107 protein-coding genes, 2 tRNA genes, 3 pseudogenes and 2 riboswitches (2 of these 114 only partly in view) are annotated in these 114,676 nt (G+C 67.5%); of the genes and pseudogenes, 57 read left to right on the top strand and 55 right to left on the bottom strand.

Annotated features, from left to right (window positions below; genetic code table 11):
• Positions 1-704 carry the 3' portion of an acetyl-CoA C-acetyltransferase gene (locus BN3906_RS02190; RefSeq protein ID WP_066583543.1) on the top strand. It extends 514 nt beyond the left edge of the window, so only the last 704 of its 1,218 coding nucleotides appear in the window; its start codon lies beyond the left edge, outside the window; it ends in the stop codon at positions 702-704.
• 24 nt (positions 705-728) lie between these two features.
• Here the strand turns inward: BN3906_RS02190 and BN3906_RS13960 are convergent, their stop codons facing one another.
• The 9 genes and pseudogenes from BN3906_RS13960 to rpmB form a co-directional block, all read right to left on the bottom strand.
• Complete coding sequence (locus BN3906_RS13960; protein ID WP_261796806.1) at positions 729-1,082, bottom strand: AEC family transporter; 354 nt, start codon at positions 1,080-1,082, stop codon at positions 729-731.
• Positions 1,082-1,225: pseudogene (rpsR, locus tag BN3906_RS13955) on the bottom strand (30S ribosomal protein S18); the annotation flags it as partial. The gene BN3906_RS13960 and the pseudogene rpsR (BN3906_RS13955), both read right to left, overlap by 1 nt.
• A complete protein-coding gene (locus BN3906_RS13950) occupies positions 1,159-1,689 on the bottom strand; it encodes an AEC family transporter (RefSeq protein ID WP_261796805.1) in 531 nt (176 codons plus the stop codon). The pseudogene rpsR (BN3906_RS13955) and the gene BN3906_RS13950, both read right to left, overlap by 67 nt.
• A gap of 87 nt (positions 1,690-1,776) precedes the next feature.
• Positions 1,777-2,325, bottom strand: coding sequence for an RDD family protein (locus tag BN3906_RS02180; protein WP_066583539.1), 549 nt, complete (start codon positions 2,323-2,325; stop codon positions 1,777-1,779).
• Positions 2,326-2,370: 45 nt separating this feature from the next.
• Complete coding sequence (locus BN3906_RS02175) at positions 2,371-3,057, bottom strand: RDD family protein (RefSeq protein ID WP_066585856.1); 687 nt, start codon at positions 3,055-3,057, stop codon at positions 2,371-2,373.
• Between the two features lie 343 nt (positions 3,058-3,400).
• The gene (gene rpsR / locus BN3906_RS02170) at positions 3,401-3,649 is read right to left on the bottom strand and encodes a 30S ribosomal protein S18 (RefSeq protein ID WP_010119548.1); all 249 of its coding nucleotides are present in this window, start codon (positions 3,647-3,649) and stop codon (positions 3,401-3,403) included.
• Positions 3,650-3,664: 15 nt separating this feature from the next.
• Complete coding sequence (gene rpsN / locus BN3906_RS02165; protein WP_066583537.1) at positions 3,665-3,970, bottom strand: 30S ribosomal protein S14; 306 nt, start codon at positions 3,968-3,970, stop codon at positions 3,665-3,667.
• Between the two features lie 3 nt (positions 3,971-3,973).
• Positions 3,974-4,138 carry a 50S ribosomal protein L33 gene (gene rpmG / locus BN3906_RS02160; protein ID WP_005279910.1) on the bottom strand — a complete coding sequence of 55 codons (165 nt, stop codon included), beginning with the start codon at positions 4,136-4,138 and terminating at the stop codon, positions 3,974-3,976.
• Entirely contained in the window at positions 4,138-4,374 is a 237-nt protein-coding gene (gene rpmB / locus BN3906_RS02155) for a 50S ribosomal protein L28 (RefSeq protein ID WP_066583535.1), read from the bottom strand. The genes rpmG and rpmB overlap by 1 nt, the downstream gene beginning before the upstream one ends.
• Before the next feature lie 394 nt (positions 4,375-4,768).
• Between rpmB and BN3906_RS02150 the strand changes: the two genes are divergently transcribed.
• The 5 genes from BN3906_RS02150 to BN3906_RS02130 all read left to right on the top strand — a co-directional run bounded on the left by BN3906_RS02150 (position 4,769) and on the right by BN3906_RS02130 (position 8,613).
• On the top strand, positions 4,769-5,038 hold the full coding sequence (locus BN3906_RS02150; protein ID WP_066583534.1) for a type B 50S ribosomal protein L31: 270 nt from the start codon (positions 4,769-4,771) through the stop codon (positions 5,036-5,038).
• A 15-nt stretch (positions 5,039-5,053) separates the two neighbouring features.
• Complete coding sequence (gene rpmF / locus BN3906_RS02145) at positions 5,054-5,221, top strand: 50S ribosomal protein L32 (protein ID WP_066583532.1); 168 nt, start codon at positions 5,054-5,056, stop codon at positions 5,219-5,221.
• 227 nt (positions 5,222-5,448) lie between these two features.
• Positions 5,449-6,144: a response regulator transcription factor gene (locus tag BN3906_RS02140; protein WP_066583530.1), complete on the top strand. Its 696-nt coding sequence runs from the start codon at positions 5,449-5,451 to the stop codon at positions 6,142-6,144.
• Positions 6,145-6,522: 378 nt separating this feature from the next.
• Positions 6,523-7,836: a S1C family serine protease gene (locus BN3906_RS02135; RefSeq protein WP_066583528.1), complete on the top strand. Its 1,314-nt coding sequence runs from the start codon at positions 6,523-6,525 to the stop codon at positions 7,834-7,836.
• Positions 7,837-7,926: 90 nt separating this feature from the next.
• A complete protein-coding gene (locus tag BN3906_RS02130) occupies positions 7,927-8,613 on the top strand; it encodes a MogA/MoaB family molybdenum cofactor biosynthesis protein (RefSeq protein ID WP_147592694.1) in 687 nt (228 codons plus the stop codon).
• A gap of 293 nt (positions 8,614-8,906) precedes the next feature.
• Here the strand turns inward: BN3906_RS02130 and mscL are convergent, their stop codons facing one another.
• Positions 8,907-9,395, bottom strand: coding sequence for a large-conductance mechanosensitive channel protein MscL (gene mscL / locus BN3906_RS02125; protein WP_066583523.1), 489 nt, complete (start codon positions 9,393-9,395; stop codon positions 8,907-8,909).
• Positions 9,396-9,420: 25 nt separating this feature from the next.
• The gene (locus tag BN3906_RS02120) at positions 9,421-10,143 is read right to left on the bottom strand and encodes a 5-formyltetrahydrofolate cyclo-ligase (protein WP_066585842.1); all 723 of its coding nucleotides are present in this window, start codon (positions 10,141-10,143) and stop codon (positions 9,421-9,423) included.
• A gap of 224 nt (positions 10,144-10,367) precedes the next feature.
• Between BN3906_RS02120 and BN3906_RS02115 the strand changes: the two genes are divergently transcribed.
• The 6 genes from BN3906_RS02115 to BN3906_RS02090 all read left to right on the top strand — a co-directional run bounded on the left by BN3906_RS02115 (position 10,368) and on the right by BN3906_RS02090 (position 16,387).
• Positions 10,368-11,342, top strand: coding sequence for a UTP--glucose-1-phosphate uridylyltransferase (locus tag BN3906_RS02115; RefSeq protein ID WP_066583521.1), 975 nt, complete (start codon positions 10,368-10,370; stop codon positions 11,340-11,342).
• 134 nt (positions 11,343-11,476) lie between these two features.
• On the top strand, positions 11,477-12,784 hold the full coding sequence (glp, locus tag BN3906_RS02110; RefSeq protein ID WP_066583519.1) for a molybdotransferase-like divisome protein Glp: 1,308 nt from the start codon (positions 11,477-11,479) through the stop codon (positions 12,782-12,784).
• A 6-nt stretch (positions 12,785-12,790) separates the two neighbouring features.
• On the top strand, positions 12,791-13,429 hold the full coding sequence (locus BN3906_RS02105; protein ID WP_066583517.1) for a GNAT family N-acetyltransferase: 639 nt from the start codon (positions 12,791-12,793) through the stop codon (positions 13,427-13,429).
• A gap of 233 nt (positions 13,430-13,662) precedes the next feature.
• A complete protein-coding gene (sepX, locus tag BN3906_RS02100) occupies positions 13,663-15,048 on the top strand; it encodes a divisome protein SepX/GlpR (RefSeq protein ID WP_066583514.1) in 1,386 nt (461 codons plus the stop codon).
• Between the two features lie 105 nt (positions 15,049-15,153).
• Positions 15,154-15,564: a DoxX family protein gene (locus BN3906_RS02095; protein ID WP_066583511.1), complete on the top strand. Its 411-nt coding sequence runs from the start codon at positions 15,154-15,156 to the stop codon at positions 15,562-15,564.
• Positions 15,565-15,574: 10 nt separating this feature from the next.
• On the top strand, positions 15,575-16,387 hold the full coding sequence (locus BN3906_RS02090; protein WP_066583508.1) for a zf-HC2 domain-containing protein: 813 nt from the start codon (positions 15,575-15,577) through the stop codon (positions 16,385-16,387).
• Between the two features lie 79 nt (positions 16,388-16,466).
• Here the strand turns inward: BN3906_RS02090 and BN3906_RS02085 are convergent, their stop codons facing one another.
• Positions 16,467-18,074 (bottom strand): dolichyl-phosphate-mannose--protein mannosyltransferase, encoded by a 1,608-nt coding sequence (locus BN3906_RS02085; protein ID WP_078057042.1) that lies wholly within the window; start codon positions 18,072-18,074, stop codon positions 16,467-16,469.
• Positions 18,075-18,231: 157 nt separating this feature from the next.
• On the opposite strand from BN3906_RS02085, the gene rsmI reads away from it, so the two are divergent.
• The 9 genes from rsmI to BN3906_RS02040 all read left to right on the top strand — a co-directional run bounded on the left by rsmI (position 18,232) and on the right by BN3906_RS02040 (position 30,334).
• Positions 18,232-19,245, top strand: coding sequence for a 16S rRNA (cytidine(1402)-2'-O)-methyltransferase (rsmI, locus tag BN3906_RS02080; protein WP_078057041.1), 1,014 nt, complete (start codon positions 18,232-18,234; stop codon positions 19,243-19,245).
• An 18-nt stretch (positions 19,246-19,263) separates the two neighbouring features.
• Complete coding sequence (gene metG / locus BN3906_RS02075; RefSeq protein WP_066585831.1) at positions 19,264-21,150, top strand: methionine--tRNA ligase; 1,887 nt, start codon at positions 19,264-19,266, stop codon at positions 21,148-21,150.
• 108 nt (positions 21,151-21,258) lie between these two features.
• A riboswitch (TPP riboswitch) is annotated at positions 21,259-21,358 on the top strand.
• A complete protein-coding gene (locus BN3906_RS02070) occupies positions 21,346-22,218 on the top strand; it encodes a TenA family protein (protein ID WP_078057040.1) in 873 nt (290 codons plus the stop codon). Its footprint overlaps the riboswitch before it by 13 nt.
• Positions 22,219-22,228: 10 nt before the next feature.
• The gene (locus tag BN3906_RS02065; RefSeq protein ID WP_066585825.1) at positions 22,229-23,065 is read left to right on the top strand and encodes a TatD family hydrolase; all 837 of its coding nucleotides are present in this window, start codon (positions 22,229-22,231) and stop codon (positions 23,063-23,065) included.
• A gap of 106 nt (positions 23,066-23,171) precedes the next feature.
• Positions 23,172-24,335: a resuscitation-promoting factor gene (locus BN3906_RS02060; protein ID WP_066583504.1), complete on the top strand. Its 1,164-nt coding sequence runs from the start codon at positions 23,172-23,174 to the stop codon at positions 24,333-24,335.
• 122 nt (positions 24,336-24,457) lie between these two features.
• On the top strand, positions 24,458-25,450 hold the full coding sequence (rsmA, locus tag BN3906_RS02055) for a 16S rRNA (adenine(1518)-N(6)/adenine(1519)-N(6))-dimethyltransferase RsmA (RefSeq protein ID WP_066583499.1): 993 nt from the start codon (positions 24,458-24,460) through the stop codon (positions 25,448-25,450).
• On the top strand, positions 25,447-26,523 hold the full coding sequence (locus BN3906_RS02050; RefSeq protein ID WP_066583497.1) for a hypothetical protein: 1,077 nt from the start codon (positions 25,447-25,449) through the stop codon (positions 26,521-26,523). Before rsmA ends, BN3906_RS02050 begins: the two co-directional genes overlap by 4 nt.
• A 69-nt stretch (positions 26,524-26,592) precedes the next feature.
• The gene (locus BN3906_RS02045) at positions 26,593-28,518 is read left to right on the top strand and encodes an ABC-F family ATP-binding cassette domain-containing protein (protein ID WP_066583489.1); all 1,926 of its coding nucleotides are present in this window, start codon (positions 26,593-26,595) and stop codon (positions 28,516-28,518) included.
• Positions 28,511-30,334, top strand: a complete 1,824-nt coding sequence (locus BN3906_RS02040; RefSeq protein WP_078057038.1) for an alpha/beta hydrolase — start codon at positions 28,511-28,513, stop codon at positions 30,332-30,334. Before BN3906_RS02045 ends, BN3906_RS02040 begins: the two co-directional genes overlap by 8 nt.
• 47 nt (positions 30,335-30,381) lie before the next feature.
• Here BN3906_RS02040 and BN3906_RS02035 read toward each other — a convergent pair whose 3' ends face one another.
• Genes BN3906_RS02035 through BN3906_RS02020 form a run of 4 tightly spaced genes read right to left on the bottom strand, consistent with a single transcriptional unit; the run spans position 30,382 to position 35,011 of the window.
• On the bottom strand, positions 30,382-31,923 hold the full coding sequence (locus tag BN3906_RS02035; protein WP_066583483.1) for an L-serine ammonia-lyase: 1,542 nt from the start codon (positions 31,921-31,923) through the stop codon (positions 30,382-30,384).
• A gap of 27 nt (positions 31,924-31,950) precedes the next feature.
• On the bottom strand, positions 31,951-32,283 hold the full coding sequence (locus BN3906_RS02030; RefSeq protein WP_066583480.1) for a putative quinol monooxygenase: 333 nt from the start codon (positions 32,281-32,283) through the stop codon (positions 31,951-31,953).
• Between the two features lie 32 nt (positions 32,284-32,315).
• Positions 32,316-33,674, bottom strand: a complete 1,359-nt coding sequence (locus tag BN3906_RS02025) for a flavin reductase family protein (protein ID WP_066583477.1) — start codon at positions 33,672-33,674, stop codon at positions 32,316-32,318.
• A complete protein-coding gene (locus BN3906_RS02020; protein WP_066583474.1) occupies positions 33,671-35,011 on the bottom strand; it encodes an aromatic ring-hydroxylating oxygenase subunit alpha in 1,341 nt (446 codons plus the stop codon). The genes BN3906_RS02025 and BN3906_RS02020 overlap by 4 nt, the downstream gene beginning before the upstream one ends.
• A 72-nt stretch (positions 35,012-35,083) precedes the next feature.
• On the opposite strand from BN3906_RS02020, the gene BN3906_RS02015 reads away from it, so the two are divergent.
• Positions 35,084-35,998 (top strand): LysR family transcriptional regulator, encoded by a 915-nt coding sequence (locus tag BN3906_RS02015; RefSeq protein WP_066585820.1) that lies wholly within the window; start codon positions 35,084-35,086, stop codon positions 35,996-35,998.
• Positions 35,999-36,092: 94 nt separating this feature from the next.
• Here BN3906_RS02015 and BN3906_RS02010 read toward each other — a convergent pair whose 3' ends face one another.
• Entirely contained in the window at positions 36,093-38,744 is a 2,652-nt protein-coding gene (locus tag BN3906_RS02010; RefSeq protein ID WP_066583471.1) for a GcvT family protein, read from the bottom strand.
• A 158-nt stretch (positions 38,745-38,902) separates the two neighbouring features.
• Between BN3906_RS02010 and BN3906_RS02005 the strand changes: the two genes are divergently transcribed.
• A complete protein-coding gene (locus BN3906_RS02005; RefSeq protein ID WP_066583469.1) occupies positions 38,903-39,646 on the top strand; it encodes an IclR family transcriptional regulator in 744 nt (247 codons plus the stop codon).
• An 8-nt stretch (positions 39,647-39,654) separates the two neighbouring features.
• Here the strand turns inward: BN3906_RS02005 and solA are convergent, their stop codons facing one another.
• Positions 39,655-40,809, bottom strand: a complete 1,155-nt coding sequence (gene solA / locus BN3906_RS02000; protein WP_078057037.1) for an N-methyl-L-tryptophan oxidase — start codon at positions 40,807-40,809, stop codon at positions 39,655-39,657.
• A 262-nt stretch (positions 40,810-41,071) separates the two neighbouring features.
• On the opposite strand from solA, the gene ppk2 reads away from it, so the two are divergent.
• A complete protein-coding gene (ppk2, locus tag BN3906_RS01995) occupies positions 41,072-41,974 on the top strand; it encodes a polyphosphate kinase 2 (protein WP_066583466.1) in 903 nt (300 codons plus the stop codon).
• A gap of 75 nt (positions 41,975-42,049) precedes the next feature.
• Here ppk2 and BN3906_RS01990 read toward each other — a convergent pair whose 3' ends face one another.
• Positions 42,050-44,089 carry an AMP-dependent synthetase/ligase gene (locus BN3906_RS01990; RefSeq protein WP_261796804.1) on the bottom strand — a complete coding sequence of 680 codons (2,040 nt, stop codon included), beginning with the start codon at positions 44,087-44,089 and terminating at the stop codon, positions 42,050-42,052.
• A 286-nt stretch (positions 44,090-44,375) separates the two neighbouring features.
• On the opposite strand from BN3906_RS01990, the gene BN3906_RS01985 reads away from it, so the two are divergent.
• A complete protein-coding gene (locus BN3906_RS01985; RefSeq protein WP_066585816.1) occupies positions 44,376-45,455 on the top strand; it encodes a 3-hydroxyisobutyryl-CoA hydrolase in 1,080 nt (359 codons plus the stop codon).
• Positions 45,456-45,540: 85 nt separating this feature from the next.
• Here the strand turns inward: BN3906_RS01985 and BN3906_RS01980 are convergent, their stop codons facing one another.
• On the bottom strand, positions 45,541-46,467 hold the full coding sequence (locus BN3906_RS01980; protein ID WP_078057199.1) for a phosphatase PAP2 family protein: 927 nt from the start codon (positions 46,465-46,467) through the stop codon (positions 45,541-45,543).
• Positions 46,468-46,720: 253 nt separating this feature from the next.
• Positions 46,721-47,479: a nicotinamide mononucleotide transporter family protein gene (locus BN3906_RS01975; RefSeq protein ID WP_066583463.1), complete on the bottom strand. Its 759-nt coding sequence runs from the start codon at positions 47,477-47,479 to the stop codon at positions 46,721-46,723.
• 9 nt (positions 47,480-47,488) lie between these two features.
• Positions 47,489-47,621: riboswitch (FMN riboswitch) on the bottom strand.
• Positions 47,622-47,704: 83 nt separating this feature from the next.
• Between BN3906_RS01975 and BN3906_RS01970 the strand changes: the two genes are divergently transcribed.
• Complete coding sequence (locus BN3906_RS01970; protein ID WP_066583461.1) at positions 47,705-48,487, top strand: DUF1648 domain-containing protein; 783 nt, start codon at positions 47,705-47,707, stop codon at positions 48,485-48,487.
• Between the two features lie 57 nt (positions 48,488-48,544).
• Here BN3906_RS01970 and BN3906_RS01965 read toward each other — a convergent pair whose 3' ends face one another.
• The gene (locus tag BN3906_RS01965) at positions 48,545-49,270 is read right to left on the bottom strand and encodes a TetR/AcrR family transcriptional regulator (protein ID WP_110481171.1); all 726 of its coding nucleotides are present in this window, start codon (positions 49,268-49,270) and stop codon (positions 48,545-48,547) included.
• A complete protein-coding gene (locus tag BN3906_RS01960) occupies positions 49,263-51,668 on the bottom strand; it encodes an MMPL family transporter (RefSeq protein ID WP_066583458.1) in 2,406 nt (801 codons plus the stop codon). Before BN3906_RS01960 ends, BN3906_RS01965 begins: the two co-directional genes overlap by 8 nt.
• A gap of 119 nt (positions 51,669-51,787) precedes the next feature.
• On the opposite strand from BN3906_RS01960, the gene BN3906_RS01955 reads away from it, so the two are divergent.
• Genes BN3906_RS01955 through BN3906_RS01940 form a run of 4 tightly spaced genes read left to right on the top strand, consistent with a single transcriptional unit; the run spans position 51,788 to position 55,361 of the window.
• Positions 51,788-52,480: a hypothetical protein gene (locus tag BN3906_RS01955; protein ID WP_066583454.1), complete on the top strand. Its 693-nt coding sequence runs from the start codon at positions 51,788-51,790 to the stop codon at positions 52,478-52,480.
• Positions 52,481-52,533: 53 nt separating this feature from the next.
• Positions 52,534-53,415 (top strand): SDR family oxidoreductase, encoded by an 882-nt coding sequence (locus BN3906_RS01950; protein ID WP_078057035.1) that lies wholly within the window; start codon positions 52,534-52,536, stop codon positions 53,413-53,415.
• A complete protein-coding gene (locus tag BN3906_RS01945) occupies positions 53,408-54,688 on the top strand; it encodes an isochorismate synthase (protein WP_066583451.1) in 1,281 nt (426 codons plus the stop codon). The genes BN3906_RS01950 and BN3906_RS01945 overlap by 8 nt, the downstream gene beginning before the upstream one ends.
• On the top strand, positions 54,678-55,361 hold the full coding sequence (locus BN3906_RS01940) for an isochorismatase family protein (protein WP_066583449.1): 684 nt from the start codon (positions 54,678-54,680) through the stop codon (positions 55,359-55,361). The genes BN3906_RS01945 and BN3906_RS01940 overlap by 11 nt, the downstream gene beginning before the upstream one ends.
• On the opposite strand, the gene BN3906_RS01935 is transcribed toward BN3906_RS01940, so the two are convergent.
• On the bottom strand, positions 55,333-57,006 hold the full coding sequence (locus tag BN3906_RS01935; RefSeq protein WP_066583447.1) for a peptide chain release factor 3: 1,674 nt from the start codon (positions 57,004-57,006) through the stop codon (positions 55,333-55,335). The genes BN3906_RS01940 and BN3906_RS01935 overlap by 29 nt on opposite strands.
• Before the next feature lie 72 nt (positions 57,007-57,078).
• On the opposite strand from BN3906_RS01935, the gene BN3906_RS01930 reads away from it, so the two are divergent.
• Complete coding sequence (locus tag BN3906_RS01930; RefSeq protein ID WP_066583445.1) at positions 57,079-57,591, top strand: ClbS/DfsB family four-helix bundle protein; 513 nt, start codon at positions 57,079-57,081, stop codon at positions 57,589-57,591.
• 52 nt (positions 57,592-57,643) lie between these two features.
• On the opposite strand, the gene BN3906_RS01925 is transcribed toward BN3906_RS01930, so the two are convergent.
• The 8 genes and pseudogenes from BN3906_RS01925 to BN3906_RS01890 form a co-directional block, all read right to left on the bottom strand.
• A complete protein-coding gene (locus BN3906_RS01925; RefSeq protein WP_066583443.1) occupies positions 57,644-58,468 on the bottom strand; it encodes a spermidine synthase in 825 nt (274 codons plus the stop codon).
• Between the two features lie 3 nt (positions 58,469-58,471).
• A complete protein-coding gene (locus BN3906_RS01920) occupies positions 58,472-60,190 on the bottom strand; it encodes a dihydroxyacetone kinase family protein (protein WP_066583440.1) in 1,719 nt (572 codons plus the stop codon).
• A 10-nt stretch (positions 60,191-60,200) separates the two neighbouring features.
• Positions 60,201-60,866 carry an aminoacyl-tRNA hydrolase gene (pth, locus tag BN3906_RS01915; protein ID WP_078057034.1) on the bottom strand — a complete coding sequence of 222 codons (666 nt, stop codon included), beginning with the start codon at positions 60,864-60,866 and terminating at the stop codon, positions 60,201-60,203.
• Positions 60,863-61,423, bottom strand: coding sequence for an aminoacyl-tRNA hydrolase (gene pth, locus BN3906_RS01910; protein ID WP_110482453.1), 561 nt, complete (start codon positions 61,421-61,423; stop codon positions 60,863-60,865). The genes pth (BN3906_RS01915) and pth (BN3906_RS01910) overlap by 4 nt, the downstream gene beginning before the upstream one ends.
• A gap of 116 nt (positions 61,424-61,539) precedes the next feature.
• Positions 61,540-62,175 carry a 50S ribosomal protein L25/general stress protein Ctc gene (locus BN3906_RS01905; protein ID WP_066583434.1) on the bottom strand — a complete coding sequence of 212 codons (636 nt, stop codon included), beginning with the start codon at positions 62,173-62,175 and terminating at the stop codon, positions 61,540-61,542.
• A 249-nt stretch (positions 62,176-62,424) separates the two neighbouring features.
• Positions 62,425-63,390 (bottom strand): ribose-phosphate diphosphokinase, encoded by a 966-nt coding sequence (locus BN3906_RS01900; RefSeq protein ID WP_078057033.1) that lies wholly within the window; start codon positions 63,388-63,390, stop codon positions 62,425-62,427.
• Positions 63,391-63,697: 307 nt separating this feature from the next.
• A pseudogene (gene glmU / locus BN3906_RS01895) lies at positions 63,698-65,155 on the bottom strand (bifunctional UDP-N-acetylglucosamine diphosphorylase/glucosamine-1-phosphate N-acetyltransferase GlmU); the annotation flags it as partial.
• Between the two features lie 67 nt (positions 65,156-65,222).
• A tRNA-Gln gene (locus BN3906_RS01890) sits at positions 65,223-65,293 on the bottom strand.
• Between the two features lie 92 nt (positions 65,294-65,385).
• Here BN3906_RS01890 and mfd point away from each other — a divergent pair.
• Positions 65,386-69,134: pseudogene (gene mfd / locus BN3906_RS01885) on the top strand (transcription-repair coupling factor).
• Between the two features lie 22 nt (positions 69,135-69,156).
• On the top strand, positions 69,157-70,533 hold the full coding sequence (locus BN3906_RS01880) for a MazG nucleotide pyrophosphohydrolase domain-containing protein (RefSeq protein ID WP_066583429.1): 1,377 nt from the start codon (positions 69,157-69,159) through the stop codon (positions 70,531-70,533).
• Here the strand turns inward: BN3906_RS01880 and BN3906_RS01875 are convergent.
• From BN3906_RS01875 to BN3906_RS01860, 4 genes are all read right to left on the bottom strand, one after another.
• The gene (locus BN3906_RS01875) at positions 70,454-71,326 is read right to left on the bottom strand and encodes a metal ABC transporter permease (protein WP_066583426.1); all 873 of its coding nucleotides are present in this window, start codon (positions 71,324-71,326) and stop codon (positions 70,454-70,456) included. The two genes, BN3906_RS01880 and BN3906_RS01875, sit on opposite strands and share 80 nt — an antisense overlap.
• A 1-nt stretch (position 71,327) precedes the next feature.
• Positions 71,328-72,041 (bottom strand): metal ABC transporter ATP-binding protein, encoded by a 714-nt coding sequence (locus BN3906_RS01870; RefSeq protein WP_066583423.1) that lies wholly within the window; start codon positions 72,039-72,041, stop codon positions 71,328-71,330.
• Positions 72,038-72,946, bottom strand: a complete 909-nt coding sequence (locus tag BN3906_RS01865) for a metal ABC transporter substrate-binding protein (protein ID WP_066583421.1) — start codon at positions 72,944-72,946, stop codon at positions 72,038-72,040. Before BN3906_RS01865 ends, BN3906_RS01870 begins: the two co-directional genes overlap by 4 nt.
• Positions 72,947-73,075: 129 nt before the next feature.
• Positions 73,076-74,389 carry an ISL3 family transposase gene (locus BN3906_RS01860; RefSeq protein ID WP_066583418.1) on the bottom strand — a complete coding sequence of 438 codons (1,314 nt, stop codon included), beginning with the start codon at positions 74,387-74,389 and terminating at the stop codon, positions 73,076-73,078.
• A gap of 143 nt (positions 74,390-74,532) precedes the next feature.
• On the opposite strand from BN3906_RS01860, the gene BN3906_RS01855 reads away from it, so the two are divergent.
• The 9 genes from BN3906_RS01855 (at position 74,533) to BN3906_RS01815 (ending at position 81,781) form a co-directional block, all read left to right on the top strand.
• Entirely contained in the window at positions 74,533-75,231 is a 699-nt protein-coding gene (locus BN3906_RS01855; RefSeq protein WP_066583413.1) for a metal-dependent transcriptional regulator, read from the top strand.
• Positions 75,228-75,896: a lysozyme family protein gene (locus BN3906_RS01850; RefSeq protein ID WP_066583410.1), complete on the top strand. Its 669-nt coding sequence runs from the start codon at positions 75,228-75,230 to the stop codon at positions 75,894-75,896. The genes BN3906_RS01855 and BN3906_RS01850 overlap by 4 nt, the downstream gene beginning before the upstream one ends.
• 98 nt (positions 75,897-75,994) lie before the next feature.
• A complete protein-coding gene (eno, locus tag BN3906_RS01845; RefSeq protein ID WP_066583407.1) occupies positions 75,995-77,278 on the top strand; it encodes a phosphopyruvate hydratase in 1,284 nt (427 codons plus the stop codon).
• Positions 77,279-77,305: 27 nt separating this feature from the next.
• Positions 77,306-77,899 carry a septum formation initiator family protein gene (locus BN3906_RS01840; RefSeq protein WP_066583405.1) on the top strand — a complete coding sequence of 198 codons (594 nt, stop codon included), beginning with the start codon at positions 77,306-77,308 and terminating at the stop codon, positions 77,897-77,899.
• Between the two features lie 47 nt (positions 77,900-77,946).
• Positions 77,947-78,504, top strand: coding sequence for a DUF501 domain-containing protein (locus tag BN3906_RS01835; RefSeq protein WP_066583403.1), 558 nt, complete (start codon positions 77,947-77,949; stop codon positions 78,502-78,504).
• Positions 78,501-79,463, top strand: coding sequence for a Ppx/GppA phosphatase family protein (locus BN3906_RS01830; RefSeq protein ID WP_066583396.1), 963 nt, complete (start codon positions 78,501-78,503; stop codon positions 79,461-79,463). The genes BN3906_RS01835 and BN3906_RS01830 overlap by 4 nt, the downstream gene beginning before the upstream one ends.
• 30 nt (positions 79,464-79,493) lie before the next feature.
• A tRNA-Leu gene (locus BN3906_RS01825) sits at positions 79,494-79,567 on the top strand.
• Positions 79,568-79,607: 40 nt separating this feature from the next.
• Positions 79,608-80,975, top strand: a complete 1,368-nt coding sequence (locus BN3906_RS01820) for an MFS transporter (protein WP_066583394.1) — start codon at positions 79,608-79,610, stop codon at positions 80,973-80,975.
• Positions 80,976-81,028: 53 nt separating this feature from the next.
• Positions 81,029-81,781, top strand: a complete 753-nt coding sequence (locus BN3906_RS01815) for a sulfite exporter TauE/SafE family protein (protein ID WP_390620326.1) — start codon at positions 81,029-81,031, stop codon at positions 81,779-81,781.
• A 14-nt stretch (positions 81,782-81,795) separates the two neighbouring features.
• Here the strand turns inward: BN3906_RS01815 and BN3906_RS01810 are convergent, their stop codons facing one another.
• The 4 genes from BN3906_RS01810 to BN3906_RS01795 form a co-directional block, all read right to left on the bottom strand.
• A complete protein-coding gene (locus tag BN3906_RS01810) occupies positions 81,796-82,641 on the bottom strand; it encodes an SCO1664 family protein (protein ID WP_261796803.1) in 846 nt (281 codons plus the stop codon).
• Positions 82,622-83,191, bottom strand: coding sequence for a DUF3090 domain-containing protein (locus tag BN3906_RS01805; protein WP_066583386.1), 570 nt, complete (start codon positions 83,189-83,191; stop codon positions 82,622-82,624). The genes BN3906_RS01810 and BN3906_RS01805 overlap by 20 nt, the downstream gene beginning before the upstream one ends.
• Positions 83,192-83,201: 10 nt before the next feature.
• On the bottom strand, positions 83,202-83,876 hold the full coding sequence (locus tag BN3906_RS01800; protein WP_066583384.1) for an MSMEG_4193 family putative phosphomutase: 675 nt from the start codon (positions 83,874-83,876) through the stop codon (positions 83,202-83,204).
• A 97-nt stretch (positions 83,877-83,973) separates the two neighbouring features.
• Positions 83,974-85,302 (bottom strand): MFS transporter, encoded by a 1,329-nt coding sequence (locus tag BN3906_RS01795; protein WP_261796802.1) that lies wholly within the window; start codon positions 85,300-85,302, stop codon positions 83,974-83,976.
• Positions 85,303-85,496: 194 nt separating this feature from the next.
• On the opposite strand from BN3906_RS01795, the gene BN3906_RS01790 reads away from it, so the two are divergent.
• Positions 85,497-86,006, top strand: coding sequence for a DUF4442 domain-containing protein (locus BN3906_RS01790; RefSeq protein WP_066583377.1), 510 nt, complete (start codon positions 85,497-85,499; stop codon positions 86,004-86,006).
• Positions 86,007-86,011: 5 nt separating this feature from the next.
• Here BN3906_RS01790 and BN3906_RS01785 read toward each other — a convergent pair whose 3' ends face one another.
• From BN3906_RS01785 to BN3906_RS01765, 5 genes are all read right to left on the bottom strand, one after another.
• Entirely contained in the window at positions 86,012-87,199 is a 1,188-nt protein-coding gene (locus BN3906_RS01785) for a hydroxymethylglutaryl-CoA synthase (protein WP_066583375.1), read from the bottom strand.
• A 106-nt stretch (positions 87,200-87,305) separates the two neighbouring features.
• Positions 87,306-88,358, bottom strand: a complete 1,053-nt coding sequence (locus BN3906_RS01780; RefSeq protein WP_066583373.1) for a hydroxymethylglutaryl-coenzyme A reductase family protein — start codon at positions 88,356-88,358, stop codon at positions 87,306-87,308.
• A 43-nt stretch (positions 88,359-88,401) separates the two neighbouring features.
• Positions 88,402-89,010, bottom strand: a complete 609-nt coding sequence (locus tag BN3906_RS01775; protein ID WP_078057197.1) for a methylated-DNA--[protein]-cysteine S-methyltransferase — start codon at positions 89,008-89,010, stop codon at positions 88,402-88,404.
• 281 nt (positions 89,011-89,291) lie between these two features.
• Entirely contained in the window at positions 89,292-89,861 is a 570-nt protein-coding gene (locus BN3906_RS01770) for an NADPH-dependent FMN reductase (RefSeq protein ID WP_066583369.1), read from the bottom strand.
• Between the two features lie 210 nt (positions 89,862-90,071).
• Positions 90,072-90,752 (bottom strand): metal-dependent transcriptional regulator, encoded by a 681-nt coding sequence (locus tag BN3906_RS01765; RefSeq protein ID WP_066583363.1) that lies wholly within the window; start codon positions 90,750-90,752, stop codon positions 90,072-90,074.
• Between the two features lie 167 nt (positions 90,753-90,919).
• Between BN3906_RS01765 and BN3906_RS01760 the strand changes: the two genes are divergently transcribed.
• The 5 genes from BN3906_RS01760 (at position 90,920) to BN3906_RS01740 (ending at position 98,477) form a co-directional block, all read left to right on the top strand.
• Complete coding sequence (locus BN3906_RS01760; RefSeq protein WP_066583358.1) at positions 90,920-92,617, top strand: DUF3375 domain-containing protein; 1,698 nt, start codon at positions 90,920-90,922, stop codon at positions 92,615-92,617.
• Positions 92,614-93,261 carry a DUF4194 domain-containing protein gene (locus tag BN3906_RS01755; RefSeq protein WP_066583355.1) on the top strand — a complete coding sequence of 216 codons (648 nt, stop codon included), beginning with the start codon at positions 92,614-92,616 and terminating at the stop codon, positions 93,259-93,261. Before BN3906_RS01760 ends, BN3906_RS01755 begins: the two co-directional genes overlap by 4 nt.
• A complete protein-coding gene (locus tag BN3906_RS01750) occupies positions 93,258-96,728 on the top strand; it encodes an ATP-binding protein (RefSeq protein WP_066583352.1) in 3,471 nt (1,156 codons plus the stop codon). The genes BN3906_RS01755 and BN3906_RS01750 overlap by 4 nt, the downstream gene beginning before the upstream one ends.
• Before the next feature lie 171 nt (positions 96,729-96,899).
• Positions 96,900-98,096 (top strand): MFS transporter, encoded by a 1,197-nt coding sequence (locus BN3906_RS01745; RefSeq protein ID WP_066583349.1) that lies wholly within the window; start codon positions 96,900-96,902, stop codon positions 98,094-98,096.
• A gap of 51 nt (positions 98,097-98,147) precedes the next feature.
• Positions 98,148-98,477 carry an ArsR/SmtB family transcription factor gene (locus BN3906_RS01740; RefSeq protein WP_066585793.1) on the top strand — a complete coding sequence of 110 codons (330 nt, stop codon included), beginning with the start codon at positions 98,148-98,150 and terminating at the stop codon, positions 98,475-98,477.
• A 173-nt stretch (positions 98,478-98,650) separates the two neighbouring features.
• On the opposite strand, the gene BN3906_RS01735 is transcribed toward BN3906_RS01740, so the two are convergent.
• Positions 98,651-99,760, bottom strand: a complete 1,110-nt coding sequence (locus BN3906_RS01735) for a zinc-binding alcohol dehydrogenase family protein (protein ID WP_066583347.1) — start codon at positions 99,758-99,760, stop codon at positions 98,651-98,653.
• A gap of 62 nt (positions 99,761-99,822) precedes the next feature.
• Here BN3906_RS01735 and BN3906_RS01730 point away from each other — a divergent pair, with 62 nt between their 5' ends.
• A complete protein-coding gene (locus BN3906_RS01730; RefSeq protein ID WP_066583345.1) occupies positions 99,823-100,167 on the top strand; it encodes a winged helix-turn-helix transcriptional regulator in 345 nt (114 codons plus the stop codon).
• 144 nt (positions 100,168-100,311) lie between these two features.
• Here the strand turns inward: BN3906_RS01730 and BN3906_RS01725 are convergent, their stop codons facing one another.
• The 3 genes from BN3906_RS01725 to BN3906_RS01715 form a co-directional block, all read right to left on the bottom strand.
• Entirely contained in the window at positions 100,312-101,049 is a 738-nt protein-coding gene (locus BN3906_RS01725) for a VOC family protein (RefSeq protein WP_066583343.1), read from the bottom strand.
• A gap of 289 nt (positions 101,050-101,338) precedes the next feature.
• Complete coding sequence (locus tag BN3906_RS01720) at positions 101,339-101,740, bottom strand: helix-turn-helix domain-containing protein (RefSeq protein WP_066583336.1); 402 nt, start codon at positions 101,738-101,740, stop codon at positions 101,339-101,341.
• A 168-nt stretch (positions 101,741-101,908) separates the two neighbouring features.
• A complete protein-coding gene (locus tag BN3906_RS01715; RefSeq protein WP_066583334.1) occupies positions 101,909-102,151 on the bottom strand; it encodes a hypothetical protein in 243 nt (80 codons plus the stop codon).
• A 71-nt stretch (positions 102,152-102,222) separates the two neighbouring features.
• On the opposite strand from BN3906_RS01715, the gene BN3906_RS01710 reads away from it, so the two are divergent.
• On the top strand, positions 102,223-102,930 hold the full coding sequence (locus BN3906_RS01710) for an SDR family oxidoreductase (protein ID WP_066583331.1): 708 nt from the start codon (positions 102,223-102,225) through the stop codon (positions 102,928-102,930).
• Between the two features lie 5 nt (positions 102,931-102,935).
• Here BN3906_RS01710 and BN3906_RS01705 read toward each other — a convergent pair whose 3' ends face one another.
• Both BN3906_RS01705 and BN3906_RS01700 read right to left on the bottom strand, forming a co-directional pair.
• On the bottom strand, positions 102,936-103,715 hold the full coding sequence (locus BN3906_RS01705; RefSeq protein WP_066585790.1) for a class I SAM-dependent methyltransferase: 780 nt from the start codon (positions 103,713-103,715) through the stop codon (positions 102,936-102,938).
• 67 nt (positions 103,716-103,782) lie between these two features.
• Positions 103,783-105,366, bottom strand: coding sequence for a succinic semialdehyde dehydrogenase (locus tag BN3906_RS01700; RefSeq protein WP_066583328.1), 1,584 nt, complete (start codon positions 105,364-105,366; stop codon positions 103,783-103,785).
• Positions 105,367-105,529: 163 nt separating this feature from the next.
• Between BN3906_RS01700 and BN3906_RS01695 the strand changes: the two genes are divergently transcribed.
• Positions 105,530-106,420, top strand: a complete 891-nt coding sequence (locus tag BN3906_RS01695) for a Bax inhibitor-1/YccA family protein (RefSeq protein WP_066583327.1) — start codon at positions 105,530-105,532, stop codon at positions 106,418-106,420.
• 156 nt (positions 106,421-106,576) lie between these two features.
• Here BN3906_RS01695 and greA read toward each other — a convergent pair whose 3' ends face one another.
• The gene (greA, locus tag BN3906_RS01690) at positions 106,577-107,098 is read right to left on the bottom strand and encodes a transcription elongation factor GreA (RefSeq protein WP_066583326.1); all 522 of its coding nucleotides are present in this window, start codon (positions 107,096-107,098) and stop codon (positions 106,577-106,579) included.
• A gap of 95 nt (positions 107,099-107,193) precedes the next feature.
• Positions 107,194-107,637: a DUF4307 domain-containing protein gene (locus tag BN3906_RS01685; RefSeq protein WP_066585789.1), complete on the bottom strand. Its 444-nt coding sequence runs from the start codon at positions 107,635-107,637 to the stop codon at positions 107,194-107,196.
• Positions 107,638-107,788: 151 nt separating this feature from the next.
• Here BN3906_RS01685 and mca point away from each other — a divergent pair, with 151 nt between their 5' ends.
• Genes mca through BN3906_RS01670 form a run of 3 tightly spaced genes read left to right on the top strand, consistent with a single transcriptional unit; the run spans position 107,789 to position 109,932 of the window.
• Positions 107,789-108,691 carry a mycothiol conjugate amidase Mca gene (gene mca, locus BN3906_RS01680; RefSeq protein WP_066583325.1) on the top strand — a complete coding sequence of 301 codons (903 nt, stop codon included), beginning with the start codon at positions 107,789-107,791 and terminating at the stop codon, positions 108,689-108,691.
• A gap of 33 nt (positions 108,692-108,724) precedes the next feature.
• A complete protein-coding gene (locus tag BN3906_RS14935) occupies positions 108,725-109,180 on the top strand; it encodes a hypothetical protein (RefSeq protein WP_066583323.1) in 456 nt (151 codons plus the stop codon).
• Entirely contained in the window at positions 109,177-109,932 is a 756-nt protein-coding gene (locus BN3906_RS01670) for an isoprenyl transferase (protein ID WP_066583320.1), read from the top strand. Before BN3906_RS14935 ends, BN3906_RS01670 begins: the two co-directional genes overlap by 4 nt.
• Positions 109,933-109,995: 63 nt before the next feature.
• Here BN3906_RS01670 and coaA read toward each other — a convergent pair whose 3' ends face one another.
• Positions 109,996-110,946 (bottom strand): type I pantothenate kinase, encoded by a 951-nt coding sequence (gene coaA / locus BN3906_RS01665; protein WP_066585788.1) that lies wholly within the window; start codon positions 110,944-110,946, stop codon positions 109,996-109,998.
• 164 nt (positions 110,947-111,110) lie between these two features.
• Between coaA and glyA the strand changes: the two genes are divergently transcribed.
• The 3 genes from glyA to BN3906_RS01650 are packed head-to-tail and all read left to right on the top strand — an operon-like array spanning position 111,111 to position 113,866.
• Positions 111,111-112,403: a serine hydroxymethyltransferase gene (glyA, locus tag BN3906_RS01660; RefSeq protein ID WP_066583317.1), complete on the top strand. Its 1,293-nt coding sequence runs from the start codon at positions 111,111-111,113 to the stop codon at positions 112,401-112,403.
• A 6-nt stretch (positions 112,404-112,409) separates the two neighbouring features.
• On the top strand, positions 112,410-113,012 hold the full coding sequence (locus tag BN3906_RS01655; RefSeq protein WP_066583315.1) for an isochorismatase family protein: 603 nt from the start codon (positions 112,410-112,412) through the stop codon (positions 113,010-113,012).
• A gap of 32 nt (positions 113,013-113,044) precedes the next feature.
• Positions 113,045-113,866, top strand: coding sequence for an enoyl-CoA hydratase/isomerase family protein (locus tag BN3906_RS01650; protein ID WP_227871207.1), 822 nt, complete (start codon positions 113,045-113,047; stop codon positions 113,864-113,866).
• A gap of 51 nt (positions 113,867-113,917) precedes the next feature.
• Here the strand turns inward: BN3906_RS01650 and BN3906_RS01645 are convergent, their stop codons facing one another.
• Positions 113,918-114,676 carry the 3' portion of an acyl-CoA dehydrogenase family protein gene (locus tag BN3906_RS01645; RefSeq protein WP_066583311.1) on the bottom strand. It continues 417 nt past the right edge of the window, so 759 of the gene's 1,176 nt are visible here — the last part of the coding sequence; its start codon lies beyond the right edge, outside the window; the stop codon is at positions 113,918-113,920.

The raw sequence follows: 114,676 nt of genomic DNA, 5'->3' as shown, positions 1-114,676 counted from the left end.
GTCTGGAGACGGAGGAGGGCAATGCGACCCGGGGAATCACCCGGGAGGAGCAGGACCACGTCGCCGCGCTGTCACATCAGCGGGCGGAGGCTGCGCGGGCTGACGGAATCTTCGCCGACGAGATCGTCCCCGTGGAGGTCACCTCCCGGCGGACGACAGTCAGCGTCGACACCGACGAGGGGATAAGACCCGGAACCACGGAGGAAGGACTCGCCGGACTGCGCCCTGCGTTCCGTGCCGACGGCACGGTCACTGCGGCGTCCTCCTCGCAGATCTCCGACGGAGCCGCCGCACTCGTGCTGACCACCCGCGCGCACGCGGAAGAGCTCGGACTGCCGGTTCTGGCGGCACTGGGTGCCTACGGGGAGACAGCAGGGCCGGACACGTTCCTGCACTCCCAGCCCTCACAGGCGGTCACGTCAGCTTTGACCAGGGCAGGATGGACAGTCGACGACCTCGACTTCCTGGAGATCAACGAGGCCTTCGCCGCCGTGGTGGTCCAGTCCCTCAGGGACCTGGACTACCCCCTGGACAGTACCAACATCCACGGTGGAGGGCTCTCTCTGGGCCACCCGATCGGGGCGTCCGGGGCACGGCTGGTCGTCACTGCAGCGCATGAACTTCTGCGCCGCGGAACGGGGAGGGCGGCAGTGTCTCTGTGCGGCGGCGGAGGACAGGGTGACGCCCTGCTGCTCTGGCGCTGACCTGCCGCCGGAGGCCGTCCCCAATTACCCCAGCAGCAGGGCGATGACCGTGACCGAAGGCACGGAGAGCAGGGTACTGACCACTCCGGCGTCCCTGGCCAAGACGGTGTTCGTCCCGAACCGTTGGGCGTAGGTGAACACATTCTGTGCGGTGGGCAGGGCCGCCACCACCACGAAAGCGAGCAGGGCAGGGCCGTCGGCGTCGAAGAGCACCCGGGCCAGTACCCAGGCGAGGGCAGGGTGGACGACCGTCTTCACCACCGCGGCGGCCCATACACTTCGGCCGGGACTGGACGGTCCGAGCACCCTGACCTGGGCCATGGACATTCCGAAGGCGACGAGAGCCACAGGGACGGCAGCGCCGGCCAGGGTCGCCACCGGCTCGGCGACCGGAGAAGAGCCATCTCCCGTGCGTTCTTGATCGCTGTGGCGACCTGACGCTGCTGCTGGGGGGTCAGACCGGTGACGCGACGGCCACGGATCTTCCCACGGTCGGAAATGAACTTCCGCAGCAGGGCCCGTCTTCTCGGCGCCGTCTTCTCCGGGTGGAGACGTCGAGCATGAGGACAACCGCCGGACCGTAGACAGCCGTCTGGAAGATGATCACCGGAAGTGACGCGGTGGGATCCCCCAGAACGTGGGTGACCAGGGGGACGCCGAGATTGGAACCGTTGCAGTACGAGCAGGCGAGCAGTGTGACGAGACTGTCGGGGACATCACGTCGTGCCAGAAAGTGCGCGCCGAAGAATCCCACTGCACCGGCGAGAACCGAGCTGAGGACCACGACGGCGAGGTTCTCCCCGAAAACGTCGGCGAGATCGGCGGTGGCGAGGAAGTTGACCAGCAGTGCCGGGGTGGCCAGCCAGAAGACGAACATGTTGAGCGCGTAGACGGCGTTCGGGCCGAGAAGCTGCTGACGTCCGACAACGAAACCGACGGCGATGACGGTGATGACGACCAGGAATCCGCTGAGAACGTCAAGCATGCGCCCGGTGAGAATCCTGCCGGGAATCCGCCCCCGCGACCTCTGTCGCCGTCCGGCCCACCGCCAGAGCTGACTGCACAGTGACTGTCATCGTGTGCTGACCACGTAAGTCTTACCCCACCTGTCAGCGAAGGACTGGTTGTACGGGCTGCGTGAGATGGTGGTCCCCAGGGCGATGTAGATGCCGAAGCTGACCAGGGTACCGAGCAGAGGAACGGTTCCCGCGAGAAAGTTGACGAGATACCAGCTGTTCCTCAGGAAGGAAGCCCCGAAGTCCGGAGTCCTGCCGTCAAAGTCGACGACCTTCATCTTCAGGGCCATTTTGCCGAGCGTCTGCCCCCGGGAAGTCTCCATGATGATCCGGTAGGCGAACCAGATCAGCAGTGTGACGGCGCTGAGAATGTACAGGTCGGACATGTCCGGCTCCGGTGCAGGAGAAGTCTCGGGGTTCCACGCCTCAATTTCGTCGAACCAACGGACGACGTCGTCACGGACGAGGAAGAAACCGACCACCGCACCCAGGAAGCCGACGACGAGTGAGTCGATCACGTACGCGGCAAGCCGCGCGCCCGGTCCGGGGTACGGGGATACGACGGGGTAACCTGCCGGCGGCATCGGGGGGTACGGGTAGGACACGGTGACTCCTGACTGAGTGGTGGGGTGCGGTCTACCGGAGAACGGTCAGTGCACGTTGACGACGTAGGTCCTGGCCCACTGGTCGAAGGTGTGCTGCCCCTGCGAGCTGCGGGCGATGGTGAAACCGAGGATGGCCATCAGGATCAGGGACACGATCTGACCGATGAGACCGACGAAGGTGACCAGCAGAAAGACAACGATGTACCAGGAATTCCTCAGGAAGGACGCCTTGGCCCGGACCAGCTGCCCGTCGGCGTCAACCACCCGGATTCCCAGCAGCTTCTTGCCCAGTGTCTGACCCCAGCGGACCTCCGAGACCACACGGTAGATGTACCAGAGCACCAGTGTGATCAGGGAGGCGGTGAGCACTCCGGCCAGCTTCATGGTGGGGGTGTCACCTTCGGGGCTGCCGGCGTCCGCCCATGCCGTGAGCTGGTCGGAGTACTCCGAAATATCCTGGGAGGCGAAGATGTACAGCAGGATCACCCCCACCACTCCCAGCAGCACACTGTCGATGAGGTAGGCGCCCAGCCGCTTGCCGGCGCCGGCGTACATTCCTCCGGCGAGTACCGCTCCGCCACCGGCCGGCGCGAAACCGTCACCGGGCCCCGCGGCCGGCCCTCCGCCGGCGTAGTCGCCGTAGGAAGGCAGTTGGGATCCTGTGTTGTCGCGGCCGGCGGTGCGGTCCTCACCGTCGAACGGGTTGTCGGGAGGACCGTATGGGTTGGACATGAGGACGTGAGGCCTTTCGTCGATTATCTCGGAGGGTGTTTCTGTTCCCCAACGGTACCTGAGGGGGTGGTGGGGAGGGGAGGCGAGGGGACAGCCGGGGACGGGCAGGAACCGGCTGGTCCGGCAGCTGTCGGCCGAGACGTCACCGTGGGCGACGGGGATCGCAGGTGACGCCGGGAAATGACTGAACCCCGCTCCGGGGACGGCCGGGGCGGGGTTCAGGTGTCTGTGTAAACGCTCTGTCAGAGGAGAGCTGTGGTCCGGGTCTGTACGGACCACGGTGCTGCTGAAGTCACCGTGACGGTGCGCTCCCGACGCGGAGCCGGGGGTGCACTGCGGCGGATCAGCGGCTGTGGAACGGGAGAAGAGCCATCTCCCGTGCGTTCTTGATCGCTGTGGCGACCTGACGCTGCTGCTGGGGGGTCAGACCGGTGACGCGACGGCCACGGATCTTCCCACGGTCGGAAATGAACTTCCGCAGCAGGGCGTAATCCTTGTAGTCGACGGTCTCGATGCCCTCGGCCTTGAGCGGATTCTTCTTCGGGCGGCGGGACTGCTCGATCCGCGCCTTCTTGTGATTGGTGCGCTTCATGATGTGGGCTCCCCTTTACCAGCTGGACTTACGGACGCCCGGGAGCTCACCGCGGTGAGCCATTTCGCGGACGCGGACGCGGGACAGGCCGAACTTGCGGAGGTATCCGCGGGGGCGACCGTCGGCGGCGTCACGGTTACGGACGCGGACCGGGGAAGCGTCGCGCGGCTGACGGTTCAGTTCGAACTGTGCGTCCGTGCGCTCCTGGTCGGAGGAGTTCGGGTTCTTGATGATGGCCTTGAGCTCGTTGCGACGCTCTGCGTAGCGCGCGACGATCTCCTTGCGCTGCTCGTTCTTCGCGATCTTTGACTTTTTCGCCATGGATTAACGCTCCTCGCGGAACTCGACGTGCTTGCGAGCGATCGGATCGAACTTCTTCAGGGTGATCCGGTCGGGGTTGTTCCGCTTGTTCTTGCGGGTCACATAGGTGTAACCGGTGCCCGCGGTGGACTTCAGCTTGATGATGGGGCGGATGTCGTTACGTGCCATTAGATCTTCTCCCCACGAGCGCGGATCTTGGCGACGACAGACTCGATGCCGTCCCGGTCGATGGTCTTGAGGCCCTTGGTGGAGACGTTCAGGGTGACGGTCCGTCCCTCAGAGGGCAGGTAGAACGAGCGACGCTGGATGTTCGGGTTCCAGCGACGGTTCGTGCGGCGGTGCGAGTGCGAGACGGACTTGCCGAACCCCGGCTTCCGACCCGTGACCTGGCAATATGCCGACATGGGTATTTTCTCCTTCCGCCCGCTCCTCAGATCCGTGCGTCACACCGGCGGGAAAGATGCCCGCGACTAGACAGGAAGCGGGACGGCCGGGACGCTGTGCGGACATGGCGGTTCGGGCGATGACGTTTACTTAGACAACAGCGGTGCGGTACTTTACCCCACGCCGGCGTACGTACATAATCGCAGGTGGTCACGTCATGCGGTGACAGGCGATTTCCCTGGGCGGGGGGACTCGGGTTAGGGTGGTTGTCCGTGCTGCCTCCACGCGTAGTGGAGGGCCCACACTCCAAACCCGACCCAGGCACGACCTACGGCCCTCCGGACCACAGTTCCCAGCGTACTGTGCCGGCCGGCCCGCGGGACCGACCTGGTGCCCGACCCTGAGGGATTGAGAATGAAGAGCGATATCCACCCTGACTACCATCCGGTGGTCTTCAAGGACGCGAGTACGGGACATCAGTTCCTGACGCGTTCGACCGTCACATCCGACCGTAAGGTCGAATGGGAGGACGGAAACGAGTACCCGCTGATCGTCGTCGACGTCACCAGCGAGTCGCACCCGTTCTGGACCGGTGCCCAGCGTGTCATGGACACCGCCGGCCGGGTCGAGAAGTTCCAGCGCCGTTTCGGCACCCGTGTCCGTCCGTCCAAGAAGAACGCGTAGGGGAGGTAGAGAACAATGGCAGTTCCGAAGCGTCGCATGTCCCGTGCGAACACCCACGCGCGTCGTTCGCAGTGGAAGGCGGACAACACCGCTCTGCAGAGCGTGAGGATTCAGGGTCGCGAGGTCCAGATTCCGCGTCGGCTCGTCAAGGCCGCACAGCTCGGACTCGTCGACCTCGACTAGTCTGCTGCTTCCGGCGAAATCAGCCGGAAGTGCCCGGACATCACCGTCGGAACCCCGTTTAGCGGGTTCCGGCGGTGATGTCTTTTTACCGCCAGATAATTTACGTTGCGGAAATTCTCCTAATTACCAGCGATGACGGTGCGATAGCGCACGACAATCCTGTCGATTCCCTGAAAATAAGTCACCGGGGGAGGAGCTTCGGACGGTAGTGGTGCACAATGGGCATTATGAAAATACTTGTTGTCGACGAGGACCGTACCGTGCGGGACACACTCCGGCAGTCGCTCACCTTCAACGGCTATGACGTGGTCCAGGCTGCTGACGGGGAAGAGGCACTGACCGCGATCCGCAAGGAGAACCCTGACCTGGTGATCATGGACGGCGTACTGCCGGGGGTGGACGGACTGGAGATCTGCCGTAACCTCCGCGGCAGCGGCAGCGATGTGCTCATTCTCCTGCTCTCACGGAAGGCGGAGGTCGCCGACCGGGTGGCGGGTCTCGATGCGGGTGCCGACGACTACCTCGCCAAGCCTTTTGCACTGGAAGAGCTTCTGGCCAGGGTGAGGTCGCTGTACCGTCGTTCACGGCGTACCGCTGCCGCCGCGGCGAAAGAATCGAAGCCGCTGAGTTTCCAGGATCTGACGTTGAATCCGGAGACGCGGGAAGTGACCCGGGGTGACCGGCGGATCAGTCTGACGCGAACTGAGTTCGCACTTCTCGAGCTGCTGCTGAGGAACGCCCGTAAAGTACTTTCCCGTAACACAATTCTCGAAGAGGTCTGGGGCTACGATTTCCCTACTTCGGGGAATGCGCTTGAGGTGTACATCGGCTACCTCCGTCGCAAGACCGAAGCCGACGGAGAGGACCGTCTTATCCACACCGTCCGCGGGGTCGGATACGCCCTGCGTGAGAACACTCCCTGACAGGTTTCCGGGTGCACCCACGCTCGGCATGTCGTGCGACACCGCGACCTGTTCTGCTGTGCCGGCCTGTGCCGGCCTGTGCCGGCCACGTCCGGTCGGGGGGACCGTGGAACCGCAGAATCTGCTCTGCAGGACCCGCATCGGGGGCGGGGTCACCGCAGGAGACACAGACAGTCCCCGGAGGTTCCTCCTGTCGACTTCTCCGTGGTTTCACCGGGTTCTTGAAGCTTCGGTGCAGACAGGGCACAGTTCAAGGGGTGAGTATTGGTCCTGTACGGCGGTAAGGGCATCCCCACCGGGGCGGCGGTCCTTGTACAGGACAGGCCGGAAGTGCCCTACGGTCCGGCCCTGACATGACAACGATGAACGGAGGCCCTGATGACGGGCAGCAGTGGTGACGACAACCGGAACAATGACGGGTGGGGTCAGCGTCCTCTCCCCGGACAGTCTCCCTATCCGGCTCAGCAGGGGTATCCGGGTCTTCCCGGGTATCCGTCAGGTCCCGAGGGGCAGGCCGCAGGGCCCGGTCACCCCGGGCAGCCGGACCAGAAGGGCCAACCCGGGTCCGCGGACCCTCAGACGACAGCTTCCACCCGTGGACCTCGGCGGTTCTCCACCGCATCGGTGGTCGGCATGGTCGTGGCGGTCGGACTCGTGTCCGGTCTGACGACCGGACTGGTTGTCCGGGGAACAGATTCAGGCAGCTCCGCCTCCCCGGCTTTCAGCACCACGGTCATCGGAGACCGGCAGCAGGCGTCCGCTGCCCCGGCGGAGGGCACGGTCGAGGCTGTCGCGCAGAAGGTCCTGCCCAGTGTGGTGTCGATCCAGGTACTCAGCGGTCAGAGCGGCGCGGAGGGGTCCGGGTCGGTGATCAGCTCGGACGGTCTCATTCTCACGAACAACCATGTGGTTTCCGGATCGGACTCCGGGCGTTCCCAGATCACCGTGGCCACGAACGACGGCAAGCAGTTCCCGGCGACCGTGGTGGCCACTGATCCGCAGACCGACATCGCCGTGATCAAGGCTGAGGGAGCTTCGGACCTCACCCCGATCACGGTCGGTGACCCGGATTCGCTCCAGGTCGGACAGTCGGTCGTGGCGGTCGGCTCGCCGCTGGGCCTGTCGTCGACTGTCACCTCCGGCATCGTCTCCGCCAAAGACCGTCCGGTCCAGGCCGGTGGAGAGTCCGGGGGTGAGGCCTCCCTCATCGACGCCATCCAGACGGACGCCGCGATCAACCCGGGCAACTCCGGTGGTGCCCTCGTCAACCTCGACGGCCAACTGGTGGGTATTCCCTCGGTCATCGCGACTCTGGGAGGTTCCCAGGGAGAGTCTGGCTCCATCGGCCTCGGCTTCGCCATTCCCGCTGATCAGGCGATGGACACCGCACAGCAGCTCATCGACAACGGCAAGGCCACCCACCCGATGATCGGCGCGCAGGTCGACACCAGGGAGACGACCGGCACCGGTGCCTCCATCGCCGACGTCACTCCCGGCGGACCTGCGGAGAAGGCGGGTCTGAAGTCCGGCGACGTGGTCACCCGTGTGGACGACAGGGTGGTCGACAGCGGAGTGAGTCTCATCGCCGCGATCCGGTCCCACAAGGTCGGGGACGAGGTGACTCTCACGGTCACGGATTCACAGGGACAAGGCAGTCACGAGATCAAGGTCACTCTTTCCGCCTCTGAATAGTATGGTCAGATATATTAAGTTCCATGAAAGGTCGCACGGTCGGTCGTTGGGCCGTTCCGGCGGCACCGGACATCGGCGAGGAAGGTCGAGATGACAGAGGGATTCCTGGGTACCTCAGCCCGGGCAGAGCACACCGACGAATCCGGGAAGCGGGTGGACGACATCCTGCGGGTCCGGGGGATCGAGGACCTGGCGCCTGACGAGCAGGCGTCCTACGACAGGTTGGACGCCGAGGTCACCGAACCCGGGGACGAAGTCTTCCTCAGCCTGGACGAGCAGGAGGACCGGCGGGACGCCAGAGCAACCCGGCATTCCCTGCTGCATGCGTTGGTCGTCCTGGTCAGCGACCAGATCGCCCCGGGCGACCAGTCCGGTGAGCTGGTGGCGGAACTCCTCGCCGAAGAAGATTTCATGGTGGACGCGGTCCTGACTGTCGAGTCCTCGCAGGCCAGTGTGCGTCAGGCACTGGAGACCGCGGTCGTGGGGGGAGCAGACCTGGTGATCACGGTAGGGGGTACAGGTGCGGGTCCCCGGGACATGACGCCGGAGGCGACGAAGAAGGTCCTCGACAAGAGGATTCCGGGTCTTTCTCAGGCGCTGCGGGCCTCGGCCCTGGCATGTAACGCCATCGACGGTGGACTGTCCCGGGGGGTCGCGGGAGTGTCCGGGTCAACTGTGGTGGTGAACCTGGCCTCTTCCCGGTCTGCCATCCGTGACGGCATGGCCACTCTCTGTCCTCTCGCCCGGTACGTCATCGGCGAGCTGAACCAGGCGTGACCGGGGAGCGCGGGACAGGGTCCCCGACGGATTCCGGGAGGCAGTTGTCCGTGGACAGTCCACGTGGCCGGCGTCGCAGGCGTGGAACCGGCGTCCTCGGGAAAGCCCATCACGACACACAGAACCCCCGGGCCTCCCTGAGGAGGGGTGCCGGGGGTGGCGTCGAGGACGGGCATTTCACTGACAGGTTCTGGCAGGAGCAGCGCCCGCCCCACTGGTGAAAGGAGCTTGCCGTGGGTGCGGGAGCTCGGGGCGGGGAGTCAGTGACCTGGGCGTCGCTCCCGTGGTACCGCCTACTGCGCTGAGTGGCGTCCTGTCTCGGCGGTGCCGGTGGTGCCGGATTCGCCGGTGCCGTCGACATCGTTGGAGCGGGTGGGAATGCCGTTCTGGGCGGCCAGAAGGTCGCGGATCTCGATGAGCAGATCGGCTTCGGAGAGGGTGGTGGCCTCCTCAGTGTCCTGGCCCTTACGCTTCGCCGAGAGCTCGGCCATGCGGTTGATCGGCATGACGATGATGAAGTACACGACGGCGGCGATGATGAGGAAGTTGATCACCGCGGTGATGATCGCGCCGAGATCGATCGTCGTCGAGGCGTCGCCGGCCTTCAGCCTCCAGGCGAGTCCCTCGACGTCTCCGCCACCGCCGAAGACGTTGATGATCGGCTGGATCAGGTTGTTCGTCAGCGCCGTGACGATCGCGGTGAACGCGGAACCGATGATGACACCGGTGGCAAGTTCGATGACGTTGCCACGCATGATGAAGTCTTTGAAACCTTTGAGCATGGGATCCTCCTCGGATCGGTGGAAATCAGGGGTGCCGGTGGTCGGCCGGTCGACCGGTGGGGAACACGCCCGTGTCGGTGACCACCGCGGGGACTGTGACGTCGAGGTCCGTCCCTGGGACGGGGATCCCGAACTCCTCATGGTCCACGCAGGCCAACAGTTTGCCATGTTCTGAGCCGTCCGGTGGGATTGAAACAAGAGAACGGTCATAGAATCCTCCACCCTGACCAAGGCGGACCCCGTCCGGTCCGACCGCAAGACAGGGAATGAGTAGGCATACCAGTCCGGGGAGCAGTGACCGGGCAGTGACATCGGCAGCTGCGGAGATGTCAGCTGCCCAGCCTCCTGCGGGGCCGGCGGCGTCGTCGTTGCCCGGGGCAGGCTCCCGGATACCGTACGCGCCGGTACGGCTGGCGGCGTCCCCCCGCCAGCGGGCCCACCTCAGCTCTTCTCCGGGTGCGTCGACGACAGGAAGCCACACTTCCCGCCCGGTACGGGCCAGCTGTTCCGGAAGGTCTGATCCCCCGGGCTCGCCGGGGAGGGGGGAGTACGCGCCCACGGCGCCGGTACGCGCCGGATCCCGACGGTCAAGCTCTTCAATGAGGTGCGAGACGATGGCGTCATCGCGGACCCTTCGAGGGACCGGCTCCCCCGGGTGCCCCCCGGAACGGACGCGGAGGTTCCGGAGCCGGCGTACACGGGTCCGCAGGGCCGACTTGGCTGCGGCGACCTCGGCGGTGTTCTCCATGTCTCCGACCATAGACGGTCAGGGATCGTCGGTGGCCTCTGCCGGCCTGTCCCCGGCGAATGCGGACGTCGCCCCCACCGGTGGGGGCGACGCGCGGATGAACCCCGGACGGGGGTGTCCCACCTGTTGAAAACGAAGCATGACGGTGGGAGAAACCTGGAAACAGGGGGTTCAGACAGTATCGGTCACACCCGTGATCGTCCGGACCGGTACTCTTCAGACACATGACTGCTGATGAAACTCTCCAAGCTCCGACGGCGTCCGCTCCGGTCGGGGAAGCCCCGGCCGTGGCCCTGAGGACCGTCGTCGTTCCGGCGGCCGGCCTGGGTACCAGGTTCCTCCCCGCGACCAAGACCGTCCCCAAGGAGCTGCTCCCGGTGGTCGACACCCCCGGGATCGAACTGATCGCCCGTGAAGCCGCGCAGGCCGGAGCCACCCGTCTGGCGGTGGTCACCGCCCCCCGCAAACAGGGTGTGATGGCGTTCTTCGACAGGGACGAGCTCCTCGAGGAGACGCTGGAGGCCAGGGGGAAGACCGACCAGCTGGAGAAGGTCAGGGCGGTCAACGGGATGATCAACGCGGTGTCGGTGAACCAGGAACGTCCTCTGGGCCTGGGCCACGCCATCGCATGTGCCGAGAGCACCCTCGACGATGACGAGGACTGCTTCGCCGTGATGCTGCCCGACGACCTTGTCCTCCCGTTCGGTGTGATGAACGAGATGGCCCGGATCAGGCGACGTTACGGGGGCACGGTCCTGTGCGGGTTCGAGGTGCCTGAGGAGGACGTCTCCAACTACGGCGTGTTCGAGATCGCGGACGCCGGGGACGGGGACCCCACTGTCCGCAGGGTCACCGGAATGGTCGAGAAGCCGGACGTTGCCGACGCACCGTCGAACATTGTCGCCACCGGCCGTTACCTGCTGGACCGCTCGATCTTCGACGCCCTGAGGCGCACCGAGCCCGGTAAGGGCGGAGAGATCCAGATCACTGACGCCATCGCCCTGCTCATCGGGGAGGGGCATCCGGTGCACGTCTACATCCACCGGGGCGGCCGCCACGACCTCGGCAACCCGGGTGGGTTCATCAGGGCGTGTGTGGACTTCGCACTCAACGACCCGGCGTACGGACCGTCCCTGCAGGAGTGGCTGACCTCGCGACTGTCGGAGGACGCCGTGTCCTATGCCGGCGTCACGGACTGACGGGGCTTCTCTCTAGGATGGGTTCACAGGCGGACCCCGACGTCCGCTGACAGTCGGTGACGGCCGCGGATGACCCGGCCGGAGGCTTCCCCAGGGAGTTTCCGTCGGTGGCTCCCGGAGAAAGTTTGAGGACAGTGAAGACCGTTGAGGAGCAGTTGGCTGCGGTGACAGCCGCCGCGGTGACCCCGGAACCGGTTCGTACGGCGGTGTCCGAGGCTCTGGGTCTCCGTTGTGCCGAACGCGTCGAGTCGGAGACGAGTCTGCCCGGTTTCAACCAGGCGGCCGTCGACGGTTACGCGGTGCGCGCGGTTGACGTCCGTCACTCCCGTGCCGGTGGCGACTCAGTTCCCGGTGCAGGAGGTTCGGCCGCCGGGGAAGCGGAGGGCGGGGACGCCGGGCAGCCCGTGCCGGTGGCCCTGCCTGTCGTCGGTGAGGTGACCGCAGGGTCCCACCGTCCGGTGAGGCTGCAGCCGAGGCAGGCGGTACGGGTGCAGACGGGTGCCCCGCTGCCGACACTTGCGGATGCTGTGCTTCCCCTGGACTGGGCGGAGACCGTGGGGCGCAGGATCAGCCCTCTCGAGCCTCTGAGGCCCGGCCAGTTCGTCCACCGGGCAGGGTCCGATGTCCAGCCCGGTGACGTTGTCGTGGAGGAGGGGGCGGTGATCGGTGCCGCCCAGGTGGGACTGCTCGCCGGGATCGGTCGTGCGAAGGTGCTGGTGTACCCCCGCCCCCGGGTTTCCGTCCTGTCCTTCGGTCCTGAACTTGTTGACATCGACCGTGATCCGGGTCTCGGCCAGATCTATGACGTGAACTCCTATGCCCTGGCGGCCGCCGGCCGTGAGGCGGGGGCTGACGTCAACCGGGTCGGGATTCTCAGCGGTGAACCGCGGAGGTTGCGGGACACTGTCGAGGGCCAGCTCATCCGGTCTGAGATCGTGGTCATCGCCGGTGGTGTGGGGGGAGCCGCCAGCGACCGGCTGCGGGATGTCCTCGGCGAGCTGGGGGACCTGGAGATCTCCCGGGTCGCGATGCACCCCGGTTCGGTGCAGGGCTTCGGGACCCTGGGTGCGGACCGTATACCGACTTTCCTGTTGCCGGGGAACCCCAGTGCTGCTCTGGTCTCCTTCGAGGTTCTGGTCCGGCCTCTGATCCAGATTCTCCGCGGTCGTCGGGAGGTCTTCCGGCGCAAGGTGACCGCCAGAACAGTGGCTGCGATCGAGTCGGCGCCGGGACGCACCGGTTACCTGCGGGGACAGCTGATGCGGGACCGGGGGACACGGGAGTTCCTCGTCGATCCGCTCGGTGCCGGGGGCGGTGGAGAGCCGACACATCTGCTGGGCAGTCACGGGCAGGCGAACTGTCTGGTTGTTCTTCCGGGTGACCGAAGCTACGTTGAACCCGGTGAAGTGGTTGACGTCATGTTTCTTTCCAACCGTGCGTGACCGGCGATGATTGACCGTCATCCCGGTTGGCCGGCCCGCACTCCCCGGGCGGCGACGGCTGCGGGGGCTGTTCAGCTGCGCCCTCTGCACCGCAGGGACGGGGAACTCTGGTCACGGTACCGGGTCGCAGACGAGAGGCTGCTGCGTCCGGTGGAACCGACGGTGCCCGGCCAGTGGCGGGACTCCCACACGGACCAGGCCTGGCGGGCCACCGTACGGGGGCTGCTGAAGATGGCCCGCCAGGGCACGGTCCTGCCGTTCGCTGTCGACGTCGACGGGGAGTTCGCCGGACAGTTGACCCTCGGTAACGTCCAGCACGGTGTGGTGTGCAGCTGCTGGATCGGGTACTGGGTCTATTCGGGCTACTCCGGCAGGGGTGTGGCGACAGCGGCCGTGGCACTGGGCACCGACCACGCCATGAGGCATGTCGGTATGCACCGGGTGGAGGCCACGGTCATGGAGGACAACGCTGCCTCGCGTGCCGTCCTCGCGCGCACCGGCTACCGGGAGGAGGGGCGTCTCCGGCGCAACCTTCACATCAACGGGCAGTGGCGTGACCACATCCTCGTCGCGCAGACGGTCGAGGAGACTGCCGGGGGCGTTCTGGCGGGACTCCAGAGAGCCGGAGTCCTGCCTGCACCGTGACAGTGTCCGGTGGTGCGGGCCCGGTGGTGCGCGCCCGGTGGTGGCAGCCTGCCCGCCGCCTTCCCCGGCCGCCTCTCCGGCACCGTCAGTCACACTGATCGGCAGATCTTCCGGCGCGCCTGACACGGTGCGTCGAAGATGCACGTACGCTCAGTGGCACCGCGTTGCCGCGCCGGGTCAGATCCGGTGCAGCATGCTGTCCCAGTGCCCCCGGTGAGAGGAATACGTCCCCCGTGTCCAGCTCCCTCAGTTCCGTGATCCTGATCGGCGTGGTGTGGCTCCTCATCGTCACCACGCTGTTCGTCCGTCGTCAGACCCCTGTGCGGCGAACTTCGAAGGCGTTGTCAGAGACGAGGGTGGTGCACGAGGGGGGCACGGGGATCACCCGTCCACGGCGACGGCCGTTGCCGGCGGAGAGCCTGTACCACTCCGACCAGGATGCCACGGTGGAGCTGGTCGAGGCTGAACCTGAGCAGGTCGTCATCGACGACACCCGCGATGAGGCGGTACCCGCAGTCATCGACGGTGACGTCGTCACCTACCGTTCCCTGGACGATCACGACACCGGGGAGTTCGCCCCGGTACGCGCGGGCTCTGTGCCGGACACCACAGTCGCGGAGGACCGTGAAGTCTCGTTCCGGGGTGAGGGTGAGGACGCCGTTGCCGGCGACAATGTCACGGCCGGGACTGAAGTCGACGGGGCTGCCCCCGACGAGACCGTCGTTGTCGCGGAACCGGACGGCGCTGACGTCCGGGACACCGACGGTGCCGCTGTCGTCGACGGTGACGTCGAAGGTGCCGACTACACCGTGGAAGTCCCGGAGGTGACGGACCGGGCCGCAGCATCCGCCGGCAGTGGCGCGAGGTTCAGCAGCATCGACGTCGCCTACATCCGCGGCGGCGACATCGACGTCTCCGTGGGTACGGACGACGATCCCCTGCCCGTCGGCAGCGACGGGGACCACCGGGATCGCACCGGGGTCGGCGGTGACTCCGGGGCCGCGGACACCGGTCGAGTCCACGGTTTAGGCGACGTCTCCGACGAAGAACTGTACGGCGGACCGGATGACGAACTCGGTGCCGAGGAACTCACGGAGGACGACCTCGACTTCGTGGCGTCCCGCCGTGGCAGGGGAATCTACGACCCTGTCGCCTCCCGCGAACTCGCGGAACAGCGGGGACGACGGCGCAGGGCGGTGCTCGTCGGACTGGCCGTGGTCACCCTCCTTGCCCTCGTCGGCGCTGTGGTGGTCAGTGGTGCCCTGTGGACGGTGGTTGTCGCGACGGTCACCTTGACCGGCGTGTACCTGTACTCGCTGCGCAGACAGACCGTCGCGGAACGCTCCCTCGAACGTCGCCGGCTCGCCCGTATGCGCCGTGCCCGGTTGGGCGTGCGCAACGCGGAGGACCCGGAGCTCGGGGTGCCGGACCGTCTGAGGCGTCCGGGCGCCGTCATCATCGAGACTGACGACAGTGACCCGGAGCTGGCCGAGCTCGGGTACGCCGACGTGACTTTCGCCGACACGTCCGAATGGGACGGCAGGGACGGAGCTGACAGTGCCGTGATCAGGACTGCAGGTGCCGGGACAGACGGGTTGTTGTCCGTGCGTGTCGTCTAGGAGCGTGCATCCGGTCGTGCGCTCGCCCGCTCACGGCACCACAGTCCTGCGCTCCGGTCTGTCGGCCGCCGCTGACGGGGAGGCGTCGGGTAGTCTGACACCATCATGAACAACCCCGCTCTCCGAGACGCCGCCCTGTTCCTGCTGCGGCTGGTGGTCGGTGTCATATTCGTCGCACACGGCTGGGACAAGGCCTTCGGCACAGGAATCGACGCCACCGCCGCGCAGTGGGAGGGACTCCACATACCGCAGCCCACCCTGTCAGCGTGGGTCGTGTCGGTCGTCGAGATACTCGGGGGAATCATGCTCGTCCTCGGCCTGCTCACCCCGGCTGCGGCCGGCGTGCTGGCTCTCGACATGGTCGCCGCATTCTACTTCGTCCACCTCGACAAAGGTCTCTTCGTCTCCGAGGGAGGCAGCGAGCTGGTCCTCGTCCTCTGCGCGGCGTGCGTGACCCTCGTGGTGTTCGGTTCGGGCAGGGCCAGCCTGGACCGGGCCCTGTCACGGTTCGCCTGAGGGACGCCCCGTGGAACACGATGAGGCGCGGGCCGCACTGTCGGCCCGGCTGGACGGGGAACCGGAACCGGCGGGCACCGACCCGGACGCCGTGGACGCACACCTTGACGCCTGCCAGGAATGCCGGGAATGGTTCGCCGAAGCCGCCGAGCTGAACCGGCGTCTGCGGTTGAGCGTGGCCGTGGACCCCGCCACGGCAGATTCCACCGGCCCCGGTGACGCCGCGGCACTGGCCCGCCAGATGGCGGACCTGGCCGAGCAGTCTCCGGGTCTGTCGCACCAGCTGCGCAGCCGGTCCCTGCCGTTGGTGCTCTGCAGGGTCGCGATGGTGGTTCTGGCACTGGCGTACATCACCTGGTCCGTGATCCTGCTCGTGCAGGCCACGGGAGTTCCGGACGCGCCGGAATTCACAGCACCAGGGGACGGTGCAGGAGGAGAGGTCGCGAACTCGGGTGACCCGGAGCTCGCGAGACTGTCGGTGGATGCCGCGACAGTGCGTCTCGCGCTGGCCGCCGGGCTCATCTGGGGCGCCTGGAGACCTCGCGCGGCCCCGGGTCTGTTGCCCGTGTTCCTCGCACTCTGGGGGTTCGGGGCGGGGTTCTCCACCCGCGACCTGGTGCTCGGCTACCTTGAGCCGTCGACCGTCGTCGGGCTGCTGCTGCACCTGGCGTCCTGCGCTGCGGTCGGAGGGGTGTGGCTGGCCAGGCACCACGCGGTCTCGCCGCTCCGCGACTCACTGCGGGCGCTGGGGGCCAGACCGGTGGCGTACAGTCCCCGGGACGCCGAACGCAACTCCACCTGGCGCCCCGGGGACAGTGGCTGACGGTGACTGACGGTGGCTGACGGTGACTGACGGTGGCTGACGGTGACTGACGGTGGCTGACAGTGACTGACGGGGCCTGTCAGGTCCAGCCCGGCAGCCACATCCTCCACCGCCACTGGGTCTCGGTGAGCGGCAGCCCGGAGAACACCGGGAGGAAGAACAGGAACATCCACACCACGATGACGAGGTAGACCACCCCGACCATCAGCCCGGTCCTGGTGAGGAAGAGATGACGGATCCCCGCCACCATCCCCGCCTGCGGTGCAGCGTCCCGGTCCTTCACCAGTGACCGGCCGGCGAGCTGCCCCAGTGCCAGAGCCAGCCCGATGATGAGGAAAGGGGCGAGGTTTGTCGCGTAGAACAGGTACATCTGCCGGTCGGTGTTGACCAGCCAGGGCAGGAAGCCCGCCAGATATCCCACCACCGGAACCAGCCACCGCATGTCACGGCGGCGCAGGAGGGACCACAGTCCCCACAGCATCACCGGTACAGCGAGGAACCACACCGCCGGGGTGCCGGTCAGCAGCACGACATGTTTCATCCCGCCGGTGTCTGTCTCACTGAAGTACAGGAGCCCGCGGGTACTGGCCAACCAGTCCCAGGGTTTCGACTCCCACGGGTGGTGGTGACCGTTGGAGTTGGTGAGTTCCTCGTGGAAGTCCAGCACGGACACGTGGTAGTAGATGAAGTTCAGCCAGGAGTCGGGCAGCCATCCGAGGCCCCAGGACGCGATGCGCTCATTACCGGACTCCGCCTCGTGGCGGAAGACACCGGTCTCGGAGGCGAACCAGGCACGCCAGTCCAGCACGTAGACCACTGCGGGCAGCAGGACAAGGGAGGCGAAGGCCGGTACACAGTCCAGGGCGAACACACCCGCCAGTGGACGCTGCACCCCGAAACGGCGGCGTCTCCACCAGTCGACCCCGACAACGGCGAGGCCGAAGAATGCCATGTAGTACAGGCCGGACCACTTCACGGCCAGCGCGCACCCCAGTGAGACCCCTGCAGCGAAACGCCACCACCGGTACCCGGCGCGTGGGCCCAGGGGACTGTCGGAGACGCGGCCTTCGGTGAAGACCCGTCGGAACAGGCCCTCCATCTGTTCGTGGTCCCGGACCAGCAGATAGGCGGCGAGAATGACGAAGAAGGTCTGGAACTGGTCGAGCATCGCAGACCGCCCGGTGACGAACAGGATGCCGTCGCACAGGGCGATCAGCCCCGCCGACAGTCCGACCCAGTCCCCGTGACCCGTGGAGCGGGCGATACGCCGCGCTGTGGACGCCGTGAGCAGGATCACTCCGATGCCCAGCAGAGCGGCGACGACGCGCCATCCGAATGCGGTGTCTCCGAAGACCGCCATGCCCAGTGCCTCGAGCTGCTTGGCCAGCGGGGGGTGGACGACCAGTCCATAGGCCGGGTTGTCCTCGATACCTCCGACGACGGGATTGTCGGCGCCCCGCAGAATCTGCCATGCCTGCGGGACGTAGTGCTTCTCGTCGAAGACGGGTGTGCCGTCATCTGTGGGGTAGCCCAGCTCCGTCAGTCGCGTGACTGCTCCGAGCAGGGCCAGGACGCACAGGATGATGTTCCAGCGGGTGACGGCCCGGAGGGCGGCGCCCCGGAAAGGGGAGGCCCGCCGGGTCGTTCCGGTGCCCGGCCGGTGGGCTACGGTGGCAGATTGCTTCACAGGGCGTCATAGTATCGCGTCAGGGAAGGGCAGGGTCAGAAGGACAGGACGCGACAGGGCAGGACTGGGCAGGGCAGGACTGGGTGGGCAGGACTGGGCAGGGCAGGACTGGGCAGGGCAGGGGAGAGCACGAGTGGGCAGGATAGAGTCGGCAGTTATGGACCCTGCCGTGCCCGCCGAGCCGACCGAACCTTCTGAGCACTCTGAGAGCCCTGCGCCCACCGGACCTGCCGCGTCCGCCGGGATCACGGCGTCCTCACCTGCGGGGTCCCTGGGGCTGCGTGCCGCCGTCGACCGGCCCTGTCCCCACGGGGGCGTGATTCTGGCCGCCACCCCCCTGGGGACGGCACTGGACGCCTCGGTCCGCCTCATCGACGCACTGGGCAGTGCGGACATCGTCGCAGCGGAGGACACCCGGCGTACCCGTGCTCTGGCGGACGCCCTGGGTGTGGAGATCACGGGCCGGATGGTGTCCAACTTCGACCACAACGAATCCGACCGTGCCGCAGGCCTCGTCACCGCCGCGGCGTCAGGAGCGAGGGTCCTGGTGGTCACCGACGCGGGAATGCCGGCCGTCTCGGACCCCGGTTTTCCGCTGGTCCGGGCGGCGCAGGAGGCGGGTGTACCGGTGACGTGTCTGCCCGGCCCGTCCGCGGTGCCCACCGCCCTGGCCCTGTCGGGCGTCGGGGTGGGGCACTTCGCGTTCGACGGATTTGCACCGCGACGTGACGGTGACCGCCGCCGGTGGCTGGAGACCCTCCGCGACGAACGTCGGGCTGTGGCGTTCTTCGAGTCGCCGCACCGGCTGAGGAAGACCCTGGATGTCGCCGTGGAGATCCTCGGGGCGGACCGGGAGGCGGCCGTGTGCCGGGAACTGACGAAAACCCACGAGGAAGTCCTCCGCGCCCCCCTCGGTGAGCTGGCGGGCCGCGTCGCCGCCGTCGACGACGCCGCCTCCGACGGTCATGGGCCCGGGGTGCGGGGGGAGATCACCGTCGTGATCTCCGGGGCACCGGAACGGGGACCCGTGGACCCTGCCTCACTGGTGACGGTCGTGGAACAGAAGGTGGCGTCCGGGATGCGGCTGAAGGATGCCTGCCGGGAGGTGGCCGCCGGGCACGGGGCGTCCCGGCGGGAACTCTATGAGGCGGTGCTGGCCGCCCGGAGGTGATGTCTTATGCTGGGGAGCATGTCGAAACATGTCCTCACCTCCGTCGCCTGGCCGTACGCCAACGGACCCCGCCACATCGGACACGTCGCAGGCTTCGGCGTCCCCTCGGACGTGTTCGCCCGCTACCAGCGGATGCGTGGCAGTGACGTGCTGATGGTCTCAGGCACCGACGAGCACGGGACGCCCCTGCTGGTGCAGGCGGAGAAGGAAGGAGTGCCGGTCCAGGAGCTGGCAGACCGGTACAACCGCATCATCGTCGAGGATCTCGCCGGACTGGGCCTGTCCTACGACCTGTTCACCAGGACGACGACCAGGAACCACTACGCGGTCGTCCAGGAACTGTTCCGCGGGCTGAACGACAACGGGTACATGGTCAGGCAGACCACCACCGGGGCGATCGACCCCCGCACCGGCAGGACCCTTCCCGACCGTTTCATCGAGGGAACCTGTCCGATCTGCGGGGCACCCGACGCCCGCGGGGACCAGTGCGACAACTGCGGTAACCAGCTTGACCCGGTGGACCTGATCGACCCGCGCTCCAAGATCGACGGTGCGACCCCGGAATTTGTGGAGACCGAGCACTTCATGCTGGACCTTCCGGCGTTCGCCGGAGCCCTGGAAGAGTGGCTGAAGACGAGGACAGGTTGGCGTCCCAACGTCCTGAAGTTCTCCCTCAACCTGCTCAAGGACATGCGTCCCCGGGCGATGAGCCGGGACATTGACTGGGGAGTGCCGGTGCCGATCGAGGGCTGGCAGGACAACAGTGCCAAGAAGTTGTACGTGTGGTTCGACGCCGTCGTCGGCTACCTGTCCGCTTCGATCGAGTGGGCGTGGCGCACCGGAGACCCGGAGGCGTGGAAGAAGTGGTGGAGCGATCCCGAGGCCCTGTCCTACTACTTCATGGGCAAGGACAACATCACCTTCCACTCCCAGATCTGGCCTGCCGAGCTGCTCGGATATGCGGGCAAGGGTGACAAGGGCGGCGAGCCCGGTGAACTGGGGGTGCTCAACCTCCCCACCGAAGTCGTCTCCTCCGAGTTCCTGACCATGTCGGGGTCGAAGTTCTCCTCCTCCAAGGGAGTGGTGATCTACGTCCGTGACTTCCTCCGGGAGTTCGGACCGGACGCGCTGCGCTATTTCATCGCCGTCGCCGGGCCGGAGAACATGGACACCGACTTCACCTGGGACGAGTTCGTCCGCAGGGTGAACACCGAGCTGGCAAACGAGTGGGGCAACCTGGTCAGCCGTACCGTGTCGATGGCGGTGAAGAACTTCGGGGAGATCCCGACCCCGGGCGAGTTCACTGACGCGGACCGCGACCTGCTCGACGACGCGGCAGCGGCCTTCGACGTGGTCGGCGACAACATCGCCCATTCGCGGTTCAAGGCGGGCATTGCCGAGGCCATGCGCATAGTAGGCCGGGCCAACGGCTACCTGGCCGCGCAGGAGCCCTGGAAGCTGGCGAAGGATGACGACAGTCGCGAGCGGCTGGCCACGGTCCTGTACACGGCCCTTCAGGTTATCGCTGACGCCAATACACTGCTCACCCCCTACCTCCCCTTCTCCGCACAGCAGGTCTTCGAGACCCTGGGCGGTACCGGGGTCTGGGCGGCGCAGCCGAAGGTGGTCGAGGTCACCGACGATTCACCTCTCACCCCTGTGGGGGTCGGACTGCCCGAGGCAGGACGCGCCTACCCGGTGATCATGGGTGACTACACCGACCAGCAGGCCACCTGGGCACGCACGGACCTCACCCCGGGTACACCACTGGTGAAGCCGGTCCCGCTGTTCACCCGCCTCGACCCCGAGCTGGGGGTCACAGGCCCGGAGTGGGCGCGCATCAGCCCCGACGAGACCGCGGAAGAGGTCGCTGAAGGGGCCCCTGAGCAGGACACCGACAAGTAGACCGGGCCGACCGGGGTAGTCGCCGGTGACCGCACCGGTGACGCTGAAGGGGTAGGGGACGGCGGGGGTGCCCCGGGCCCGGGTGCCACCGGCATGACGGTATCCTCGACCGGTGACACGGGGTGTCCGGGACAGGCCCGGGCTGAGATGAGACCCGTCGAACCTGACCGGGTTCACACCCGCGGAGGAATTGTCATGGCAGATCACAGACCAGTTCATGCTGCAGAAGACACGTCGGCCGGGCGGGCCGCCACACCGGAACCGGACAGGCCGGGCAGCGGTGTCGGGGGAGGCACCAGGTTCAGCGACGTACTGAGGGCGGAGAACCGAACTACCTGGGAGACCGCGGTCACCCATCCGTTCGTGACCTCCCTGTTCGCCGGAACACTGCCGGACCGGGACCTGGCCGCCTATCTTGTCCAGGACTACCGTTTCGCTGACGGGTTCATGGCCCTGATCGGCGCGGCAGTAGCCACGGCGGACAACTATCCGTCCCGTCACCGTTTCGCCCTTTTCATCGGGGAGGTCGCGGGGGACGAGGACACGTACTTCCGGGAGGCGGTCGAGGAGCTCTCAGAGAGCTCGGCAGAGAGTTCGGCAGAGAGCTGGGCAGAGAACTCGGCAGGGCACTCTGCAGGTTCCGCGGACGGTGACGGTGTCCCGGACACGGAGGCCACCACCGGATTCAGGCAGCTCTTCGCGGACGCCGCGGCCTCAGGCAGCTACCCGGCCGTCATCGCGGTGATCCTGGTGTGCGAATGGCTGTACCTCGACTGGGCGACGCGCCCGGAGAACCGCGCGTACGGGACCGGTCCGGACGGATACCCTGCCAGGCCCGTCCACGCGGAATGGGTACGGCTGCACGACTACCCGGACTTCCATGAACTGGTCGCTTTCCTGCGCTCGGAGATGGACCGTGTCGGTGACCGGACACCGGAGGACGCCCGCAGTGCCAGAGAGTTCTTCGCCCGCACAGTGGACCTGGAGCTGCAGTTCTTCGACGGGCATGCGGACCGGGACCCCGGGCACGGGGGACACACCCGGGGGACGGGGAGGCCGCCCCGGTAGTCTGGGCCGCATGTCGAAGAAGCGTCCTTCCCCGGTCCCTCCTCAGCCGCTTCCCGAGCTCTTTGACGCGCACACGCACCTGGCGTCCTGCGGTGCGGTGACGGCGGCGCAGGTCAGGGAATTCATGGACAGGGCGTCGGCGGTCGGCGTCGGGCAGGTGTGCACGGTCGGCGACGACCTGGCGGAATCGGTCCTCGCACTGGAGGCGGCACACTCAGATGACAGGGTCTTCGCCGCCTGCGCGATCCACCCGACCCGGGCCCGGGAGCTTTTCACTGACGGAGTGCAGGAGAAGCTGAGGGAGCTGGTGTCGGACCCGCGGTGTGTCGCGGTGGGGGAGACGGGACTGGACACGTACTGGATCCGGCATGAACCGGAGCGCACCGCACCTCTGGACGTGCAGGTGGAGGCACTGCGCTGGCACATGGATCTGGCGGTGCAGAGCGGCCGGCCGCTGATGGTCCACAACCGGGAGGCTGACAGAGAACTCATGGACGTGCTCTCCGATGCTCCGGAAGGCCTGAAGGTCATGCTGCACTGCTTCTCCTCTCCGCTGGACATGGCACGGCGGGCGCTGGACCGTGGCTGCTGGCTCAGCTTCAGCGGCAACGTGACCTTCCGGAGAAACAGTGAACTGCGGGAGGTGGCGGCGTACTGTCCGGACGACCGCCTGCTCGTGGAGACCGATGCACCGTTCATGACACCCGAACCGTTCAGGGGTGCGCGTAACGAACCGGCGTACGTCGGCTACACCGCCAGATGTGTCGCCGAGGTGAGAAATGTGACTCCTGAGGCGCTCGGGGCGCAGGTGACGTCCAACGCCCGGGAACTGTACGACCTGGTGTGACCTGCGCTTCAGAAATCGGAAAAACACGTCCGAAAACTTTGCCGGATCGGGATTGTTACCGTATCGTGATCTGAGTCCAACATCACCGACGGAGGAAGATCACCGAGTGTCCCCGAAGAACAAGTCGACGCTGCACCGCATCAACCACACCAGTTCCGTCCCGTTGCGCGTCGCCACCGGCGGTATGCTCGCCACCCTCGTGGTCGGCGGTGCCGTCGTCGCCACCAACCACAAGGATGTCACCCTCGACGTCAACGGCCGGATCATCAAGGCCAGCACCGTCTCCGGTGACGTCCGGGAGATCCTGGACTCCGAGAAGGTCCGGTACTCCGACGCAGACCTCATCACCCCCGGGCTCGGGGAGTCCGTCTCCGACGGCTCGCGTGTCACCGTCCGCTCCGCACGGCAGGTCGCCCTTGTCGTCGACGGCCAGTCTAAGACCGTCGCGACAACCTCCACCACAGTCTCCGACCTGCTCAACGAGCTCGGCTACTCCGGAACGGCGACCACCGCCGGAGCGTCAGGAATTCCGCTCGACGGCATGGAACTGACCATCACCTCCCCGAAGAGCTTCACCCTCAACGACGGCAATCCCTGGGAGGCTCCCGCCCGCCTCACCATGGCCGCCCGCACCGTGGCCGACGTTCTCGAGATGAGGGGAACCCCGCTCGGCAAGGACGACGTTGTCACCCCGTCCGCGGACACTCCGGTGACCGAGGGAATGCACATCGACGTATCCCGGTTCACCTCCGAAGAGGTCACCGAGGAACAGCCGGTCGAACCTGCCGTGAGGGTCGAGGAGGACCCGGAGCTCGACCAGGGCACCGAACAGGTCATCTCCGAGGGCACCGTCGGCTCCGCCCGGGTCACCGTCAGAATCCAGAAGCTCAACGGTGTCGAGACGGCTCGGGAGGTCCTCAGGAGTGAGGAGATCACCCCGGCTTCCGAGCGGGTCGTCCGTCGCGGTACCCGCGTCGCGCCCGTGGCGTCCTCGGCCTCCGCCTCCGCCCCGTCCGTCGCCGGTGGTTCAGTCTGGGACAGCCTGGCCCAGTGCGAGGCGGGCGGGAACTGGGCCACCAACACCGGCAACGGCTTCTCCGGCGGACTGCAGTTCACCCCGTCCACCTGGGCTGCCTACGGTGGAACCGCGTACGCCCCCGAAGCGCACATGGCCACCCGGGAGCAGCAGATCGCTGTGGCTGAGAAGGTCCAGGCGTCCCAGGGCTGGGGAGCATGGCCCGCCTGCACCTCCAAGCTCGGAATCGGATAGCATCCCACGGGGCCGGGGCAGGAAGCCCCGGGATCGCGGGGGAAGGACGCGACAGCGCAGCAGCGCAGCAGCGCAGCACCGCCGGTGGCCGGGGAACTGCCGCGGGGCTGTATCCTCGAGCTGTGACGGACAGTGAAGACAAGAGCACGGCCGGCCCCGGGGGCGTCCGGCTGCTGGGCCCCGGCGAAATCAGGAGCCTGGCCGCAGAACTCGGCATCACCCCGACGAAGAAGCTGGGCCAGAACTTCGTCCTTGACCCGAACACCGTGCGTCGGATCGTCTCGGCGGCTGAACTGGGACCCGGAGATCACGTCATCGAGGTCGGCCCGGGGCTCGGGTCACTCACCCTGGCACTGCTCGACCGGGTCGGAGACGTCACTGCCGTGGAAATCGACCGGCGCCTGGCGGACAGGCTCCCGCGCACTGTCTCTGAGCACGCCCCGCACCGGGAGACCGACGTGACCGTACTCAGCGCCGACGCTCTGACCCTCACCGCCCCGGACCTCGACCGTGCCGGTGTCCACCCTCCGACCGCCCTGGTCGCCAACCTGCCCTACAACGTCTCCGTACCTGTTCTGCTCCACCTGCTGTCCGAGTTCCCCTCGATCCGCAGAGTCCTCGTGATGGTCCAGGCTGAGGTCGCCGAGAGACTGGCCGCCGCCCCCGGGTCGAAGATCTACGGCGTCCCCAGTGTCAAGGCAGGTTTCCACGGGGCGGTCACCCGGGCGGGCACCGTCGGCAGGAACGTCTTCTGGCCCGCCCCGAAAATCGACTCGGGACTGGTCAGGATCGACCGGTGGACCGACGGTGACCGGCCCTGGCAGAACGTCCTCACCACACTGTCACCTCCGGACCGGCAGGCACTCCAGGGTGAGGTCTTCGCTCTCACGGACGCAGCCTTCCTGCAGCGGCGCAAGACGCTCCGCGCGGCTCTGGCCGGCTATTTCGGATCACCGCAGTCGGCAGAGGAAGTCCTCACCGCCGCCGGAATCGACCCTCGTCAGCGCGGTGAGAAACTCGGGACAGTCGATTTCGTGACCCTGGCGGTCGCCTCGCTGGCGGCACGGTCAGGTGGCGACGGCGACACCCCGGCGACCCTGCGGGACCGGCAGTGAACACGGCAGCCGGCGGGCCCGCAGACACCTCACCGTGGCAGGCGTCCGCCACCGCGCAGGGAGCAGTGTGCCTGTTCACCAGCATCGGGGAACCGCAGAGCTCCGGCACCAGGGAAATAGTCACGGTCACCCAGTCGCTCGACCTGACTGAGACCGTCACAGTCACCGCGACCGGGACAGTCCCCCCGGACCGGACCGGCCGGTCCACCGGTCCGGTCATCTCGGTCACCGTGGTCGACCGGGCGCGGGGCACGGTCCGGTCCCACGATCCGGAGCAGCCGGACGACCCTTCTGTCGGCCCCGTGGTCCGGGCGGTGACCGTCATTGTCGACCGCTACCGGAAGCTCGCACCGGACTCTCTGCTGCCGCAGGTGGAGATCCGGATCGGCCGGGAGATACCCGCAGGCGTTCTGGCCTGCGCCGACGCTGATGCCGCGGCCACACTGGCGGCGATGCGTGACATCCTCCACGGCAGGGACGCCGTCGACCACGGACTCGCCCCGGTCCCCGGGCCCGACGACAGTGAGCTCAGAAGCCTGGCGTCCCTGGTCGGCCCCGGCGTCCCTGCACGTTTCATCGGTGGGACGGTACTGGACAAGGGAAGCGGCCCGGTTCCGGTGATGACCCGGGGCGTACGTCACTGGGCATTCGCCACCGACGACAGGTCCCTGGCCGCGGAGCCCCTGTCCGTGGAGAAGCTCGTCGCCGGACTGGACAGCCTGAGGGAGGCTGCGAACCGGGGCGAGCGCGTGTACTACATCCTGGCAGGCAGCGTCACACATATCCAGCGCGCTCTGCTGGACGAGGACCCCACCGTCGTGGGAGGGTTCCTGGACAACGACCTGCACGCACTGGTGTGCAGTTTCCGGCCCGGTCTACGCCTGTCCATGAACGTCGCCGTGGAGGCGGAAGCTCTGGGGGTGGTGGTGTCCGGGGCCGAACCGACCCTCGCGGTTCTCTGCGCCGACCGTGACCACGCGGTCGAGGTGGCCGCCGCTGTCGCGGGGTCGGGGCACGCCGGTCCCACCCTGGTCGCCTCGTCCAGCCCCCACGGCGTCCGCTCCGTCCCCTGACACCACTTTCCCGTACCCCACCCCGAACCGCACCCACCTCTGACACGAGACACGAAGCAGGAACACGACATGAGCAGCAGCACCAGCACCGCGACCGGCACCAGGGCGGCAGACAACCTCATCAACCTGGAGAACGTCGAGAAGTCCTACGGACTGCGTACACTTCTCGACGGTGTCAGCCTCGGGGTCAACAGCGGTGACCGGATCGGAGTTGTCGGGCTCAACGGCGGTGGGAAGTCGACACTGGTCCGCATTCTCGCGGGAACGGACACCCCGGACTCCGGTCGGGTGTCCCGGAACAACGGCCTGCGCATGGCGGTGGTCTCCCAGGACAGTGGTCTGACAGGGGACACGGTCGGTGAAGCGGTGCTGTCCGGACTCACCGGGGACAACGACGGCACCCTGGAGACCCACGAGTGGGCGTCCGTGCCGAGGATCAGGGATGTCCTCGAAGGAATCGGTGTCAACAGTCTCGGCGACGGCGCGGGAATGGACACCCCGCTGGAGGGACTGTCCGGCGGTGAACGCCGGCGGGTCGGCATTGCCGCGGCGCTGGTGCGTGACGTCGACCTGGTCATCCTCGACGAGCCGACGAACCACCTCGACGTCGAAGGTGTCGAATGGCTCGCCGCACACCTGCTGGCCCGACGGTGCGCGCTCGTCGTCGTCACCCACGACCGGTGGTTCCTCGACACCGTCGCCACCACGACATGGGAGGTCCACGACGGTACCGTGGACGTCTACGAGGGCGGCTACAACGACTGGGTCTTCGCCCGCGCGGAGCGCAGCCGCCAGGCGGACGCCGAGGAACAGCGCCGGGCGAATCTCGCACGCCGGGAACTCGCCTGGCTCCGTCGGGGGGCCCCGGCCCGCACCTCCAAGCCCCGCTACCGCATCGAAGCCGCCGAAGCCCTGATCAGGGATGTGCCCGCCCCCCGGGACCAGGTGGAGCTGATGCGGTTCGCCGCGAAGCGGCTCGGCAGGAAGGTGATCGAACTGGAGGACGCCACGGTCACCACCCCACCACCCGAGTCCAGGGTCCTGGTCGAGGACCTCACCTGGCGTCTCGCCCCGGGTGAGCGCATCGGCCTGGTCGGCGTCAACGGATCCGGCAAGACCACACTGCTGCGCGCCCTCGCCGGCGAGTATCCCCTGGCTGCGGGACGTAGGACACAGGGCCGCACCGTGGAGATCGGCTGGCTGCGACAGGAACTTGAGGACCTTGACGGTGACCTGCGCCTGATCGAGGCCGTGGAGGATGTCGCCACCAGGGTCGAGATCGGCGGTAGGGAACTCACGGCGTCCCAGCTGGCGGAACGCCTCGGATTCTCCGCCCGACGTCAGCGGACCCCGGTCCGGGACCTCTCCGGCGGTGAACGTCGCCGCCTGCAGCTGACGCGCGTGCTCATGGCGGAGCCGAATGTGCTGCTGCTCGACGAACCGACCAACGACCTCGACATCGACACCCTGCAGGAGCTGGAGAATCTGCTCGACGGTTGGGCGGGGACGCTGGTGGTCATCTCCCACGACCGGTACCTCATCGAGCGGATATGTGACTCGACCTGGGCACTGTTCGGTGACGGCACGTTGACCAACCTGCCCGGCGGTATCGCCCAGTACCTGGAACGGCGCCGGGAGCTTCTCGCCGGCATCTCCGGAACCGGCCGGCGGTCCACGACAGCGGCAGGGAAGGGCGGGGCGGCGTCATCCGCCGGGGACGCCGGGGACGCCGGAACGTCCGGGCTGTCCGCACGCGAGGACAGGGAACTGAAGAAGACCCTCAATTCACTCGAACGCCGTATGGAGAAGCTCAGCCGGAAGATCGACGACCTCACCGCGAAACTCGCTGCTGCGGCTTCCCCCGCCGACGGACAGATCGACACCGGGCTTCTCAGTTCACTGGACAAGGAACTGCAGGAGGTCAGGGCGGAGCACGGGGACTGCGAGATGCAGTGGCTGGAAGTGGCGGAGACCCGGGAGCAGGGGCATGTCTGAGAACACCGGTGCAGCAGTCACCGGCACGGCGGACAGGACCGGCGCGCCCCGTCGGTTCGTCCACTTCTTCGGGTTCCGGAGTCCCACCCCTCCCAATGTCTGGGGACTGATCTGCGGCGGGGTGATGTTCGCCCTGTCCCTCACCCCGTCGCTGATCCCCAGGACCTGGCTCTACCAGGGACTGTCCTGCGGATTGTCCGCTGCCACCGGCCACCTCATCGGGCTGATGCTGATGTGGAACTGGCGGATGTGGCTGCGCGACACCGTGGAACCCGTGTGGCGCAGTGCCGTCCGGGGACGCAGGGTTCCTGAACTGTGGGTGACCCGGGGCCGTCGTGCCCTGGTCGTCCTCATCCCGGTGGCCCTGCTGCTGTGGGTGCTGGTGGCGGTGAGGTGGCAGCGTGAACTCGCCGACCTCATGGGGGCCAGGTCCTATACGGCGGCCCAGTTCCTCCTCGTGCTGCCCACCGGACTGGCGGTGTGGGTGCTGCTCGACACGGTCGGTCGGGCGGTGTCCGCGATCGCCGGGCTGCTGGCCGACGCCGTTCCCGGCAGAAGTACAAGGTACGGGCTGCGGCTGATGGTGTCCTGGGGTGCGGTAGCGGTGGTCACGGTGCTCCTCGTCGACTTCGTCCTGCCCGGTACCGTACGCAGGGCGACCGAGCAGTTCTTCTCGGTGAGCAGGGAACCGATCAGGCCCGACCTGGTACGCCCCCATGTCAGTGAACGATCCGGGGGACCGGGGTCACCGACCAGGTGGGAGGACCTCGGTGCATACGGGACCCGGTTCACCGCACTGGGCCTGTACCGGGAGGACCTGGAGAAACTCACCGGACGCCCCGCGAAGGAACCTATCCGGGCCTACGCGGGAATCGACGACGGTGCCGACGATGTGGAGCGCGCCCGCCATGTCGTCAGTGAGCTCGAAAGGACCGGGGCGTCAGAACGGAAGGCACTCCTGGTGACCCCGGCGACCGGGACGGGCTGGGTCAACCCCACCACCGCCCAGGCCTTCGAGCTGATGTTCGACGGCGACACCGCCATCGCCTCCGCCCAGTACTCGGACGTCCCCAGTGCCGTGCAGTTCGTCACAGACCGGGACCGTGTCGCAGAGTACGGTCGTGCGCTGGTGTCCACCGTGGTCGACTGGTGGCACACCCTGCCCGCCGACCACCGGCCGAAACTGTACATCTACGGGGAGTCCCTGGGGACAACCGCCGCCGAGGGCGCGTTCTCCGGGGTCCGGGACATTGCCGGCGCCGTGGACGGGATGCTGCTCGTCGGGCCGCCGAACAGCAATGAACTCCACCGGGACCTTGTCACGCGCCGGGACCCGGGGACCACCGAGGTGAGCCCGGAGTACTCCGGGGGAATGATGGTGCGCTTCGCCGAAAATGCGGATGACATCACCCGGTGGAGGCACGAACTGTCCGACCCTGACTCCGCCGACGAGTGGCGCAGTCCCCGGGTGCTCTATGTCCAGCATCCCTCTGACCCGGTGGTGTGGTGGTCACCGGACCTGATCTTCCGCAGACCGGACTGGCTCAGGGAGCCCCCGGGATTCGACCGGACACCGGCGATGAACTGGATGCCGTTCGTCACCTTCTGGCAGGTCACTCTCGATCTCCCCCGAGCGGCGAAGGTCCCTGACGGCCACGGGCACAACTACGGTGCGTCGGTCGTCGACGGTCTCGCAGCGGTTGTGGGGGCGAACTACTCGGACGCCGAAGTTGAGCGGTTGCGTGATGAACTGGCCGTGGCCATGCAGAACCAGGGGCCGGAGAAGGAGATCGGCGGCAACGACAGCAGGGGGTGACGGGGCGACGGAATCGGCGGGGTCAGGGGGTCAGGGGGGTCAGGGGGTCAGCACTCCGGGATGTTGACGGCGACGGTGGTCGCCAGTCCGCCACCGGCGGTCTCCTTGTACCTGTCCGACATGTCGGCACCGGTGCGGCGCATCGTCTCGATGACCTCGTCGAGGCTCACCCGGTGGTTCCCGTCCCCGCGCATGGCCATCTTGGCGGCGTTGATGGCCTTGCCTGCCGAAATGGCGTTGCGTTCGATGCAGGGGACCTGGACGAGTCCGGCCACCGGGTCGCAGGTGAGGCCGAGTGAATGCTCCATGGCGATCTCTGCGGCATTGCACACCTGGGCGGGGGTGCCGCCGAGGACCTCGGCGAGCCCTGCGGCGGCCATGGAGGCGGCGGACCCGACCTCGCCCTGGCATCCGACCTCGGCCCCCGAGATCGACGCCCGTTCCTTGTAGAGCGAACCGACAGCGCCGGCAGCGAGGAGGAAGCGGCGCCAGGTGTCGCGTTGGTCTGTCCGTCCGGCGCGGGTCCAGGTCCGGGCGTAGAAGAGGACCGCGGGGATGATCCCTGCGGCACCGTTGGTGGGTGCGGTCACGACGCGGCCGCCGGCGGCGTTCTCCTCGTTGACCGCCAGTGCGACGAGATTCACCCAGTCTTCGGAGAATTCGGCGGTACAGTCAGGGTCCTCGCGGGACAGCTGGTTGTACCACCGGTGTGCCCTTCGCCGGACGAGCAGTCCACCCGGCAGGACGCCTTCAGTGCCCGTACCCCGTTCCGCGCAGGCGTCCATGGCCTGGACGAGGGAGTCCAGCCGGATATCTATCTCCCTGTCTGTCCTGCGAAGACGCTCGCATCTGCGTTGGGCGGCGGCAATCCCGCCCGCGGACTCCGCCAGGGCCGTCAGCTCGGCGGCGGAGGTGAAGGTCCCCTCTCCGGTGAGGCGGCTGTCTCCCACGGTCTCGTCGGCGGTCCTGATGAACCCGCCGCCGACCGAGTAGTAGGTCTCGGAGAAGGTCTCGCCGGAGTTGTCGAGGAAACTGAAGGTCACGGCGTTGGTGTGGATGGTGCGCACCACGGACGGGCGGAGGATGATGTCCTCGAAGCCACAGGTCACCGGGAAATCCGCGTCGCCGGCCAGAGAGATGGTGCGGGAGCTGCGGATCTCCCGGAGCCGGGAGACCATGTGGTCCGGGCTGACAGTCGCAGGATCGCAGCCGTCGAGTCCGAGCAGGCAGGCGCCGAGGGTACCGTGGCCGGCGCCGGTGGCGGCCAGGGAACCGTAGAGGATGACGGTGATGCCCGGGCCACGTGACACGGCGCCGCCGGCGATACCGGCGGTGTCCTCGCCGCCGGCAGCGACTGTGGTGTCCGCTGTCACGCCGGAGTCGGTCTGCACGCCGGTCTGCACGCCGGGCTGCACGCCGGCAGGTACGGCGGTCTGCACGCCGGCAGGTACGGCGACCGGTAAGGAGGCGGAGAGGCGCCGTTCACGCAGGGCCCTGGCGAACCGCAGGCCCGCCAGCATCGGTCCTACGGTGTGGGAGCTCGACGGTCCCACACCGATACGGAACAGGTCGAAGACACTGACGGTCACGGTTCACACCTCATGTTCTTTCGGGGGTCAGTCGGTGGCGGGCACCTGGAACTCCGCCATCCGGTCCCACCCGGTCTTGCCGGGGAGACTGTGGTTGATGATCTGCGGGGTCTCCCGGAGAACTGTGGGGAAGAGCTCGCAGGATGCCTTGAAATGGTCGGACTGGACGTGGGCGACGTCGGCACCGTCGGCAAAAGCTTCGACCAGCAGGTACTCGGAGGGATCGTCGGTATTGCGGTACCACTCGAACAGGAGGTTGCCTTCCTCTGCGCGGGTGGCGTCGGTGAACTCGCGGACAACTTCCCGGAAGTTCTCGAGGTATTCGGGGAGGGGACGGAATCGGACGTTGATGAGAATCATGGTGACGAGGGTACCCGGTGGATCCGGTGCTCTCAGCAGTCGAGTTCCACCGGGTCTCCGGCGGGCCGTGAACAGCACAGAAGGATCCTGCCGGCGTCGATGTCCCGCTGCCGGAGGCCCCCGTTGTCGGACATGTCGACGGTGCCGGAGATTTTCCGTACCGCGCACGACCCGCAGAACCCGGCACCGCAGTTGGAGCGCAGGGGTACCCCGGCACGGCGACCGGCGTCGAGCAGGGTTTCCCCGGGGGCGACGGAGATGACACTGCCTGAGCGGAGGAAGGTCACCGTCGTCGTCCCGGGGGCCGCAGTGGCGGCGGTGGCAGTGGTGGCGGTGTCGGTGGCGGCGGTGGTGCCGGCCGGGGGCTCCCGGTCCGGGGCGGTGCAGTCCGGTATGACAGTCACAGTCGGGGTGACGGCAGGCAGGGTGACGGAAGAGAGGCAGGGGCGGGTGTCCACCGAGGTCGTGGTCTCGTCGAAGGACTCCTCGCGGTAGGCGTTGAGAGGGACGCCGACTGCGGCGGAGACCTCCCGGGCTGTCTGCAGGTAACCGGGCGGGCCGCAGGCGAAGACGCGGCGTCCGCAGGCGTTGTCGACGATGGCCGCGACAGCTTCGGGGCAGAGGCGTCCGGTGGCTCCCCTCCATCCCGGAGTGCCGGAGGTCAGGGAACCGAGTGACAGGCAGACGGTGAGACCCGGGGTGCGGGCGTCGAGGTCGAGGAGCTCCTCGGCGAAGGCGAACTCCCGGGGGTGCCTGCAGTGGTAGATGACCACGGTGTCCACCGGTCCGGGCAGTGCGGCGAGGGTGCGGACCATCGACAGCACAGGGGTGATCCCGGCGCCGCCGGCGAGCAGGAGGTAGCGGGCCCGCCGGTCGACGTCAGGCAGGTGGAAGTTCCCCAGCGGCCCCTGTGCCTCCAGGACCGTGCCGGTGGTCAGGGAATCATGGATCCAGGTCGACACCCTCCCTCCGGGGACCTTCTTCACGCAGACGGTGAAGGTCGCCGGGTCGCCGTAGACCGACAGCACCGGTGACGAGGACACCGAGTAGCACCGGGCCACCGGGTCGGTGCCGGGACCGTCGACGGGGACGCTGAGGCGGACGAACTGGCCGGCCCTGTGGGTGAACGGCAGTCCGTCCGTGCGACGCAGGACGAGGGTGTGCATGGTGGGGGTCTCGTCACGGATGCCGGTGACTTCGACGGTGAACTCGGAGTGCCGGGCCGGCGGCGCGATGCCGGAGAAGTCACGGTCGAGGATTTCGGCGCGGTGTCCGGTGGCGGCGTCGCGGGCCCAGGGCATGACCAGACCGGTGGCGTCGAGCCTGCGTCGGGGCCTCCGGGGTGCGGCGGTGGGTTCCGGGGTGAACTGTTCGACGATGACGCTGCTCAACTCTGCCTCCTGCTCTCTGCTCCGGCGAGGTGGTCGACCATGTGGGCGGTGTACCAGGTGACGAAGGCCTCGACCTGGTCCTCGCTGCGCATGTAGGGGCCGGGGACGTACCCGGGTGAGGAGACCCCCTGCTGGGCGAGCTGGACGAAGTCGGCGTCCTGCGCGTTGGTGTGACGCCAGACGTAGGTGAGCTCGTCGACGTCGTAGTCTTCTCCTGCCACGGCATCCTCGGCGACGAGCCAGGTGGTGCGCACCAGGGTCCGTTCCGCGCTGACGGGGAAGGCGGCGAAGGTGATGACGTGGTCCGACAGGCCGTGGAACCAGGCGTTCGGCTGGACGTGCAGTGAGGTGCGGCCCAGCCGGAAGTCGGGGAGGTCGCCCATGAGCTTCTGGGACAGTCGCTGCCCGGTGACGGAGAAGGATTCCCCGGCTTTGTCGAGGGCCTCCCTGGAGATGCGGTAGCCGACGTCACGGTCGGTGAGGTGTTCGACGATCTGCCAGGGCAGTCCGTAGCGGTCGCACCGCTGCTGGAGGGTGGCGTCGGCGACCAGGGACCGGTCCCAGTCCGCCGAGAGTTCCGGTGGGACGGTGTCCTCGGTGAGACCCCATGTCGCGAAGAGGGAGCAGGCGAGCTCGGGGTGTCCGCCGCAGTGGTAGCACTCCCGGTTGTTCTCCATCGTGAGTTTCCAGTTGCCCTCCTCCATGAGGTCGATGCGGGTGGCCACCTTGGCCGAGGCGATGTCGAAGCCGGCGAGGTACGGCTTCACCGTGTCCTCGAGGTCGTCGATGTCGGTGGGGGGCTCGGCGGCGGCGCAGACGAAGATGAGGCCGCAGACTGACCGGGTGTGTACCCTGCGCAGTGCGAAACAGGTGCGGTCGAAGGTTTCGCCGGGGGAGGACGCGTGGATGAGTGTGCCGTCGGTGGCATAGGTCCATGAGTGGTATGCGCAGGTCAGGCGGGCAGTACTGCCGTGACGGTCGGTGAGGACCCTGGCGCCGCGGTGCCGGCAGACGTTGTGCATCGCGTTGATCTGCCCGTCATCGCCACGGACGATGATCAGGGAGACCGGTCCGAAGTCGACGGTGACGTAGTCGCCGGGGTCGGGGATCTCGGCTTCGGTGGTGGCGAAGAGCCACTGGGTGGTGAAGATCCCCTCGATGTCGAGGCTGAACATTGCGGGGTCGGTGTACAGGGGGGCTTCCAGGGAGGTCCGGGGAGGACGTTGCCGGAGCAGTTCGAGCATGTTCTGCCGCACGTCGGCGGTGGATGAGCGTGAGGTACGGGGTGCGGTCGTGGACGTGCCGCCGGGGCCCGGAGCGGACTGTGCGAGTGTCATGGCGCAAATGTATATCGCCGGGTGATGAAAATAAATCGCAGATAATCAGACAATATCGTGTATGATTTCCGCATGATCGATCACCGCCTCACCGTGCTCAGGACTTTCGCCACCTGCGGTACCGTCACCGAGGCCGCGTCGGCGCTCGGGTACTCCCCCTCGGCCGTCTCCTCCCAGATCCGGGAGTACCAGCGGGCGGTGGGAATTGCCCTGGTCGAGAGGGACGGCAGGGGACTGCGGCTCACCGCGGCCGGCCGGATCCTGGTGGAGAAATCGGATGAACTGGTGACCCTGTGGGAACGTATCCACGGCGAAGCTGAGGACGCCGCCCCGGGCAGGGAGCCTGCGGCACTCAGGCTCGGCGGATTCTCCTCGGCGACAGGTGCACTGCTGTCCTCCGTCGCCGCCAGTCTCCACGGCAGCCACCCCGGGCTGGACGTGTCCATCACGGAGGCGGAACCTGACCGGTGCATCGACCTGTTGACCGCCGAAAGGCTCGACGTCGCGGTCACTGTGGCGATGCAGGCGGCACCGGACGCCGACAACCGACGCATCGAACAGTTCCCGCTGCTCGACGACCCTCTCGACGTCCTGCTGCCCGTCGATCATCCTCTGGCTGACAGGAGTTCGGTACGCCTGGAGGAACTGGCGGACGACCCCTGGGTCGCGGACCACCCCGGTACCACGTACAGAGCGTTGTTCACGACGGCGTTCACCGCGGCAGGGGCGACACCACGGGTGGTGCACGAGGTCGCTGACTGGGTCTCCAGCGTCGAGATCGTCTCACGGGGGCTGGGTGTCGGACTGGTGCCGAGACTCGTCCAGCTCAGCTCCGACAGTCCGGTCGTGCGCAAACCTCTCGACGGACCCTCGGCCCCGCGCCGCCGGGTGCTGGTCATGCTGCGGCGCGGATCCGGATCCCATCCTGTGATCCGTGAGACGGTGCAGCTTCTCAGGGAGGCCGCAGACGAGAGCGCAGGACTGTGAGCGTGACCGTGGCTCCGGCGGGCGGGCCTGCTCCGGATCCCTGGGGCGGGTCCGGACCGGGAAGGTGACGGAGCGGCCCCTCAGCGACTGCCCCTCAGCGACGGATCCTCAGCCCACCGGGATCGTAGACCGGTGCCTCGACGACGACTGCGCTGACGCCCCTGCCGAATCTGCCGACCGTCAGAACAGTCCCCGGTTCCGAATACTGCGTGGGAACCCAGGCGGTACCGACCGTCTGACCGGTGACGTACCCGGAGTCAGCTCCGGTCACCCGGCCGATCGCGGCTTCTCCCGCACCTGCGTCCGGAACCTCACCCGCCCACACCGGTGCCCCGGCCTCCGGGACACCGGCGTCGAGCCTCGAGACGAAGGTGACGAGGCGTCGTCCCCGGGTCGGACGTTCCAGGAGCGCGTCACGACCCGTGAACCCGTCCGGCTTCACCTCGGGGGAGGTCTTCACCGCGAAGCCGAGCCCGGCGTCCCCGGGAGTGTCCTCCCTGGTCATGTCGCTACCCCAGGACAGGTAACCTTTCTCCGTCCGCAGACTGTTGAACGCCAGCCGGCCCGCCGGCACCAGGCCGTACTCTGCGCCCGCCGCGACGATCTCGTCCCACAGACGCAGGCCGTGGGCGGCCGCCGTGTAGATCTCCCAGCCGAGTTCGCCGACATAGCTCACCCTCTGGACCAGCACCGGTACCCCGGCGACGAACATCCGGGAGGCCCTGAAGTAGCGGAGGCCGTCATTGCTGACGTCCCCCTCGGCGAGCGGGGTGAGGATGTCACGGGCACGCGGACCCCACAGTCCCAGGCAGCAGGACGCCGTGGTGATGTCGTCCACCGTGACTGCGCCGCCGGTCTCCGAGGCCGCTGACAGGGAGAGGCGGACCACGTCCAACGGGCCGTTCACCCCGAGCATGTACTCTTCCTCACCGAGGCGTGTCACGGTGACGTCCGACAGGATGCCCCCGGTCCCGTCGAGCATCAGCGTGTAGACCACGGGAAGTGTCCTGCCCACAGGGCGGTCCGTGACGCCGGTGCACCGGGCCCCCAGCCAGGTTGTCGCGCCGGGCCCACGGACCAGGACGCGGGTCAGCGAGGTCATGTCGTAGACCGCGGCCCTGTTGCGCGTCGCCCAGGCTTCGGCGGCAGCGACAGGGGACCAGTTCAACCGGTCCCACGCGTCCCTGCGCGGCACGGTCACGGCGACCGGGGCGTCCGGGTCCACCGGAGCCTCAGCCACCGGACTGTTCACCGGATCGACCACGGCGTCCCGGGTGAGGAACCCGGAGTCCTCGAGAATCTTCAGGTTGGACTCGTGCCACAGGGGTCGTTCCCAGCCGTTGTGCTCGGTGAAGACACCGCCGGCCTGTTCCGTCCGCAGGTGGAAGGGACTGGTCTTCAGTCCCCTGTTGACTGCGGTGGACTGGTGCGGGAAGTGGATGTCATAGACCTCGTCGTAGTTCTCGACGGCCCGGCCGCGGATCCACGAGTCCGAGAGCAGGGCTGGGTCGAACCGGTTCAGGTCCAGTTCATGGGTGTCGATGCCGGGGTCCCCCTTCAGCATCCAGTCCGCGACCACCTGCGCAACGCCCGCCGACTGGGTGACCCACACGGCCTGCGCGCACCAGAATCCGGCGACTTCCGGTGACGGGCCGAGCAGCGGACCACCGTCAGGGGTGAAGGAGAAGACGCCGTTGAACTCGTCCTCGAGGGGAAGGTCTTTCACGGCGGGGAAGACCCTGCCCAGTTCCTGCCGGGTGAACTCGAAGTCCTCCGCGGTGAACCGGCGCATGGCGGGATGTCGGCCGGTGGTCAGCAGATGGGCGGTGTCCGTGAGATCCTCGGGTGCGACGGGGATGGGCCGGTGCTCATAGGCCCCGATACCGAGCCTGCCGCCGAACTCGCGGAAGTACATTCCCGCTCCCTGGTGGCGGACGATGGGCCGGGAAGGTTCGTCGTCGCGCAGCGGAGTGCCGTCCGGGCGGACCCCGGGCAGGACGTCCGTGGGAACCGTCCAGGCGAAACCGTGCTCCATGGGGTGCATCGGGACACGCAGTCCCCCGGCCCTGGCCAGTGGGTGGCCCCAGATTCCGCCGCAGGCCACCACCACGTCGGCGGGCAGGACGCGGGGGGCTTCCCTGGCGTCGCCACGGTCTCCGGTGTCCTCGACAACTACGCCGGTGACCTGGCCGTCCTCGGTGAGAACCTCGGTCACCCTGGTCAGTCCGAGTATCTCCGCCCCTCCCTCCCCGGCCCGGCGCGCCTGGAACTCCACGGCGCGGGGAGCGTAGACCGCGGCGTCCGTGGGGGAGTACAGCGCCCCGAGGATCAGGGTGGTGTCCAGGCCGGGCCACAGTTCGGCGACCCGGTCAGGCCCCACCAGTTCGGCGGGTACCCCGGCGGCCCGGGCGAAACCCAGGCGCCGTTTCAGTTCGTTGAGCTGGGCGTCGGTGGTTGCGATCTCGAGCCCGCCGACCCTGTCGAGAAGCGGGGCGCCGTCGAGTTCCAGGCCGTCGAGCTTGTCGAGGGTGCGTTGGGCCAGCAGGCTCATGACCCGCGAGGGGTTGGTCTGGAACACGAAGCCGGGGGCGTGGGAGGACGATCCGCCGGGTGAGTACAGCGGGCCCTGGTCGACCAGGGTGACATCGGTTGCCCCGCGGAGGACGAGCTCGTCCGCCAGTGCGGCGCCGACGACGCCGGCTCCGATGATGACGATGCGTGCGGAGGGGGAGACTGTGTCGGACATCGGTGACTCCTGAGGTGGTCGTGTCGGTGGTACCGGGACGGTGTGGTCGGGACGGTGTGGTCGGATCGGTGTGGTCGTGGAGCTGCAGTCACTGGAGTGTGACCGGAACCACTGTTCTGGAGTTGCGTAGTGCGCAACAGCGGACGTACAGTTCGAAAATGACAAGTCAGTCGGTGCAGTCAGTGGACAGGGCCGTCGCGGCACTCGACATCCTGGCGGAGCTGGGGGAGGCCGGGACGGTCGAGATCGCCGACCGCCTGGGTGTGCACAAGTCCAGTGCCACCCGCCTGCTCACCACGCTCGCCGACCACGGACTGGTTGACCGGGACCGGGTGGGTGGCCAGTGGCGGCTCGGATTCGGCCTGGTCCGGCTCGCGGGTGCGGTCACCGACCGCGCCGGGTTCTCGGGTGCTGCCCAGCACCTGTGCGACATGGTCGCCGACGAGACCGGGCAGACCGCCAATGTCGCCGTGCTCGACGAGATCTCGGCGGTGAACATCGCCCAGGCCGCCGGTTCCGGGCTCATGTCCCCGCACCACTACCTCGGTCGCCGCACCCCCGGACATGCGACCAGTTCCGGAAAGCTCCTTCTCGCCTACAGCCCGGACGCCGCCGCCGCAGCCGCGGCTCGTGGCCTGGAACGCTTCACCCCCCGGACGATCGTCGACCCGGAGAAACTCGACGCGGAACTGACGGCGGTCCGCCGACGCGGTTGGGCGGGGTCCGACGAAGAGTGGGAGGACCACATCACCGCCGTCGCCGTGCCGTTGCGTCGCCCCGGTGGGGAACTGGAGGCTGCGCTGACCGTGACAGGTCCTGTGCACAGTCTGCCCCCCGGAGAGTTCGCGGAGATCGCCGCACAGCTCGGCGTCCTCGCCTCGGCGTCGGGGCGTTGGGTCTGAACGGAGTATCACGGCCGGAACCTCCCGGGATCGAACAGTGAGATCTCGTGCCGGGTTGTCCCGTCGAGTGTGAGGTCGGTGAGAATCTCGCCGATGACCGGCACGAACTTGAACCCGTGTCCGCTGAAGCCGCAGGCGAGGATGACCTGGGGATGGTCCGGGTGCGGTCCGACGATGAAGTGCTCGTCCGGGGTCACCGAGTACAGGCAGGTCTTTGCCTGGACCAGGGGCCCGGTGAGCCCGGGGAACAGCTGGAGTGCACGGTCGCGCATGTCGCTGATCTCGGAGTCGTACACGGTGCGGTCGATGGTGTCGGCGGTGGTGGGAGTTCCCCGGCGGAAGAACCCGAGTTTGAACCCTCCGTCGGGGCCGTCTGTGGCGGGGAATCCGTAGATCTGTCCGTTGCCGTGGGTCTCCTCGATGTAGACGGGGTGGTTCTCCTCGCTCCACGCGGAGAACGGGACTGCGGGGGTGGTCTGCGGGGAGAACCAGTAGAAGATCATGCGGTCTATCTGCAGGGGCAGCCGGAGTTCCGGAAGCATTACCGGTGCCCACGCGCCAGGGGAGACGATGAGGCGGTCGGCCCCGTAGGTGGCGGTGTCGGTGGTGACCTCCACTCCTCCACCGGGGGTGGTGGTCCATGAGGTCACCTTCTCATGGAAGTGGAGGGTGGCACCTTTGCCGGCCGCGACCTCGGCGTTGGCGATGGTGGTCTCCTCCGGGCGGACGTAACCTGCGTTGGCCTCGTAGAGTCCGAGGGCGTCGTCGGCGGGGTCCATGGTGGGGAAACGGGCGCGGATCTGGTCGGCGGTGAGAATCTCGTGGTCGAGTCCGTGCTGTTCGGCGGCGATCTTCGAGCCGGAGAAGGTGATGCTGGCGGGGTCACCGATGTAGATGCCGCCGCACAGCTGCATGAGGCTGCGGCCGGACTCTTCCTCGAGCTCCCGGAAGAGCTCGTAGGAGCGTCGCAGCAGGGGTACGTAGTCGGGGCTCTCGAAGTAGGACTGGCGGATGATGCGGGTGCCTCCGTGGGCGGAGCCCTGGTCGTGGCCGGGTTCGTAGGCTTCCAGACCCAGAACCCGGGCACCGCGTCCGGCGAGTGCGTTGGCTGCGGCCCCTCCCATGGAGCCGGTTCCCAGGATGATGACGTCGAAATGCTGCACGGGCTCTCCTCATGACGGAGTGTTGCGTATGATGCAACCTGATCTGTTATACGCAACAGGCTATGGGCAGCAGGAACGGCCCGCAAGAACAGGGGCGGGACTCCGGCGACATTTCACACAGCCGTTACCTCGGCCGCCGTCCGTCGACCTTTTCCCGGGGTCGGTGCGGGAACGGGAACCTCCACCCGCAGACCGGGGAGGCCGGGTCCTGTACCCGTGGAACGGGGGGAGGCGGGGCGGGCGTCGCGGTAGACTCCCCGACATGTCCTCGAACAGCGAAGAGATCACCGCGCCCCCGAAACTGGACAAGGCGGCCTACGAGAAGCGGCTCGTCGAGCTCCAGGCCCAGCTCGTCGAGATGCAGCAGTGGGTCCGGGAAACCGGCAGCCGTGTCGTCATCATCATGGAGGGGAGGGACGCCGCGGGCAAGGGCTCGGCCATCAAGCGGATCACCCAGTACCTCAATCCCAGGTACTGCCGGGTGGAGGCTCTGCCCACCCCCACCTCCCGGGAGCAGGGGCAGTGGTACTTCCAGCGTTACATCGAGAAGCTCCCCACTGCCGGAGAGATCGTCATCTTCGACCGGTCCTGGTACAACCGTGCCGGAGTGGAGCGGGTGATGGGCTTCTGCACGACACAGCAGTACCGTCGTTTCCTCCACCAGGCTCCGGTGTTCGAGCGACTGCTCGTCGAGGACGGGATCATGCTGCGAAAGTACTGGTTCTCGGTCTCTGACGACGAGCAGATCCGGCGGTTCACCTCCCGCCGTGAGGACCCGCTGCGGCAGTGGAAGCTCTCACCGATGGACCTCCAGTCCATCACCAGGTGGGAGGACTACTCCCGGGCCAAGGACGAGATGTTCGCGCACACCGACACCGCCACAGCCCCCTGGTACACGGTGGAGAGCGAGGACAAGAAGAGGTCGAGGATCAACGTCATCAACCACATCCTCACCTCGATCCCGTGGGAGAAGGTGGAGAACAACCCGCCCACGATCCCGTCCCGGCCCGAGGGGGACTCCCACTACCAGCGTCCGCCGAGGACGGAGTTCCGGTACGTCCCTGACGTCGCCGGTGACCTGGAGAAGGACAAGGTCGCCTCAAAAAAGGCGGGAAAGCCCGGAAAGTCCGGGAAGGCCGGTAAAGGGAGCTCCCGGAAGAAGTGATCCGGGGGCGGGTGCCCGCCTCGGTGTGTCTGCTCCTGACCGTTCACCCTGCCGGCTGACCCGCCCGGCGGACGATCAGTTGGGCGGGTACATCGCCTCGATCTCCCGGGCGAAATGCTCGACGACGACCTTCCTCCGCAGCTTCAGTGACGGGGTGATCTCCTGGTGTCCGACCGTCAGATCCCGGGGGAGGATGGTGAAGGTCTTGATCTGTTCCCACCGGTTGAGTCCCTCGTTGAGTTCGTCGACGTAGCCCTGGACCAGGCCCTGTGCCTGCGGTGAGGAGACGATGTCACGGTAGTCGCCGGATACTCCGGCTCGGGCGGCCCAGGCGGTCACGGCGTCCTCGTCGAGGGTGACCAGGGCACTGACGTACTTGCGGCCGTTGCCGATGACCACGAACTGGCTGACCACCGGGCACAGGCCCTTGAAAGTCGACTCGATGAGGCCGGGGGCGACGTACTTGCCGTTCGAGGTCTTGAACAGCTCTTTCTTCCGGTCGGTGATGCGGACCCTGTCGTCGGCGTCGATCTCACCGATGTCGCCTGTCCTGAACCACCCGTCGGGGGTGAACGCTTCGGCGTCTGCCACAGGATTGTCGTGGTACCCGTCCATGATCCCCGGTCCGCGGAGCAGGATCTCCCCGTCCTCGGCGACGGCTGCCTGCATTCCGTTGAGCGGTCGGCCGACATAGCCGCTGCGGTAGCTGGAGGGCAGGGTCAGACAGCTGCCCGCACCCGTCTCGGTCAGACCGTAACCTTCCAGTACGGGGACGCCGACGGCACCGAACCAGCGGCTCACCTCAGGATTGAGGGCAGCTGACCCGGAGATGAACCAGCGGGCGCGGCCGCCGAACCTCTCACGGATCTTCGACATCACCAGACGGTCACCGATCCTGGCCTGCAGTCGGGTCAGCGCACCGGCCGTGCCCGCCCCGTGGTCGGCCTCGAACACCTCCCCGCAGTTCTTCAGTGCCCAGCGGTAGAGCTTCTCGGTGAGGCCGCCGCGGGCGGCCATCATCTGTTCGACCCCGTTGTGGACCTTCTCGTACACGCGGGGTGCGGAGGCCATGAACGTGGGCCGTACGGCCGGAAGATTCTCGACGATCTTCTCGATCCTGCCGTCCACGGCGGTCTCGAAGCCGAAGTGGAGGGGAAGGACCATGAACAGGGTGCCCATGACATGGGCCAGTGGAAGCCAGAGGAACTGTCTGTCGTCGATGGTGAGCAGCGGCTGGCCGGAGTCCCTGGCGGTGGCCTCCGCGGAGAAGGCCTCGAAGATCCACACACGGTGGGGCAGCCGCACCCCTTTGGGCCGTCCGGTCGTCCCGGAGGTGTAGATCAGGGTCGCCAGGTCTTCCGGACCGGTGGCGTCCACCCGGTCGTCGACGAGGGAGGGGGTGTCCCTCAGGGCGGTGACACCACGGTGACGAAGTTCGGCGAAGGTGAGGACCAGACCGGGGTCGGCGCCGGACGGGCGGTCACCGGTGAGCATGACGACGTGGGTCAGGGCGGGCAGCTCGCCCAGCAGGCCGGTGATTTTGGCCAGCTGTTCGGCGTCTTCCACGAAGACGACCCGGGTACCGGAGTCGCCGAGTATGAACCGGACGTCGTCGGCGATGGTGGTCGGGTAGACGGTGACGGTGGTGGCCGCGGCGTCCATGATGCCGTAGTTGGCCAGCACCCACTCGAAGCGTGTGGTGGCCGCGACGGCGACCCTGTCGCCGGGGTTCACTCCCAGGGAGACGAGTCCGGCTGCCACCTCTGCCGCGCGCACACCCAGCTGTTCCCAGGTGACGTGGTCCCATCCGTCGCCGTCGGTCGGGAAGCTGAATGCCCGCCGGTCCGGGGTGAGACTGACCCGGCGTCGGAGCATGTGCCCCACGGAGCGGATGTCCGGGTCCACGGTGACCGTGGTGGGTTCAGTGACGGCGAGGGTGGGGGTGACGGAAGCATGTCCGCTACCGGCGGGGGAAGGATCTGACGGTGCCGTACCTGAGGGATTCCTGCCGGTCGGGTTACCGGAGGGAAGGAAGGTCTCTCCGGGGGTCGTTTCGGGAGGGGAAGATGAGGGATAGGCGGGGGAAGGGACTGGGGAGGAGGTCGGCGTGGCCATTTCAGTGGTCCTTCGGCAGAGTGGCGGCGGAGTGGAGAACCCACCCCGAAAGGTGATGAGATTCACTCTAGCAAATAGAGGGTGATGTGTGACACTATTTTTGCGAATCGAAGTAGGGCGCCGAGTTTCCCTTCGTGCCGGCGGGTCGTTGTGTCACCATGGACACATGGACCCCAAGTCACCGGCACAGTCACCGGCACAGAAACCGGCACAGAAACCGGCACAGAAACCGCCCCTCTCTCCCTCGGCCGCACCCTCTGCCGCCTCACCGTCCGACGGCGAATCCGTGGGGGTCACTGCAGGAGTCACAGGCAGCGGCCCCGGGCGCACAGGGGTCGTCACTCTCGACCGGCCGAAAGCTCTCAACGCGCTGAACCGCGGAATGGTCGGTGCAGTCGCCGCAGCGCTCGACACCTTCGCCGCCGATGACACCGTCCGTCAGGTGCTCATCCGCTCTTCATCACCGAAGGCCTTCTGTGCGGGGGGAGACGTCCGGTCCGTACGTGACAGCGACCTTGCCGGAGACAGTGCGGGCGGAGACTCCTTCTTCACCGCGGAGTACGACCTGAACCACCGGATCGCGACGTTCCCGAAGCCGGTTGTTTCCCTCGTTGACGGGCTCACCATGGGAGGAGGTCTGGGACTGTCCCTTCACGCGTCCCACCGCATCATCACCGACAGGGCGTGGGCATCGATGCCGGAGGCCGCGATCGGGTTCGTCACGGACGTCGGCATCTCCCACGTGTTCACTCATCTTCCGGCCCTGGAGGCACCGCAGCAGCCCACACGGTCGCTGGGACTGTGGCTGGCCGTGACGGCCTACCGGCTGACACCCGGAGACCTGCTGTGGACCGGGCTGGCCACCGGCCTGGTCGCCGACGTGGACGCCTTCACCACCCGCCTGTTCACCGACGGGGTGGACCGTGCCGTCGCAGTGGAGACGGTGCAGGGCCGGAACCTGCCCTCCTCCCGGCTCCGGGAGATGGAGGGGGACATCCGGGACCTGGTGGTTCCCGACGGCGGGTGGGCCGCCAGTGACTCCCGGATACAAGCGGCGGACGGGCAGACGGCGGAGCTGACCCGCAAGCTGCTGGAACCGGCGAATCCGCTGTCTCTCGAGGCGACGGCGAGACTGCTGGACCACTCTTCCCGGCACACGCTGCGTGAGGCTCTGGACGCGGAGTTCTCTGTGGGATGTTGGGCAAGGTCCCGGCCGAATTTCGCTGAAGGGGTGCGGGCTGTGCTGGTCGACAAGACCCGTGACGCCGTTTTCACACCGGCGGATGTCGCGGGGATCACCGACGCCGACCGTGCGGAAATCGAGGATGCCCTTGACCGGGCGCGTAAGCGTTCCGCCTCCCGCTGACATCTCTGCCGCACACGGAGAGCCGGCTCTCAGAAGGCCGGCGCAGAGGACGGGAACTGCGGGACTCCCCGTCAGGACATACGGCTCAGGCCGCGCCCCGGGTGGTCAGCTGGTCGACGATCCGGCCGTCTAGGTGGCGGGCCAGATATCCGCGCCACGCGCGGCGCAGCAGCCAGGCCAGGCAGTAGGCGAGGGCGAGAGTGACGAGCCCGCCGACGACGTCCAGGAGGTAGTGGTTCGCTGTTCCCATCACCACGAAGAAGGTGAGCAGAGGATAGAGGACGCCGAGGATCCGGGCCATGTGGTTTCCGGTGTAGAGCACGACCGCTATCCCGCAGAAAGCTGCCCACGCACAGTGCAGTGACGGCATGGCGGCGAACTGGTTGGAGATGGCGTCGGAGGCGGGGGTGCCGGACTCGGGCCACCAGCCCCAGGAGCCTGTCTTGGCCATGATGTCCACGAAGCCTTCCCCGGAATACATTCGTGGCGGGGCGGTGGGCAGGAGGTAGAACCCGATCAGTGCCAGACAGGTCGTCAGCACGATGACGGTGCTGGCGAAGCGGTACCGGTTCTGGTGGCGCATGTACAGCCACACGAGTGTTCCGGGTGTCACCACGAAGTGGAGGGACGCGTAGACCACGGCAGACACTGCAGCCACTGACGGGGCACTGTCGACGAAAGCGTTGAGCCCCCGTTCCCATGCCAGTCCGAGCTTGTCCTCGACGGCGAGAATACGGGCACCGTTGGCGAACGCGGCCGCCTCCACGTCGTGGACCCCGTTGCGGATCAGGGAGTACACGAGGTAGATGCCGTAGATCACCACGATCTCGACCCACCAGCGGGGCTGCACGAGGTAGTTGAGGATCCGCACCGGAAGACCGGTGAGCCGGACCGTGGAGGTCACCGGTGAGGACAGGTCCGCCGCTTCCCCGCGTGCCGTGGTCACGTCGACCGTCGCAGTGGGGGACGCCCCGGAGAGTTTTCTCCCCGGGGCCGCGTCGGTGTTCCTCATGGTCGTCACTGCGGTGCGTCCTCCTCCACGTCACGGTCCGACCGGGGGTGGTACCGCGGTGAACTCCTGAACTGACCGTTTACCGGTCATTCTTCTCCATGCACCCTACGGTAGTCTGCCGTACATATCCAGTACACGAAAGCGTTTCCCGGCAGGTCAGTGCCCGTGGCCGGGGGTAGCAAGCCGGGACGCGGGGAGGGGAGGGGCCGGTCTGTCGGTGTCGGTCTGTCGGTGCCGGTCTGTCGGTGCCGGTCTACGAAGAGGCGCCGACTGTCGTCCCCGTCCGCCCTGTCCGGGCGGGGTCGGGCTGCGCGGATCTCTGGACCTTCAGCCAGACGGCGAAACCCCAGATGACAAAGGCGGCGTAGACGATGTATAGGACGGCACTGGGGTAGTAGCCGGCGGAGAACAGCAGGGGGACGCCGACAATGTCGACGGCTATCCAGATCAGCCAGAACTCTGTCCACCCGCGGGCCATGCCGAGCGTCGCCAGCAGTGAGCCGGTGAAGATCCAGGCGTCCGACCACGGACCCCAGGACCCCAGAGAAGAGAAGACCCAGGCGAATCCGCAGGTACCCACGACGGCGACGACGACCATGAACAACCGTTCCCTGGCGGAGGCCCAGTGCGGCTGGACCGCTTCGTAGTTGTCCGCGGGTTCTGTCACGATCGAGCGGGACGGGTCGGTCCGGGCAGGTTCCCTGACGCCTGCCCTCCGGGCGCGGGACCACTGCCACCATCCGTAGGTGCTGACGATGAGGAACATGACCTGACGGCCGGCCTGACCGTAGAGGTCCAGGTCCTGGGGGGTGTGGAAGACGCCGCCGAGGAAGACGGTGAACAGAAGGATGTTGCCGACCATGCCGACCGGCCAGGCCCAGACGACCCGGCGCATGCCGCCGACTGCGGAGGCGATGCCGAAACCGTTGCCGATGATCTCGCGCCAGAGGATGGCGGTGTCGCCGATCGTCAACTGGGCGTCAAGAAGTGATGTGAGTACTGATCCGGACATGAGGTGTCCAGCCTTTCTCTCCCGTCCGGACTGTGACCGTCGGCTCCGGAATCACACCGGATCTGCTGGACCCACCTGGTGGAGGTGGCGCTCGCGGGCTTTCACCGCCGGTGGGGACTTCCACCCCGCCCTGAGAATGCTTACACGGCAGAGATTACACCGCGGCGCAACCCCCGTCGCAGTTTCCGCTCAGGAGGAAACTGCCACCCGGGTACCCTGTGAATCATGGAAGAGGAATCCACAGTTCCAGAGGTGCCGGAGGAGGAGGTCACGCCCGGAGGCCGCCCTCCCGTGTCTGTACCCGGTCGCCTGTACCTGCTGGTTCTGCTGCCTCCCACGGTGGCCGCACTGTTGCTGTGGGCCACATGGAATTCGCTTCCCGACCATCTGCCCACCCACTGGAACCTCGCCGGAGACGCCGACACCTGGCAGCCGAAGTCACCCGTCACGGTACTGGCACAGCTGTTCACGGTGCCGGTGGTTCTGCTGCTCGGTCTGGCGGTCGCCTCGTCGATCCTCTGGATGCGCTCGGGGAATGTCTTCGAGCCCGGTGGTGCGGGGACCACCACGGAAGCCCTGAACATCTGGCACGGGGCGAAGGAGACGGCGCCCGTGGTCGGGCGTTACTTCGTTCTGCTGAGCCTGGCTGCTACCGTGACGGCGGCAGGGGGATACCTGATCCTGCCGGGGGGTCACGGAGCGGGGGGATTGACGGCAGTGGCGGGAATCCTGGGGATTGTGGCGTCCACGGTGTACCTGCTGCTCGCCGTGGACAGGATCGACCGTGCCGTCACCGGCAGATTCCCGCTTCCGGACGGCAGGCGGAGGAAGTGGCTGCTGTTCCTGGAGGCACCCGGCAGCGAGTCCGTGATGCTCAGCTCCGGTGACGGCTGGAACTGGACCTTCAATGTCGCCACGCGTGCCGGACGGATGCTTGCCCTGCTCACACTGGTGGTGCTGACCGGGGTCAGCGCTGTACTGGTGGTGTCGGCGGTGGTCGGCGTATAGCGGCGCACCCCGGGGCGGGCGGAGTTCCTCCGGAGACCGCCCCAGGCCTGCCGGATGTCACCTGCCGAAGCCGTCGCGGAGCATGTGGAAGCACTCGTCGAGGATCTCCGCGGCGCTGCGTGCCGGGCCGTGGCCTCCACAGTCGGTGCCGGTTGGACCTGACCTGCAGTCCTGGTCCGGTCGGTGCCGGGTGGCCTCCACCGCGATGGCTGCGGACGCCAGACTGGACACGATCAGCAGGGTCATGGCGTCCCAGGACAGGCCGTGGTCACGACGCCGGTACATCGCACTGACGATCCCGTCGAGCAGTCTGAGTACCCGTTCCTTGTCCTGTGGTCCCGAGACGTAGCTGAGGTGGTCGCCGATGGACATGAGGTTGAACAGGTTCCCCGGATCGTTGACCGGGTCCCCGTCGCCGCCGTCGACCATCTTCCCGGAGACGAGCCTGTACATCACCTCGAGGGGAGTTTCGTCTGCCGGAGCGGCCTCCACCTGGTCACTCCAGCTGTGGAGGGTGTCCGCGATGAAGTCGAACAGGGCGTCCTCGCGGCGCGCGAAGTAGTTGTGGAAAGTCCGGGGGGACACTCCGGCACGGCGTGCGACCGCCGCAACGGTCATTCCTTCACTGCCCTCCGTGAGGAGGAGTTCGGCGGCCGCCCGGGAAAGGGCCCTGCGGGTCTCCTCCTTCTTCCTGGCTCTCAGTGAAGGACAGCTGGTGTTCGTGACCGTATGTGACCGGTCCCCGGGGTCGACGTGGTCGGCCCTGTCCACACAGTCAGGCACGGACCTTCCCCGCCTCGTCGCTGCCGTCGCTGCCGTCGCTGCCACCGTGGCCGTCGGCGTCCTCACTGTCGGACCCGACGTTTTTCATGCCGGTGAGAACCTCGCCCTCGACATCCACCTTCGGAATGATGCGGTCCAGCCAACCGGGCAGGGACCATGCACGATCGCCGAGAAGGAACAGTACCGCCGGGACGATGGTCATCCTGACCACGAAAGCGTCGATGAGAACAGCGATGGCCAGGGCCGAGCCCATCACCGCGATGAACGGCTCGTCCATGAGAATGAAGGCGGCGAACACCGAAATCATGATCAGCGCCGCAGCAGTGACGACACGGGCCCCGTGCTTGAAACCGTTGGAGACCGCGTTACCGGCGGTCTTGCCGTGGACATACCCCTCCCGCATCCGGGTGACGAGGAAGACCTGGTAGTCCATCGCAAGGCCGAAGACGATACCGATGAGCATGATGGGCAGGAAGGAGATGATCGCCTGCGGATCGTCGGTGATGCCGAGCCAGCCCCACTGCCAGACTGCGACGGTCACTCCGAAGGTGGCGGCGACGGACAGTGCGAAACCGAGTGCGGCGATGAGCGGCACCCAGAGAGACCGGAAGACGATCATCAGCAGGACGAACGCCAGAACCACGACGATGGCCACATACGGGACGAGGACATCGGAGAGCCGGTCGGAGATGTCCTCGAAGATCGGGGTCACGCCGGTGACTGCGTAGCTGCCACCGGTGCTGTCGGCGAAGGAGGCTTCGGCGTCACGGATGGCCTGGAGCGTGCTGTTCGTCGCCTCGTCGGTGGCACCGGTGGTGGGCGTGATGAGGACCTGGGCGGCGGTACCGGCCTCGTTCACCTGGGTGATCTGGGCGTTGGACACGCCTTCCACTGCACTGATGTCGGCGACAGCGGTGCCGAAAGCCTGCTGTGCCTGCTGCGGGTCATCGGCCTTCACCACGGCGATCATGGGGGCGTTACGGCCGGGGCCGAAGCCCTCGTTGATCCATTCAGCCGCTGTGCGCTGGGGACTGCCGAGCTTCGCAGAATCGTCGGTGGGCATCGCCAGCTGCAGTCCCAGTGCAGGAATGGCGAGGACCACGAGAAGAAGGATCGAGCTCAGCGAGAAGACGACCGGGCGCTTCCGGATCTGCCGGACCCACCTCAGACCCATGGTCGGCTTGTCGTCCTCGGGATCCGGCGCCTTGACCACCGGAACCTTTCCGGCGAAGGCTTTGGTTCCGAATGCGCCCAGGATGGCGGGGAGGAGGGTGACCGCAACAGTGACGGCGATGAACACTGTCAGGGCAGCAGCCAGGGCCATGGCGGTGAGGAAGGGGATGTTGATGATGGAGAGTGCCGCCAGGGCGATGATCACGGTCAGGCCGGCGAAGCACACTGCCGACCCCGCCTTGCCCACGGCGAGCCCCGCCAGGTGCGCCCGCTGCCGGTGGGAGGTCTTCCGCACCACCTCCGCCAGCTCCTTGGGGGTGAGATTGTTGCCCCCCGCGAATGCCACAAGTTCGTTGCGGTACCTCGAGACAATGAACAGAGCGTAGTCGATACCCACGGCCAGCCCGATCATGGAGGCCAGGGTCGGGGTGATGTTGTTGATCGAGTCGGTCAGTGATGTCGCCGCGAACACCAGCATGATGCCGGTGCCCACTCCCACCACCGCGGTGATGAGCGGGAGCCCGGCGGCCACGAAGGAACCGAAGGTGATGATCAGGACGATTGCCGCGACTGCGAGGCCGACCAGCTCTGCTGTGGCACCGATCTCGGTCATCTGGAAGACGTTGCCGTTGTAGGAGACCTCGAGGTTGTCTGTCGAGGCATTCTCGAGAATGTCGGTGACCTTGGAAACCTCCTCGGCGGGGACATCAGTCGAGGTGGCTGCGTCGAAGGTCACCGTGAAGGTGCCGGTGCGTCCGTCCTCGCTGAGCGGGGAGAGTGCCTGGAAGTCCGAGCTGATCTGCTCGGGCGACAGGCCCTGTCCTGCCTTGGCTGCGGTGACCTGCTGCTCCATACCGGCAGCTGCAGCAACCGGGCTTACGATCGCGTCCCGGTCGACGAGCGAATCCTGGGCCTTCAGCTCAGAGATCAGCTTGTCGAGATCGGCAGCCGGTGCGGGGTCGGAGAGAGTCTCCCCCTCCGGGGCACGGACGACAATGGTGCCGGTGGGTGCCTCCATGGAGTCACCTTCAGACGGGAAGAGGTCGGACATCTCTTCCTGGGTCTGAACCGATTCGAGCCCGGGGATGGTGAAGGTCATGGTTGTCGGTTTCATCATCGTCGCGGCCGCTGTGCCGGCTCCGATGAGCACGAGCAGCCAGACGGCGATGAACCGCCACCTGTAGGTGTATGCGGATCGTCCGATCCGGTAGAGGAGTTTAGCCATGGCGGCGATTATTGCACTGCATGTGCAACATTGCACATTGGCTGCATGTTTCGGGCGGGACTGCGGGACGGATCGGTCACCCCGGTCTGTCCCTGAACGACCCATGTAGGCTGTCGGACGTGCTGCACGTCATGTCCTACGCCCTCGTAGACACCCTCAATGTCCTGTTGATCGGTGTGATTGTGGCGGTCGGTGTGATGCTGCCCACCTCGTCGGCAGGCGGACGGCGGGGAACCTATGCGCGTGTCGCCACCCTACTTGTCTTCGGCGACTGGCTCGGGGTGCTGGCACTGGCACTGCTCAGTCTCCTTGTCTTCGACGGTATCGGCGACGCCGTCGGCACTTTCGTCGATTCCCCGCTCTTCGGCATTCTGCTGGTCCTCACCGGCTGGTTCGTGGGCATGATGGCCTTGCGCAGCGGCGGCAGCGCAGGCAGTGACGGCAGTTCAGCACTGGTGTCCAGATTTCTCGGGCCTCTGCGCACCCCGTCCCCGGCGACCCTGCTGACAGGGGTCGTCCTCGGTCTGGTCCAGTCGGCGACCTCCGGACCGTTCTTCGCCGGGATTCTCGTCATGAGCGCCGGGGACTTCAGTACGTCGACCCGTTACTTCGGCATGGTGGTCTACGCTGCCGTGGCGCTGAGCCTCCCGTTCCTCACCGCCTGCGCCGTCGGCTACGTCAGACTCAGACCACAGTCGCGGATCGGCGAGATCTTCGCCGGGATGCGGGAGAACAGTGGCGTCGTGGCCCGTCGCGCAGGACTCACCGCCGCGGTGATGCTGATGGTCCTCGGTGCGGGACATTTCCTGTGAGATCGTTCACGGGGGTTGGTCGGGCCCCCACCGGTAAGTTAGCCTAGCCTCCCGTGAATGATGTTGCTGTCATAACCGGCGCTGCCGGCGGCATGGGTGCCGCCGTGGCCCGCCTGCTCCTGACCCGACCTGACCGTCCCTCTGTCCTGGTCCTGTCCGACCGCGACCCTGCAGCACTGGCTGCAGTTGTCGAATCCCTGGCCGGCACCACTTCTCCCGGCCCGGAGGAACACGACACCGTAGTCACCGGGGTGGTGTGCGATGTGTCCCGGGAATCCTCGGTGAAGGATCTCTTCTGCGAGGCAGGACGCCGAGGTCCGCTCACCCGGGTCATCCACGCCGCCGGCGTGCTCGGCTCCGGTGCCACGGTCACCGACACCCCGGTGGACGACTTCGACAGAGTCTTCGCCGTGAACGCCCGGGGCACTTTCCTCGTGGTGAGGGAAGCGGCCGGGACGATGCTCGCCCAGGACGGTGCAACGGACAGGACGGCGCCGGGCTCCGACCCGGCTGACCGTGCCGATCATGCCGACCGTGCCGATCATGCCGACCGTGCCGTGACGGTCATCGCCTCCAATGCCGCGGGAGTGCCCCGCCACGGAATGGGCGTGTACGCGGCATCCAAGGCCGCGGCGTCCTCTCTCACCCGCAGTCTCGGTCTCGAGGTCGCAGGGGCGGGGATACGCTGCAACGTGGTCAACCCCGGTTCCACCGACACCGCCATGCAACGGGACTACTGGGGCGACGACCCCGGGGCAGGACGCCGGCGGGTACTCGCCGGCGACCTGTCCACCGCCCGGCTGGGAATACCCCTGGGAAGGATCGCCAGCCCCGCCGACGTCGCGGAGGTCGTCGTGTTCCTCTCCTCCCCACAGGCCAGGCACGTCATCCTGCAGGAAATCTACGTTGACGGAGGCGCTACTCTCCATGCCTGACAACAGCAGGTCCGACCTCACCGGGCCTGACCCCCACACAGCCGGTCACCACACGTCCGGACCGGGCGGGACCCTCACAGACACACAACTGCCGGCGGCACAACTGCCGGCCGCACACCGGGCAGACTTCACTTTCCGCCGAGGTGTCTCCGGCATCAGCGTGCAGGCCCGGGACCTCACACCCGTGGACGACTGGGAACCCGGCCTCGACGTGGTCGGGGCACTGCCCTTCGACCACCGCGACGGAACACCCGAACGCCTCTACACCGCCGGTGTCCCTCTGACCCCCGGGAGCCTCACCGCCGGGGCCGCCGGCGACCGGACCGCGTCCGGAGTGCACGCGACCACGGTCGACACCGGCCGCGGGGACTTCTTCACCGCAGGGGTGCGTACCCTGCTGAAATCTCTGGAATCCGACGGCGACCTCCGCAAAGTAGTCCTCGCCCGCAGTGTGCGGGCGGAACTGGACCGGGTCCCTGACTGGGAGTCCCTGCTGCGCCGGCTGTCCTCCCGCAACCGCAGCGCCTGGGTCTTCTCCGTCCCCCTTGACCCGACGTCCGGCGACCGGGCGTTCCTCGGGGCGAGCCCGGAACTCCTGGTTTCCAGGAGGGGGGACAGAATCGTCAGCCACCCGTTGGCGGGATCGGTGCCGCGCAGCCCCGACCCGGACGAGGACCGGCGCCGCGCTGAGAGCCTCACCCGGTCGTCGAAGGACCACACCGAACACGCCTATGTCGTCGACATGATCGCCTCGGTCCTGGCACCCCTGTGCACCCGGCTCGATGTCCCACGCCACCCGGAGCTGCTGGCCACCGACAAAATGTGGCACCTGGGGACACGGATCACCGGGAAACTTGCCGGAGACGGCACTGACGCACTCTCCCTCGCCCGCCTGCTCCACCCCACCCCGGCGGTCGGCGGAGTGCCCACCGGTCCCGCGGTCGACCGGATCCGGGAACTCGAACCTGTGGGACGCGGGTACTTCGCGGGAACCGCCGGCTGGTGCGACGCCCGCGGTGACGGCGACTGGGTCGTGTCGATCCGTTCCGCGGAGTTCACCGGCAACCGGGTCACCGCATGGGCCGGCGCCGGAATCGTCGAGGGCTCCGACCCGGACTCCGAGTACACCGAGACCGGGGCGAAACTGCGTACGGTTCTGGAGGGTCTCGGCGTCCTCCCGGCGGAGCCGGAGGCACCGCAGGCGTCCACCATCACCGGTACAGCCCGAACCGCAGGTACCGCCGGGACAGGGGAGGACGCCGGTGGCCACTGATCTTCCCGGGCTGATCTCCTACCCTCTCCCCACGGACCTGCCCGACCCGGTCGTCGACTGGACCCCCGACCCTGGTCGCTGTGCCTTGCTCGTCCACGACATGCAACGGCATTTCCTCCGGCCGTTCGACCCGTCCACGCAGCCGCTGACCAGTCTGGTGCCCAACACCGTCACCCTGGCGGAGCAGGCACGGCGGTGCGGCGTCCCGGTGTTCTACACCGCCCAGCCGGCCGACCAGCCGCCGGAGAAACGGGGCCTGCTCAACGACTACTGGGGCCCCGGTCTGACCGGCAGTCCGGAGGGCGCGCGGATCATCGACGAACTCACGCCGGAGGACGGCGACCGGGTCCTCACGAAGTGGAGGTACTCGGCCTACGCCTACACGGACTTCGCCGACCAGCTGGCTGAACTGGGTCGGGACCAGCTCGTCATCACCGGCGTCTACGCGTCCATAGGATGCTCGGTCACCGCGGTCGAGTCATTCATGGCCGGGATCCAGCCCTTCCTCGTCGCCGATGCCCTGGGGGACTTCTCCCGGAGGGAACACGAACTCGCCCTGCAGTGGACCGGCCACCGGGCCGGGGTGGTGACGGACACGGCAGCCGTCACCGCACACTGGGCCGGGCCGGGAAAGGACGCCGGGATCAGTCCGCGACCAGCGGATCCATCGTAAGGTCAGGGTGCTCCTTCTCGACGAAGGCGAGCTTCCACCGGTCACCGAACAGGGCGATGAGCTCCCCGTCGGACCGTGTGAAGATCTCGACGCCCCGCTGACGTCCCAGCTCCGGTGCACTGGCGGCGTCTGTACGCCTGGCGACCTGGTAGGGGACCGCCTCGGTCACCGTCTCCACGTTGTACTCGGTGAGCATCCGGGCCTGCATCACCTCGAACTGCATCGGGCCGACCGCCGCCATCACCGGGTTGGCGTCGCCTCTGGCGTCGTTGCGCAGGATCTGCACGACGCCCTCGGAGTCCAGCTGGTCCAGGGCCTTGCGGAACTGCTTGTACTTGCCCAGGGACTTCGCGCGCAGGGTGCGGAAGTACTCCGGGGCGAACTGCGGCATCGGGGGGAACTGCACCCGTCGCCCGGAATAGACCGTGTCACCGGGGGCGAGGGAACCGGCGTTGACGAGACCGACGATGTCGCCGGGGTAGGCGTCCTCGACGGTGCTGCGGTCCCGGCCGAAGACGGTCAGTGCGTACTTGGTGGAGAAGGAACGCCCGGACTGGGCGTGGGTGACCTGCATGCCCCGCTCGAAACGTCCGGAGACGATGCGCATGAAGGCGAGCTTGTCCCGGTGGTGGGTGTCCATACCCGCCTGCACCTTGAAGACGACCCCCGCGAACGGGTCGGTGACCTGCCGGACCTTGTCGACGATGCCGGCGGATGCGCCCGACGCAGCTTCCACGACCTCAGGATCCGAGGCACGCGGCCCGGGGGAGGGGGCCAGGGCACAGAGGGTGTCGAGGATCTGGTGGACACCGAAGTTCAGCATCGCCGAGGCGAAGATCAGCGGGGAGGTCGTGCAGTCGAGGAAGAGCTCCCGGTCGTGGACCGCGCCGTCGGCGGCGAGCAGCTCCGCCTCCTCGGCGGCGGTCGCCCAGGTGCCGTCCTCGCGCTCCAGGGCCTCATCGGGGGAGTAGTGCTCCTCCGGGGCGATCGACGACCCGCCTGCCGTGCGCAGGAAGTGGATGTACTCGACCGGCTCGCCCTCGTCGGACAGTTTCGCCAGTCCACGGAAGTCGCCGGCCTCGCCGACCGGCCAGTACAGGGGGGTGGGCTGCAGGCCGATCTCCGTGACGATCTCGTCGACGAGTTCGAGCGGCTCCTTTCCCGGTCGGTCCCACTTGTTGACCACGGTGATGATCGGCAGACCGCGGGCCTTGCACACCCGGAAGAGCTTCAGGGTCTGCGGTTCCAGTCCCTTGGCACCGTCGATGAGCATCACCGCGGCGTCCACGGCGGTGAGGACCCGGTAGGTGTCCTCGGAGAAGTCGGCGTGACCGGGGGTGTCGACAAGGTTGATGACATAGGGGGCACCCGAGTGGCCTTCGGGGGCGTACTCGAACTGCAGTGCGGAGGACGCCACGGAGATCCCGCGGTCCTTCTCCATCTCCATCCAGTCCGAGACGGTCGCCTTGCGCCCGGCCTTGCCGTGGACCGCCCCGGCCTCGTTGATGACGTGGGCGTGGAGTGCCAGTGCCTCGGTCAGAGTCGACTTACCGGCGTCCGGGTGGGCGATGACGGCGAACGTGCGGCGGCGGTGCGCCTCAGTGAGGACGGGGACGGGACTGGCGGAGGCGGCAGTATCAGACACGGGGGTACATGCTACCCGTGGGCGTGTGGTCCGCCCATCTCACCGCACCGGAGGGGCGGTAGGCTCGGAGTCATGGCCGTACCAGCAACGAAAGTCGAGCTTCTTGCCGCGGTCGACAGGACCTTCGATCTACTTGACAGGGACCTTGACCGGGTTCCCTCCGAGCTGGCCCGGGAGAAGGTCCTTCCGGGGCATGTGAAGGATACGTTGATGAGCCCGGCGGACCTGCTGGCGTACCTCATCGGGTGGAATGAGCAGGTGTTGACCTGGCACCGGCGCCGGGCAGCGGGACTGCCGGACCAGTTCCCTGCCGCAGGTATTGCCTGGAATGACCTGGGGGCACTGGCTCAGCGGTTCTACGCCGAGCGCGCGAGTGTTTCCTGGGAGGATCTCCGTGTTGAGTTCCGTGAGGTCAAGGACAGGATTCTGTCTCTGATCGAGGGGTTCCAGGATGAAGATCTCTACGGTGAGCCCTGGTACGGAAAGTGGACCATGGGGCGGATGATCTCATTGAACACGTCCTCCCCGTACGCCAATGCCAGACGCCGGCTCAGGGCGTGGTTGAAGACACTGCCTCAGGCGTGACGCGGCGGGACACCGCTGATCGGGCAGCGGTGATCTGTCATCGTCGGGTCCCTCAGCCGCGCCGCGGCGTCGCCCCCGACATGAACCGCCGCACCCAGGCGTCACCCCTGAACTGGGCGGGCACCCCGCCGCCGAGCAGTTCGCGCACCGGAGGCTCAGCGATCGCCACGTCGGAGCCCAGCAGGATGATGTTGCCGTAGCGGCGGCCCTTGAGCATCGGCGGATCGGCGATGACCGCGAGGTGACGCCACACTTCCGCCATCCCCGCCAGTTCCGCCTTCGCCCCCCGCAGGTCGGAGTGGTCACCGCAGTTTGCGACGTAGAGTCCGTCGGAGGCCAGTCCACGGCGGCAGTCGGTGAAGAACTCCACCGTCGTGAAGGTCTCCGGTGTCACCGCACCGGCGAAGACGTCCCGGATGACCACGTCGCGGCTGGCCGGGGTGAAGGACGCGGCGACGGTGCGGGCGTCCCCCACCCGGATCTTCACCCGTGGGGCGCGTGGGATGTCGAACTGCTCGCGCACCAACTCCGCGAGCTTCCCGTCGAGCTCTACCACGGTGTTCCGTGAGTCCGGGTACACGTCGGCGACGTAGCGGGCCATGGTGCACGCCCCACCTCCGAGGTGGGTGACCCGCAGGGACGCCGGGTCCAGTGGCACCGCCGCGACCTGCGCCTGCACCGCCGAGGCGATCCACCGCATGTACTCGAACGCCAGCTCACGTGGTTCGCCGATCACGATGTGGGAGCTGGGCACACCGTTGACGTAGATCACCCAGCCGTCGGCGGTGTACGGGTCCGGCTCCAGGGTCAACGGCCCCGAGGCACCCTCGTACTCGCCGGCGACAGGGCCGGAGGCCTTGGCGGACTTCCGTCCCACGGCTCAGTCCATCTTTCCGGCGCCGCCGAAGAGCCACGCGACGACGAGCGCGCCGGGATCGATGACGCCCCGGGCACGCTCACCCAGGTAGGACGCCCGGCCCTTCGACGCGGTGATCTTCGCGGTCGACCGGGCCCCGGCGATGGCGGCGGTGTGCACCGCGGCCAGGTCAGGGGCGGCGTCCGGGTCGGCGGCAGCGACGGCACGGGCGGCCTCGGCGGCGGGGACGAGGGCGTCCACCATCGTCCGGTCACCGGGCTTCGCACCGCCGAGTTCAGTGACGGCGTCCGCGGCACGGGTGAGGGCCTCGGCGAGCTCCCCGGCGGTCAGCGCGGCCGAGGCGCCCTGGGCGGCCGTGGCCGAGGCGCCCTGGGCGGCCGTCGTCGCCATCTCACGGAACATGGTGCCGAAGACCGCGCCGGAGGTGCCGCCCGCGCGGATGAACAGTCGGCTGCCGAGGGCGGCGAGGACCTCCCCGTCGGTGCCCTTCACCGGGGTCGGCAGGTCGCCGAAAGCGGCCTCCATGTTGGTGCCGAAGTCACCGTCACCGGCGAGTCGGTCCAGCTCGGTGAGGTCGTCGACGGCCGCTGTCACGCCGGCGACGAAGTCGGTCAGCCACTGGTTGACCGCGGAGTCCGCGGTGCCCGGCACATCCTCGGGGACGACCATGGTGGCGTCCGCCGGCGTCGGGTCCACCCCGAGGGTCACCGGCCAGGCGGGTGCGGCGGTCGGGGCGTCCATCAGCTCCACCAGGGTGTCGCCGTCGGCGTCGTCGAGACGGGTGAGGGTGACCGAGACACCGGCCATGTTCACCGAGGTGACGTAGCTGCCGACGATACTGCGGGCCACGGAGATTCTACGGTCGGCGAGGTGGCGCAGCACCTCGTCGAAGACCAGGTCCAGCTCCAGGTTCGTCGTCGCGCCCAGGCCGTTGACCAGGCAGAGGACACGGTCACCTTCACCTAGCCCGAGGTCGTCGACGACCGCGCCGGCCAGCCGGGCGACGGTCTCGTGGGCGGAGGTCACCCCGGTGCGCTCCACCCCGGCCTCGCCGTGGATACCGACGCCCACCTCCATCTCTCCTTCACCGAGGTCGAAGGTGTACCGGCCGGAGGTCGGCAGGTGGCCGGGCGTCAGGGCGGCGGCCATGGAGCGTGAGTTTTCCGCGGCGACGCGGGCGAGCCGGGTGACCTCGTCGACGTCATCGCCCCGGTACGCGGACGCCCCGGCGATCTTCTCGATGAGAATGGTCGCACCGGTGCCGCGGCGTCCCGGGCCGGAGTCTGAGGTGGTGGCGACATCGTCGGCGACGATGACCTCCCGGGTCTCCACCTCCGGCAGCCCTTGCCGGGCGACGCGGAAGTTGATGACGTCGCCGGTGTAGTTCTTCACGACGTGCACCACGCCCCGGCCGGCGTCGGCGGCGCGGGTGGCTTCGGTGACCTGCACCGCGTTCGGTGAGGTGAACATGAGACCGGGGACCGCCGCGGCGAGCATGCCTGCACCGAGGAAGCCGGCGTGCATGGGCTCGTGGCCGGACCCGCCGCCGGAGATCACGGCGACGGCGGGCCTCCCATTGACGTCGACCACCGGTGTACGACGGGAAATGTAGCCCGCGGGGTTCCAGACCGCGTCCGGGTGGGACGCGACGAAGCCGGCGAGGGCCTGCGGGAGGAAACCGTGGGGGTCGTTACGGAAGGAACGCGGGGAGACTGAGGTCATGCCCCGGACTCTACCGACCGTGGATCTCGTTTTGGGCGGCGGGCACGCCCCGTCGCGCGATGATCTCCACGGCGTCGGCGGCGGTGCGCACGGCGTCTTCCAGGAGCTCCCCGGTCAGTGAGCCCTGGGACGGGGCGCTGAGCACGTGCTCCACCACATTCTGTCCCGGGTCAGGACGTCCGATGCCGACCCGGACCCGCACATAGTCGCGAGTGCCGAGCTGCTCCGAGATCGACCTGAGCCCGTTGTGCCCGTTCTCGTTGCCTCCGATCTTGATCTTCACCTTGCCGGCGGGCAGGTCGAGCTCGTCATGGATCGCGATGACGTGGTCCGCCGGGATCGCGTAGGACGTCGCGAGCGGAGCGACGGCCAGGCCGGACTCGTTCATGAAGGTCGTGGACCGCACCAGCAGGACGCCATGCTCGTCGACCCCGGTGCGTGCCACCTTCGCCCGCACACCGGGGACGCCGATGAAGTGCTCACCGTACCGGCGCATCAGCTCATCGACGACCCGGTAACCGATGTTGTGCCGGGTGGCCGTGTACGTCGCCCCGGGGTTGCCCAGTCCGATGACCAGCCACTGTGCGGCGGGCAACGCGTCCCACACGGACTCCTTCTTCGGCTTCTCCGGCACGGACCGGCGGAGGACGCGGCTGATGACCGCCCGGATGCTCATGCCGTCACCGTCCCGGCGGCGAGACCGGTGACGAGGTCCGCGGCGTCCGCGCAGATGATCGGCACCTCTGCCTGTTCTGCCTTCGAGAACCGCTTGAGGACGAAGGACGCGGGGGCCATGCGTCCCGGCGGACGCCCGATGCCCACCTGGATGCGCACGAAGTCCTGCGTCCCCAGGGATTTCGCGATGTCCTTGAGCCCGTTGTGTCCGTTGAGCCCGCCGCCCTTCTTCAGCTTCACGGCGCCGAGGTCGAGGTCGAGCTCGTCGTGCACCACGACGATGTGCGCCGGCGTCACCTTGAAGTACCCGGCCAGGGCCTTCACCGGGCCACCGGAGAGGTTCATGAAGCTGCGCGGCCTGGCGAGGATGACCTTCCGGTCACCGACCCGGATCTCGGCGACCCGGGCATTCACCTTCTTGTTCACGCTGAAGTGGCCACCCAGTTCCCCGAGGACCGCCGCGCCGATGTTGTGCCGGGTGCCCTCGTACTCGGCGCCCGGGTTCCCGAGACCCACGACCAGCAGTGGGGAGGCTCCGTTGGTGTTCACGGGCACTATCTTGGCACGACCCCGCCCGAGGATATGAGCCACCCCTCAGGTCGGTGCACGGGGTGTGCGGTGACATGAGGGGTGGCGGATTCCCGGGGAATGCCCGGGAGGGGAGGGGAGTGTGACTACTCTGCGTCCTCGGCGGGGGCCTCTGCCTCGGCGTCCTCGGCGGCGGGCTCGGTGCCGGCCTCGGCGTCAGCCTCGGCCTCGTTGTCCTCGGGGGCGACGAAGTTGACCACGAGCACGTCAGCCTCGGACACGAGGGTGACGCCCTCCGGCAGGGCGATGTCGCCGGCCAGGATCTGGTCGCCGATCTCCCTGCCCTCGACGGAGACGGTGAGCTCCTCGGGGATGGACAGCACGTTCGCGGAGACGGAGATGGTGTCAGCGTCGTGCATGACCTCGACACCGGGGGTGGCGTCGCCGACGAGGACGACCGGGACGTCGACGTCGACGGTCTCGTTGCGGTTCACTGCGAGAAGGTCGATGTGGTCGATGTTCAGGGTCAGGACGTTCTGGTCGATGGTCTTGATCAGGACGAGGTGGTCGTCACCCTCGACATCGACGGAAAGCAGGGCGTTGGACCCGTGCCGGCGCACAGCGGCGGTCAGCTCGAGACGGTCGAGGCTGACGTGGACCGGCTCCTGGTGGGAGGCGTAGATGACGCCCGGCACGCGGCCCGCGGCACGCAGGCGGCGGGACGCACCCTTACCGAACTCATTGCGGGGCTGTGCGGGCAGGGTGGTGATTTCAGTGGCCATGTGATTCTCCGTTCCGGGGCACTGCCGGCAGGTGCCGGGTGCCGCCGTTTTCATCAGGGACGGGCGGACAGGTGTCGACTCAGCTGCGGCAGGATGACGGCCCCTGACATGACAGAAGCCGCGGACTCTGCCGCGGCGGCCCGCCCCGCCGACCGTTTCCCGGGCACTGCCGGGAAGGGGGGACGGAACGGATTCGCGCCGATTACGGCCGGTGTTCCCACCGGCCCTCGCCGAGACCGCAAAAGTGTATCACTCGAACAGCGTGGTGACCGAACCGTTCTCGAAGATCTCATGGATCGTCTTGGCCACCAGCGGCGCAATCGGGAGCACCGTGAGGTTGTCCCAGCCTTCGGTGTTCTGCGGGAGAGTGTCGGTCGTGATGACCTCACGTGCACCGCAGCTGTTCAACCTTTCACGCGCCGGGTCGGAGAACACTCCGTGGGTGGTGGCGATGATGACGTCGGCGGCACCTGCCTTGCGCAGGACATCGACAGCGCCCGCGATGGTTCCGCCGGTGTCGATCATGTCGTCGATGAGGATGCAGGTACGACCTTCGACATCACCGATGACACGGTTGGAGGTGACCTTGTTGGCGACGTCGATGTCCCTGGTCTTGTGCACGAAAGCCAGGGGAGCACCGTCAAGGATGTTCGACCACTTTTCCGCGGTCTTCACCCGTCCGGCGTCAGGGGAGACGATCACGATGTTGTCGGTCCCGTAGTTCTTCCGCACGTAGTCGGTGAGCAGCGGCATGGCGTGCATGTGGTCCACCGGACCGTCGAAAAAGCCCTGGATCTGGTCGGTGTGGAGGTCCACCGAGACCAGCCGGTCCGCGCCGGCCGTCTTCATGAGGTCCGCGATGAGGCGGGCGGAGATGGGCTCGCGGCCGCGGTGCTTCTTGTCCTGCCGGGCGTAGGGGTAGAACGGCAGGACCGCGGTGATGCGCTTGGCGGAACCGCGCTTGAGGGCGTCGATCATGATCAGCTGCTCCATGATCGCCTTGTTGAGCGGCTGGGGGTAGGACTGCAGGACGAAGGCGTCCGACCCACGGACGGACTCTTCGAACCGGACGAAGATCTCCCCGTTGGCGAAGTCGCGGGCGGTGGTCGGGGTCAGGGCGACCCCCAGCTCGCGGGCCACGGCCTCACCCAGCTCGGGGTGGGCGCGACCGGAGAACAGCATCAGGTTCTTCTGGTTGTCGATCCAGTGGGACACGGCTTCTACAGACCTTTCGGTGGGGTGGTCGCGCCTGTGTGCGCAGGCGGTATGACAGGCATCATGTTAAAGCGCGCGACGCCGGGGACAAACCGGGCCCCTGGTAACCACCCCGTCTGTGCCGGTCTGTGACGGTCTGTGCCCGTATGTATCCCCCGGTCTGTGTCCCTCGGTCAGAAAGTCACCTCCGGCCGGTTGACCCCGGACCGGCATCGCGACCGGCACTGTGACCGGCACCGTGACCGGCACCGTGACCGGCACTGTCGTTTTCTGGCCCGGATTCCGGGGAAGAGTCGTCTGCCGCCCCGTTCTCCCTCTCCCTGGCAGCCTTCGCGGCCTCGGCGGCCGGGGTCCCGGGACGTCGGCGTTCCACCCAGCCCTCGATGTTGCGCTGGTGTCCGCCTGAGACGACGAGCGCGCCGGCAGGCACATCGTCCCTGATCACCGTACCGGCACCCGAGTAGGCGCCGTCGCCCACGTTCACCGGGGCGATGAACATGGTGTCCGAACCGGTTCGGACATGGGAGCCGACGGTGGTGTGGTGCTTGGTCACGCCGTCGTAGTTGACGAACACCGAGGAGGCCCCGATGTTGGAGTATTCGCCGATCGTGGCATCCCCCACGTAGGTCAGGTGCGGCACCTTGGAGCCCCGCCCGATGGTGGCGTTCTTCGACTCGACGAAACCACCGAGCTTGCCGTCCTCGCCGAGGACCGTCCCCGGACGAAGGTATGTGAACGGTCCGACGTCGGCCCGTGCCCCGATCGTCGAGTCCGTCGCATGCGTGCGCACCACCGACGCGCCCTCGCCGACGGTCACGTTGTCCAGGGTGGAGTCGGGGCCTACGACGGCGTTGTCGGCGATGACGGTCCGACCCTTCAACTGGACACCGGGCAGCACCGTCACATCCCGGCCGATCTCGACCTCGACGTCGATCCAGGTGGAGGAGGGGTCGACGACGGTCGCACCACCACGCATCGCGGCCTCGACGGTCCGACGGTTCAGCTCGGCGCCGGCGGCGGCGAGCTGGACACGGTCGTTGACGCCGGCCAGTTCACGCGGGTCGTCGGCGATGTGCGCCCGTACCGGACGGCCGGCGTCCCTGGCGATCCCCAGAACGTCGGTGATGTAGAGCTCCCCCTGCTGGTTGTCCGTGTCCAGGCGGGTCAGGGCGTCCCTCAGGACGTCGGAGTCGAAGGCGAAGACCCCGGAGTTCACCTCGTCGACCTCGAGTTCGGCGGCGGTGGCGTCCTTCTGTTCGGCGATGTGGGTGACCTCACCGGCCTCGTTGCGGATGATGCGGCCGTATCCGAAGGGGTCGGGCAGCCTCATGGTCAGCACAGTCACGGCCGTGGGAACCTCGGTGTGGGCGGCGAGCAGGTCGCTGAGGGTGCGCCCGGTCAGCAGAGGTACATCGGCGTTGGTGACGATGACGGTGCCCCGGAAACCCTCGAGCTCGGTCATGCCCACGGCCACGGCGTCCCCTGTGCCGTTCTGGTGCTCCTGTACGGCGACGCGCAGTTCGGCCCCGAGTTCGTCACCGACCGTCCGGGCGGCAGGCTCCACCTGGTCGCGACCGTGACCGACCACCGCGACGATCCGGTCGGGGTGCAGGGCGTCCGCGGCGTGGAGACTGTGGGACAGCAGGGTGCGGCCACCGATGGTGTGCAGGGTCTTCTGGGTCTTCGACTTCATGCGGGTACCGGCGCCGGCGGCAAGGACGACGACGGCGACCGGACCGGTGGCGGCATGGGGGGATTCAGTCATGACGCCACAGTCTAGTGCCGGACGTCGGCGCCGGACGGGGGAGGGAGGCCGACCGGGTGTCGCGCAGCTCCCCCACCAGGACTCGAACCTGGAATGACGGTACCAAAAACCGCAGTGTTGCCATTACACCATGGGGGAAAGGTCTCGGCGGACACTGTACCGCACCGGCGTACCGCACCCGGTGACCCACCGCCACAACGCGTCCGGACCCGACACTACGATGGACAGCCATGAGCCGAACCCAGAGTTCCCCCCCGGCCCCGCCCCTCTCCGGAGTCCTGCGCGCCCTGGCCGGGGACCCGAAACTCCGTGGCCTGGTCACCCATGTCGGTGATCCCCGGCTCCACATCCAGGGGCCCGAGGCGTCCTGGCCCCTCGCCGTCGCCACCCTCGCCGGGCACGCCCCGGTCCTCGTCATCACCGCCACCGGGCGGCAGGCGGAGGACCTCACCCTCGAACTCACCGCCATGCTCGGTGACGTCGTCGCACTGTTTCCCGCCTGGGAGACCCTGCCCCATGAGCGCCTCTCCCCGGGGACGGAGACCATGGCCACCAGGATGCAGGTCCTCCACCAGCTCGCCCACGGCAGACTGCGGGTCGTGGTCGCGCCGACCCGGGCGGCCGTGCAGCCGGTCATGGACGGACTCGGTGACATCGAACCGGTCCGCATCGTCGAGGGGGCGGAACTCGACTTCGGTGAGGTGCAGGAACGGCTCGTCGAACTCGGGTACACCCGGTCGGACATTGTCGGCCGCAGGGGAGAGTTCGCCACCCGTGGAGGCATCCTCGACATCTTCCCGGGAACCGCTGACATGCCCGTCCGTGCCGAGTTCTGGGGCGACGAGGTCAGCGAGGTCAAGGTCTTCTCCGTCGGTGACCAGCGCACCGTCCCCGGCACCGATCCCGGTGAGGTACTCGTCCACCCGGTCCGCGAACTGCTGATCACCCCGGCGGTGGCACGCCGGGCGGGGGAGCTGGCACCGGAGAACGCCGGCAACCCTGAACTTGCCGAGGCCCTGGACCGCATCAGCAGGAATATTCCGGTGCAGGGCATGGAGTCCCTGATCCCCGTGCTCTTCGACGGGCCGATGCGGACGCTGCCGGAGCTCATGCCGGAAGGCACCCACACCGTGGAGTTCACCCCCGGTGCCGTGGCGCGTCGCGCCGAGGACCTCATCGCGACCGGCCGGGAGTTCCTCGCCGCGCCGAGGACCTCATCGCGACCGGCCGGGAGTTCCTCGCCGCCGGGTGGGAAGTCGCGGCGATGGGCGCCGCCGCCCCCGTCGACATCTCGGCCATCGACCCGGAGGCGGTGGACCGTGCGGGCTACCGCAGTGTGCGCAGCCTGGAGAAGACCCAGGACAGGTTGGGACGACCCTGGTGGACGGTGTCACCCACCGGCGTCGCGGACTGGGAGACCGACGGGCCGGAGGAGAGCACCGACAGCGGGGAACCGCTGCTGCTCGACTTCGCCCCGGGGCCGGCCCCCCGCGGCGACGTCGAGGCCGTCGGACGGATGACGGCGATGATCCGTGAGCGGGTCGAGGCGGGCGGCAGGGTCGCCTACGCCGCCCCCAACACCACCGTGGTCGCCCGCATGCTGCGCAGATTCCGCGAGGCCGGGATCGCGGCGGAGGCCGTGGGCGTCGACCTCGACGGGATCACCGGCCAGGGGCGCATGCGCCGGTCGAAACGGAGCACGGCGGACATCCCGGGCGAAGGCACCGTCAGCATCTACTGCGCCCCGGCGCACGGTGGGCTGGACTCCAGGGAACTGCTGTTCATCACGGAGTCCGATGTCACCGGCAACCGGGTCGACGCGCGTGCCACCGGCCGGAGGAAGACGGCGAGGAAGCGCAACCGGGTGGATCCTCTCGCCCTGGAACCCGGCGACCTCGTCGTCCATGACCAGCACGGCATCGGCCGGTTCGTGGAGATGACCGAGCGCACCGTCGGCCGCGGCAGTGAGGCTTCGCGCCGGGAGTACCTCGTCCTCGAGTACGCGCCGAGTAAGCGCGGCGGCCCGGGTGACCGCCTCTACGTGCCGATGGACCAGCTGGACATGCTCTCCCGCTACGTCGGCGGCGAAAATCCCTCCCTGTCGAAGATGGGCGGGTCAGACTGGAAGAACGCGAAGAAGAAGGCCCGTGGTGCCGTCCGCGAGATCGCCGCCGAACTTGTGCAGCTCTATGCGACACGTCAGGCCGCCCCGGGTTTCGCCTTCGAGCCCGACAACCAGTGGACCCGGCAGCTGGAGGAGGCGTTCCCGTTCACCGAGACCGAGGACCAGTACAACGCCATCGAAGCTGTGAAGGCGGACATGGAGAAACCGGTTCCGATGGACCGGGTGATTGTCGGGGACGTCGGCTACGGCAAGACGGAGGTGGCGGTCCGTGCGGCGTTCAAGGCCGTCCAGTCCGGCAAGCAGGTGGCCGTCCTGGTTCCCACGACTCTCCTCGCACAACAGCATTACCGGACGTTCGTCGAGAGAATGCAGGACTTCCCGACGGTGGTCCGGGAACTGTCCCGGTTCACCACCCCGAAGCAGTCGAAGGAGGTTCTCGCCGGGATGGCTGACGGCACCGTGGACATTGTCATCGGCACCCACCGTCTGCTGGCCACCGGGGTGCGGTGGAAGGATCTCGGCCTGGTGATCGTCGACGAGGAACAGCGATTCGGTGTCGAGCACAAGGAGCACATCAAGGCGCTGCGCACCCATGTCGACGTGCTCACCATGTCTGCCACGCCCATACCGCGGACCCTTGAGATGTCGATGACGGGCATCCGGGAGATGTCGACGATCCTCACTCCGCCCGAGGACCGGCACCCTGTGCTGACCTATGTCGGTGCGCAGGACGACCGCCAGGTCGCCGCAGCGATCCGCCGGGAACTGCTCCGGGACGGCCAGGTCTTCTACGTGCACAACCGGGTGAAGTCCATCGAGGACGCCGCGGCGCACATCCGCGACCTCGTCCCGGAGGCACGGGTCGTGGTCGCCCACGGTCAGATGAGTGAGGAGCAGCTGGAGACGACGGTCGAGGGGTTCTGGAACCGCGAGTTCGATGTCCTGGTGTGCACCACGATCGTGGAGACCGGTCTCGACATCGCCAACGCCAACACCCTCATCGTGGAGAACGCGCACCACATGGGACTGTCCCAGCTGCACCAGCTGCGTGGCAGGGTGGGCCGCTCGCGCGAGCGGGCCTACGCCTACTTCCTGTACCCGAAGGGGGAGATGCTCACCGAAACCTCCTACGACAGGCTCCGGACCATCGCCGAGAACAATGACCTGGGTGCGGGGATGGCGGTGGCGATGAAGGACCTGGAGATGCGCGGTGCCGGCAATGTGCTCGGCGCCGAGCAGTCGGGGCATATCGCCGGTGTCGGTTTCGACCTCTATGTCCGTCTGGTCGGAGAGGCTGTGGAGGCGTACCGGGCGATGGCGGACGGGGAGGTGGTCGACGGTTCTGACCGGGAGAAGAAGGAGATCCGGATCGATCTGCCGGTGGACGCCCACATTCCTGTCACCTACATCGCCAGTGAACGGCTGCGGCTCGAGGCGTACCGGAAGTTCGCCGAGGCCGCCGACGACGGGGCACTCTCCGGCGTCCTCGACGAACTGGTGGACCGGTACGGTGCGTACCCGGACGAGGTCGCACTGCTCACCGTGGTCGCCAGGCTGCGGATGCTGTGCCGGGACCTTGACATCACCGAGGTGATCCAGACCGGGACGAAGATCAGTTTCGCGCCGGTCAACCTGCCCGATTCCGGGCAGGTCCGGCTGAAGCGGCTCTTTCCTGCCGCGGTGTACCGGGCGACGCCGAAGACGGTGCTCGTACCCGCGCCGAAGACGGGGTCGGGGATGCGGGCGGTCCCACTGCGCGACGGTGACCTCCTGCAGTGGTGTGCCGACGTCCTCACCGACCTGGCGGGCATTCCGCGCCGGAACCTGCGAGAGGGGGAGCCTGTCACCAGGTAGAGTTACCGCTAGACTTACCTCCATGTCAGTCGTACTCCTGGATCCACGGTTTCCCGCGATGCTCCCCGTCGAGGCCGTCCCGCTGCTCGGTGGGGACGTGGCCTACACCGAGGAGGTACCGGTGAGGGTCCGGTGGGTGATCGCCGACCTCGGTGGCCACACCGTCGACGAGTCTGATGTCCTGGTGACCACGGATCCCGACAACAGCGCCGTCCTCGCCCGGTTGAAACGGGGTGACGACCTGGTACGGTCCCCGAGCCTCCTGGTCGAGTTCTCCCCTGACCGTGAGCTGGAGGCTCCCGGGGCGACGGCGTCCCTGCCGGGTGTGCGGGACAGTCCCGGGCAGGTGCAGGCGGAGTCCGGTCCGGAGTACACGGTGTCCGGTGGCGGGTACGTCGACGGTGAGGTGGTCGGTTCCGATGAGCACACTGTCGCGGTGGCGGGGATGCGCCGCACCACCCGCACCGAGGTTCCCGGTTCGGTCATGGACGAGATCGAGGACGCCGTGGCCCTGATGACCCGTGCCCTGCGGCAGGGCGAATGGGAGCAGTCACAGACCCACCACAGTCTCCTGGCCTACCTCCGGGAGGAGACCGAGGAACTCGCCGAGGTCGTGGAGAGTGCGGACGCCTCCCACGAGGAGGACATCGACCAGCAGGAGCTGTGCACGGAACTGTCCGACATCCTGCTGCAGGTGCTCTTCCACGCGGAGATCGCGAACCGTCGCGGATCCTTCGACATCGGTCACGTCGCCGGGGCTTTCGTGGCGAAGATGCGTAACCGTGCCCCGTACCTGTTCGAGGAGGCGGAGCGGCCGGTCTCCGCGGAGGAGCAGGACCGGCTGTGGGCCGAGGGGCGTGCCAGGGAGGGCAAGGAACCGTACAAGGAGGCCCCGGGCGCCCACGGCAGGGCGTCCTCGTCCGGCCAGGTCGACAGTGCCGACAGTGGCGTCAGTGCCGACAGTGCCCTCAGTGTTGACAGTGCCGACAGTGGGGTGGAGGGGGAGCAGGTGGAGACCGCAGCCCCGGATCCGGGTCAGGGGCCAGGCCGTCTGTCCGACGGCGAGGGCGGTGACGGGGTGACCGACAGTCAGGCCGGCGACGAGGCTTACCCGGTGGCGGAGACTTTTCCGGCGGTGGCGCCGGCTCCGGCCGGTGTCCGTGCCGCGGCGTCCCCGTTGGCGGCTGCGGAGGAGATCATCTCGGTCGCGCGGGCCGCGGGGCTGAAGGACGTGGAGATTCCCACATCCATCCGTTATCCGATGGTGGGCCTGGAGAGTGACGCCCCGGGGGACGCCGAGAACCGGCTGATGGCTGAGGTCAACGCGTTCCGTCGAGTGCTGGAACAGCGGCTGTCAGCGCCCGGGCGGCCCGCCGACGTTGAAGCAGGGGAGCGGTGACCAGCCCTTCCCGGGGCGCGAACAGGTACACCAGCATGAACACGCCCGCCTGGAAGAGAATGATCGTTCCACCGGCGGAGACGTCGAAGTGGTAGCTCAGCCAGATTCCCGCCACTGAGCTGACCCAGGCGACCAGCGGCGATATCACGAGCATCCGGCTGATCCTCCGGGTCAGCAGGTACGCGGTGGCTCCGGGGGTGATGAGGAGGGCGACGACGAGGATGACGCCGACGGCCTGCATGGATGCGACGACCACGAGTGCGAGGCAGATCATGACGGCCCACCGGATCCGCCCGGTGTGCAGTCCGACGGCGCGCGCGTGGGCGGGGTCGAATGCCCAGGCGGTGATGTCGCGGCGCAGCGTGACCATGACGGCGAAGGCGACGACCCCGAAGATGATGACCTGGACCAGGGCGTCCTGCGAGATGCCGAGGAGGTTACCGAAGAGGATCTCCTGGAGGTTGGTGCCGGCCGGAGTGACGGATATGAGGACAAGGCCGAGAGCAAACAGTGCGGTGAACACGACTCCGATGGCGGTGTCGCCCTTGAGGGTGGTTTTCTCGCGGACGGTTCCGACCAGGCTCACCGCGAGCAGGGCCGCGATGAGTGCTCCGACGGCGAAGGGCCAGCCGAGGATGTAGGAGATGACGACGCCGGGGAGGACAGCGTGGGAGACGGCGTCGCCCATGAGGGACCAGCCGATCAGGACGAGCCAGCACGACAGCACCCCGGCGATGACCGCAGTGACCGTGGATGCGAGCAGTGCCCGCTGGATGAATTCGTAGGTGAGCATCTCAGGCCGCCATTCCGAAGGTCTTGAGCAGATTGTCGGTGGTCATGACGTCGGCGGGGGAGCCGTGCGCGACAACACTGCCGCGCAGCATGGTCACGGTGTCGCACAGGTGCTCCACCGATGCGAGGTCGTGGGTGGATATGAGGATGCAGGCGCCGTCGGCGGCGAGTTCGTGGAGGAGGCGGACAATGGTGTCCTGGCTGACCGCGTCCACTCCGGCGAAAGGTTCGTCGAGCAGGAGGGTCCTGGCCTGTTGGGCGAGCCCCCGGGCAACGAAGGCCCGCTTCTTCTGACCGCCGGAGAGTTGTCCGATCTGCCGGTCCGCCAGGTCGGTCAGGTCGGTGCGCTCCAGTGCCCCGGTGACCGCGTCCCGGTCAGCTGCGGAGGGGTGGCGCAGCATTCCCATGTGGCCGTAACGTCCCGTCATGACCACTTCGTGCACACTGAGGGGGAAGTTCCAGTCGACATGCTCCGACTGGGGTACGTAGGCGACCCGCCGTTCGCGGCGGTCGCTGAGCACCACGGTTCCGGAGGTCGGTGAGGTCTCTCCCATCAGGGTGTTGAACAGGGTGGATTTTCCTGAACCGTTGGTGCCGATGAGGCCGTGGACCTTGCCGTGGTCGAGGCTGAGGTTCACGTTGTCGAGAGCGTGGACGGTGCCGTAGTGCACCGACAGGCCGGAGACGGAGATCGCACAGGTGGTCTCACCGGTCACTGCCGACCACCCCGGCTGAGACCGGAGATGATGGTCTCCGTGTCGTACCTGATCAGGTCGAGGTAGGTCGGGGCGTCGCCGCCTTCCTCGGTGAGGGAGTCCACGTAGAGTGTTCCGCCGTCGGCGGCGCCGGTCTCGCGGATCAGCTGTTCCTTGGGGCCGGGTTCCACGGTGGACTCACAGAAGACGGCGGGGACGTCGTTGTCCTTGACGAAGGTCGCGGCGTCACGGATCTGGGTGGGGGTGATCTCCTGGTCGGAGTTCACCGGCCAGATGTAGCTCTCCGACATCCCCGCCTCGCGGGTGAGATAACTGAAAGCGCCCTCGCAGGTCTGAAGGGCACGCTGGTTGGCGGGCAGCCGTGACAGACCGTCCTGCATGGTCCGGTCGACCTCGTCGAGCTGGTCCTTGTAAGAGGACGCGTTGGTGCGGAAGGTGTCGGCGTCACCGGGGAAACGCTCGGTGAGGGCCGTGGTGATGTTGTCGACGTACACCTTGGCGAGCGCCGGGCTCATCCAGGCGTGGGGGTTGGGGTCGTCGGTGCCCTCGATGTTGACGGGCGTGATTCCGTCGGTGGCGGTGACGCGGGTCGCGTCGGAGTCCGCCACCAGCTTGTCGAGCCATTTCTCCAGTCCGAAGCCGTTGGCTATCACCAGGTCTGCCTCGGCTGCCGCCCGGATGTCCCCCGGAGTCGGGTCATAGCCGTGGACCTCCGCGCCGGGCCGGGTCAGGGAGGTGACGGTGACGGCGTCCCCGGCGACGGCACGGGTCATGTCCGCGAGAATCGTGAACGTGGCCAGTACATCGGTGGAGTCTTCGGAACCGGAACCGCAGGCGGTGAGGCCGGCGACGACGGAGGCGGAAAGGCCGAGGCCCGCAAGGGCACGTCGGAGGGGCAGTGACATTAATTCATCCTTCTGACTTCGGAAGTTCGGTGAGCGGAACTTTAATATACAGTACGTTCCGCTTCCTGGACGACGGCAGGATCACACAGAGAAACAGGGCAGGGCTCGGGTAAACTGGCTCTTCTCGATTTAGAGTGCGTTGATCCGGTCCTGCAGCTGGCCGGAGTGGATCAGCGACCGCAAGATGTAGTGGTCGAGGTTCCTGAACCCTAGGGCGATGCCGCGTAGATGCTCCAGCCTGCCGTTGATGGCCTCGACCGGACCGTTGGATGCGCCGATATCGAAGTACGCCAGGATGTCGTGCCGTCGGCGCCACAGGGTCCGGCCGAGTTGCGCCAGCTCCTCCAGCCCCGTCGGTAGGCCCTTGCGCAGGGTGCCGATCACCCTGCCCATCAACTTCTTGCCCCGCGCTCTGTCCGGCTGACCATAGGCACTGACCAGGTCCTGGTAGAACTCCCAGGTCACCTGCAACGCGACGTAGTCATCGTCGGTGTCCCACAGCCGATCCAGGCGCTGGCGCTGCCGGTCGGTGAGGAAATCGGTCCTGGTCAGCAGCGCCCGGCGGTGCTTGTACAGCGGATCGTCTTTCTGCCCCCGACGTCCGGTGGTTTCTCGCTGCAGGCGTTGCCGACACCCGCTGAGCTTCTCTGCAGCCAGGTGGACGACGTGGAACGGGTCCATGACTTTGCGCGCCGCAGGGAGAGAGTGGTCGACGGCGGTGGCGTAGCCGGTGAACCCGTCCATCGTCACGACCTGCACCCCGGCCCGGAAGTCCGGGTCCCGCTCACCCAGCCAGGTTTTCAGGACGTCTGCGGACCGCCCCGGGCGCATGTCGATCAGACGTGCCGGGCCTGCCCCGTCGGTCAGCGGGGTCAGGTCCACCAGCACGGTGACCATCGAAGACGGCTCGCCGGGTCGGCGGGTGTGTTTCCAGACGTGCTCATCGACGCCGAGGACCCGGACCCCAGCCAGGTGGGAGGGGTCAGCGTAGACCATGCTCCGGGCCGCGGTGACGGCGACGGTATTGACCAACTCCCAGCCGATTCCGAGAGCCTTCGCCGTGGCGGCCACGCTCATACGGTCGATGGCGAGGCGTTGGAGGATCCAGCGGGTCACCCGGTGGGTGAGTTTCGCCCCGTCGTCAGCGCAGGCCAGTGAGGTCTGGAAGATCTTCCTGCTGCAGGTGGGGTTGGTGCATGTGAAGCGGGGTACCCGGACGTTCAGGCGGGTGGGGAACCCCACGACCGGTAGGTCGACGAGTCGACGTCGGATGTGGTCCCGCTTCACCCCAGACATCGCGCAGTCCGGGCAGGTGTCGGCTACGTCCACCGGCTCGGCGTTGATGATGGTGAGGGTGCCGGCGTCGGCGGCATCGGTGATCGTCAGACCGAGTTCTGCGGTGCGGCAGATGGTGTCGGCGACGAGGTTGCCAGTAGGGTGCACGGTAGGGTCCTGGTTCGGTCAGATGGAAGCTTCGCAACTCTCATCTTGTACCGGCCAGGGCCTCTGTATGTTGTACCACCCCGCGTCCCGCCCTTCAGCTATCTACGCACTCCGAACCGCGAAGAGCCGGTAAACTGCCCGCCATGCATGTCTCCGAACTCCCCGACCGGTCCCAGGACTACCTGAAGAAGATCTACGATCTTCAGGAGTGGGGCCGCGCCGGAACCGGAAACTACGGTGGAGCCACCCTGTCGACCCTGGCCGCTGAACTGGGACAACGCAGATCCACGGCATCCGAGGCGGTCAAACGTCTCGTCGCTGAGGGGCTGGTGGTGCACGCGCCCTACGGCGACATCACCCTGTCGGAGGAGGGGCGTCGCCTCGCACTGCAGATGGTCCGGCGCCACCGGCTCATCGAGACCTATCTCCAGCGGGAGCTCGGCTACGCCCGTGACGAGGTCCATAACGAGGCAGAGGTGCTCGAACACGCGGTCTCGGACTTGTTCATAACCCGCATTGACGCGGCGATGGGCCACCCCGACCGCGACCCGCACGGCGACCCGATCCCCGATCCCGAGGGCAGGGTGGAGGAGTCCGCCACGGTCCCGCTCTCCGGTGCGCAGGTGGGTGACCGCCTGTACGTCGACAGGGTCAGTGACCGTGACGGGGCCCTGCTGCGCTACCTGGAGGACCACGGCGTCCTCCCCGGGGCGGTGATTGAGGTGGGGGAGCGGCCGTACCCGGACATGGCCACGGTCCGTGTCCTCACCGCGGGAGGCGCGGCAGAGGTCCAGTTGTCCCGCGCGTCCCTGGACGCCGTGCTGTGCAGGGAGGCGGAGTGAACAGAGCGGCAGGAGTACTGTTCGCACTGCTGCTCGTCGTGGTTGTCGGCGGTGTCGTGGTCGGGGCGCGCAGCACCCCGGCACCGGAGCGTTCCGCCGTTCCGGAGTCCGTACCCCCCGCTGCCGCGGCACCCCTGGACCCGGATGATCCTGCGGCAGTGTCCGACACCGCGGACAGACTGGGCATCCCTGAAGAATTCCTGCTCGCGTACCTCACCGGGGCAGCCAGGGCGGTCGAGGAGCACCCGGGCTGCAATCTCCGGTGGAACACCCTCGCAGGACTGGGGTACAACGAGAGCCACCACGGAACCTACGGTGTCGTCGACGGTGCCATCATCGGTCCCCGGCTCGACGGTACGGGCGGTTTCATGCGCATCCCTGACACGGACAGAGGAAGGCTCGACGGCGACCGGCACTTCGACCGGGCGGTCGGACCGCTGCAGTTCCTCCCGGACTCCTGGCGCATGTTCGGCGACGGCGGTGACCCCCAGAACATCCGGGATGCGGCAGTTGCCGCAGGTAGACTACTGTGCTCGGGGGACCGGGACCTCGACACCCCCGAAGGGTGGAGTGAGGCGGTTTACGCCTACAACCGGTCGGAGGAGTACCTGACAGGGGTCCGGGACGCCGCGGCGAACTACGCGGTGGGACAGGCCCCTGCCTAGCCCCTGCCCGGTCCCTGGCATGACACCCGGGTGGCTGTGGAACAATGGTTCCCGAACTATCTCCCGCTCCTTCATCCAGCCGAGGAGGCTGACCACACATGGCAGAAATCATGCAGATCAACGCCCGCGAGATCCTTGACTCCCGTGGCAACCCGACCGTCGAGGTCGAGGTCTTCCTCGAGGACGGCAGCATCGGACGCGCCGATGTCCCCTCCGGGGCCTCGACAGGAGTCCACGAGGCACATGAACTGCGCGACGGCGGCGAACGCTACCAGGGTAAAGGGGTCCGGAAGGCCGTCGACTTCGTCAACGGTGAAATCGACGAGGCCCTCGCCGGCTTCGAAGCTGACGACCAGCGGCTCATCGACACCCGGCTCATCGAACTCGACGGGACCGACAACAAGTCCCGCCTGGGCGCCAACGCCATCCTCGGCGTGTCCCTCGCTGTCGCCAAGGCCGCCGCAGAGTCAGCTGACCTGCACCTGTTCCGCTACGTGGGCGGGCCGAACGCGCACGTGCTCCCCGTGCCGATGATGAACATCCTCAACGGAGGCGCCCACGCGGACTCCGGGGTCGACGTCCAGGAGTTCATGATCGCCCCGATCGGCGCGTCCTCGTTCTCTGAGGCCCTGCGTACCGGCGCGGAGGTCTACCACTCCCTCAAGAAGGTCATCAAGGGCAAGGGACTGTCCACCGGACTGGGTGACGAGGGTGGATTCGCACCCTCCGTCGGGTCGACCAGGGAAGCCCTCGATCTCATCGACGAAGCCGTCACCGCCGCCGGGTACTCACTCGGCAAGGATGTGGCGCTCGCCCTCGACGTCGCAGCCTCGGAGTTCTACTCTGACGGGGTCTACCACTTCGAGGGCGGCGAGCACACCGCCGCGGAGATGGCGAAGGTCTACAGGGAGCTCGTCGACGAGTACGCACTGGTCTCCATCGAGGACCCGCTGCACGAGGACGACTGGGACGGGTGGGCCAGCCTCACCGCGGAGATCGGTGACCGCGTGCAGCTCGTCGGCGACGACCTCTTCGTCACCAACCCCGCACGCCTCCGGGAGGGCATCGACCGTCATGTGGCCAACGCCCTGCTGGTCAAGGTCAACCAGATAGGCACCCTTTCCGAGACCCTCGACGCGGTCTCCCTTGCACACAACAACGGGTACCGGACGATGATGTCCCACCGGTCGGGGGAGACCGAGGACACCACCATCGCCGACCTTGCCGTCGCCCTCAACTGCGGTCAGATCAAGACCGGCGCCCCGGCCCGGTCCGAGCGCGTGGCCAAGTACAACCAGCTGCTGCGGATCGAGAGCTACCTGGAGGGGGCAGCCACCTACGCCGGGGCGTCCGCCTTCCCGCGGTTCGCGGCGGGGAAGTAGTCCGGGGACAGGCTAGTATTCCGGGGTATGGAAGAAACCCCGGACCGGTCAGACCACCTGCCCGCCCCGAAGTCCACTGAGGAGCGGACCCGTCGGGTACGGGCGGCGAAGGACGCCCCGCGTAAGGTCGCACGGTCGTTCGTCCAGCTGAAAAGCTCGGTGAACCCGGTGGTTGTCGCTGTCTCGGTCCTCGTCCTGGCGGCGGTTGTCGTGTCAGTTGCCACCCCGCTGCGCAACTTCTTCGAACAGCGGGCGGCGATCGCGGAGGTCAATGCCACGATCGAGAGTCAGGAAGCCGAGAAGCAGGCGTTGACCGAGGAGATCGCCAGGTACGGCAGCGAGGCCTATGTCAGGGAGCAGGCGCGTACCCGTCTCGGTCTTGTCGAGCCAGGGGAGACCGCATACCGTCTCATGGACCCTGACATCAGTTCCGGGGCGGACTACGTCCCGGGTGAGGTCGAAGAAACCCCTGAACCGGAGAAGCCGTGGTACAGCCGCCTGTGGGGCGCTGTCGCCACTCCGCCGGAGCCGGCCGCGGGGGGCGGGGAGGATTCCACCCCGCCGCCGTCAGGTGAATCCCCCAACCTGCCCGTCGACCCCGGTGCGGATCCGCAGCAGTGACAGTCTGACAGTGACAGTCCGAGTATGAACCGAGAGAAGAGCAGCAGATGAGCGTGTCCGACAAGGACCTCGAGACCATGTCCCGGCAGCTGGGCCGGGAACCCCGCGGAGCCCTCGAGGTCTCCTACCGGACCCCTGACGGCCAGCCCGCCGTGGTGAAGACCGCTCCGAGACTCCCCGACGGAACCCCGTTCCCCACCCTCTACTACCTCACGGATCCGCGTCTGACCGCCGAAGCCTCACGACTGGAGGTCGCGGGGGTGATGCGCACCATGCAGGACAGGTTGGGAAGGGACACTGCGTTGGCGGCAGACTACCTCGCCGCCCACGAGCACTACCTCGCCGAACGCAATGCCATCGAGGACCTGGGGACCGGTTTCTCCGGAGGAGGAATGCCGGACAGGGTGAAGTGCCTGCACGTGCTCATCGCCTATGCGCTGGCGGAGGGGCCTGACCGGTTCCGTCTCGGCACGGAGGCGGTGGCACTGGCCGCGGCGAACAACCCGAAATTGTCGGGGACGGCGATACCCCGGGACTGGCCCACCCCGGAGGACCTGGGTACCTCCGTTGCAGAGGCCTTCGACGAGGAAGGTGCACTGAGGTGAGCGCATTCGCCGCCGTCGACTGCGGAACAAATTCGATACGCCTGCTCATCTCGGACGTCGGAACTGACGGCACCCTCACCGAGCTGGACCGGGAGAACATCATTGTCCGCCTGGGGCAGGGGGTCGACGCCACCGGTCGGTTCGCGGACGAGGCACTTCAGAGAGTGGACGCCGCGCTCGCGCACTACACCGACAGGATGGTCGAGGCCGGCGTCACCGACGTGATCATGGGCGCCACCTCAGCGACCAGGGACGCCGGCAACCGTGGGCAGTTCTTCGACATGACCGCACGGCATCTCGGCCGAATCCGCCCCGGTGCCCGGGCAGAGGTCATCTCCGGGGTCCGGGAGGCGGAACTGTCCTTCGCGGGGGCGGTACTGGACCTCGACAGGGGCGGAATCTCCGGACGCGACAGCGGCGTCCTCGTCATGGATCTGGGCGGAGGCTCCACAGAGTTCGTCGTGGACGCCGGGAGCGGGGGAGTCTGTTCGACCCGCATGGGCTGTGTGAGACTGACCGAGAGGTTCCTCCACTCTGATCCACCGACCGCCCAGGAGATCGGGGAGGCGGGCCGGTACGTCGCCGACCAGCTGGTGCAGGCGTCCGCCGACGTGGACTTCACCCGGGTCACCCGGGTGGTCGGCGTCGCCGGAACAATGACCACACTGGCCGCGCTGCACCTGGGGCTGGAGTCCTACGACCCAGACCGTACCCACATGGCGGTCATCCCCCTGGAGGGCCTGAGAGCGACCGCACGCCGTGTGCTGGCGGACTCCGTCGCAGCGCGCAACACCAGCCCCGTGGTCGACCCCGGCAGGGCGGACGTGATCGGTGGCGGCTGCGTCATCGTCGACGCTGTGGCCACCAGGTTCCTGGAACAGGGGATCAGGACGATCACCGTCAGCGAGAAGGACATCCTGGACGGACTGCTCGCAGAGGTCGTGGAACGTAACAGGTAGACTTCAGCCGTCGGAAACTCCGACGGCTGCGCCCCCTTAGCCCAACTGGCAGAGGCAGCCGACTTAAAATCGGCACAGTGTCGGTTCGAATCCGACAGGGGGCACCGCACCGACCCGAGACAACTGAGGCAATACAGTGGTCGGATGAGCTCCTCTCCTTCAGACATCGGATTCGGTCCGCGGTTCGCGGTTCCCGTTCTCCTGGGCCCGGCCCTCAATCCGGTGAACACGACGATGATCGCGGTCGCCCTGGTTCCGATCTCTCAGGCGACGGGGACCCCGGCGTCTCTGGCGATCTGGCTGGTCGCGGGGCTGTATGTCGTCAGTGCTGTCGCACAGCCGGCCATGGGGCGCATCGCCGACCTCTTCGGACCGAAGAAGGTCTACGCCGCCGGTCTCGTCCTGGTGATGGTGGGGGGACTGGTGCCGGCGGTGTGGGAGAGCTTCGCCGGTGCCCTGCTGGCCCGGGTGATCATCGGACTGGGGACCTCCACCGCGTATCCGGCGGCGATGGCCCTGATCAGTGATCAGGCACGTCGACTCGGACGGTCGACTCCCCGGGGTATTCTCACCGGACTGTCGGTGTCGAGTCTGGCGACCACCGCAGTCGGACCGGTTGCGGGTGGACTGCTTGTCCACCATTTCGGATGGCAGTGGATCTTCCTGGTCAATACTCCGGCAGCGGCGGTGATCCTGCTGCTGGTCCTGGTGTGGCTGCCCTCCGACAGTTCACGGGAGTCCGGTGCCCGTGTCTCTCCCGATCTGCCGGGTATGGCGGTCTTCACCGTGATGCTCGTCTCCGCACTGGTTTTCGTCCTCGACCTTGACGCCGGCCTGTACTGGCTCATCCCTGTCTCAGTTCTCGCCCTGGTGCTTTTCGTCACATGGGAACTGCGGACCACCGCCCCGTTCATCGACCTGAGGATGCTGGTGCACAACGGTGCACTGACCCGGACCTACCTCAGGTTGTTCCTCACGTACACGGGCATGTACCTCATGGTCTACGGATTCACACAGTGGCTCCAGGACGCGGCGGGCTATTCCGCCGACCATGCGGGTCTCATCCAGTTGTCGACCACGGCCATGGCGGTGATCTGTTCGGTCCTGGCGTCCGCCGCCCCGTCGGTGAGGTTGCCCCTCACCGCCGCCGCAGCGGCGCTCATCCCGGGCGGCCTGCTCATGCTCGGTGCCGACACGTCCAGTTCTCTGGCCTATCTGGTGGTGCTCGTCGGAGTGTTCGGGGTCACGCAGGGTTTCGCTTCGGTGTGCAACCAGGAGGTGATCTACAGTGCTGCGCCGAAGGGACAGACCGGGTCGGCGTCGGGGCTGTCGCGCACCGCGATCATGGTCGGGGCGATTGTCGCCTCGAGCATCATCGGACCGGTGTTCGGGCAGTCGGCCACGGACGCCGGGATGCATGTGCTGGCGTGGACGGTCCTTGTGCTCGGATGTCTGTCTCTCGCGCTCACGGTGACCGATCCGGCGTTGAAGGTGGTCAGGTCCCGGCGGTGACCGGACCCGCCGGCAGGGAACTGTGATCCGCAGGCATATTGTGGACCCCTGTGATGATGATCGCCTGTGTCCTTCTTGCCGCTGTCCTTGTCGGTGCCGCTCTCCAACGGATCACCGGGATGGGCCTCGGTCTGGTCGCCGGCCCCGTACTGTCGGTCGTCCTCGGCCCCGCGGCAGGGGTGACGGTGGTCAACGGCCTGTCCGTGGTCAACGGTGCCAACAATGCGTGGTCCGTGCGGTCGCGGACGGACTGGAGGAGGTTCCGGTTCCTCGCCGGCGGGCTCCTGATCGGTTCGGTGCCGGCGGCGTTCGTGGTCTCGGCGATCGACGGTCCGTGGCTCCTGGTGACGGTGGGGTCACTGGTGATGGTCGCCCTCGCGGCGACGACGGTCCGTCCGGAACGCTGGCATGTCAGTGAGCACGCCCGGCTGCCGATGATCGTCGCCGGTGCGGCCGGTGGCTTCATGAGCACTGTGGTGGGCATCGCGGCACCGGCGTTCACCGTCTACTCCCGGGTGACCAGGTGGGACTACCGTGATTTCGTCGCCACCCTGCACCCGGTGATCTTCGTCGCCAACTCGGTGTCCTTCATTCTGAAGATGGTCTTCTTCGGCGGGGTGGATGTCGGAGGACTGCCGGCGTGGATATGGATCGTCGCCCTGGTGGCGATATTCGTGGGGGCGTGGTTCGGCGACCGTCTCAACGACAGGATGTCGAGTACGGGGATGCGCCGGCTCGCCACGTTCCTCGCATTCGTCGGTGCTGCGACTCTGCTGGTGGAGGGTATTGTCCAGCTCGCGGGGTGAGAGGGGAGCCGGCCTCAGAACACCGGCCAGGGCACCGCGGGCATTGTCCCGGAGGGGCCGGGGAACACCGGATTGTCCAGCAGCCGGTCGCACCGGGTACGAAGTGCCCGGATCTCGGCGTCGGTGAGGTGTTCTGTCAGAGCTGCGCCGAGGTCCGAGTCGAGGCCTGACCGCACGGCCGCCACTCCCGCCGTCTCACTGTCGGTGAGCCTCCGGCCGATCCAGCCCCACAGCACGGTGCGCAGCCGGGGGGCAGTGTGGAAAGTCAGACCGTGGTCCACACCGAACCGGTGACCGCCGGTGACCGGGAGGACATGTGCTCCCTTGCGGTCGGCGTTGTTGACGATGATGTCGAAGACGGCGGTGCGCCGCAGCGGGGTGGTGTCCTCGTGGACCACGCTGACCTCGTTGTCTTCCTCGTCGACGCCGTCGAGGATGTGGAGCCACCCGTCCGGGACCTGTCCGGAGGGCACCAGGTCCACGGGGTGCTGTCCGGGGTCGGTGTCCTGCCAGAGCTGCAGCATTCCGGTGCCGAAGGGGCCTTCGCCGAGCCAGGTCCGTGGGACGATGTTCCAGCCTGTCGCCTCGGAGACGAGGTAGGCGGCCACTTCACGGTGGGCGAGAGTGTGGTCGGGGAAGTCCCACAGCGGTTTCTCCCCGAGGACCGGCTTGTACACCACTGCCGTCCCTGTCCCTGTGGCGTCCAGGTCCGGGTCACCAGGGGGTCGGGCACCGGGGGAGTCCGGCCTGTGGCCGCTGCCGGGGTCGCTGACGGGTCCGCTGAAGCGCCCGCGGAAGGTTGCGTTGGAGGCGTCGGTGAGGCGTCCCTCCAGGATCAGGTCACCTGTCGGAGAGGTCACAGACGTGGGTCTCCGGGTCATCCATCGGTTCGTGGCAGATCGGGCACTCGGGACGCCCTGCCCTGACCACCGCGAAAGTCCTGTCGACGAAAGCTCTGGCGGCTCCGACGGGGATACGCACGACAAGCAGCTGTTCAGGTTCGATGTCGCTGAGCGACCCGATGTCCCGGAGGTCGTCAAGGTCCTCGACCTCGACCTCGGGCGCGGGGGCGGCCTCGATGACCACCTGTGAGGTTCCGGGGTCCCAGCCGAGGGTGAGGACGCCGACCCTGAACTCCTCGTCGAGCGGGAGGTCGAGCGGGTCATCGTCGACGAGCAGGTCCGGGGTCTCGTCCGGGACGCTGACGGGGTTGCCCTCCAGTTGCCGGAGTTTGGCGAGCAGTTCGCTGACCCCTTCCGCCAGGGCCGCCGACTGCTGCTTTTCCAGGGCCACGCTGACGGTCCGGTCCCGGTCCCTGGCCTGCAGGTAGAACGTGCGGTCACCGGGCAGCCCGACGGTGCCGACGACGAAGCGGTCCGGCCAGTCGAATCCGTGTGTGATGGTGGACATGTCTCCCAGCCTAGTGCCCGGCGCCGCCGCCCACCCGGGTGGCGGTCGAGGAATCCCCGGACAACCAGGACAGGTCGCCGGCGGTGGTGTTCACACACAGAACCTGCGGGGTGGAGCGGGTGTAGCGGATGACGGTGACGGACGCGGGGTCGACATGGACGCGCTGGAAGTTGTCGAAGGGCATGCCGTAGGCGTCCGCGATGACGGCCTTGATGATGTCTCCGTGACTGACCACCGCCCATACGGCACTGTCGCCGGACTCCTCTTCGACTGCCGCATGGTGCCGCGCCACCGCGTCGACGGCCCGGGCCCTCATGTCGATCATGGACTCTCCGCCGGGGAATGCGGCGGCGGAGGGGCGGGAGGTCACGACCTTCCAGAGGTCCTCCTCCGCCAGTTCCCGGAGAGTCCGGTTCTGCCAGGTTCCGTAGTCGCATTCTGTCAGGGCACTGTCGGTGGTCAGCGGGGTGTCCCGGTTCTCCAGGATCGCCTCGGCTGTCTGACGGGTGCGCTCCAGCGGGCTGGACACGACCCGTGCCAGCGGTACCTGTTCGAGACGGTGCGCGGTGTCGCGGACCTGCCTGCGGCCGATGTCGTCGAGGAGGACGCCGGGGGTGCGACCCGCGAGAACTCCGGCGGTGTTCGCGGTACTGCGTCCGTGGCGGACGAGGACGAGGGTTGACATGTCCCGAGGATAGGTCAGGATGTGCCGGCTCTGCCCGGCCTGCCGGGGGCGCTGGTTCCGGTGGCCCCGGGAACCTTGTCGGGGCAGGTGGTGCCGGTCACGTGACCGGCAGGAGCTCACTGTCGGAGTTGACCTCGGACAGGGGCCGGTCGGCCTGGTCACGGAAAAGGAACAGCATCGGGACTCCTGCCACCAGGATCACGCCGACTGCATACCAGGCCGGGGCGTAGACAGAGCCGGTGACGTCCATCAGCCAGGTGGCGACGAACGGTGACAGGCCACCGAAGAGGACGGTGGCGGTGTTGTACCCGACGGCCATACCGGAGAACCGTCCCACGGCTGTGAACTGTTCGGGGACCGCCGAGGCGGCTACTGCGCTCCAGCCGGCCGCAGGAACCGCCAGGAATGCTGCTCCGAGAAGAGCGGTTGTCCCGGCGTCCCCGCTGAGCATCATGTAGGCGGGCAGGGTGGTGACGAGGATGACCACCGCGAGGACGGCGAAGAGGGGCCTGCGGCCGAACCTGTCCGAGGCCGCCCCGATGAACGGGGTCACAATGATCGCGGCGACGGCGGCGACCGTCCCCAGCCACAGGGAGGTGGAGCCGGTGATCTCGGTCGTCTGCCCGAGGTAGGTCGGGACGTTCGTGATGTTGAGGAAGTAGGCCGCCGACCCGACGGCGGAGACCAGGAAGGAGACGAGGACGGCCCGGGGGTGGTGACGCAGCACCGTGATCAGCGGGGACGTGCCGGTGTCGGCAGGGGAGTCACGGACGCGGGTGAACGTCTCCGTCTCGTCCATGAACCTGCGCAGCGGGACCATGGCTGCGGCGAGGAGCGCTCCGACGAGGAAGAGGATCCGCCACCCCCAGGTGTCCATGTCTTCAGTGGTCAGCAGCCGACTCAACAGGTAGCTTCCACCGACGGCGAGCAGTGAGCCGACCTCCGAGTTCGCGGCCGCCCAGCTTGCGGCCAGCCCCCGCCGGCCGTCTCTGGCGGACTCCACGAGATAGACCATGATCCCCGTGTACTCCGCCCCCACCGCGAAACCTGCGAGACAGCGCAGGACCAGCACCCCGACCCCTCCCCAGATGCCGACGGTGTCTGATCCGGGCATGACGGCGATGCCCAGCAGCGCCACCGCCATGAGTGACGCCGAGACGACCAGGGAAGACCTGCGCCCGATACGGTCTCCGAGATGGCCGAAGACCATCGCCCCCACCGGACGGAAGACGAATCCTGCGGCTCCCAGCGCCAGGGTGAGCAGCAGGGCACTGTCGTCACCGTCGAAGAATGTCGCTGCGAGACTCGCGGAGACGTAGAAGAAGATGGAGAAGTCGTACCATTCCACGACTGTGCCGAAGGCGGCGACGACCATGGAACGACGACGGCTGTCGGGTGTGGGACCCGGTGTCGGGGGTGTGGTCACGGTCCGGGGCTCCTCCCGGTCGGCAGAGGGGTTGTGGCGACAGTACCCCTTTCACCCCTGTCCCCGGACGTGCCGTGAGAGATTCACGGATGCCGGGTGGGGGCCTGTGCCGAGTGGAGGCTGTGGACGCCGTGGAACTCCGCAGTCTCGCCGAAGTGCCGCGCCGGCCGTCCCCGGTCAAATATTCTTGTTCCATGCTGAAACCTTCCCCGCGCCAGCTGAAGTTCCTGCTGGGCCTGTTCCCGCCCTACGTCGGTTCCGGGATCCGTCTCAGGCACATAGCCCCGGACGGTTCGCGGGTGGTGACGACGCACCGTCCGCGGAGGATCAACGCGAATCTGGTGGGTACGGCGTTCGGGGGAACCGTCCAGACCATGACGGACGGCTTCTACCTGTACATGGGTCTGGTCCGGCTCGGCGCCAGCTACAACGTGTGGGACGTCGAGTCCCACGTGACCTTTCTCAAACCCGGGCGGGGGACGATCACCGCGGACATGCGTACCGATGACGCCACCTTCGAGCTCATCCGTGAGAAGACCGCGGACGGGTCGAAGTACCTCCACTGGTTCACCACCGACATCACCGACGTGGACGGTGACGTGGTCGCCACCGTGCGCAGCCGCGTGTACTTCAGGCTGAAGCAGAGGTACCGGACGGGCACTTCCCCGTCCCGACCTGACAGCTGTGGGCAGGGTTCCGGGTGATGTGCTCAGCAGGTTTCATAGCGGCGGGCCCGGCCTGTGACCCCGGCGAAACGGAACGGTCCGGAGGTGACGCGGGGAGTGACCTGGTCTTCGCTGGTGCCGTGGGGTGCCGTGTGCAGTGAACGGTAGGTGGGGATGTCGACCGGTTCGCGGGCATCCAGCAGATTCTCGGAGCGGTGCGGGTTTCGCCGTTCAAGGTAACCGGGTTTCACGATGCCGGTGAGGAACTCGGAGACACATCCCGACCCGTAGCTGAAGATGCCGATGCGGCGTCCTTCCAGCCCGGGGTCGTAGTCGAGCAGGGACACCAGTGCCGAGTACACGGACGCGGTGTAGCTGTTGCCCAGCCTGCGGTTGTACCGGGAGCTGGTCTCCAGACCCGTGTCGCGCCCGTCGGGCTCGTCCCCGGGATTCAGGGCGGTGCTGATCTGTCCGCCGGTGATCTCCCGGAGCCGCTGCTGGGCTTTCTTCGCCATCTTCGTGTACGGCTGGTGGTACAGGATACGGTCGATGTCCTCGACGGATGGTCCGCCGTGGGCCTGCAGGTCGTTCCAGGCGTCCGTGAGGGCGTCAAGGTAGGCGCCCACCGACAGGTGACCGTCGACGACGGCGGTGGTGGAGTCATTGGGACGCCAGAAGTCGTCCACGTCGGTGGTGGAGATGCCGGACGCGGGTTCGATCTCCAGGACGGCGGGATCGGCGGAGACCAGGAAGGCGACCGCTCCGGCCCCCTGGGTGGGCTCACCCGGGGAGTCGAGCTCGTAGCGGGCATTGTCACTGGTGATCACCAGTACCCGCTCCTGCGGCGAGCGGGCGACGATGCCCACCGCTGCCTGCAGTGCGGCGGTGCCGCCGTAACAGGCCTGCTTCATCTCGACGACACGGATGTTCGACGGCAGTCCGAGCAGGTCGAGCACCGCCACTCCGGCGGCCTTGGACTGGTCGACACCGCTTTCGGTGGCGAAGAGGAGCGTGCGCAGCCCCTCGGTTCCGTTGCGTTCCAGCAGGGGCTTCGCCGCAGCGGCGCCCATGGTGACGATGTCCTCGTCCGGGGCGAGGACGCTCATCTGGGACTGGCCCAGGCCGAGGATGTACTTCCCCGGGGCGACACCGGTGGACTCCGCCAGTTCTGCCAGATCGACGACGTGGTGGCCGGTCGCCATCTCCAGGTCGTGGATGCCGATTGCAGTCATTGATTCCTCGTCTCTCTCGGTGGGCTCTCGGTGAGCTTTTTCTCGGTGAAGTTCTTTCTACCCGGCGCGGCAGGGCAGGCGCGAATGCTCCGGGCGGTGCGGGGTGTCAACGTTCCATGCGCAGGTGGGTCGACATCAGTTCACCGGGATTGGTCTGGGCGGCGAGCAGGGACAGTTCCCCGCACAGCACGGTGGCGGCGATGAGGGAGGCGAGACGCCGTGAGTTCGCCCCGACCTCCCGGTCCTCCCGGCACCCCAGCCGCTCCAGCGCCGCCGTGACATCCGGAAGATGTTTGCCGCTGCCGACAGTTCCGACGATGAGGTTGGGCAGGGTGCAGGAGAAGTAGAGCCCCTCCGGCCGGGTTTCTGCGTAGGTGACGCCCTGCGACCCTTCGACAATGTTCGCGGCGTCCTGCCCGGTCGCCAGGTAGAAGCCGAGGAGCATGTTCGCGTAGTGCGCGTTCGCGGAGCGGAGTGCCCCGGCGATGGTGGATCCGACCAGGTCCTTGCGGACGACCAGGTCGGTCAGGGAGGACGCCGTGGTCCGCAACCGTCTCTCCACGACCTCGTGGGGCAGCAGGATGTCGGCGACGACATTCCTGCCACGTCCGAGAATGCCGTTGACGGCCGTGGCCTTCTTGTCACTGCAGTAGTTTCCCGACACTGATCCGTAGGACAGGCCGAGGTCCCAGGACAGGATGCGTTCCATGAGGGCGTCGGCGGCCTTGGTGACCATGTTGTGTCCGGAGGCGTCCCCGGGGTTGAGTTCGAACCGGACGAAGAGCAGGTTACCGACGACCTCGTTGTGCAGGTCGACCAGACGACCGTGACTGGTGGTCGTGGAAACCACCTGCTGCAGTTCGGGGAGTCTGTCGGAGACGGTACGTGAGGCGGCGACGGCGACGACGCTGTTGTCCGCGGTGAACAGGACGGAACGGGTCATGCACTCCGAGACCACGGTCGTCCGGATGCCCCCCGGTATCTCGCGGGAGATGCTCGCACCCCGTCCCACGGAAGGCCACAACGGGGTCTCGAAGGTCGCCAGCGGGACCTCGACCTCCTCGTGTCCTGCCTCTGTGGGGAAGGCGTCACCGCTGATGCGCAGCGGACCCACCCACTGGGTGGGGACAGCGGTCGTGGTCGGCTCAGGTCTGTTCAAGGCACGCCTTTCTGCGCCTGACTGTGCAGGGCTGGGATCTACTTCACAGTAGGTTACCTTCCGGCACGACCCGCACGGCGGGGTTCCCCGCCGGGGAGACGACTGAATGTCCCGGCACCTGCGCTGAGCTGTGACTCTCGAGTTCCAGCAGGGCGCTTTTCACGTCCTGTCCTCCCCGGTAGCCGCCGGTGCCGCCGTCACTGCGCACCACTCGGTGGCACGGGACGATGACCGGCAGAGGATTGGTGGCGCACGCCGTCCCCACGGCGCGGACCGCCCCCGGGCTTCCGGCCGCCTCAGCGGTCTCCCGGTAGCTGCGGGTCATGCCGTAGCGGATCTGCAGCAGACTCCGTTGGACTTTCTGACGGAAGGAACCCGACCTGCCTGACCGTGGTGCGGACAGGGTGAAGTCCAGGGGAAGGTCGAACACCTGCCTGGATCCCACGAAGTACTCGTCGAGCCGGGTGGCCGCGACGTCAGTGATGTCACCTGGTGTGGATGGGACCCGGGGGCCGAAGTGGTGTTCCAGGGTGTGCAGGACTGTGTCGAAGTCCTCGAGTTCGAAGGCGACCCGGACCAGTCCTGCCGGCGTGGCGGCGAGCAGCAGTCTTCCGACGGGCGTTTCAACTGTGCGGGAGGAGAATCCGGGCATGCTGTCGGCGGTGGTGGCGTCCGGTCGTCGGGTCACGGGCAATCTCCTGTTCAGTCGTCACCCGGGCCGTATCCGCAGGGCACCCCGTCGGACACGGAGATGTCACGGCCTGTCTCTTATATTAACATTCATGTGGATAATAGAGAGGAACAGGCTGGAGAAGAGGATCGCGCGGGAGAGCGGGAGAGCACACGGCGGCAATCCGGCCGCTGTCAACCTGCCGCGGCGGCCGCATCTGCTGGCGGCGCCTCCGGTCGGTGACCGGCCCGGCCCCGGCTCTCCTACCGCGGGTTGTCCTCGACGAGACGGGCGAACCTCTCGACGTAGTCGCGCAGGAAGGCGACAGTCTTCTCGACGGTGATCTTCCCGGACTCGTCGAACAGGGTCGGGGACTGACCGAGGAACACCTCGGGCTGTCCGGGAAGCGGCATGTCGAAGTAGGACAGGGCCAGCCGCAGGTTCTTCTGGGAACTGTATCCGCCCATACGTCCCACCGAGTGGCTGATGATTCCTGCGGGGAGCTTCTTCCAGGCCACGTCGCTGTTCGGCTTGGAGCCGATGTCGACGGCGTTCTTGAGACAGGCGGGGATCGTACGGTTGTTCTCCGGTGTCACGAACAGGACGCCGTCAGAGGACTTGATCGTGTTCCGGAACTCCACGTACTCCGCGGGAGTCGGCTTGTCGGTGACAGTGGGGTCGTCGTAGTCGAAGTCGTAGAGCGGCAGATCACGGATTTCCACGATGTGGGCGTCAAAGCTGTCGGGGAACAGTCCGATCGCCTCCTCCGCGATCTTCCGGGCGTACGAACCCCGCCGCAGGCTTCCGACGATGACGGAGATGTTTTTGGCCATGATTGGTCGTTCCTCTCTGGATGAATTCTTGTCGGTGCGTTTCAGGGCCGCATCCGGATCCGGCGACCCCTGCAGCGGAGTCTGTCAGTCCCTTGTGGTGCGGCCACGGCACTGCCAGAGAGTATACGTCACTACGAACTTAGCAACTACGTACTGACGAACATTGGTGGGCTGGTGCGGTCCCGTGAGACGTGCGGGAACGGAACCACTTCAGCTGTCGGCGTGCGAGACGTAGATCCTGTCTGTCGCCTGTCCGCCCAGCGACACGGTGCCCGGCAGGTCGTCCACCTGCACCTCGACCGTGTCGGAGAAGGGTGCGGTGTCCCCGACATGCAGAACGGTGCCGACCGTGATCCCCTTCTCCGCGAGAAACTGCAGGAGTGAGGGATCCTCGTCGGAGATTCTCTCTACGGTGAGGGTCTCGCCCGGGGTTGCGCCGGTCAACCTGGCTGCACGGGGAATCTCCACGGTTCCCCTGGTGTCCGGGATCGGGTCCCCGTGGGGGTCGCGGGTGGGGGACCCCAGGTACCGGTCGATCTTGTCGACAAGGAAGTCGGAGACCGCGTGCTCGAGATTCTCTGCCTCGTTGTGGACCTGGTCCCAGGTGCAGTCGAGGACCTCCACGAGAAAAGTCTCGATGAGGCGGTGGCGTCGAACCATCTCCAGGGCATGTGTGCGACCGCAGTCGGTGAGCTCGACCGCGCCGTACGGGTCGTGGGTGAGGAACCCCTGCTCGGTGAGTCTGCGGACGGCGTCGGAGACGGACGACAGTCGGAGTCCGGTCTTTCTGGCGATGAGCGTCGGAGTCACCGGGTCGGTCGACCACTCGGACAGCCCCCAGATCACCTTCAGATAGTCCTGGGTACTCCGTGAAAGATCAGAGACTGACATGGGCCCAGGCTAGTACGGACGAGGGTCGCTGCGCCGGCGGTACGGCCCTGAACGGGCACAGCCCCGTGGAGGTGGTCGCCGGGTTCCCGGGCGTCGGGGAGAGGTCGGCCGGAGGCGTCTGGGTGGGGTCGGGGAGGGTCCGGGGCGGGTGCTAGCCTCAGACGTCGATGACCAACCCACGTGCAGCAGCCGCCTACCTCAGGGCGTCCGAAGCTTTCCGGAATCCCACGCTTGACCTGCTGCACGGCAGGTTCGCCCCTTTCGTGGTGACCGCGTTGTCCCTTGTCTTCACCCCGGACCGGCCCGCCGTCACGGTCACTGACGCCCATGTGGAGGTCGGCGACATCGCCCGCGAACTCCGTGACAGCGGCTTCGAGGGTGTTCCGGCGGGGAACGGCCGTGAGATCTGCCGGTACTGGGTCCGGGTGGGGTGGATCGTCCCCCGGATCCGGCACGCAGGATCCGGCACGGTGGCCGCCGCACCTGCGGGTGCAGGCGGGGTCCACGGCACCGGAGGTGGCCGTGAAGTGCCGTACACGCTGACGACGCCGGGTTCCGGACAGTCGGGCCGGATCGCGGCAGCAGCCGACGCCTCTGAGGGCGTCGAGGAGTACCGGTTGTCCGCCCAGGCGGTCGGAGCCCTGGAGATCGCCGGCAGGGCAGGAGGGGGCAGGGCCCGGGTGACGCGTTCCCGGGTACGGACCCTGCTTGACTCTGTCGAACGGCTGGTGGCAGACGCAGAGACCGACCCGCAGAAACGCATCGGGAACCTCCGACGGCAGCGCGACCAGATCGACGCCGAGATCAAGGCTCTACGCGAGGGTGGCGGGGACCCGGTGGACGACGAACAGCTCCTCGAGGAGGTGGAGAATGTCCTGCACCAGGCACGGGAACTGCCCGCAGATTTCGTCCGGGTCGCCGAGTCCATCACGGCGATGCAGCGTGACGTCGTCACCGACCTGCGAAGGGATGTCAGGCCCACTGGGGAGGTCCTGCGCGGTTACCTTCACCGGGGGCAGCATGTCATGGAGGGCACGCCTGAGGGCCGTGCCTTCGCCGGGGCGCTGAAACTCATCGGTGACCCTGAGCAGATCGACCTGCTCACTGACCAGCTGCATTCCCTGCTCTCCGCCCCTTTCGCCCGTGCCCTGAGCCCGGAGCAGCGTCGGGATCTCGCTGCTATGGCGGGCCGTGTGGAGCAGGGTGTCTCCGAGGTGCTCGCCGCCCAGCGTCAGGCGTCGCACGTCATCACCGCCCAGGTCCGTGTCCACGACCCTCTGCGTGACAGGGAGGTCGACGATCTGCTGCGCAGTGTCATGTCCGGTCTCCAGTCGTGGATGCGGGATGACCCCTCCGCCGGAGGTCACGTCGATCCTCTGCGGCGTTTCCCGGCCACGGCGGTGGGGAATCTTCGGCGGACTCTCGGTGACCCGGGTCCGTCGGCAGGTCCTGCCCCGCTGCGCAGCGCGGAGGATGTCCCGGACCTGGACGCGGATTCGGTGGCGGAGGACGCCAGGGCGTGGGGCGGGCCGCGGTACGACGAGCTGGAGGAGACCGTCTCCGGGCTGGGCAGGGACGGTGAGACGCATTTCGACCTGGCTTCACTGTTCTCCGGGTGGCCGGGGGACGCCCGGCGTCCCGTCGATCTTCTCGGCCTGCTGGAGATCGCCCACCGCAACGGCATGGTCGAGACCGGCGAGGTCAGCGTCGTCGAGGCGCGGCGCCCGGACGGGACGGTCCGACGTTTCGCCTTCGGTGGCGTCACCGGGTCGACGTCCCCGGAAGAGCAGGAGAGCCCTGACCGGAATCAGGACCGAAATCAGGACCGGAATCAGGACCCGAAACAGGAAGGCCAGCACCAGTGAGTGAACCCAGCGGTCCCTTTGTCCCGCAGGTACCCGTCGAGGAGTACGTGGAGGAGTGTTTCGCCGGCGACCGTGGCGTCCTCGACCCCGAGGTCCGCCGCGTCCTCGTGCGCGTCCTTCAGCGCCGGTTCCTGCTCGCCGAGCGACACCGGGAGGACTGGCGCGTCCTCGTCGACAACCGCGGGATCATCGAGTCCCGGCTCCACGACCTCTTCGTCCGGTTGGTGGTGGACACGGACCGGGGCGTGGCCTACAAGGAACAGGTGCGTCCTGACGACTGTGTCGCCACCGATGTTCCCATCCTGCTCCGCGATGAGGCGTACACGCGCACTGAAACTCTTGTCCTGGTGTACCTGCGCACCGTCTGGCAGCGCGAGTCCACCGCGGGCGAGACCGCGGCGCGTGTCGACGTCGAGGAGGTCGAACAGACCGTTCTGACGTACTTCACCGACGGTGACGGCGACATCGCCCGCCGTCAGCGGTCGGTGCGCAAGGCCCTGGAGCGCCTGCGCCAGGAGGGGCTCGTCGACGAGGAGTCCGAGGGGCGCTACCGCGTCAGCCCGCTCGTGGAGATCGTGCTCAGCGCAGAGAAACTGCGCGAACTGGATGACTGGCTGAAGAGCCGGAACGGAGCCGCACAATGACCGCAACGACAGGACCGTCCATGCTCGACACCCTGTTCGGCCTCATCCCGGCGGAGTCCCGGGGCCAGCAGTGGCTCGCCGAAGACCTCCAGGTGGTCAACTGGGGAGGATACGACGGGGCCCACCGGATACGGTTCGCCTCCACGGCGACGTTGCTCTGCGGTGGCTCAGGTTCGGGGAAGTCGACCCTGATGGACGCCTACATCGCACTGATGATGCCCCACACCACGCCGTTCAACGGGGCGTCGAACGGTGGCGTCACCGGGCGTCCCCGCGGTGGTGACCAGCGCAACATCCTGTCCTACGGGAGGGGCAAGCTCGACGAGTCCAGGACCGGTGAGGGCACCCGGGTCCGGGTGCTCCGGGGCGACGGTGCCGACACCTGGACAGCGGTGGCGGTGACCTGGGTCGACAATGCGGCGGCATCCGGGGCAGGGGAGAGGTTCACGGCGGTGCGGGCCTGGTACATCCCGGCGTCCGCGCGTCTTGTCGAGGACACGGTGAAGGTCAGGGGGGTGACCCGGGGACCTTTCGACCTGGCGGATCTTGAGCAGGCCGCCTCACACCGGTTCGGCGACCACGCGGTGAGGGCCACCGGTCTGGAGACGACGGCCACCGACCGTGAGTTCCTCGCCCGCGTGCAGTCGGTGCTGGGGATCGGGGCGGCAGGAGCCGGGTCGAAGGCGATGAACCTGCTGGCACGGATCCAGGCCGGTCAGCAGATCACCACCGTCGACGAGCTCTACAAGCGGATGGTTCTCGAGGAGCCGGAGACGATGGCGACCGCGGACGCCGTCGTCGAGCACTTCGACGAGCTCGAGGGCACGCGTATGCGCATGGTGAACGCCCGCCGGCAGGTCAGGGCGCTGGAACCGGTGAGGGAGGCGGGAAGGAAGATCGCGGACGCCGCGGAGAGGCTCCGCCTCATCGAGTCGGTGGGCAGGTTCCGGGACCCCTCTTCACCGGCTTCGCAGTGGTTGTCGCGTCGGCGACTGGAACTGCTGCACTCGGCGGAGGAGTCGCTGCGCAGCCGGGTCGTGGAGGCCGAGGCTGCCGCGGCCGCCGGCGAGGCGTCGGTGGATGCGGCGGAGTCCGAACGCGACGGTCTCGTCGAGGTTCTGCGCAGTTCGGGAGGCGACCGGCTCGATTCGGCGCAGCGGGAGCTCCTGGCGGCGCAACGTCGCCTCGTCGAGGTCCGTCGCACCAGGGAACGGGTCTCGGGCCCCGGCCCTGACGGTGTTCTCGACGGAGTCACCGATGCCGGGTCGTTCGCGCGGCTGGTTGCCCGTGCCAGGTCGGTCCTGGAGGATTCCGGGCACAAGACCGCCGCCCGTGCGGAGTACGCGGAGGCCCGCGCATCGGCGACGGCCCTGGCGGACCGGCTCCGTGATCTTGAGGCGGAACACCGGGCGGCCCTGCAGAGTGCGGACAGTATTCCGGCGGAACTGCACGAGGCCCGTGCCGTTCTGGCCGAGGCGGCCGGTGCCGATGTCGCGGACCTGCCTTTCGTCGGTGAGCTGGTGGAGGTGAAGGCGGAGTTCGAGCCCTGGAGGGAGGCGTTCAACCTGGCGCTCGGCGGTTTCGCCACGACGATGCTCATCGACGGGTCGCAGCTGGACAGTTTCCGTACCGCCGTCAACGGTGTCCGGACGCGCGTGCGGGTGCGTTTCGAGGGGGCGCGGCCGGGGATGACACCGCGTACCTGTGATCCCGGGGCACTGCCGGGGCGCCTGGACTACCGTGGCGGCCGGTTCACCGGTTGGCTGCAGGACCGCCTCGAGCGCAGTTTCGGTTTCGTGTGCGTGGACGACCCCGGCCGGCTCGGTGAGTACGGTGCCGCGCTGACGGTCACCGGTCAGTTGTCCCGGTCCGGCGGTGGTGCCCACGGTGGCCACGGGCGCCGAAACGTGTTGGGCTTCTCGGGTCAGGGCCGCGCCGGGGAACTGGCGCAGCAGGTCGCGGCGGTGCGCGGTGAACTGGAGGACGCCGCGGACCGGGTCCGTACGGCGGAGGAGGCGTTGGACGCTGTTGACGCAGGGGTGGACGCCTACCGCCGTGTCGTCGACCTGACCTGGGAGCAGCTCGACGTCGCCGCCGCGCAGGCGGAGGTGGACCGTTGGCAGGGGATTGTCACGGGCATCGCCGGGGGGAGTCCCGAGATCGCGGCGCTGCAGGAGAGGATCGCCGAACTGAAGTCCCGCACGGCGGAGCTTCGGGAGGAGACGGGCCGTGCCCGTGGTGAGTACCGTCGACTGCTCGACCGGTGGGACCGGGTGAACGGGGAGATCGACCGTGCGGAGGAGGAGCTGGCGGCTGCGGATGACGCCGGGGACGGATCTGATGAACCGGCGGTGGTGCGCGGGGTGCGGGGGACGGGTCGGGGCCTCACCACCGGGCAGGACAGGTGGCTGAGTGACCGCTTCGCGGCGGTGGTCCCCGGTGTGACTGACGGACGGGATGCCGGGGAGGGAGCAGAAGGTCCGGGGTCGGACCCGGAGTCCCGGCTGGCGGGCTTCGATGCGGCGGCGGAGGTGGCGTCGCGGATCCTCGAGGAGGACCGGGACGCCGCCGGGGCGACACTCTCCGAGCAACGGGCCCTGCTGCGGCGCACGATGGAGTCTTTCCTGGACAACTGGCCGAATCCGTCGCTACGGGCGGATCCGGACAGTTCGCTGAAGGACTTCGAGCGGCTCCTGGATGACCTGGAGTCCAGTGGCCTCCACACGCTCGAGGCGGAGTGGAAGCAGAGTCTGCTGACGTTGTCGGGCAATGACCTGACCAACCTGGACTCGACTCTGGGACGGGCCCTCCGTGAGATCCGGGAGCGGATCGAACCGGTCAACCGCATCATGGCTGACCTGCCTTTCTATGATGACGACCACCGTCTGCAGATCACTCTGCGGGAGAACCGTTCCGAGGTCAGGCGTCGTTTCCGCAGGGAGCTGCGGGAGGTCCGTGGACTGGTCGGGGACGCCCGGACCGACGGTGACAGGGAGCAGGTCTATCCCCGTGTGGCGCGGCTGATCAACCGGATCCGGCGTTCCTCCCCTGACTTCGCCGACCTGGTCGACGTGCGCAACCATGTCCGGGTCAGTGCCGAGAAGACTGACGCCGTGACCGGGGAGCACGTGGCGCTCTACGACCACATCGGGGAGAAGTCCGGTGGTGAGTCGCAGGAGCTCATCGCCTTCATCGTGGGCGCGGCACTGCGTTACCAGCTGGGGGACGCCGACGCGCCTCGGCCCCGTTATGCGCCGGTGTTCCTCGACGAGGCCCTGATCAAGGCGGACGCCCATTTCACGCGCCGGGCGATCGGTGCCTGGCGTGGACTGGGTTTTCAGCTGGTCATCGGTGCTCCGGTCGACAAGTACAGTGCCATTGAGCCGCACATCGACGCCGAGTACGACATCCTGAAGGACGCCTCGGGGAGGTCGTGGGCGAAGCCGAAGGTGGGGCTTCCCGGGTAGGGGTGGCGTGGGGCCGGGGGAGCCCCTCAAATTGTTCGACTTTTGTCGAACGGTCTGAGATACTGCACTCGCTCAACTGTGCCACAAAAGTCGAACGATTGGAGATCCGGTGAACGACGCCACCCGCCCCCTCTGCCCGGGGACAACCACCACCCGACGGAGGAGGACTGCATGATCGCCGGAATCTGGCCGCTGGTCGCAGCCACCGCCGCACTCGGTATCGACGCCTACGTCCTGGCCGGGGTACTGCCGGAGATCGCAGAATCCCTCAGCACCACAGCATCCGTGGTCGGCCTCGGGGTCACCGCCTTCACCGCCGCCTACGCGCTGGCAGGGCCACTGCTGTCGGAGAGACTCTCCGGAGGCGGGGTGTCCCGGGCCCTGCTTGTCGCACTCGGGGTGTTCAATCTCGGCAACCTCGTCACCGCCGTTGCACCGGGACCTGTCGTGTTCCTGCTGGCGCGTGCGGCAACCGGGGCGGGGGCGGGCATCGTCACGGCGGTGGCCACCGCCACCGCCGGTGCGATGGTGGCACGGGATCAACGTGGCCGGGCGATGGCCGCGGTGACTTTCGGGCTGTCCCTGGGCACCGTCGCCGGAGTGCCGGCCGGCATGCTCATAGGACAGAACTTCGGATGGCGGTGGACCATGGGACTCGTCGTGGCCGTCGGAGTACTCGCCATGGCATCTCTGCTGGCCCGACGCCGGTCACTGCCCCGCGACGCAGGAGCCACGGCAGGCCCGGCCTTCCGTGTGCTGCGGACCGCGCGGGTGCGCGCCGGTACCGTGGCGGCCTTCATGCTGGGAGTGTCCAGTCTGGGCCTGTACACCTACCTGCTGCCGATGGCGGACTCCGCAGGGCTCGGTGGCCTGGGTTTCACTCTCGTCTGGGCCTGGGGCATCGGTGGAGTGGCAGGGTCGGCCCTGGTGGGCAGACTGCTCGACCGGTCAGGTCCGCGACTGCTGCTCGTCCTGCTTCCGGCACTGCTGGCCGCCGGCTTCCTGCTGTTGTGGCTCGTGGCGTCCCCGGTGGTGTGGGTGGGTGCTGCGGTGGTGTGGGGTGCGGCGGGCTGGGCCGGTGTACCGACACTGCAGCAGGCGCTCACCGTCGACAGGCCGGAGAGCGCGATGCAGGTCGTGGCCTTTCAGATGGCTGCCATGTATCTCGGCTCCGCGACGGGTTCCGCCCTCGGCAGCGTGCTGCTCTCCTCGGGAACCGGGGCAGGTGACCTCGCGGCCTGGGCTGTGCTCCCCGCGCTCCTCGCCGTGGTCTTCGCCGGAGCTGTCGCCGTCGACCTGCGCAGGGGACGGGGCCGGGACACTCGAGGCCGGGACACTCGGGGCCGGGACACTGCACCGGCAAGGTAGCATCGGGTCGGTAGCGCAGGAACCCGGGGAACCGGGATGACAGGAGAGGCCGTGTCCCCAGCACGCAGTTACGAGCACCCGGACGCCGCGGACATCACCCTTCCGCGGGTACTCTTCGCGCTCAGCGACCCCCTCCGCCTCGGCATGATCCACCGTCTGGCGGACAACGGTGGTGAGGTCGACAGCCGTGAACTGGGACCCGGACTGCCCAAATCCACCCTCACCCATCACACCCGTCTCCTGCGGGAGTCAGGGCTGACCTGGACCAGGGGAGAGGGAAGGAAATGCCTCATCAGCCTCCGCAGGGGAGACCTGGACGCCAGGTTCCCCGGGTTGCTGGACACCGTCCTGGAAGGATGGCGGCCGGAGTCCGGAGTGTGACGGCCACTGTCCGCACCGAGACCTCCGCCAGGCCCTCCACCACCTCCACCGGCTCTGCATCACGCAGGGGGTCAGCCCGGGTCGGCCCGGGTCGGTCCGGTGCTGCCCGCTGTCCCGGCGTGCCCGGTCGCCCTGGCACTGCAGGTGTCCGCGCGACACCGTCAGGCATGGGGTCATGCTCGGCTGTTCGCCGACGTCCGGACGGGGAGCGGTGACTGCTCCCACCCGCTGACCACGACTTTCCCGAGCGTGTGGTTGCTCTCGACCAGGCGGTGCGCCTCCCGCAGCGTCCCCGCGTTGATCGGGGAGAGGTGGTCGGTGACAGTGGGACGTATCTTCGCGGCGTCCACCAGTTCGGCGACCTTCTCCAACAGCTCGTGCTGGCCGGCCATGTCCGGGGTCTGCTCCAGGGACCGGGTGAACATGAGCTCCCAGTGCCAGGCGACGGACCGGCCCTTCAGTGGCTCCACGTCACGCGGACCGTCATCGATGGCGACGATGTCACCGAAGGGACGCATGATCCTCGCGTACAGCGGGATCTGCCCCTCGGAATGTGCGGTGAACAACCGGTCCACGCCACGGGGAGCGGCAGCGAGGACGGCGTCGGCGAAGGCGTCCTCACCGAGGTGATGGTCGACGACATACTCGGCGCCGAGATCGCGCACCCACCGGTTCCGCTCCGCCCCGGACGCCGTCGCGATTGTCCTGACATGCGGCAGAAGTGCCTCGGCGAGCTGCAGTACCGCAGAGCCCACGCCACCGGTCGCCCCGACCACCAGCAGTGTGCCGGCGCTGTCCGCGGTGAGCCGCAGCCGGTCGAAGAGCACCTCCCACGCGGTGATCATCGTCAGCGGGAGGGACGCCGCCTCCGCCGCGGACACGCTGGCGGGTCGGTGTCCGACGATGCGCTCGTCCACCAGGTGCAGTCGCTGGTCCGTGCCCGGCCGGTCGATCTGGCCGGCGTAGAAGACTGCGTCCCCGGGGGTGAAGAGCGTGACCTCGTCACCGACGGCGACGACCGTGCCCGCGGCGTCATACCCGAGGACACTGAACCCGGCCCTCGGGTCCACCGGCGCGCCGGCACGCTGCTTGACGTCCACCGGGTTGACCGAGACAGCCTCGACGTCGACGAGCAGGTCGTGAGGGCCGGGGGAGGGGACCGGGATCTCGCGCTCGATGAGGCAGTCCGGATCGGTGACGGGCAGGTTGGTGAGATAGCCGACGGCGGTGGTCGTGGTCGGCACGGCAGTCGGCGTGATGTCTGGAGTACCCATGGCGTCCATGGTTCCCGTCCTCCCCCGGTTACCCGCAAGGGTACCTGGTTACCGAAAGGTATCATCACAGTATGAACGCACATTCCGGATCGTCCTGCGACCGTAACAACGTCTACGCGGCGATGTGCCCCTGCCGTGAGATGCTCGACCTGCTGGCGAACAAGTGGAGCGCCCTGATTCTCGGGGCGCTGGAGGAGGGGCCGCTGCGCTTCGGTGAACTGAAGCGGAAGCTGGAGGGGGTGAGTCCCAAGGTCCTGTCCCAGACGCTCAAACGTCTGGAGGAGCAGGACCTGCTCACCCGGACCGTCTACGCCGAGGTCCCCGCCCGCGTCGACTACGAACTCACCGACCTGGGGTACGGGGCGTCGGTCCCGCTGAAGGGACTACGTGACTGGGTGGAGGAGAACGTGGGGTAGCGGCCACCGACCGGACGGTCACCGGTGATCCGGCCGACAGCAGCACCGGCACCGGCACAGAGACAGCCACCGGAACGAGCATGGACAGCACGTGGACGTGGCGGAGGCTTCGGAGGCTTCGGAGGCTTCGGAGGCGGCGGCGGTTCACACTTCCGGGTATATGGTCAGCCCGGCAATCTCGGTGGGCTCGTCCCCGAACCTGCTGACCGTGATCCCGTACAACCCTTCGGGGGCGTCGGCATCGAACCGGATCTCTGCGTCCTGAAGATCCACTGTCGTCCCGCGGACGCCGCAACCGATGAGTGAGGCGAGGGAGGCGGCGTCCTGCTCCGGAGTGGCGCTGCCGACGAGGAGGGCGACCAGCTGAGGCCGGTCCGGGTCGAAGACCACGCCGTTCGCCGCGCGATGTTCGGCACGCATCCGGGCGATGACCTCACGCGGCGGGTTGTAGGCGATGAAGAAGGGCGTGACGTGTGGAACGTCGGTGACGTGGACCTCGGTGAAACCGCCCTGACGGTCCTCGAACCAGACCTCGTCGATGATCACCTCGTGCCCTACGGCGCGGAGACGGTCGATCGTGGCCCGGATGTCGGGGACGTTCACCGCGAAGGTCAGGGGTCCCTCGCCGTCGAGGGCATCGATCGCCGGACGCAGTACCTGCAGGCCGCGGGAGTATTTCGAGGTCTGGACGGCGTCCCAGTCATCGACGGTGGCGAGTTCGACGTAGCGTGCATCGTCGATGCCCCAGGCAGCGTTGCGGAAACCGGGCATGGTCAGGGCGGGGTAGGTGGCGAGTCCTGCGTTGTCGTAGGACGCTGTGGTGGCGTCAAGGTCGGCGACCCAGTGGATGAGGTGGTCGAAGGCGGCGGGTGGCGTCGTCATGGGGGTCTTTGTAGCATGACCGAACCTGCCGGTGAATCCCCCCGAGGTTGAACCCGGGGACGCCGACCCCGTTGAATTACAGGGCGCTGCTGCTGATCCGCCGGTCACCGGCCTGCGCAGCATCCGCGACGCCTGTTGACCCGACCGGTACGCGCACTGGCACCGCTGAAGCTCGAGGGAACACTGACCTCGCACCTCCGGACCACGCCTTCGAGCTCGTGCGCAGTAGATACCCCGGCATCATGCAGGCACCTGACCGGCTGAGAGCGGTACAGCTCAACGCCTGCCTTCAGCGCGTCTTCTCCGCGTAGACAGTGGGGCGCGGGAGATGGACCTGATCATCCAGGGTATCGACGGACAGATCCTCGCTGTCGGGTCGAAGCTCGCGGGTCAGTGTGCGTGCGTTGACCGCTACCGCGTCCGCCGGTGTCTGCAGGCGCGGTGCCTCGGAAATGTGGGCGTCGATGATGTCCCGGACACGGTGGGTCAGGTCATTTACGTGGTTGCGGTGCCGGAGCAGTGCGCTGACCTGGGCATCCTGCCCGTCGCGGCGTGCGCGAACGACGATGTCGCGGGCAAAGGACGATGCCGCCGACGGTCCGGGCCGTTCAGTGACAAGGTGCTGAGCCGGTTCGATGCCGCTGGCGAGGTCGGAACAGGAATGACTGCGACTGCCGCTGACGTCGAGCACGTCCCGGACGACCGTGACCGCGGTGGACTCTGCATCGGGCCGGTCCTGCAGCTGCGCTGCGTGGTCCCCCGGCGCCCGTCAGACAGCCCGGACCCTGCGAGAGTGAAGGTTCCCGAACAGATACTGACGAACGCTCCACCGTACGGATCTCCCGGGGGCGGCCGCAGTCTACTTCTTCTGCAGCTGTCTGAAACCCAGCCAGCCGACGAGGACGATGAGCAGGATCGGCAGCAGCTTGAAGATCACCGCCACAGCACCGGCGAAGGCGGTGACCACCGCCACGACCGCGAGAATCAGGGTGAGGACGCCCAGTCCCACCGACAGGCCCCGTCGGTTCTGGTCCCAGGCCCAGTAGGCCCCGAGGCCGGCGATCGCGCCGAGGATGAGTGTGGTGAGTGAAGTTCCGAACATCGCGTGTTCCTTTCATGCTGTCAGCAGGAGTTCTCCTTGCCGAGCATACGGGCACAGCTAGGATCGGGGACATGACCCGCTCCCCGGAACCCGCAGGCGCCCCGCACACCCCGCTTCCTCAGCCTCCGCTGGCCCTCGTCACGGGCGGGTCCAGCGGTATCGGTGCGGCGGTCGTCGCCGAACTCTCCCGGACCCACCAGGTGATCTCCTGGTCCTCGGCGGACGCCGACCTGTCCGACCCGGACTCGATCGCGGAGGCGTTCGCCGGGCTGCGGGACCCGCGCACCGGGGCAGCACCTGAGCGGTTGGACGCCCTCGTCCATTCGGCGGGACTGTCCTGGGAGGCGACGGTGGAGGACGCCACCTGGCAGGGCTGGGAGAGAATGTTCCGGGTCAACGTCTTCGGTGTCGCCGAGTTGACGAGACTCCTGCTGCCTGCGTTACGCGCGGCCGGCGGAACTGTCGTGGCGGTCAACTCCGGATCAGGCCACCGTTCCGCCCCCGGCATGTCCCAGTACTCCGGTTCGAAGTTCGCGCTGCGTGCGTTCACCGATGCTCTGCGCGAAGAGGAACGGGGGAAAGTGAGGGTGACGTCGGTCCATCCCGGAAGGGTGGACACCCCGATGCAGGTCGCACTCCAGGCCGCCCGCGGGAACACCGCGTATGACGGGGCACGCTATGTGCGTCCGGAATCCGTCGCGGCGGCGGTCAGACTCGCCCTGGACACCACCGACGAGGCCACCGTCGAGGAGATCACCGTCCGTCCGGTACGCCCCTGACGGATTCACCGGTCGGGCTTCTCCGCGACGAAGATCGCCGTGCCGGGGAAGACCCTGCCCCGGGTCGCGGACCACTGACCCCAGGTCGGGGTCCCTTCCCGCCACTCGGGTTCGAGAAGGTCGACCAGCCGCAGCCCGGCCCCGGTGAAGGCGCGTACCCAGTCACCCGTGGTGTGGTGGTACTCCGCGTAGCGCAGCACACCCGGATCGTCCGGGTCGTCGCGCTCCCACTCCAGGTAGGCGTCCTGGAAGTAGGGGATGGATGCGGTGAGTTCGTCGGGGTCATCGGGGAAGATCCACGCGGTCGGATGGTTGGTGGCGATGACTGCCCGGCCGCAGGGGCGCAGGACCCGGGCGAGCTCGCGTACGGCCACTCCGAGGTCGGGTAGGAACGGGTAACCGCCGAAGGAGGAGAAGACCACGTCGGCGCAGCTGTCCGCCAGGGGAAGACAGGAGGCGTCCGCCTGCACAGGATGAAGACCCGGGGTGCGGGGTATCCGCGACAGCATCCCCCGGGAAATGTCCAGGGCGATGACCCGGGCCTGACGGTGAAGGGCGACCCAGGCGCCGCACGGCGCGGAGCCGCATCCGATCTCGACGACCGTCCGGCCCCGGAGGTCGTCAGGTCCGCCCAGAAGGTGCGCCTCGTCCTCGGTGAGCCGCTCGGGACACCAGTGGAAGGTGGCCAGGTATTCTGTGTGGTCCTCGTGGTACCGGCGGGCGTCCCGGTCCCAGAATCTGCGCTGTACCGCGCCCGGGCCGGGGGAGTCCTGTACGCCCGACACCACCCTGTCCCTACCTGGTTCCGTTTCTCCTGTCACCCGGTGTCCTGTCACCCGGCAGAGTCTACGGCTACCTGAGTATCCCGGTCTTCTTGCCCACGGACAGCAGGGTGCTCATCACCGCGGCGTAGGGGCGGGGGGTGAGGAACTTCGGCCCACGGATGGGGATCACCCGCTGTTCGGTGATGTTCTGGTTCTCCGTGTACTTCAGCATCCCGTACCGGCCCTGACGGCGTCCCTGCCCGGACTCCCTGGTCCCCCCCATCTCCCCGTCGACGGAGGCGAAGGCCGCAGCGTAGCTGTCGTTGACGTTCACCGTGCCGGAGTAGAGCCGGGACGCGACCTCGTTGGCCTCCTCCGACGGGCCCCACACCGCCGCATTCAACCCGTAGTCGGTGTCATTGGCCTTGTCGACGGCCTCGGAATGCGAGGAGACCCTCTCGACGTAGACGACAGGGCCGAACACCTCCTCGCGTTTGAGCATGACATCGTCGGAGACGTCGGTGAGGACGGTGGGCTCGTAGAAATAGGGGCCCAGATCCGGCCGCGCCCGGCCGCCTGTCACGACCGTCGCCCCCTTGTCCACGGCGTCGTCGACGTACTTCTGGACCGTCGCTATCTGGGACGCCCCGGACAGGGAACCCATCGTCACCGACCAGTCGAACCCTGCCCCCATCTTCAGGGAGGACGTCGCCCGGGCGAACTTCTCCACGAACTCGTCGTAGACGCGGGTGTGGGCGTAGATCCGCTCGATGGACACGCAGAGCTGACCCGAGTTCGCGAAACACCCCGTGACCACTCCGTCGACGATCTTGTCGACCTCTGCGTGCTCGGTGACGATCAGGGGGTTCTTTCCCCCCAGTTCCGCCGAATACCCGATGAGACGACGGCCGGCGATCTCGCCCAGGTGCTTGCCCGTGGCCGTCGACCCGGTGAACATGAGGTAGTCGCAGGTTTCCGCGATGGCGTTGCCGACCACGCGTCCCGGTCCGGTCACCAGCTGCACGACATTCCGGGGCAGCCCGGCCTCGAACAGGAGGCTGAACGCGAGGAGCGAGGTGAACGGGGTGGCGGAGTCCGGCTTCGCCACCAGGGCGTTGCCCGCCGCGATACCGGGGAGAGAGTCCGAGATCCCCAGGGTCAGCGGGTAGTTCCACGGTGCGATCTGACCGATGACACCCTTGGGCAGGTGGTGTTCGGTGGAGCGAGTGAAGAACGGGATCACCCCTCTGCGGCGGGTGGGCCGGAGGATCTTCCCGACCTGGTGGCCGTAGTACCGGGCGGTCATCGCGGTGTGCATCAGCTCCTCGTAGGCGGAGTCCCGGCTCTTGCCGGTCTCAAGCTGCACCATGTCCATGATGAGCTCGCGGTGTCTGAGAACCAGGTCGTGGAACCTGAGCAGGATCTTCCCCCGTTCCCGGTAGGAGGTGCGCGCCCAGATGGGCTGGGCGACCCTGGCACGCCGGAATGCCTCGTCGACCTCCCCGGCGGTGCCACGGCCGACCCAGCCGACGGTCTCGCCGGTGAACGGTCCCTCGATCTCCAGCCTGTCCCCGGAGTCCAGGTTGCCGGTGACGGCGTTGACCGTGAGGCCGCGGAGTTCTGCGGCGAAGTCTTCGGGGATGGCGCCGTAGGGGAGTCGCTTGATGATCATGTTCGGAACACTATATTAGTTGCCTGAGGTCCGTCGCCGGTTTCGGGAACACTGCAGGGCTCCTGCCCGTTGCTACAATAGGCACAGAGAAAAACCGTGTTCACCTCCGTTGCCGGGGGCACATCCCCGGGAGGCGCCGACGGCGTCCAGAAAGGCACAGACAGTGAAAAGCTCCAACCCGTTCATGAATTCGCTGACCAAAGCTACGGCAGAGTCCCAGAGGTCGCAGGCCATGGCCTACCAGCAGGCCGGCTATGCGCCCTCCGGTGCGGCGGGTAACCCGTACGCCACCGGCGCCCCTGCGGCAGACCCGCAGGGGTACCGTCGCTCCCCGAACTACGGTGTACCCGGTGCCGCGTCAGACCGGCCGATGACCGTCGACGACGTCGTCACCAAGACCGGGATCACTCTCGCGGTGATCGTGGTCTTCGCGGCAGTCACCCTCGTGGTCGGCGCATCCAACCCGGGACTGGCCATGGGCCTGACCTTGGTCGGTGCGATCGGCGGTTTCATCGCGGTGCTGGTCTCCTCCTTCGGCCGGAAGTACGATTCCCCGGTCGTCACCCTCATCTACGCCGCGTTCGAAGGACTGTTCGTCGGTGGATTCAGCTGGCTTCTCTCCGGGATGGCGATCGGTAACTCGAATGCCGGAGCCATGATCTTCCAGGCGATCCTCGGCACCGTCGGCGTCTTCGTCGGTATGCTCGTCGTCTACAAGACCGGTGCGATCCGGGTCACCCCGAAGTTCAACCGGATCATGATCAGCGCGCTCATCGGCGTGTGCGTCCTCGCCCTCGGCAACCTCGTCTTCGCGCTCTTCTCCGACGGTGCCGGCCCGCTGCGTGACGGTGGCCCGATCGCCTGGATCTTCTCCCTGGTCTGCATCGGTCTGGCCGCGATGAGCTTCCTTTCCGACTTCGACAACGCCGACCAGCTGATCCGCGCCGGTGCACCCTCCAAGATGGCCTGGGGTGTGGCCCTCGGTCTCGCGGTCACCCTGGTCTGGCTCTACACCGAGATCCTCCGCATCCTGTCGTACCTTAACAACGACTGACCTCCGGACACGTCCCCGGGTACCGGGGGCGGTCGGTGACGGAAAACCCCCGCCCGGAACACTCCGGCGGGGGTTTTCGTCGTCCGTTTCCGGTGCCTGTCCACGTCCGTCAGGGCCTGCGACCCTGACCTGTGTCAGGTCTCCCGGACGGGCAGGTCACTGCTCGGCGCGGGGCACGTCCCGGTTCGGGTCGTAGGGTTCGGCGGTCACGAGAGTCACCGAAACCTTGTTACCGTTGGGGGTGGTGTACTCGCGGGTCTCGCCCTCCCTGGCACCGACGAGTGCGGCGCCCAGGGGAGCATCGGTCGAGTAGGTCTCCAGGTCGGGGTTGGAGGACTCGAGACCGCGGGTGCCGATGAGGAAGGTCTCCTTGTCGTCCTCGTCCCCGTCGTAGTAGACGTGCACGACGGAGCCGACGAGAGCCACACCGGACTCCTGGGGTGCCTCACCGATCGTGGCGCTGTCGAGAAGCTCCTCGAGGTAGGCGATGCGGGCCTCTTCCTGACCCTGCTGTTCGCGGGCGGCGTGGTAGCCGCCGTTCTCCTTGAGGTCGCCCTCTTCGCGGCGTTCGTTGATCTCGGCCGCCAGTGCCGGGCGGTTCGCCTTGAGGGCCGCCAGCTCGTCGTTGAGCCGGTCGTAGGATTCCTGGGTCAGCCAGGTCGTCTGGTTGTCGGCCATGTCCGGTCGAGTCCTCCTGCAGTTAGACCGTGGACGTGACAGGGTGCCGCCACGTCAGTTGTTCGCCGCACAGTCTAGCACCGCACCGGGGGCCGTCAGTCCCGGGTCGAGGTGCTGTCGTCGAGGTAGGAGGGGAAGACGGTCGAACATCCGTAGACGTTGGCGGCGACGGCCTTCGCCCGGGTGTGGATCTTCACCGACAGACGGCCGGTGGCGTCCCCGCCGGCGGCGAGCACCGCCTCACGGCGGCCGACCTCCGCCTTGTCGTAGTCGAGGGCGGTGACGATGCAGTACGCGGGCATCGAGGCGTCGTCCCGGGTGATGTCGAGGGTCATCATGATCGACTCGTCGGTGTTGTCCGAGAACCCGGCGACGGTGGCGGAGACATCGGCGTCGGTGCTGTTACGCCACTGGTTCCAGATGAAGACGCCGGCGGCGATGAGAACGGCCACGATTCCGATGACGATGAACTTCCCGCTGACACCGGAGCCGGTGCGGGAGTCGCGGGAACCGTAGGACGCCTTGCTCTGGGCACTCATGAGCTCCATAGTATTGCCAGAGGCACTGTTCCGGGCAATCGCGTCGCGGCGTGGACGGGGAGCGGACAGGGAGTCGACAGGGAAGAGGCGCCGGTGTCCCTCCGGACTCCGGTTGGACGGTGCAGCCCCCGGGGTTGTTGAATGGTCGGTTATGAGCCCATCGTTGTCGCCGAACACCTCCGCCGCCGGGCACGCGGGTCTCCGCCTGCTGGCCGTCCACGCCCACCCGGACGACGAGTCCAGCAAAGGCGCGGCGACCATGGCCCGCTACGCGGACGAGGGTGTCAGGGTGAAGGTACTGACCTGCACCGGGGGTGAGCGGGGCAGCATACTCAACCCGCGGATGGACAGGTCGGGTGTGGTCGAGCACATGCACGAGATCAGGATCAGCGAGATGGCCCGCGCCGCGGAGATCCTCGGGGTCGAGCACGAATGGCTCGGCTACGTCGATTCCGGACTGCCTGAGGGTGATCCCCTGCCACCCCTGCCCGAGGGGTGCTTCGCCCTCGCCGACACCGAAGAGGTGACCGCCAAGGTCGTCGCCGTGTACCGGAGATTCCGCCCCCACGTGCTGGTCACCTATGACGAGAACGGCGGCTACCCTCATCCCGACCACATCAAGACCCACGCTGTGAGCGTGCGGGCCTGGGAACTGTCCGGGGACCCGGACTACCGTCCTGACCTCGGAGAACCGTGGACGGTCCAGAAGATGTACTACACGCACGGGTTCATCAGACGACGTTTCGAGCTGCTGGCCAGGGCGGAGGAGGAGCAGGGGAATCTCACCGCGGCGTCCGCCCTGGAGAGGTGGAACGACGTGCCGGACATCATGCCCCGGGTCACGACCCGCATCGACTGCGCCCCCTGGTTCAGCCGCAGGGACGCCGCCCTCCGGGCCCACGCCACCCAGATCGACCCGGAGGGCCCGTTCTTCGCGGTGTCCACGGAACTGCAGGAGCGGGTGTGGCCGACGGAGGAGTTCGAACTGGCGGACTCGCGGGTGCCGACCACTCTGCCGGAGAACGATCTGTTCACCGGAGTGATCCCCGACTAGGGGTACCGGGGTTCCTTGACTACTGTTGAACCCATGATGCAGGATCTCGCCGCCATGACCCTCCCGGTCCGTTCCCTCGGCTACACCGTCCTCGCCCAGGCCGAGAAGACCGGTCCCCAGGGGCCGGACTTCGGGAAGGCGTCCCCGGTGGGGCTGCTGGTCATCGTGGCGCTGCTCGTGGCCATCCTCTCCATCGGGGTGCTGTTCAACCGTCGGATGAAGGCGATGACCCGACGCCGTGAGTACGCGGAGAAGCACGGCATGGACCCCTTCGACGTCGACGGGATCGATGCGGCCATGGCGGCGGAGGAGGGACTGACCGAGGCTGAGGTCGAGGACCAGGCCTGGCCGACCGCGGAACCGCAGGAGCTCGCCGCACAGTACGGGGGAGACGGCACAGCGGAGTCCGGGGCGTCCTCCGGGTCTTCGTCCGCGGCGGGGGAGCAGCAGGGGAAAGGTGACGCCGAGGCCCGGGGCGGCCGCCGGTGATCCTGCACCGGCTCTACGAACGGCGTCTGGTCAGGCTTCTGCGTGGCCGGCCGCGGCCCTCGCATGTTGCCGTGATGTGCGACGGCAACCGCCGCTGGGCGCGTGAGAACGGGTTCACCGACGTCACCCACGGCCACCGTGTGGGAGCCCGGAAGATCGTCGAGGTCCTTGGCTGGTGCGAGGAACAGGGCATCGACACAGTCACCGTGTACCTTCTGAGCACCGAGAATCTCGGCCGGAGTGCCGATGAACTCGAACTGCTGATGGAGATCATCGGTGACGTCGCCGAGGAGATCGCCTCGGCGAAGGGCTCCTTCCGGGTGCACGTGCTCGGCAGGGTGGAACTGCTCTCACCGGGTCTGCGCCGCCGTCTCGCCGAGGCGGAGTCTGCCACCGCCGACCACGACGGTGTCCGGGTGAACATCGCCGTCGGGTACGGAGGACGCCAGGAGGTGGTGGACGCCGTCCGTGAACTGGTCCGGGATCTGGGACGCCGTGGCGTCCCGGTGGAGGAAATCCCGGACCACATCACGGTGGAGTCGGTCACCGGTCACCTGTACACCTCAGGCCAGCCCGACCCCGATCTCGTGATCCGCACCTCGGGGGAACAGCGGCTGTCCGGCTTCCTGCTGTGGCAGTCGGCCTACTCGGAGATCTGGTTCACCGAGACCTACTGGCCGGCGTTCCGCCGGATCGATTTCCTGCGCGCCCTGCGGGACTACTCCACCAGGCAACGGCGCTTCGGGAAGTAGGTTCGGGACTCCGGGCGGACAGCCTGAAGACCCGGGCTGCCCGGGGCCCGATTCCCCCGGTGGTCAGATCTTGCGCATGCGGACCGTCTCCACGAGGTGGTCAGGACCCTTGCACAGCACAAGTGATGCACGGATGCGGGTGGGGAGGATGTTCTCCACCAGGTTGGGGAGGTTCGTCGTCTGCCAGATCTCGCGGGCCACGATCCTGGCGTCGTCGTCGGAGAGGCTCGCATAGTAGTGGAAGTGGGCGTCGGGGCTGCGGAACGCGGAGTTCTTCAGTTTGAGGAACCGGTCGATGTACCAGCGTTCGATGTCTTCGCGATCGGCGTCCACGTAGACGGAGAAGTCGAAGAGGTCGGAGACCATGAGGGAAGGGCCGGTCTGGAGAACGTTGAGACCTTCGAGGATGAGAATGTCCGGGCGGTCGACGATATGCACCTCGTCGAGCCTGTCGTAGGTTTCGTGGGAGTACATCGGGGCGGGTACTGACGGAGCACCGGATTTCACCGCGGTGACGAACTGCATCAGCGCCCGCTGGTCGTAGCTCTCCGGGAAACCCTTCCTGCCCATCATGTGACGCCGGTTGAGTTCGGCGGCAGGGTAGAGGAAACCGTCCGTGGTCACCAGGTCCACCCGCGGTGCGGACTCCCACCGCTGCAGCAGTACCTGGAGCAGACGTGCCGTGGTGGACTTGCCCACGGCAACGGAACCCGAGACGCCGATGATGAAGGGCACATGGGGCATTTCTTCGCCGAGGAAGGTGCCGGTCGCCTCGTTGAGCCTCCGTATCGCCTGGAACCGCAGGTCGATGAGACGGGACAGCGGCAGGTAGATCTCACTGACTTCCTCGAGGTCGATGTCCTCACCGACACCGCGGAGCTGGTCGAGCTCATCTTCGCTGAGGACCTGGGGCATCGAGCGTCGCAGAGTCTGCCACTGCGACCTGTCGAGCTCGATGAACGGGTCCACCGCGGGGTCGGAGGCGTCGGGGTTCGGTACACGGAAGTCTGGCACGTGCGTATTGTCCCCGCAGGGCAGGTGGCCGACCAAACCGGAGGGACCGGGCGGACCGGATTGTCCGGCCGGACCGGCAGGACCGGTTCCGTGCAGGCCGGGCACGGCGGGATAGGATATACCGTGATCCCGTTGTCGCAGACCTGTGAAAGGTACTCCACCGCATGACCGACACCACCCAGCACAATCTTCCCCTCGGGGAGCTCGATCCGGAGGTGGCTGCGGCCATCGCCGGTGAGCTGTCCCGCCAGCGGGACACCCTCGAGATGATCGCCAGCGAGAACTTCGTGCCCCGGGCCGTCCTGCAGGCACAGGGGTCCGTGCTCACCAACAAGTACGCGGAAGGCTATCCGGGACGCCGCTACTACGGCGGCTGCGAGAACGTCGACGTCATCGAGAATCTTGCCCGCGACCGCGCCAGAGAGGTGTTCGGGGCGGAATTCGCCAATGTCCAGCCCCACTCCGGGGCACAGGCCAACGCCGCGGTCCTCATGGCGCTGGCGGACCCGGGTGACAAGATCATGGGCCTCTCCCTCGCCCACGGCGGCCACCTCACCCACGGAATGAAACTGAATTTCTCCGGCAAGCTCTACGAGGTCGCAGCCTACGAGGTCGACCCGCAGACGTTCCGGGTCGACATGGACAAGGTCCGCGAACAGGCTCTGAAGGAGAAGCCCCAGGTGATCATCGCAGGATGGTCGGCCTACCCGAGGCACCAGGATTTCGCGGCCTTCCGTGAGATCGCCGACGAGGTCGGAGCGAAACTGTGGGTCGACATGGCCCACTTCGCCGGTCTCGTCGCCGCCGGACTGCACCCCTCTCCGGTGCCTTACGCCGACGTCACCTCCACCACCGTGCACAAGACTCTCGGCGGTCCCCGTTCAGGGATGATCCTGGCACGGCAGGAGTACGCCAAGAAGATCAACTCCTCCGTGTTCCCGGGTCAGCAGGGTGGACCGCTGATGCACGTTGTCGCGGCGAAGGCTGTCGCGATGAAGATCGCCCGCACCGAGGAGTTCCGGGACCGTCAGCAGCGCACTCTGGAAGGCGCGTCGATCCTCGCCGAGCGGCTCAATGCCGGGGACACGGCGGACGCCGGGGTCCAGGTGCTCACCGGTGGGACGGATGTGCACCTGGTGCTGGTGGATCTGCGGAACTCCGACCTCAACGGTCAGGAGGCCGAGGATCTGCTGCACGAGGTCGGCATCACGGTCAACCGCAATGCGGTGCCCTTCGACCCCCGGCCGCCGATGGTCACCTCGGGTCTGCGTATCGGTACGCCCGCGTTGGCGTCCCGTGGTCTGGACGCAGCCGCGTTCACTGAGGTCGCAGACATCATCGGTACCGCCCTCGCCCAGGGCCGGTCGGCGGACACCGCAGCGCTGCGTGCCCGTGTCGACAAGGTCGCCGCGGACTTCCCGCTGTACCCGGGGCTCGAGGACTGGAAGCTGGCGTAGGTCACCGTGCGTGCGCTGATTGTCGTCGACGTCCAGAACGACTTCTGCTCCGGTGGTTCCCTGGCCACGGCCCGCGGGGCGGAGGTCGCGGAGGCGCTCACCCCGTTTCTCCGTGAGGCCCGGTCGCGGGGTCTCTACCCGGTTGTCGCGGGGACGAAGGACTGGCACATCGATCCCGGTGACCACTTCGCCGCAGAGGGGCAGGAACCGGATTTCGAGGAGTCCTGGCCGGTGCACTGTGTCGCCGGTACCCGTGGCGCGCAGGCTCATCCCGGTCTCGACACTTCCATGGTGGACGCCTGGTTCCTCAAGGGTGAGCATTCCGCCGCCTATTCGGGATTCGAGGGGCACCTGGAAGGCGCCCGGGACTCCCTGGCGCAGTGGCTCCGGGACAGGGGCGCCACCGACGTGGACGTCTGCGGTATCGCGACGGATTTCTGTGTCCGTGCCACCGCGTTGGACGCCGTGGCCGAGGGCTTCCGTGTCCGGGTGATCAGTGACCTGTGCGCCCCGGTCACCGCGGGTGGGGGAGCGGTGGCGTTCAACCAGATGGCCTACGTGGGGGTGGAACTGGTGGAGTCCGGGGATCTGGTCGGCCCGAACGCCTGAACCGGGCGGCTGCGGGGCGATATCCTCGTCCCATGAGCCGTCCCATGAACAGCCACGCGAGCAGTCCCGCCGGTCCTGTCGAAGTTGTGGACGCCGGTGGCGTCCGGACCATCACCGTCAACCGTCCCGGCGCCCACAATTCGCTGGACCGTGAGCTGCGCCTCGGTCTGATCGACGCCTTCACCGCCGCCGCGGACCAGTCTGCGGCCGGCGGTGATGTCCGTGTCGTGGTGCTGCGTGCGGAGGGCCGGGCCTTCTGCACCGGTCAGGACCTGAAGGAGCAGCTCGAGGATTCCCGGCGGGGGACAGGCACACGGAAGGTCGTCGACGAGTACAACCCGATGACGGCGGCCCTGCTGTCCGTCCCGGTCCCGGTCATTGCGGCGGTCCAGGGACCGGCCGCGGGAGCAGGCTGGGGGCTGGCCATGGCCTGTGACCTCAGGGTGGCGTCCTCCGAGGCGAGCTTCAAGGCCGCGTTCTCCGGCGTGGGGCTGGCCTCCGACTGCGGTCTGTCCCGGTCCCTTGCGGATGCGGTGGGGCAGACGAAGGCGCTGGAGCTGCTGCTGCTCGACGAGAAGATCCCCGCGTCCCGTGCCGCGGAACTGGGGATCGTGACATCGGTGGTGGAGCCTGAACGGCTGGACGGCGCGGTGGAGGAGCTGGCGCGCCGGTTCGCAGCGGGGCCCACGGCCTCCTACCGGGAGATCAAGGCACTGGTTCGCGACACCGGCGCGGTCACCGACCGCGCCGGTGAGGAGGCTGACGCACAGGCCCGACTGTTCACCACGCAGGACCACGTCGAGGCCATGGCGGCGTTCCTGGAGAAGAGGACGCCGCGGTTCACCGGACACTGAGTCCGTGCAGCGGGCCCGGTGCGGCCCGGCCACTGCGCTGGACCGGTGCGGTCAGTGGATTCCCTTGGCGAGGCGGCGGGAGATGATCTCGAGCATGATCTCGTTCGGGCCGCCGTAGATCGGCTGGACGCGGGAGTCGAGGTAGTGCGTGGCGATCGGGTACTCCATCATGAAGCCGTAGCCTCCGTGGAGCTGCAGGGCGGTGTTGACGACCTTGATCTGCAGTTCGGTGGTCAGGTACTTGGCCATCGAGGCGGTGACCTCGTCAAGTTCGCCCTTGATCTTGGCTTCGACGGCGGCGTCCACGAAGGACTGCGCGGACTGGATCTCCGTCGCCATCTTCGCCAGTTCCCAGCCGTAGGCCTGGTGGTCGATCAGTCGGCTGCCGAAGGTCTTCCGGTCCTGTGAGTGCTGGTAGACGAGGTCGAAGGCCCTGCGGGAGGTGGCGATGGAGCCCACGGCGATGGAGATGCGTTCCTGGGCGAGGTTGGTGCGCAGGTATCCGAAGCCGGCGCCTTCCTCACCGAGGAGGTTCGCGGCCGGGACGATGACGTTCTCGAAGCTGAGTTCGGCGGTGTCCTGTGCCTTCAGCCCGACCTTCTTGAGGGGCCCTGTCTTGGTGTAGCCCTCCATTCCGTCTTCGACGATGATCAGGGACACTCCGGCACGCCCGGCGGAGGGGTCGGTGACGGCGACGACGATGGTGAAGTCGGCCTGGACACCGTTGGAGATGAAGGTCTTGGAGCCGTTGAGGACGTAGTCGCCGTTCTCGTTCTTCAGCGCGGTGGAGCGGATGCCGGCGAGGTCTGC

Origin of the sequence: Corynebacterium provencense (assembly GCA_900049755.1) — a bacterium.
Taxonomy (GTDB): Bacteria; Actinomycetota; Actinomycetes; order Mycobacteriales; family Mycobacteriaceae; genus Corynebacterium; species Corynebacterium neomassiliense.
The sequence above is the reverse complement of the archived record's forward strand: the minus strand, read 5'-3'. Positions and strand labels throughout refer to the sequence as shown.

Bases quoted from the DNA above. Each gene is read 5' to 3' on its own strand.
- BN3906_RS01970 (WP_066583461.1), top strand. From the start codon at position 47,705: ATGGAAGAGGAATCCACAGTTCCAGAGGTGCCGGAGGAGGAGGTCACG.
- BN3906_RS01770 (WP_066583369.1), bottom strand. From the start codon at position 89,861: ATGGCCAAAAACATCTCCGTCATCGTCGGAAGCCTGCGGCGGGGTTCG.
- BN3906_RS01990 (WP_261796804.1), bottom strand. From the start codon at position 44,089: ATGGCCACGCCGACCTCCTCCCCAGTCCCTTCCCCCGCCTATCCCTCA.
- BN3906_RS13950 (WP_261796805.1), bottom strand. From the start codon at position 1,689: ATGCTTGACGTTCTCAGCGGATTCCTGGTCGTCATCACCGTCATCGCC.
- rpmF (WP_066583532.1), top strand. From the start codon at position 5,054: ATGGCAGTTCCGAAGCGTCGCATGTCCCGTGCGAACACCCACGCGCGT.
- BN3906_RS01760 (WP_066583358.1), top strand. From the start codon at position 90,920: ATGACCAACCCACGTGCAGCAGCCGCCTACCTCAGGGCGTCCGAAGCT.
- BN3906_RS01875 (WP_066583426.1), bottom strand. From the start codon at position 71,326: ATGCTCACCTACGAATTCATCCAGCGGGCACTGCTCGCATCCACGGTC.
- mca (WP_066583325.1), top strand. From the start codon at position 107,789: ATGAGCCCATCGTTGTCGCCGAACACCTCCGCCGCCGGGCACGCGGGT.
- ppk2 (WP_066583466.1), top strand. From the start codon at position 41,072: ATGTCCTCGAACAGCGAAGAGATCACCGCGCCCCCGAAACTGGACAAG.
- BN3906_RS01840 (WP_066583405.1), top strand. From the start codon at position 77,306: ATGGAAGAAACCCCGGACCGGTCAGACCACCTGCCCGCCCCGAAGTCC.
- mscL (WP_066583523.1), bottom strand. From the start codon at position 9,395: ATGCTCAAAGGTTTCAAAGACTTCATCATGCGTGGCAACGTCATCGAA.
- BN3906_RS02115 (WP_066583521.1), top strand. From the start codon at position 10,368: ATGACTGCTGATGAAACTCTCCAAGCTCCGACGGCGTCCGCTCCGGTC.
- BN3906_RS02175 (WP_066585856.1), bottom strand. From the start codon at position 3,057: ATGTCCAACCCATACGGTCCTCCCGACAACCCGTTCGACGGTGAGGAC.
- BN3906_RS01820 (WP_066583394.1), top strand. From the start codon at position 79,608: ATGAGCTCCTCTCCTTCAGACATCGGATTCGGTCCGCGGTTCGCGGTT.
- BN3906_RS14935 (WP_066583323.1), top strand. From the start codon at position 108,725: ATGATGCAGGATCTCGCCGCCATGACCCTCCCGGTCCGTTCCCTCGGC.
- BN3906_RS01775 (WP_078057197.1), bottom strand. From the start codon at position 89,010: ATGCCCGGATTCTCCTCCCGCACAGTTGAAACGCCCGTCGGAAGACTG.
- rpsN (WP_066583537.1), bottom strand. From the start codon at position 3,970: ATGGCGAAAAAGTCAAAGATCGCGAAGAACGAGCAGCGCAAGGAGATC.
- BN3906_RS01865 (WP_066583421.1), bottom strand. From the start codon at position 72,946: ATGTCACTGCCCCTCCGACGTGCCCTTGCGGGCCTCGGCCTTTCCGCC.
- BN3906_RS01715 (WP_066583334.1), bottom strand. From the start codon at position 102,151: ATGTTCGGAACTTCACTCACCACACTCATCCTCGGCGCGATCGCCGGC.
- BN3906_RS01685 (WP_066585789.1), bottom strand. From the start codon at position 107,637: ATGAGTGCCCAGAGCAAGGCGTCCTACGGTTCCCGCGACTCCCGCACC.
- BN3906_RS01815 (WP_390620326.1), top strand. From the start codon at position 81,029: ATGATGATCGCCTGTGTCCTTCTTGCCGCTGTCCTTGTCGGTGCCGCT.
- BN3906_RS02015 (WP_066585820.1), top strand. From the start codon at position 35,084: ATGATCGATCACCGCCTCACCGTGCTCAGGACTTTCGCCACCTGCGGT.
- BN3906_RS02020 (WP_066583474.1), bottom strand. From the start codon at position 35,011: ATGACACTCGCACAGTCCGCTCCGGGCCCCGGCGGCACGTCCACGACC.
- BN3906_RS01650 (WP_227871207.1), top strand. From the start codon at position 113,045: ATGAGCCGTCCCATGAACAGCCACGCGAGCAGTCCCGCCGGTCCTGTC.
- BN3906_RS01805 (WP_066583386.1), bottom strand. From the start codon at position 83,191: ATGTCCACCATCACACACGGATTCGACTGGCCGGACCGCTTCGTCGTC.
- BN3906_RS01945 (WP_066583451.1), top strand. From the start codon at position 53,408: ATGCCTGACAACAGCAGGTCCGACCTCACCGGGCCTGACCCCCACACA.
- metG (WP_066585831.1), top strand. From the start codon at position 19,264: ATGTCGAAACATGTCCTCACCTCCGTCGCCTGGCCGTACGCCAACGGA.
- BN3906_RS01960 (WP_066583458.1), bottom strand. From the start codon at position 51,668: ATGGCTAAACTCCTCTACCGGATCGGACGATCCGCATACACCTACAGG.
- rpmB (WP_066583535.1), bottom strand. From the start codon at position 4,374: ATGTCGGCATATTGCCAGGTCACGGGTCGGAAGCCGGGGTTCGGCAAG.
- BN3906_RS01725 (WP_066583343.1), bottom strand. From the start codon at position 101,049: ATGACGACGCCACCCGCCGCCTTCGACCACCTCATCCACTGGGTCGCC.
- BN3906_RS01710 (WP_066583331.1), top strand. From the start codon at position 102,223: ATGACCCGCTCCCCGGAACCCGCAGGCGCCCCGCACACCCCGCTTCCT.
- BN3906_RS02070 (WP_078057040.1), top strand. From the start codon at position 21,346: ATGGCAGATCACAGACCAGTTCATGCTGCAGAAGACACGTCGGCCGGG.
- BN3906_RS01920 (WP_066583440.1), bottom strand. From the start codon at position 60,190: ATGACCTCAGTCTCCCCGCGTTCCTTCCGTAACGACCCCCACGGTTTC.
- BN3906_RS01700 (WP_066583328.1), bottom strand. From the start codon at position 105,366: ATGATCATCAAGCGACTCCCCTACGGCGCCATCCCCGAAGACTTCGCC.
- BN3906_RS02105 (WP_066583517.1), top strand. From the start codon at position 12,791: ATGATTGACCGTCATCCCGGTTGGCCGGCCCGCACTCCCCGGGCGGCG.
- greA (WP_066583326.1), bottom strand. From the start codon at position 107,098: ATGGCCGACAACCAGACGACCTGGCTGACCCAGGAATCCTACGACCGG.
- rpsR (WP_010119548.1), bottom strand. From the start codon at position 3,649: ATGAAGCGCACCAATCACAAGAAGGCGCGGATCGAGCAGTCCCGCCGC.
- BN3906_RS02045 (WP_066583489.1), top strand. From the start codon at position 26,593: ATGAGCAGCAGCACCAGCACCGCGACCGGCACCAGGGCGGCAGACAAC.
- BN3906_RS01975 (WP_066583463.1), bottom strand. From the start codon at position 47,479: ATGTCCGGATCAGTACTCACATCACTTCTTGACGCCCAGTTGACGATC.
- BN3906_RS02135 (WP_066583528.1), top strand. From the start codon at position 6,523: ATGACGGGCAGCAGTGGTGACGACAACCGGAACAATGACGGGTGGGGT.
- BN3906_RS01790 (WP_066583377.1), top strand. From the start codon at position 85,497: ATGCTGAAACCTTCCCCGCGCCAGCTGAAGTTCCTGCTGGGCCTGTTC.
- BN3906_RS01980 (WP_078057199.1), bottom strand. From the start codon at position 46,467: ATGAGGAACACCGACGCGGCCCCGGGGAGAAAACTCTCCGGGGCGTCC.
- BN3906_RS01800 (WP_066583384.1), bottom strand. From the start codon at position 83,876: ATGTCAACCCTCGTCCTCGTCCGCCACGGACGCAGTACCGCGAACACC.
- BN3906_RS02030 (WP_066583480.1), bottom strand. From the start codon at position 32,283: ATGATTCTCATCAACGTCCGATTCCGTCCCCTCCCCGAATACCTCGAG.
- BN3906_RS02150 (WP_066583534.1), top strand. From the start codon at position 4,769: ATGAAGAGCGATATCCACCCTGACTACCATCCGGTGGTCTTCAAGGAC.
- BN3906_RS01930 (WP_066583445.1), top strand. From the start codon at position 57,079: ATGGCCGTACCAGCAACGAAAGTCGAGCTTCTTGCCGCGGTCGACAGG.
- BN3906_RS01730 (WP_066583345.1), top strand. From the start codon at position 99,823: ATGAACGCACATTCCGGATCGTCCTGCGACCGTAACAACGTCTACGCG.
- BN3906_RS01855 (WP_066583413.1), top strand. From the start codon at position 74,533: ATGCATGTCTCCGAACTCCCCGACCGGTCCCAGGACTACCTGAAGAAG.
- eno (WP_066583407.1), top strand. From the start codon at position 75,995: ATGGCAGAAATCATGCAGATCAACGCCCGCGAGATCCTTGACTCCCGT.
- BN3906_RS02140 (WP_066583530.1), top strand. From the start codon at position 5,449: ATGAAAATACTTGTTGTCGACGAGGACCGTACCGTGCGGGACACACTC.
- BN3906_RS02005 (WP_066583469.1), top strand. From the start codon at position 38,903: ATGACAAGTCAGTCGGTGCAGTCAGTGGACAGGGCCGTCGCGGCACTC.
- BN3906_RS02120 (WP_066585842.1), bottom strand. From the start codon at position 10,143: ATGGAGAACACCGCCGAGGTCGCCGCAGCCAAGTCGGCCCTGCGGACC.
- BN3906_RS01905 (WP_066583434.1), bottom strand. From the start codon at position 62,175: ATGGCCACTGAAATCACCACCCTGCCCGCACAGCCCCGCAATGAGTTC.
- BN3906_RS01735 (WP_066583347.1), bottom strand. From the start codon at position 99,760: ATGGACGCCATGGGTACTCCAGACATCACGCCGACTGCCGTGCCGACC.
- BN3906_RS02130 (WP_147592694.1), top strand. From the start codon at position 7,927: ATGACAGAGGGATTCCTGGGTACCTCAGCCCGGGCAGAGCACACCGAC.
- rpmG (WP_005279910.1), bottom strand. From the start codon at position 4,138: ATGGCACGTAACGACATCCGCCCCATCATCAAGCTGAAGTCCACCGCG.
- rsmI (WP_078057041.1), top strand. From the start codon at position 18,232: ATGGACCCTGCCGTGCCCGCCGAGCCGACCGAACCTTCTGAGCACTCT.
- BN3906_RS01765 (WP_066583363.1), bottom strand. From the start codon at position 90,752: ATGTCAGTCTCTGATCTTTCACGGAGTACCCAGGACTATCTGAAGGTG.
- BN3906_RS02040 (WP_078057038.1), top strand. From the start codon at position 28,511: ATGTCTGAGAACACCGGTGCAGCAGTCACCGGCACGGCGGACAGGACC.
- BN3906_RS01750 (WP_066583352.1), top strand. From the start codon at position 93,258: ATGACCGCAACGACAGGACCGTCCATGCTCGACACCCTGTTCGGCCTC.
- BN3906_RS02010 (WP_066583471.1), bottom strand. From the start codon at position 38,744: ATGTCCGACACAGTCTCCCCCTCCGCACGCATCGTCATCATCGGAGCC.
- glyA (WP_066583317.1), top strand. From the start codon at position 111,111: ATGACCGACACCACCCAGCACAATCTTCCCCTCGGGGAGCTCGATCCG.
- BN3906_RS01835 (WP_066583403.1), top strand. From the start codon at position 77,947: ATGAGCGTGTCCGACAAGGACCTCGAGACCATGTCCCGGCAGCTGGGC.
- BN3906_RS02095 (WP_066583511.1), top strand. From the start codon at position 15,154: ATGAACAACCCCGCTCTCCGAGACGCCGCCCTGTTCCTGCTGCGGCTG.
- BN3906_RS01785 (WP_066583375.1), bottom strand. From the start codon at position 87,199: ATGACTGCAATCGGCATCCACGACCTGGAGATGGCGACCGGCCACCAC.
- BN3906_RS01880 (WP_066583429.1), top strand. From the start codon at position 69,157: ATGTCAGTCGTACTCCTGGATCCACGGTTTCCCGCGATGCTCCCCGTC.
- BN3906_RS01745 (WP_066583349.1), top strand. From the start codon at position 96,900: ATGATCGCCGGAATCTGGCCGCTGGTCGCAGCCACCGCCGCACTCGGT.
- pth (WP_078057034.1), bottom strand. From the start codon at position 60,866: ATGAGCATCCGGGCGGTCATCAGCCGCGTCCTCCGCCGGTCCGTGCCG.
- BN3906_RS02065 (WP_066585825.1), top strand. From the start codon at position 22,229: ATGTCGAAGAAGCGTCCTTCCCCGGTCCCTCCTCAGCCGCTTCCCGAG.